The sequence below is a fragment of the Haloferula rosea genome (genome assembly GCF_016595525.1).
GTDB lineage: Bacteria > Verrucomicrobiota > Verrucomicrobiia > Verrucomicrobiales > Akkermansiaceae > Haloferula > Haloferula rosea.
Genome location: NZ_JAENII010000002.1, coordinates 230,687 through 344,156 on the forward strand (window position 1 = coordinate 230,687; position 113,470 = coordinate 344,156).

The window sequence follows — 113,470 nt, forward strand, 5'->3', positions numbered from 1 at the left end:
TGGCCTTCGCGATCGCGGGTCTGTTTGCCGAGGGGGAGAGCCGTATTCTTGACACCGCATGTGTCAATACCTCGTATCCGTGCTTTGCTTCGCAACTCGCGGCAGTCTGCCGCGAATCGACTGATCCAGCGGACTATTGTTTCCCCATTCGACGCCAAGATTCATGAGTGACCATGTAGCCATCGCCATCGACGGCCCTGCCGCATCGGGCAAGAGTACGCTTGCCAGGCAGCTGGCCGCCAAACTGGACCTGATCATGGTCAATTCGGGTGAGATGTATCGTGCGGTGACCTGGAAAGTTCTTCAGGACGGAATTGATCCCAAGGATGCCGAAGCGGTGATCGCGGCACTGGTCGAGATGGATATCGAGTGTTCGGTGGCCGAGGGTCGATCCGTGGTCCGGCTGGACGGCCGACGAACGGGAGATGAGCTGCGCAGCGAGGCTGTGAACGGGTCGGTCTCTGCAGTGGCGGCGATTCCAGAGGTTCGGAATCGCTTGGTGGAGATGCAGCGTGGTTTTCTGGAGTTTGGCAATGTGATCATGGAGGGAAGGGACATTGGTACGGTGGTTTTCCCCGATACGCCCTTCAAGATCTACCTGGATGCGGATGCTGGCGTCAGGGCGGGGCGTCGTGTTGCCGTGGGGGAGGTCGATTCCGTGGAGGATCGTGACCGGGAAGACAGCCGGCGGAAGACCGCGCCGCTTCAGGTTGCCGCCGGAGCTGCCATCCTCGATACCTCGGGCCACACGATCGAAAGTGGCACGGAAGCCGCTCTTGAGCTTCTTCGTGAACAGGGACTGAAACTTTAATTGAACCGCGATGCGTTGGATTTACTGGGTGGGATGGCTGCTGTTCCGGAGTGCTTTCCGTTCTCTGTTCGGGCTTCGGATTCGTGGTGCGGAGCATCTTCTGACCGAAGGGCCGGTCCTCGTGGTGTCGAATCACGAGAGCTTTCTGGACCCTCCATTGATCGGCACTCTGTACGCCGATGAGATGCACTTCCTCGCCAGAAAATCCTTGTTCAAGGGGCCGGCCAAGTGGGTTTACCGGCAGTGGAACTCGGTGCCAGTCGACCAGGAGAAGCCCGACATGAGCAGTCTGAAGACGATCATCCGCCTGCTGAAACAAGGTCAGCGGGTGCTCGTGTTTCCGGAGGGTGCCCGCACCCAGGATGGTTCGCTGGGCGAAGCGCAACCGGGGGTCGGATTGATTGCGGTGAAGGCGGGAGTTCCGATTCAGCCGATTCGGATTCGTGGAGCACGGGAGGCGCTGCCTCGCGGAGAGGCGAGGCTCAAGTTCGCGCGGATCGAAGTCCACATCGGCGAGCCGATCGTACTGACCAAGGAGGATCTCCGGGAGGCCAAGGGAAAGGCGGGTTACAAGCAGGTGGCGGATCGTCTCATGGCGGCCATCGCCGACCTGTAACCGATCCATATCCGAATCCTTCTAGCCCCTGCTTTGATCTGGTGGCGGGGTGTTTTGGCACCTCGGGCTGAGGACTCGACGTCAGCCGGGCTCTGGGTGGCCTTGATGATGGGAGGGCGCGTTAGCTCCACTCCATCGCCACGGGGCAGTGGTCGGATCCCATGACTTCGGGTAGAATCGAGGCGTTCTTCATGCGATCAATCGCATCGTTCGACACGCCGAAGTAGTCGATTCTCCATCCGACGTTCCGACCTCGTGCGCCTCCGCGGTAGCTCCACCACGAATACGCTTCCGTGGTGTCCGGGTGGAAATGTCGGAAACTGTCGGTGAATCCCGAGTCAAGGAGCTGGCTGAAACCTGCTCGCTCTTCATCGGAGAATCCGGCGCTCTTCCGGTTTGCCGCGGGGCGGGCCAGATCGATCTCCTGGTGGGCCACATTGAGATCACCGCAGAAGATCACGGCTTTTCCTGATTCACGAAGTCCAGTGAGGAACTGACGGAAAGCCTGATCCCATTCCATGCGGTACGGAAGACGACGTAGTTCATTCTGCGCATTGGGCGTGTAGACGTTGACCAGATGGAAGTCTTCGAATTCCAGCGTGAGGACCCGCCCTTCGGTGTCGTGCTCATCGATCCCGATTCCCCGGCTGACGGAGAGCGGTTCGGTCCGGCTGAAGGTGGCGACCCCTGAGTAGCCGGCCTTTTGGGCAGAGTTCCAGTAGTCCTTGTAGTTTCCGAATTCGAGGGGGAGTTCGACCTGCTCGGGGCGTGCCTTCGTTTCCTGAAGACACAGGATGTCAGGGGCGTGGGAGGCGAGCCATTCCGGCAAGCCCTTGTCGAGGCAGGCACGGATTCCGTTGACGTTCCAGGAAACGAATTTCATGGGCTGAAGATGTGGAAATGAAAAAGGCCGTGCAACCCTGAGGTGCACGGCCTTTTGGAAATCGGAATGGGGTCCACTGATTAACGCTTCGAGAACTGGAAGTTCTTGCGTGCGCCAGGTTGCCCGGCCTTTTTGCGTTCCTTCATGCGAGGGTCGCGACGAAGGAAGCCGTGAGGCTTGAGCTCTCCCCGAAGTTCGGAGTCGAACTGGGTCAGTGCGCGGGCTGCAGCGTGGCGGATGGCACCAGCCTGTGAGTTGAGTCCACCACCCTTGACGCTGATGCGGAGATCGAACTTCTTCGCAAGGCCTGCCTGCTGGAAGGGGGCAAGAACCGTGTTCTGAAGTTGAAGGGTGGGGAGGTAGTCCTCGAACGAACGACCGTTGATGGTGATGGCTCCGGTGCCTTCGGTCATGTTGATCCGGGCGACGGAGGTCTTACGGCGTCCGGTGGCGGACAAGGTGGCTTTGGCTGCTGCTGCGCTCATTGAATTGAAAGTTTAGAATGAAAAAATCATGCAACCTCGTGGACTTCCGGCTGCTGGGCTTCGTGAGGGTGTTCGGTGCCAGCGTAGACCTTCAGTTTGCCCATCTGAGCGCGACCGAGGCGGTTCTTGGGAACCATGCCACGAACGGCACGCTCGATGAGGAGAATGGGGCGACGCTTGCGGACCATGCGAGGAGTCTCGACCTTCTGGCCGCCGACATAACCGCTGAAGCTGGTGTAGATCTTCTCGCGCTCCTTGTTGCCCGAGAAGCGCACCTTGTCGGCATTGATCACGACCACGAAATCACCGGTATCGATGTGTGGGGTGAAGATCGCCTTGTGCTTGCCACGCAGAAGGCGGGCAGCCTCAACGGCAACTTGACCGAGGATCTTGTCTTCGGCATCGATCACATACCACTTGCGCTCGACGTCGGTCGGTTTGGCGGAAAAAGTCTTCATGGTGTTGGCAGATGGGCTTCCGGGTGTTCTGAAACGGTGGGGAAAGTGCCCCTACGCGGAAGGGCGGGCAAGCTAGGGAGACGCCCTAAGGGTGTCAATCGGAAATCCTGAAAGAAAATCGACGTTTCTCGGGGGCTGGCGAGATGGGTGTTTCAGGTTTGTTAAATAAAACCCATTTTCGTGAACTCGAACGGCTCTCAGGCAGGAATGGTGGGTTGTCGGTCATGGGGGGGCGCACGAATGACGGTCGGTTTTTGGAATTGATTCCGAATCTCCTATCTCTAAGAGTCCGCCCGGGCGCTTCCATTTCTAGGAAGTGTCCGCAGTAATCTAATGAGTAACGGTAATCGAAGAAGACGCGGCGGTCGCCGTGGAGGTGGTGGCAGAAGGCGCCGAAATCACGAACGGAAGGTGAAGCCCTCGGATGGAAACGACGAGGAGAAGTCCGTGGAAGTGGAGGGAACCATCACTTCGGTGCTCGCGGGCACGCAGTTCCGAGTCCAGCTTCAGAGTGGCCACGAGGTCTTGGCCCACATTTCCGGAAAGATGCGCAAGCGCTTCATTCGCTTGGTCATCGGTGACCGCGTGAAGATGGAGATGTCGCCCTATGACGTCACCAAGGCGCGGATCACCTTCCGCTTGGGCTGAAGGGCCCTACACTGTTTCCCTGCGACGCAGGGAAAGGAGGCAAGGCAGCAGGTGACCCCGTCACTTCGCTGCCTTTCTTTTGGCCTGGGACTACGATTGCTCGTCGACGGTGATCTCGATTTCTTCGAGATTTGCGGCATTGTCCCTCCGCTCGAGTTCGATTTCTCCGAAAACGCCCCTTTGGCGGATCATGAACTGGTTCATTTTCATGAGTTCGAGGATGGCGAGGAAGGTGACGATGACTTCCGGCTTGCTGGCGGCTGAAGCGAACAGTTCATCGAAGCGGGCCGCCTGACCCGGTGCAAAGGTGTTGAGAAGCAACTCGATCTTGTCGGCAACCGTGAAGCGGTCATCGACGATGTCCCCCAGGTCGTGGGACTCCTCGAAGCGCTTCAGCACATTCTGGAACGCGCGGATGAGGTCGAAGATGGAGACCTCGGCAAGAGGGGCGGGGTCGGGATCGACTTCCTGCGGTTCGGGCTGCAAAGCGAAGCGGTCCTCCTGCTCGACCTCCTTTTGGCTCAGGAATCCGGCGGCATCCTTGAATTTCTTGTACTCGATCAACTGGCGGATCAGCTCCCAGCGAGGATCATCCTCCTCGGCATCCTCCTCCGGAGGTTGTTCCTGTCTTGGCAAGAGCGTGCGGCTCTTGAGGTACATCAGATTCGCCGCCATGACGATGAACTCGGCGGCGAGGTCGATGTTGAGCATGCGGAAGGTTTCGATGTAGTCGAGATACTGACTCGTGATTCTCGCGATTGAGATATTCTGGATGTCCACTTCATCCTTCTTGATGAGGTAGAGCAGCAGATCGAGTGGTCCTTCGAAGATTTCGAGTCGGACTTTGTAGTCATCACCTTCCACGCCCGTCTGCCTACGGGAAGAGAGGGACCGGGGCTAGGCAAATTTGCCTCGCTTGTCACGGGAGGGCTCGCTCTAATTCGGGCCAGCCCTCGAGAGGGTCCGATGTATGGAAGCTCAGGAATCCCAAGACTTCAATCAGCGCCTCAGCCAGTGGATCGCCAGCCAAGGATTCTGGTTTCAACTGAGGCACTCGCTTTCGAGCGGTGGTGGCTGGTCGGGGGCGTTGTTTCACCTGCTGCGGATGGGGTTCAAGGTCCTGCTGCTGATGGTCGTCATCGGTTTGGGTTTCGGATACTACCTCGTCAAACGGGTGGATTCGCAGGCGTTCCGCGATGGGATTGTCGAGGGTCTGGGTGAGACCATCGGAGCCGAGAAGACCGAGGTGTCGGGATTCAAGCGGATCCAAGGGAAGGCGATGATTCGTCGTGTGGGTGCCGAGGGCGGCGAGCAGAGTTTTTTCGAGTCCTTGGAAGCTCGATACCTGACTTTTGACATGGGGATGCTGGATGGTGTGCTCAAGGAATGGGATGCAGGGGTCATCGAGTGCAACCAATTGGATGTGGAACTCAAGGCGGGGGCCAGTTCGGCGGAGGCGGCCAATTGGGCGGCCGAGTCATTTTTTGCGAGGGATCCGAACTTTCTCCTGCGCGGGATTGAATCGACCACAACGAGGATCAGTTGGGGCTATTTCGAACGGGCCTACGGAGGGATACGGGGCAGTAAAATGACGGCCAACCGGGTGGGCGATGGATGGAGATTCGGCTTCAAGGGGGGCACCTTTTCCCAGAACTGGATGCGGGACTTCAAGATCGAGGACCTTGTGGTTTACTGCAGTCCGGATGGAGGGATGGTGGTCGAGAAGGGGGAATTTGCGGCTGGGGACGGGAAAGTCGAATTCCGGAACGTGAAGGCTGTGGGTGGGGAGCGACCGGTGCTCTCGGGGTCGATCTTGTTCTCACGCGTGCCGCTCAGGGAAATTCTGCCCGGTCACCTGGAGACCGTGGTGTCGGGAACCGTCTCCGGGGAGTTTGAGATCGGAGGGTCAACGAACTCCGCTGAAGGGGTGACCTTCGCCGGCCGGGTGGAGTTGGACGGCAGAGACACGATTTCGGTGCGCAGGGGGTTCCGTCTTTTTGAGGCCCTCGACGTGGTCGATGTCTTCAATACCTACCGTCGCGTGGACTTTGATGAGGGTGGTTTTGACCTGAAGACAGGGCGGGGAGTCCTGGAGCTGTCAGGACTGGATCTGACGGCATCCGGATTGATGAGCATGCAGGGACGGATGACGATCCGTCGTCCTGAAGGAGATGAGATCGAGCGTCTCGTCGGAGGGGCTGACGCGGTTGACGGAGCGATGTCGGGTCTCGGGGTCGACAAGGAGAGTGAGTTGACGATGACGCTGAAGAAGGCGGCAGAAGCGGAGAAGAAGGCTGAGACCGGCGAGAATGTGGACGAAGAGAACGAGAAGTTTTTCTCCGAGATGGGAGAAGCACGTCGACTTCGCCGTGAGCAGATGGAACGCACGCGCAGGGCCTTTCTGTTTGAGGGAGGCGTTCGGATCATGATCCCGGGCGATGCCTTCGAGAGGTCACGGGTGCTGCGTGAACGCTTCCCGGTGGATCAGGCGACCGGCCAGATTGGTATCGACGTGCCTCTGGAGGGAACTCTCAACGAACTCACGACCCAGCTTGCCGAGGAAATTCTTCGGCTGGGAACGGTGGACTGATATCTGCCGGGCCCCGCTTTCAGCCCTTGGCCGGGCTCATGCCCATGCTGGCGTAGATTTCGCGAGTCGCCCCGCTCTTGTTCAGCGTGTAGAAGTGGATGCCGTCGACGTCATGGTCGAGGAGCTCGACGCACTGCTGGGCAGCATAGTGGACGCCGACCTTTTCCACGGCGTCCGGGTCATCGCCGGCCCGCTCGAGCGCACGAATCAACTTTGCCGGAAACCGCGCACCTGCGGCCAGATCCGCCATGCGGCGCATCCCCTTGGTTGTGGTGACCGGCATGATGCCCGCAAGAATGGGAACATCGATCCCAGCCAGGCGGCACCGATCACGAAAGTCGAAGAAGTCGTGGTTGTCGAAGAACAGCTGGGTGCAGATGTAATCCGCGCCGGCGTCGACTTTCGCCTTCAGATGATCGAGCTCGACCAGTCGGTTGGGAGTCGCGGGGTGGCCCTCGGGAAAGCCTGCGACGCCGATGCCGAAGCCCCGGGGATCAGGATGGCGTCCGGATTCGTTGAATCGTTTGATGAAGGCCACCAGGTCCGCGGCATGGCGAAACGGCGTGTCTGACCAATCGTAGTCCGGCCAGTCCTTGGGCGGGTCGCCTCGGAGGGCAAGGATGTTGCTGACGCCTGCTTCCGCGTAGCGGATCAGAATCTGTTCGATTTCTTCCTCCGAGTGGCCAACGCAGGTGAGGTGGGGAACCGGTGAGGTCTTGGTGGTCTGCTTGATGCGCACGACGAGATCATGGGTGGCGTCACGCGTGCTTCCCCCTGCACCGTAGGTCACGGAAACGAAGGAAGGATCGTAGGCCTCAAGGTCGACGATGGTTTGGTAGAGGGCTTCCCAAGCCGAATCGCTTTTTGGCGGGAAAAACTCGAAGGAAAAGGTTGGGCGGCGTGCCGCAAGGATGTCTTGAATGTGCATGGTCGCGCGTCGGCCGTCATCATCAGGCGGTTGGCGGGGATCAGGCTACCAAAAAGTGGGGGTCAACCCGCAACCATTGCCGGCTGTCCGGGTTTACAAGGTCGGGTGGCGTTCACTTTGAATCATCGACCCAAACAAATGCCATGAAATCATCGTTCTTGATCAGTCTCGCTCTTGTTGCTTTTGGAGTCGCCGATGCGGAGGTCCCGGGCAACAAGGATGGGGAACGTCGTCCTCAGGGGCAGCGTCCACCGGGTGAAGGAGGTCGGAGGAGCTTTGCCGATTTCGTGAAGAAGGCGGATACCGATGGTGACGGCAAGGTCTCGCGCGCGGAATTCATGGTCCTTGAGAGGCTCGCCAAGTTGAGTGAGCAGCAAAGAGGGGAAATGTTCGAGCGGCTCGACAAGAACGGTGACGGCTTTGTCGATGCCGTCGAAGTGAGGGTTCCGGGCCGATCTCCCGGCGGAAAAGGGGAAGGACTTCGCTTGCCGGAACTCGATCAGGACAAGAGCGGTTCAGTCAGTTACGAGGAGTTCCTGCAAAGCGAGTTCGTACAGCGGATCCCGGAAGAGCGGCGACGTGGATTTTTCGAACGCTTGGACCGCAACGGAGATGGCGTGCTTTCGCCCAAGGACCGTTTCGGGGGACGGATGGGTGGTGGAAGGGACAAGGGGCCAGGTGGCCCGGGTGGACGCCGTCCGGATGCTCCGCGACCCGACATGGCAGAGCGTTTTGAAACCATGGATTTGAACAAGGATGGTGTGGTGGACTTCGAGGAGTTCAGGCAAGCACCGGGTATGGAAGGGCGTAGCGAGGATGCTCAGGAAGATCGGTTTGAGGAATTGGACCGGAATGGCGACCTGAAACTTCAGCGGGATGAATTCAAGAAGCCGCAAGGCGCCCCGGGGAGCGATCCTCGGAGGGGGCGCCCTCAAGGAGGATTGGAACGCGGCGAGCGACCGGAGGGAGTCAAGGCACCCAAGGACGGGCGTGGGCCGAAGCCTGATCGGGAACGCCCTGCCATGGAGCAGCCGGACGCGTAAGATTGGCTGGATTGGTTTCGGCGAAGGGATTCGCCAAAGCAAAAAGACCGAGTGGCTGAGCCACTCGGTCTTTTCGTTTGATTCGGTCGCTGTCCCTTGAGCCTGCGCTTACTTGTAGGATCGGACGGATGGCTTCACCGTCTCCCATTTCAGCTCCTCTTTGTGCAGTGTCGGGGCTTCGCCGACTCCTTTGAACTCCCAAGCGGACACGTGGCAGAACTGGTCGTCGTGGCGTTTCGCCTCACCTGGAGAGAGGTAGCCGGACTTCACCTCTTCGTCGGCTTCGGTGTATTGGTGCTCTTCGCGGAAGTGACCGCCACACGATTCTTCCCGTTCCCGGGCGTCGAGGCACATCATCTCTCCAAATTCGATGAAGTCCGCCACACGCCCGGCTTTTTCGAGTTCCATGTTGAGTGAATTGCCACTGCCGGTGACCTTGACGTTCTCCCAGAATTCCTCGCGGATTTGAGGGATTTTTTCCAGAGCCTCGGTGAGGCCCTCCCGATTCCGGGCCATCCCGCACTTGTCCCACATGGTGAGTCCGAGTTCACGGTGGAACGAATCCACTGATCGCTTGCCGTTGATGCTGAGGAACTTCTTGGTCCGATTGGTGACTTCTTCGGTAACCTTCTTGAATTCGGGGTGGTCCGTGGTCACGGCCCCCGGAGTCTGGGTCGAGAGATAGACTGCGACGGTGGAAGGGATCACGAAGTAGCCGTCGGCAAGACCCTGCATGAGGGCGGAGGCTCCAAGTCGATTCGCGCCGTGGTCCGAGAAGTTGGCCTCGCCGAGGACGTGCAGGCCCGGAAGGTTGGACATCAGGTTGTAGTCCACCCAGAGGCCTCCCATCGTGTAGTGGACCGCAGGATAGATCTGCATCGGCAGCTGGTAGGGGTTCGTGCCGGCGATCTTCTCATACATCTGGAAGAGGTTGCCGTAGCGTGCCCGGATCGTGTCCTCGCCGAGGCGATTGATCGAATCCCGGAAATCGAGAAACACACCGAGGCCGGTCTTGGCGACACCGCGACCTTCGTCGCAGACTTCCTTGGCAGAGCGCGAAGAAATGTCCCGCGGCGACAGGTTGCCGAATGACGGGTATTTCCGCTCCAGGTAGTAGTCCCGGTCGTCTTCGGCGACGGTATTCGGATCGAGTTCTCCCTTGCGGATCTTTTCCGCGATCTCCACGGATTTCGGGACCCAGATCCGGCCGTCATTGCGGAGCGATTCCGACATCAGGGTGAGCTTCGACTGGTAGTCGCCGCTGACGGGAATGCAGGTGGGGTGAATCTGCGTGTAGCAGGGGTTGGCAAAGAAGGCTCCCTTCTTGGCCGCACGCCAGGCTGCGGTGACGTTGCAGCCCATGGCATTGGTCGAGAGGAAGAAGACGTTGCCGTATCCGCCGGTGGCGAGGAGAACGGTATCGCCCGCATGGGAGGATACCTCGCCGGTGACCATGTCACGAACGACGATGCCCTTGGCGTGGCCGTCCACGACCACGAGGTCGAGCATCTCCGTCCGCGGATACATTTCCACACCGCCATTGGCGATCTCCTTGTTCAGTGCCTGGTAGCAACCGATGAGAAGCTGTTGGCCGGTTTGCCCAGCGGCATAGAACGTCCGTTTCACCTGGGCTCCACCGAACGAGCGGTTGTCGAGCAGGCCTCCGTATTCGCGTGCGAATGGGACTCCTTGGGCGACGCACTGGTCGATGATGTTGTTCGAGACTTCCGCGAGGCGGTAGACGTTGGATTCACGCGAGCGGAAGTCGCCACCTTTGATGGTGTCGTAGAACAGGCGATAAACGGAGTCGCCATCGTTCTGGTAGTTCTTTGCCGCATTGATCCCGCCCTGTGCGGCAATCGAGTGCGCGCGTCGGGCGCTGTCCTGGTAGCAGAAGCACTTCACCTTGTAGCCGAGCTCCGAAAGAGTCGCGGCGGCGGCACCACCAGCAAGACCGGAACCGACGACGATGACGGTGAACTTCCGCTTGTTGGCGGGGTTGATGAGCTTCGAGTCCTGCTTGTGCTTCGACCACTGCTGGTCGAGCGGTCCGGACGGTGTCTTGGCGTCGAGAATGTTGGACATGATTTCTTAGGAGCCGAAGTTGAAGAATAGAATGGAAACCGGGATGGAAACGAAACCGACCCAGATGACTATGGCGTAGCCGATGCTCAGTGCATCAAGCATCGCCGCGCTTTTGTTGGAGCGGAGGCCCAGCGTCTGGAACATCGATTGGACCCCGTGGCTGAGGTGGGAACAGAGCAAGGTCATGGCGACAATGTAGAACAGGACGACGAGCCAGTTCTGGAATCCAACGATGACCATCTGATGCGGGCTTTCAGCCGCGATCCGCGCAAGTTCGGGATCCGTGCGGACAGTAAAGTGAAGGATGTGGAAGATCACGAAGGCCAGAATGGTGAGACCGCTCCACACCATGATGAGTGAGGATTTCTTGGCCTGGATCACGGCCTTGTTTTCGTAGCTCTGGCGAGCGCTCTTGTTTCGCCTCGTCAGAGAAATGGTCGCGGCGACGTGGATGACCAGACAGGCGAGCATGATGACGCGGAAGATCCAGATGCCAGCTCCATGGAGCATGTGATGGAGGAACTCCGCGTAGGCATCGAATGCCTCGGGGCCGGCATAGATGAGCATGTTTCCTCCCAGATGGCCGGCGAGGAAAAGAGTGAGGACGACACCGGTGAGCGCCACCAGCAACTTCTTGCCGATGGTGGAGTGCCAAATCCGCGAAATGATCGGGAGTTTGCAACAAGAGGATGAGTTCATTGGCTGAATCGAGGTAACGAGATTCGTTCGGACTGAGGGTTATGAGTAGAGCTCGTGGCGCGCAAGTGGAGAGTCTCCATGTCGGAGGAAATGCAGCAAATTCGATCAATGATGCCCATTAGAACGGCTTGAACTGTCCCAGGTAGGTGGCAAAGGCAGCGATCACGAGACAAATGGAAACGAGGGCAGCGGGGGAAAGCACCTTTCGTTTGGCCAGCACGGGAGCGACTCCCAGCGCCAGCCAGAGGAGGATCTTCGTGTGCCACCATCCTCCAGACTTCACCAGGTCCATCGAAAACACCATGTGAAGGCCGACCAGGAGCAGGAGAAGCAGGGAGACCCCGTGCAGGATGGAGGCGAACTTTTTCTTCTCCTCACTAGGTCCGAGGCAGATGGCACCAAGGGAGCCGACAACGCCGAAAGCGGCGATCACATGAATGAGGGTGAAGTATCGTGGGTCCATGACAATGAATGTGGACAACAGCTGGTTTCCGGCAAGTGAAACATGGTGTCGGGAGGCTCGGTTTCGGTCGTCTTTTGGAGGGTTGTCTACTGGAGTGAAATTTTCTTCAAAATGATGTTGCACGCGACGGGCGAGCTACCTAGCTTCCGCCGCACGCCGCAAGGCGGACCGCTTCGGAGCGGTAGTTCAGTTGGTTAGAACGCCGGCCTGTCACGCCGGAGGTCGCGGGTTCGAGTCCCGTCCGCTCCGCCACTTTTGCCCCGTGATTCCTTTGGAATCCGGGGCTTTTTCTTGTCGCGAGTCCGGGCTTAAGAAGAGGCGGCGTTTCCACGGTTGGCTGACATCTCCTTCCATCGTCGATGGTAGCAATGTTTCCTGGTTTCTTACCCACGAAGGGCGCCCCCTCGCTTTCCCGTTTCGCGGCCCGAAGATCGGGAAAGGAATCACCAATTTTCGATGGTCAATCGTTTTGTGCCTGTTGAAGATCGCGCCCTGCCGAACATCCACGCTCCCAGCCTCCGGGCAGGAAGCGTCGTCAACAGATCAACGACAGTGTCCCAGATAACGAATATTTCCGCTTACCATTTCACCGCCCTCACCGGGCTGAAGGAGATGCGCCAGCGATTGCTGGACTTCTGCAAGGCGAACGACCTGAAAGGCACGATTCTGCTGGCTCCGGAAGGGATCAATCTTTTCGTCGCCGGAAAGCACCTGGCGATTGAGGAGTTGGTGTTCGAGCTCCGGAAGATGCCGGGTCTGGGCAATCTCCATCCCAAGTACAGCCAAAGTGCCGAGCAACCCTTCAACCGCATGCTGGTACGATTGAAGAAGGAAATCATCGCTTTCGGAGTGGATGGGATCGATCCCGGTGTCCACACCGCACCCCGGCTGAGCGCGGCGGAATTGAAGCAATGGCTGGATGAGGGGAAACCGGTGGTCCTCTACGACACGCGGAACGATTACGAGGTCAAGCTTGGCACGTTCAAAGGAGCGTTGCCTGCCGGGATCAATCACTTCCGGGATTTTCCCGAGGCGGTGGGCCGGCTCCCGGATGAAATGAAGGACGCCCCTGTGGTGACATTCTGCACGGGGGGGATCCGCTGTGAGAAGGCCGCCCCGTTCATGGAGAGGATGGGCTTCCGCAATGTTTACCAACTGGAGGGCGGGATCCTGAAATATTTTGAGGAGGTCGGCAGTGACCACTACGAGGGAGAGTGTTTTGTCTTCGACCAACGGGTCGGGGTCGATCCCGCACTGCGGGAGTCCGGTTCGGTGGTCTGCTTTGCTTGCCAAACCCCTCTAACAGCTGAGGAGGCGGACGATCCACGCTACGTGGTGGGTGAGTCATGCCCCTACTGCTTCCGTAGTGATGAGAGCAAGCGGGCGGAGCGGATCGCGGCACGGCAGGCGAGGATTGAGGCTGCTGCGGATCCTCTGCCAGGCAGCATGCCATACGACAATCGAAAGCCCATCCGCATCCCGGGGGCTCAGGACGGGCTGACATTGATCGATGCTCTGGACGGCATGTTTCCCCATTTCGGCCGGGACAAGTGGCTGAAGCGTTTGGAGAACCATCGGATTGTGGGACCTGAAGACGAAGTGGTCGGAGCGGACCGCATTGTAAGGGGAGGGGAGCAGTATGTCCGACTTCTGCCCGGGATGGTGGAACCCGATGTCAGTGCAGGAATTCGGGTGATCGACGAAGACGAGGCCTTGATCGTCCTTGACAAGCCCGCGCCGTTGCCAATGCATCCATGCGGTCGCTTCAATCGAAACACGTTGGAGTATCTGCTTCGCATGGCTTCTCATCCGGAGGTGCCTCGTCCGGTGCACCGTCTCGATGCGAATACCTCGGGGGTGGTGGTTTGTGCGAAGACGAGGCACTTCGGACGGATCGTTCATCCCCAGTTTGAGAACGGCGAAGTCGAGAAATGCTATCTGGCCCGGGTCCACGGAGCACCTGACGAAGATGAGTTCACACTGGATGCACCCATTTCCACGGAACCGACCGAACTCGGTGCCAGGGAGATCGACGAAGTCAACGGCGTGCCGGCACGCACCGAGGTGGAAGTCGTGAAGCGCTGTGAAGATGGAACGACTCTGCTTTTCGTCCGGCCTCTGACCGGTCGGACCCACCAGATCCGGATCCATCTATGGGCGGCGGGCTGGCCGATTGTCGGCGACCCGGTCTACTTGCAGGATCAGCGCCGCGGCGAGATCCAGACGTTGACGCCCCGTGAGCCCAAGATGTGTCTCCATGCGTGGACGATCGCGCTGCGCCATCCGATCTGCGGTGAAAAGGTGAGCTACAGTGCTCCCGCGCCAGGTTGGTTCGACGTCGAGCTTCCGTCGGCGAAGGGTTGACTTGACGATGGAGCTTTGTCGGGATGCGTCCATGAAGATCTTATCGTTGCTGCTGGTCGCAGGGTTGCTGTGCGGAGCCGTACAAGGACGGGAGTTCAAGGGGAAGAACGGCAAGGTCATCGAGGCGGAGATCGTTTCCAAGTCGCCGGGCAAGGTGATGCTCAAGCTCGAGAACGGAAAGGAGGTGGAGGTGCCCGTGGGGTCGCTTTCCGAGGCAGATCAACTCTATGTGGCGGTCTGGGAGTCTCCGGAAGACCGGACCAAGAGGCTCAAGGCGGTCAAGCTGGACGAAGCACTTGAGGCGCAGGGATTCATCCCCCTGACGGTCACTTTGGAGGAAGGGCAGATGTTTGTGTCGGTCAATGCCGACGGTCAGGCCCTCAAGTTGCTGATCAGTCATCAGAACGACCAGCCGGTCCTGCGGAAGTCATCGGTCGATGAGAAAGGGCTGAAGCTCAAGCCCGTGGAGGGCGGTGGCCAGATCCTGGGCACTTGTTCGCCGGATCTTGTCGGTGCGGGGGACGAGCGCGGGATCAAGAATCTCGAATTTCTTGTCGCGGACCTGACCAACATGCCCGCGGGAATCGACGGGATGATCGGTGGCCAGGTCTTCGTCGACCATTCGGCAAGGCTGGACTTCCTGACGAAAAGGCTCTGGCTGAAGGTCGACTAAGCGGGTGACGCTACTCGATCTCGGTCACCAGCTGTCCGGTCTCCGGGAGGGTCGTTCCCACGGAGGCACCCAGCAGCGATTGGTAAAGCCGGCTGCTGGGAGTCAGTAGAGTGACTTCACGGCCATCGAGGACGACTTCGAGCCCGCCCGACGCGGGTGCGAGGAGGAAGTGCTGCGTTTCATCGTCGTCGAGTATCTCGACCAGGGCGCCGGGCTCGACCGTGTCGGATGCCTCGAAGTCGGGAGGTTCAAAGGATTTCAGCAGGCGCAGGGCCTCGGTCATTTCCTCCACCTGTCTGGCCTGTCCGGATGCCAGGTAAGAGGCTTCAAGACTACGGGTATCGTATTTGCTTTCCGCCTTGGCATCCGGGTCCGTGGCGGCCGCGTGGGCGTCGCGGGCAGCCTGCGCGAGTCGATTCAACTGTTGTTCCAGTTGGTCGCGAATGTGGTCTAGGAGTTCGGCCTTGAAGCTCATCGGGATGGGTGAAGCCTTGCGTGTTTTCCCGGCCGGGGCAAGATCCACCCATGACGAAGGTCTATATCTACAAGAGCTGTGATTCCTGCCGCAAGGCGGTCAAATGGCTTCGGGCGAATGGGGTGCCGTTCGAGGAACTGGCGATCCGTGAGACGCCGCCGACCCGGGGCGAGCTTCAGTCGATGCTGAAGAGCCGGGGTGATGAACTACGGGCTCTTTTCAATACCTCGGGCCGTGATTACCGCGAGCTTGGGTTGAAGGACAAAATCGGCGCGATGACTTTTGAAGAGGCCGCCGAGCTGCTGACCGGCAATGGGAACCTCGTGAAGCGGCCGTTTGTCATCGGGGATGGAGTCGGCTTGGTCGGCTTCAAGGAAGCTGAGTGGGTCACTGCGCTTGGAAGCTGACGACTCGCGGAGGATTTCAGTAGCCCAGCATGTGGCCCAGCTTGTCCCTGAGGGCTGAGCGGGCCCGGAACATCAGGCTCTTCACTGATGCCACCGATACGCCGAGGACCTTGCCGATCTCTTCGTAGCTGAGGGATTCGTAAGCATAGAGGATGACCGCCATGCGTTGGGATTCCGGAAGTGAGGCGATGACCTCGTCGATCTCCTGATGGGCTTCCCACTGGGCGACCTCGGCATCAGGCTCCGTGCGGCTCTCTGCAGCCACTTCCTGACCACTCGCTTCCTGACGCTCGTCGCGTGATACCTCCTTGCGCCGCGACCGCCGTCTGGACTCGTTGTAAACGAGGTTCCTGGCAATGGTGTAGAGATAGGTGGTGAATTTGGCATCCGGCTTCCAACGTTTGGCATGCTTCCAGACGCGGAGGAATGTCTGCTGGGCGAGATCCTCGGCTTCGGTCGGGTCCCGCAGCATCTTTGCGATCGTTCCAACGACCGCATGTTGATGACGCTCGACAAGCTCGCGGAAAGCGCGCTCGTCACCCTTTGCAATCTGACGCATCAGCGCCACATCGACGGCATTGCTGTCGGTGTCTTGCTGAATGTCGGGCTCCGGCATTTCGAGGAAGCGAGGGGTGATCGTGAGCGCTCTCATGCTCTATGGGATCAACCGCAATGCGAGGAGGAAGTTGCGCACGTCGAAGAGATTTCGTGCGCATGAACAAGAACGGCCCACCTGCGGAAGCAGGCAGGCCGTGATGGGAAGCAGGGATGATCCGCCTCAGAGAGAGAAGGAATCCTCCTTCGGCTCCTCGCCGAGGGAAATCTGGACTTCACCGTTCCCCGCGAGGTGGGTGAGACAGTGGTAAACCTCTTCGGGATCACCATCGATTTCGTAGGCGATTTCGGTAGCGGTCTTCGGTTCTGCGACCAGACGGCTGCGAACGGCATGCAGTGTTTCCAGGAACGCAGCCGCGGCCTTCTTGCCGGCCTCCACGCCGGGCTGGTGGTAGGCGTTGATGTTCACCAGCGATGCATAGAACGATACCGCCCGCTCGAACAATCCGATCAGGGTGCCGAGCTGGAATGGGTTCACCTCGGGAATGGAAATGGTGATTGATGGCCTGCCTGATTCGTGGAGTGCCTTGCGCGAACCACGCAGGAAGCCCTGCAGGAAGTCCGCCGAGGTGCTGCCGGGTTCGACTTCGATCGTGTCGCCATCCCGCCCCTTTCGCACTTCGATGAAGGTGGCGAAGAAGTTGGCAACACCATCGCGAAGCTGTTGGACATAGGCGTGCTGGTCGGTCGACCCCTTGTTTCCGTAAACGGCGATGCCCTGGTTGACGGTATTGCCTTCGAGATCGAGTTCCTTGCCCAGCGACTCCATCACCAGCTGTTGCAGGTACTTGGAGAATAGTACCAGTGAGTCCTTGTAGGGCAACACGACCATGTCCTTTTCTCCCTTGCCATTGCCGGCGGCATGCCAACAAAGCGCGAGCCGCATGGCGGCGTTCGTGGAGACATCCGCCTTGCGGGTTTCGCGGTCCATGGCGGCTGCGCCTGCAAGAAATTCGTCGATGTCGATTCCCTGCAAAGCGGCTGGCACGAGACCCACGGTCGACATCACCGAAGTCCGGCCACCGACCCAGTCCTCCATCGGGAAGGTCTCAATGAAGGAGTGCTCCTGGGCGAATTGATCGAGTTTCGATCCGGTTCCCGTGATGGCCACGGCATGTTTTCCGAAATCCAGGCCGGCGGCATCAAAGGCTGCCTTGGCCTCGACCATGCCGTTGCGGGTCTCCGGGGTGCCACCCGACTTCGAGATCACGAGGACGAGCGTGGTGCAGAGATTCTCGCTGCCAATGGAGGCGAGCGTGTGGTCGATGCCCGCTGGATCCGTGTTGTCGAAGAAGTGGATTGGGAGTCTGGCGCCCTGGCCGATTGCTTGGTCCACGAGTTGTGGGCCAAGGGCGGATCCCCCGATGCCGATCAGCAGGATCCGACGGAACTGAGGAGCTCCGGGAGGGGCGACCTGACCGGTGTGGACCTTGTCGGCGAAATCCTTGAGAGCTTGAAGCGGTTCGTTGATCTGGGCGCGAATCTCTTCGTTGGGAGCGAGCTCGGCAGCACGCAGCCAATAGTGGCCCACCATGCGGCCTTCGTCCGGGTTCGCGATGGCTCCGGATTCGAGAGCCGCCATGTCAGCGAAGGCCTTGTCCACCTTGGGCTGCATCGCGCTCAGCCAGTCGGAGCTCAATGGAAGGAGTGACGTATCGAGAGAGAATCCGAGATCAGGATAGCGGATGAGCGATGCGGAATATTGGTCGAATGACATGGATGCGTTCGTTGGAATTGGGGCAGGAGGCTAGGGGAGAGCCCGAGGCAGGGCAAGCGATGCGGCTGTCCTCGGGATGAAGGATTCAATCGTAACGGATGAGTGACTCGATCCGATGATCTCCCAGTTTTTCCCTCCCGTTGAGGAAGCCGAGTTCGATCAGGAAGGAAATGGCAACAAGGTCGGCGCCGAGTCCGTCGAGGAGCTGAACCGCGGCCGCGGCTGTGCCGCCTGTGGCGAGCAGGTCGTCGACCAGCAGGACCTTTTCACCCGGGTGAACGGCGTCCTCATGGATCTCAACCACGGACTCTCCATACTCAAGCGTGTAGGCAAGCTGGCGTGTCTGCCAAGGCAGTTTGCCTTGCTTGCGGACCGGTACGAAACCCGCATTCAGGCGGTCGGCCACTGCGGCCGCGAAAATGAAGCCCCGTGCGTCGATTCCAACCACCTTGTCGATCTTCTGGCCCTGTGCTGTCTGGCACAAGAGTTCGAGAGATTCCTTGAACAGGGAAGGATCGGAAAGGATGGGGGTGATGTCCTTGAAAACGACGCCTGGTTTCGGGAAATCAGGGATGTCGCGGATTGCGTCGCGGAGGTGCTGAGCGGATGCCATGGGCGGGAGGCTGAGGGATCATGGGGCGGTGGCCAAGCGCGGAACGTGGGTCAGGTTTGCTGCTGACAGGATTCGCCGTGCATGCCAGCCTGCGCGCGTTCCCCCACCCAATGCCGGATAACACCCCCAGACAGGATCCGGACGGCGATCTCGTCCAGCGCGCCCAGAACGGCGACACGCGAGCCTTCGACGCCCTGATTCTCAAGTATGGCGAAAAGCTGTACGGAATGATCTACAACATGACCTCCAACAAGGAGGATACTCATGATTTGCTGCAGGATGTCTTCGCCAAGGCCTATTCCTCGATCGGAAAGTTCCGGGGAAAGTCGACATTCTACACCTGGATTTACCAGATCGCGGTCAATATGACCCTGAACTTTCTAAAAAAGAGGAAGAGGCGGACGGGACTGAGTCTCAATGAGATGGATTCCTCCGTGCACCAGGACCCGGCCTTGGTCGACACGACCCACGAATCGAACCCTGAGCAGCAGAGCACCCTGCACGAGCTTCAAAAAAGATTGAACGAAGCCATGCAGCATCTGTCTGAATCCCATAGAACGGTGGTAACACTGTTCGACATTCAGGGCCTGCCTCATGCCGAGATCGCGAAGATTCTCAAGGTCTCGGTGGGGACGGTCCGATCGAGGCTCCACTACGCTCACCAGCAACTTCAAATGCATCTGCAGGAGTTCTGGGAGCAAAGATTATAAAAAAAGTCTTGCGGTGGGGCGGAAATTTAAGATTATTTAACCAATTCCTGCCGTGAAACTGAGCGACCAAGAAATCGGAAACCTCCTATCCCTGAAGCGCCACGAGCGCCCTCCAGAGGGATACATGGATGATTTCCTGCGTGAGTTTCACCAGCGCCGCCGCGAGGAGGCGATGGAGGAGCGGGGATTGGCTCGCCAATGGAAACAGTTCGTCCAGTGGTTGACCGAACCTGGCATGGCCAAGTGGGCCTACGGGGGCGGCGTGGCCTATGCTGCTGTTCTGGCGATTGTCATGACGGCTCCCAAGGCGTCTGAGACGGAATCACTGGTTCCTGCGGCGATCGACCATCGTGTGGTTGCTCCCGCTCCGGTCATTCCCCAGAGCCAACTTGACGAATTGGATCTCCGACCTGGCTCCGAGGGGAGCTTGGGCGAGCAGGAATTCTGAGATCGTTCGGCATGGGCCGTGGATCTCATACTGTGCTCGCGGGCTTCTCCTGCGGGTTGCTGCTTCTCATGGCAGCCGCGAAGGGTCAACGGGGGCTCCCGGTGACCTTTGGCAAGGTTGAAGCGCGTGGCTTCATAGTTGCCGGGAACGGTCAGGCGGTGAGTGTCGGCGTGGCTGGGGTCGACTTGAAGTCTGGCAGACTCGGTCAGGGGGGCATCGAGCCCGCCGCCTACGACAGCGTCTCGCGTGTCGTGATATTTCCAGCTCCCGATGGTGAAGCCCTGTCATTGGCGGACGCCGTCGTCGCAGGCCAGAAACTTCGCAAGGATGGGCAGGAATTCTTTGTCGAAGCGTGGGTCGAGCAGGTCCGAGGACGTTATTTGCCATTCTCCCTCCTTCGGGTCGGCCACCCAGGAGCGGCGCCGGTGTCGGGCTCGCCTTTGTTGAATGCCAAGGGGCAGGTGGCGGCTGTGGTCTACGAACCCGCAGGCCCTGGGAAGCTCTATGCGATTCCGGTGGATGTGGTCCGCCGCGGTCTCGTGGCAGCCCGTGATGGTGTCATGTCGAGGGCGTGGATGGGCGTGGTGCTGGATCCACGACTTCAGATTCCTCAGGTCGTCAGGGTCGTTGAAGGGTCACCGGCGGCGGCAGCCGGCCTCCGGAAAGGGGACATCCTCACCGAACTGGATGGGCGTCGCCTCGCCGACTATGGCGATGCCGTGAATGCGCTCTTCCTTCTCCATGTCGGGAAGGAGGCGACGGTCAAGGTGCGCAGGGGAGGGAAGATCGTCTCGGCCCGGGTGACTCCGCAGCAATCCAAGGGTTCCTGAAACGGGAATCACTAGATGTAATACATCGGTTCGCTCCCACGTTCACTGAGTTTGCGGAGGTCGATGGATTCCAGATGTCCGCGAGTGCGCTCGGAGATCTGCTCCCAAATGGAGCGGACCACGTTTCCGCTGTCCCCGTCACTGGGATTGGAGAAGGTGAGCAGCGACGGCTCGACGGCCTGAACGATCTCCAGAAGATTGATGTCCTTGGGGGGGCGGCTGAGGAGGTATCCGCCCGCTTTTCCACGTCGACTGATGATGAGTCCGCCCCTCCGGAGGTCGTTGAGGATCTGGACGAGAAAATTTGCGGACACTGCTTCCCGTTGCGCGAGTTCCTCAAGGCGTGTAAGCGTCTCCCCGTCATGCCGCTTGGCCAACTGGACCATCGCACGGCAGGCATAATCGAGTTTCTGCGAAATTCTCATGGATTCAGACCAACACAGCAGCGAGCCCGCGGGAAGCGCCAAGCCTGTCCGCATTTGCAATTCCGGGTCAATTGATGTCGATGGACTGTGGCAGTCCATCCAGGCCCGGGCCGAGGAGATCCATGATGAGGAAATGGGTCTCCAATCGCTGGTGCACGACGTGATTCTCAGCAAAAGCTGCCTCGGTCAGGCGCTGGGTGCCCGGCTCGCCCGGAAGCTTGCCCGGGAGGATGCAACCCGGGAGGAACTGCAGCCATTGTTAGGTGGGATTCTCGCTGATGACCCGACCTTGGTCGCGAGTTCGGCCCGTGACCTGAGCGCGATTGTGGAGCGGGATCCGGCCTGCGACTCCGCGCTTCAGCCCTTGTTGTTTTTCAAGGGATTCATGGCAATCGCGACCTACAGGATTTCGCATCATCTCTGGACGCGGGGGAGGCGTGAGCTCGCGCTCTATTTCCAAAGCCTCACGAGCGAGGTTTTCGCGGTGGATATTCACCCTGCAGCGAAGATTGGTTGTGGAATCCTGCTCGACCATGCGACGAGCTTTGTCGTCGGGGAGACCGCAATCATCGAGGATGACGTGTCGATCCTTCATGAAGTGACCCTTGGTGGCACCGGAAAGATGACGGGGGATCGACACCCCATTGTCCGCTCCGGAGTATTGTTAGGGGCCGGGGCCAAAATCCTGGGACGTGTGGAGATCGGCGAGGGCGCCAAAGTCGGGGCCGGGAGTGTGGTATTGAATGACGTGCCTCCCCACAAGACGGTGGCCGGGGTGCCTGCTGAGATCGTCGGAGAAAGCGCAGATGATGCTCCGGCTTTGGCCATGGATCAGCGTTTATTGTGCCGTAAGAATCGTGGTGGGTGAATCCCGCTCGCCAAACGGGGGTTTGAGTGCTAAGGCCCCTAGAGTGAATCGCTTCTGCAGTCTCGGATCATGCATCGCCTTGTTGGCGCTGTCCGGCTGTGACAAGGCGAGTTCCTGGCTTGAAAAAGGAGGGCTCGGAGGTCTGCCGGATCGGGTGGGCGAGCCCGGGGGCGCGGTGAGTGCCGATTTTGAGGCGTTGGTTGACCGCTCGGACGCCGGTGTGCGATTTCGACGGGATATTCCCTATCCCCTGAATCTGAAGGGCAAACTCAATGTGACGACGAAGCATCACAAGGTGCTCGTGGTCAGCGAATCGGAGCTGGGCAAGAAGTCGGAGCGGATCGATTACAGGCTGGAAACCGAAATGGGTTTCGACAAGCAGATGGGGAGCTTCGAGGTCAGTCTGTCGAAGGTGGGTCGCAGGATTCTCGAGGAGGAGGAGGAAGTGGATCAGGCTCCATTGGCCGCAACGGCTGAGAGTGGTCTGGAGAACCGTGCCACCCGATTCTTGCTCACCGAGGGAGGTTGGAAGACCGCCCGGAAGGAAGGGGCGACGGACTTCAAGGCGCTTGTGTGGGCTGATGCACTTGTTGGGACGGTTCCCCAGTTGATGGTCGAGTCAGGTGCTCATCCACGGGTGCAGTGGTTCTCATCATCAAGATATTGGCGTCGGGGAGAACGAGTTGTCCTAACAGGAAGCTCGATCAAGATGCTCCATCCTTATGATGTCTCAGGCAGGGTGGTCCTCATCTTTGAAGGGGAGGAGGCCATCGACGGTCACCCCTGCGGAGTCTTTTCCGTCGAGGGTGATCTTGAGGTGCATGACAAGATCGAGTTGGAGGGGCGGCTTACCGAGTCGGAGATCGCGATCCGATCCGGCAAGATCTGGGCGAGCCTGTTGTATCCGGTGATCCTCCGGGAGGAATATGATGCGGTGCAGACCATTTCCCGCTGGCCAACGAGCGCCCGGAAGGGTCCCATGACCAAACTCCAGGGGCGCTTCGAGGTGACCAAGTCGAGGGCCTGGCTTCCGCAGGGCTGATCTTTTCAGGGAGTCATGGCAGCTCCGAAGACGCCCATGACGACGACGACACCGATCACCGCGATGTAGAGCGCGATGAACACGGCGAGGAGGATTCCCACCAGTTTCCAGAAGCTCCGCTGAGCATCGAGGGCTGCTTCAAGATCCTGGCTCGACTGGCTGGACATCAGTTCGGCGATCCTACTGCCGTATTTCCACAGTTTGATGGACGGGAACAGGTAGAGAAGTCCCATCAGGACGTAAACAATCGAGAACACGGCGGACATCGCCGCGAAGGGCATGGCTCCACCTGATGAACTGCTGCTGCCGAGGGAGGTGGCCATGACCCCCCCTCCCAAGCCCATGAAGAGGGCAGCGAGGAAAATGAACCCCGTGCAGATGAAACCGAGGATGGCGCAGAATCGGATCCAGGGCTTGGTCGCGCGCAGGGCTTCGACCATGGCGGGAGTCACTCCGGCATGCGACTGGAGCGAGGGATCGGAAGGAGAGGCTGCGTAGGGATTGTCCATGGCGGACACTAGCGGGTTTTGGGGGAGCGTGACAAGCCGGCTTGCTGCGGACTGACCGTTGACCGCGGGCGTTTTGCCGCCTATTTGACGGGCATGGATTTGACCACTACGGCATACGGAACGTGGAGCGGCGGACGTTTCATGCACTTTGGAGAGACGCTGAGCGAGGAACGTTACAAGGGATGTATCCAACTCGCGTTTGAGGCTGGTTTCCGGACATTCGTCACGGCGGACGTTTACGGCAATGGGAAGGCGGATGAGTTGTTGGGACAGGCGCTGTCCGGAATCGACCGGAAGGATTACTGCTTGGTGGGCATGCTGGGCCACGATTTCCACAAGGGACAGCGTCAGGGCAATCGAGGGTATCCCCGCTTCACCGATCCGGAACTGCGTGGCCCGGAAGGCTACGCCGACTACATGAAGTCGGCCTGTGAAAAGTCGTTGGAGAAGTGTCAAACCGACCACTTTGACCTCCTGATGCTCCACAATCCTGACGAAATCGGTTACACGAGCGAGTCGGTTTGGTCAGGGATGGCGGATCTCAAGTCTCAAGGGCTTTCAGAACGGCTCGGGATTGCTCCCGGACCGGCGAATGGTTTCACCCTCGACCTGATTCACTGCATGGAGCAGTTCGGCGAGACCATCGACTGGGCAATGCTGATTCTGAACCCTCTCGAGCCATGGCCGGTGGGTCTTGCCCTGCCTGCCTGTGAGAAGCATGGCGTCGATGTGCTCACCCGGGTGGTGGATTTCGGCGGGCTGTTCTTCGGCGACATGAAGGAGGGGCATGAGTTCAAGCCCGGCGACCACCGTGCCTACCGTCCGGAGGGCTGGGTCGAGCACGGGCTCGAGAAGATCGAGAAAATGAAGTCCATCGCTGAACGACATGGCCTTTCGATGGTCCAGTTTGCGGCGATCTGGAACTTGAGCCAGGCTCCGGTAAAGAGTGTGGTGCCGACCTTCATCCAGGAGGCAAGTGATCAGGCGAAACCCATCGAGGAACGGATTCGCGAGTTCGCGGTGATGCCAGAGCTACGCTTGTCAGCCGAGGAGATTGAGGAAGTGAAGGCCATCGGGGACAACACGGGTTGCATGATGCTCAAGGGCGCCAGCAAGCGACACTCCGTGAGCGAGCGGCCTGATGAGTGGCCAATGCGCGAGGAGTTGTTTGAACTTGCTGATCGCTATGGCCTCGGCACCGAATGGTGATTCACCCCAGCTTGTGGGCTGAAGCTTGCGGACGGACCCGTCTGGTGCCCGGTTGCATGCGCACGGACGGCCGGTGGGTTGGCGCACGTCGGGTTCGGTCTAGTTGCCGGCCAGATGTCGGATGCAGAACTGGGACCAGGTTTCGAGGCGTTCGAACAGTGGGCCGTTGAGTTCCGAGAGGTCGGTGAAGCACATATCGGCCAAAGCATCCTCGTTGGAATGGACGGCCTCCTCTTCGATCTCGATCAGGTGGACGACGCCCAAGTGGACCTGGCCCACGGGGTTGCTGTCATCGTTCAACAAGGCAATGATCGTGTTGGTATGAGGCAGGTCGAAGACGAGTTCCTCCTCAAGTTCACGTTCGACCGCGGCCTGGTAGGCATCGGGCCCAGTGCGGCCTCCGCCGGTGTCGACCGGGTTGATGTGACCTCCGACACCAACGGAGCGCTTGGCGTGGAGGCGGGACTCGCCGCCTGACTTGCCTCGTGTGTAGTTGACGATGCGGTCTCCGCATCGAATCACGCAGTAGGGAATCAACTGCTTGTGGCTTGGATCGTCCTCAGCCGCCGCGCGATCCATGAAAAAGTGGTTCGTGGGGTCAAGCAGTCGCTCGATCGCCTGATCCATGCTCTCGGTGCGTATCCCTTCGAAGGAGCCGATTTCCTCAAAGAGTGAGCGAGGAACGACGAGAACTTCTTCACCTGCATATTTCGACATGCGGAGAAGAGACCGAAGCAGAGGACGGGATGCCAGCCAAATTCTTGCGAGTCCCGGATAGCGGGCCCGGGTGGAGTTGATTAGTGGTCCAGCTTGAGCTTCTTGAGCTTGGGTTCGATCACCAGACGGCAGTAGCCGTTCTTCTTCTTGTTCTGAAGGTAGAAGTCCTGATGGTAACCCTCGGCGGGGTAGAAAGTGGAAGCCTTGGTGATCTCGGTCACGATCGGCGAGTCGAAATCGCTTTGCGCTGCCTTCTTCGAAGCTTCGGCCACCTTCTTCTGCGCCTCGTCCTGGTAGTAAATCGCCGAGCGATACTGGGTGCCGACGTCGGCGCCCTGGCGATTCAGAGTCGTTGGATCGTGGGCCTTCCAGAACCATGCGAGGATGGTCTTCAGATCCGTCTTCTTCGGATCGAACACGACTTGCACGACCTCGGCGTGGCCTGTGGTCCCTTGGCAGACGGCTTCGTAGGTGGGGTTGGCGACCGTGCCGCCCATGTAGCCGGAGGTGGACGAATAGACGCCGTCCAGTTGCTCGAAGACGACTTCGACGCACCAGAAGCATCCGGCTCCCAGAGTGATGACTTCTGCCCCTTCGGGCACTTCCGGCATGGCGGCGGGCTTTTTATCTTCTTCGGACATGGCGTTGCAGGAGGAAAGCACGGTGAGAATGATGAGCGACAGCAGAGATTTCATGGTGTTGAGAAGGCCTTGGACCATCGGTTATTCCCGACGCTTGAAAAGCTAGCGCAGATTGGACGGGCGTAAAGCGGGAGGATCTTTCGCTTTTGCTTGTCAGGGCATGCCTCTAGAAGAACGGCTGTGAGTGAGCTAGCCATTGATATCGGGACACTGAGAAAGTGCTACGGGCGCTTTGTCGCCTTGGCAGGAGTGTCCCTTGCGGTTCCCAAGGGCGAGGTTTTTGGACTGCTGGGGCCAAACGGAGCGGGGAAGAGTACTTTGGTGAAGTCGCTGCTGACCATCGTCCGTCCGACCCGGTGCGACGGGAGTCTCCTCGGGCAGCGCATCGGGCATCGCAAGACTCTGGCAAGGGTCGGATACCTTCCCGAGCACGCGCGGTTTCCCGATTACCTCACGGGGCGCCAGATCATTTCGTATTCCGCTGGTTTGGCGAAGGTTCCCAGGCGGGTCGCGAAGGCACGTGCGGAGCATCTGCTGGAGATCGTGGGTATGGCGGAATGGGCCGACCGCAAGAATGGCACTTACTCCAAGGGGATGCGGCAGCGCGTGGGGTTGGCGCAGGCCTTGGTCAATGAACCGGAGATCGTGTTCCTGGACGAACCGACCGACGGTGTGGATCCGGAGGGGAGGGTTGAAATTCGAAAGTTGATCGAGCGCATGCGGGAGGAAGGGCGAACGGTCTTTGTGAACAGTCACCTGCTAGGTGAGGTGGAGCAGGTCGCCGACCGGGTGGCCATCATGGCGAGAGGGGCGATCGTCAAGCAGGGCACGGTTGAAGAACTGACTCACGCGGAGAACCGCTACGAGATCAAGACGCTCGGACCAGTCCCGGTGGAGGCACGGAAGACGCTCGAGGAGGAGGGGATCTCGGTGGCGGGTGATACGATCCATGTGCATGCGGAGGGTGCGGAGCAGGTCCAGCCGGTGATCGACTTGTTGAGAGGGACGGGGAGCCCGATCCGACAGATCAATGAGGTCCGATCGACTCTGGAGGATGTTTTCATGGAAGCGGTGAATCGACAGAAGGGGGAGGCCGTATGAGCCAGTTTTTGGCAGTTTTCATCGATGCGCTTCGCTTGCTGAAGGCGAAGGCCCTGTTCTGGATCACCCTTGCCATCTCGGTGCTTGCCGCGGTTCTATACTTCTCGATTGGTTTCAACGAGGAGGGTATCACCTTGTTCTTCGGGGTGGAGACTTGGGAAAACGAATTCATCCGGGCCGGGTCTCCTCTGGCGGAAATGTTCTATCTCGGGATCTTCAGCATGGTGATGGTGAATATCTGGCTATCCTGGGTGGCAGTCATCCTTGCCTTGGTCACCTGTGCGCCTGTCTTTCCCTCATTCATGCAGGAGGGCAGCGCGGGAACGGTGTTGTGCAAGCCGATCGGACGCTTGAAGCTTTTTGTATTCAAGTATCTGTCCGGCCTGCTTTTTGCGTTTCTTCAAACGTCCATTTTCTGCCTGATCGTTTTCTTTGCCATTCGATTCCGGGTCGGGACATGGAATCCGTCCGTCTTTTGGGCGGTGCCCCTGATCGTGCTGATGTTCTCATATCTCTGGTCCATCCTGGTAACGGTTGGGGTTCGGACGAAGTCCGTGATGGCGTCGCTGCTGGCGGCTCTCCTCGTCTGGGGGGCAGCTTGGATTTCGAAGGTCACCGAAGAATACATCTACATGGCCGCGGAAATGGGGGAGCTCCCGACCGGCGACGGCACGATGCGGTTGAGCGATGAGGAGCAACAGAACTTCAGGGAGGGATACGCGCTCTACTCCCTTCCTTATAAGGTGCTCCCGAAGACGACCGACACCATCAACCTCCTGCAACGTTACATCACGGTGGAGGGGGAGAGGGAGTTTTCGATGACCCAGTTGATCGGTGCCATGTCCGGCTTCGGGTCAGAGGAAGATGAAGTGACCGAAGCGGCCCTGAAGCGGCATTCACCCGTCTACATCATCGGGACTTCGCTCGCTTTCGAGTTCGTCGTGCTTGGCTTCGGGGCTTGGATGTTCGTCCGCCGCGACTTCTAGGATCCGCTGCCCGGTTTGGTTCGAGCGAACACCTGTGCGGTCCGCGCGAGGGTGTAGATGGACAGTTCGCCGTCCTTGTTGACCGGGTATGCGATCGAGGCGTCCAAGCGACCGTGTCCGCCGAACCCGGTGGAATCGGTGTCGAGAACGAGTCGGTATTCCCCGGTGCCCGGAACCTTGAACCGGTAATCGGGGATCGCGCGATCGACCGACCAGTTGAAGACGAAGATCAGGCCATTGCGCTCGATGCACATGACCTTGTTGGTCGGGTCGAGGTTGAGTTGGTTCGGGAACTCATGACCGGGCAGGCCGAAGGCGGAGGAAAGGGAGGTCATCGCCTGATCGAAGTTGGCGAGGTAGTGGTATTTGAGCTCCTTGTTGTCCACGAGCGACCACTGCCGGCGACAGTAGTGGTAGGACCAGTCGTTTCCTTGTCGTGGGAAATCCAGCCACTCCGGGTGACCGAACTCATTCCCCATGAAGGTCAACCAACCTTCACCCGCCAAGGTGAAGGTGAGAAGACGGATCATCTTGTGAAGGGCGATGCCCCGTTCGATCACGGGGTGGTCGTCGCCCCGTCCCATGTGCCAGTACATCTCCTGATCCATGAGCCAGAACGCGAGGGTCTTGTCTCCGACGAGGGCCTGGTCATGGCTCTCCGCGTAGGCGATGTTGGCCTCTCCGCGGCGACGGTTGGTCAGGGTATCCCACATCTGGCCAATGTCCCAGTCCTCGTCGCGGGAGTGCTTGAGCAACTTGATCCAGAAGTCGGGAACTCCCATGGCAAGTCGGTGGGTGAATCCGGCTCCACCGTCCGCGACCGGGCGACACAGGCCCGGCATTCCCGACATGTCCTCCGCGATCAGGATGGCATCCGGTCGTAGCTGGTTGGCCAAGGTCGTGGCCAGTTGGAGATAGAGGATGGCATCCTCGTCGACGTCCTGGACGAAATACTTGTCGTAGTGGTCGAACGAGGTCGATCCGCGATGCCAGTAGAGCATCGACGTGACGCCGTCGAAGCGGAAGCCGTCGAACTGGAACTCCTCGAGCCAGTAGCGGATATTCGAGAGAAGGAACCGACGGACTTCCTCCCGCCCGTAGTCAAAGCATTTGGAATCCCACTGGGGGTGCTCGCCACGGTCATCGCCATGAAAATACAGGTTGCCTGATCCGTCCAAGTCGTTGAGTCCCTCCGAGAGGTTCTTCACCGAGTGGGAATGGACGATGTCGAGAAGCACGGCAAGTCCGAGGCCGTGGGCCGTATCGATCAGATACTTGAGGTCCTCCGGAGTTCCAAATCTTGAAGAACAGGCGAAGAAATTCGAAACATGGTAGCCGAAGGATCCATAGTAGGGATGCTCCTGCACCGCCATCAACTGGACGGTGTTGTAGCCTCCGTCGGCAATCCTTGGCAGGACGGTATTGGCGAACTCACGGTAGGAATGAACCCGTGGCTCTTCGCCCGACATTCCGACATGTGCTTCGTAAATGATGGGGTTCTTCGTCGGACTGGAATGGGCTGTGTTCCTCCACTCGTAGGGCGAGGTCGGTTCCCAAAGTTCGGCGCTGAAATCGTGGGTGTCGGGGTCCTGAACCACGCGCTGAACGGTGGCGGGCAGTCGGTCCCTGACCGAACCGTCCACCCCGGTGATTCTCAGCTTGTAGTGATCGCCGTGCTTCAGGGCATCGGCAGGGAGTGAGCATTCCCACAGGCCGTGCTCGGTGGGAGCGAGTGGGTGACGATCCGCATCCCATTCGTTGAAGTCACCGACGAGCGAGACCGCCTTGGCGTTCGGCAGCCATTCACGGACGCGCCATGACCTGTCATCGACGCGATGGAGTCCGATCAGTTGGTGGCCATTGGCATAGTTCGCCAAGCTGCCATGGGATGCCTCAATTTCCCGGAGGCTTTCCTGGAGCCGGACCTGGCGCTGCTTGATGTGATCTGCGTAGGGCGTGAGCCATGGGTCATCGCGAACGAGTTGGGGCAGTTCTTCCATCACCCCGAGGTTGGCGAGCTTGGCTCGATTTGGCGAGTGAAAGCCGCAGGGCGAATGATCAAGCCCCCGAATGAACCGCCTATTCGCTGGCTTCTGCTACTCGTCCTTCTCCGGAACCGGGACTTCAGAACTGAACAGTTCCTCCAGGTAGTCGGAGGACAGGATTTCAGGGGTAATGATGGGTTCTTTGCCGGGAATGTAGAGAACGTTCACGGGAATGGCGCTCCGTTCGAGTTCCTCCAACTTGGCATCGATCTCCGGGTTCGGCTTCGTCTTGTCGGCCCGCAGGGCCACGATCCCCCGGTCATTCATCAAGGTGGCCACCTGATCGCTGTAAGCGCGCTTTTTGTTGAGTTGGCAGGTGGCACACCACTGCGCAGTGAAGTCCACGAAAACCGGCGTATCGTTCTCAAGAAGCTCTTCCACCCCTTCGTTGCTCCAGGTGCCCCACTCGATGGCAGACTTCTCCGGTGGCTTGCACGCGAGCAGACCCAGCACGGCAAAAGCCACGGTTGTCCCCTTGGCAATACCACGAACCTTGTGGCTCTTGGATGGCACGTCCCAACGCCCGAAGACCCAACCCGCCATGCCGATCAGCGTCAGGCCGATGATGACGTTGAGCATGTTTTCGAGCCCGATCTGCCCGGTATAGACCCATAGAAGGAATCCAGCGGTTGCGAAGAGAAGGAACGACATTGCCTGTTTGAAGGACTCCATCCACGGCCCGGGTCGTGGAAGAAGGTCGATCAGCTTGGGGAAGATCGAAAGAATCAGATAGGGGAGCGACAGCCCGATCGCCATGAAGGTGAAGGCGAGGAAGAACTGGGCGGCGGGTAGGGCAATGGCTGCCCCGATTGCGGCGCCGAGGAATGGAGCCGAACAGGGGGTGGCCACCACGGTGGCGAGAATCCCTGAGAAGAACGAACCCGAGACCCCCTGCTTTGACTGCAGCTTGCCACCCACGCCGGTTGCGGAAGAACCGACCTCGAATACGCCATACATGCTCAGCCCGAGGACGAACATGAGGAGCATCAGCACGAGAATGGTCCACGGGTTCTGCAGTTGGTAACCCCAGCCGATCTCTTCACCGGGTGCTGCTGCGGATCGGAGTGCGAACAACAGGCCGCTGAGTGCCCAGAAAGAAACCAGCACGCCGAGTGTGAAAGCCAGGCCGTGCATCACGATTTTCTTCCGGTCTTCGCCGGCCTGTTGGACAAAGCCCATGATTTTGAGGCCGATCACGGGGAACACGCAGGGCATCAGGTTCAGGATCAGTCCGCCGATGAGCATCCCACCGAGAATGGGAAGAAATTTCCCCAAGGCGAGAGGAGGTACTGGAGCCTTCGTAAATGGGGTTTCGTTGATCTTCAGTCCGCTTTCCGGCAATCCGTCGCCGACGAGCGTTCCACTCAGTGCATCGGGCTTGGGGATCTTGTCCCCGTTGATCTTTTCGGTCTTGGTTCCGAGCGAGAACAGCCAGGAGCCATCGACATTCTCAATGCTGCTGCCCTCGCTGCTCGCGGAAAGGACGTAGGCTTGATCCGGGATGAAGTCCGTCTTGGATAGATCGGGTGAACCTTCCCCCGGTGTGATCCGCAGTTCCACCTTCTTGCCGACCCATGAGGCCGTGACTTCAAAAGCATCCGTCGAAGATGGCTGAGATGCCTTGGCGGCCGCAAAGAGCGCTGCATTCGCCGGATCGATGACGGTTGAATCCCCTACAGGAAGCTTGAGTTCGAATGCTTTCTCCGGTTTGGGCTCATCCTTGCACAGATCTTTGCAGATCTGCCACTTCGGCCAGGCTGTGAGGGTGGCTTCCGAACCAGCCTGAAGATCGGCAGGTGGAGTGATGGTGATGAGGAAAGTGACGGAATCGGAATAGATGAAGCTTTTCCCGAAGTAGGACTCTTTGACTTCCGGCGTCGGCCACTGGATCTCTCCGGCTTCAAATCCTTCCGGCAGTTCCCAGCGGATCGTCAGGGACTCCTCGATGCCTCCCGAGTTCAAGTAGTAGCTGTGCCAACCTTCCGGGTGCTTCAAATCGAGGGCGACGTCGAAGGGCTCACCAGGGGCAATGCTCGAGGCACTGGAAACGAGGCGGGCCTCGGTGGCCTCCTCCTGTTCGGCGAGCCCGAATGAATCATCCGGGAACTGGGCCGCGACAGGGGCTAGAACGGCGAGAGAGGCAACCAGAGAATGGAGGAGGGAGCGAAGCATGGTGTTGGCAGTTGTGGGGTAGGAGGCCGTTTTCCCGGAAATCATCCGGAAATCTCAGGCTGGCAACTCATCGAGCCGATCTGCGATCGAGTGAATGAGCGCGGGACCTTGGAAAATGAAGGCCGAGTATACCTGGACGAGCGATGCCCCAGCGTGGATTTTTTCCACGGCATCGTCGGCCGAGCTGATTCCTCCTGCTCCGATGATGGGGATCCTTCCTCCGAGCTCGCTGCTGAACGCGCGAATGATTTCGGTGCTGCGCTTGGTGAGAGGTTTGCCGGAAAGGCCACCTGCCTGATCAGCGAACGGATGTCCTTCCACTCCGTTGCGTGTGATCGTCGTATTGGTCGCGATCAGTCCATCCAGACCTCCGTCAAGGAAGACTCTGGAGAGTGCTGAGATGTGCTCGTGATCAAGATCGGGGGCGACCTTGAAAAGCAGGGGGACGTGCCGTCCGTGGCGTGTCTGAAGTTTCTCCTGCTCTGCCTTGAGTTTTTCGAGCAGTCGCGCGCAGGCATCCTCACTCTGCAGATCCCGTAGGCCGGGTGTGTTGGGTGAGGACAGGTTGACCGCGACGTAGTCCGCAACCGGGTAGGCTTCGGCGAGATTGGTCAGATAGTCGTACTCGGCGCGCTCGTTGGGCGTGTCTTTGTTCTTGCCGATATTGAATCCGATGACTCCTTCGTAGCGGGTTGAGCGACTGACATTTCGAACTCCCTCGATGATGCCGGGATTGTTGAAGCCCATGCGGTTGATGATGGCTTCCCGGTCAATCAACCGGAATAGCCTGGGCTTCGGGTTTCCTGCCTGCGGGCGCGGGGTGATGGTGCCGATCTCAATGAACCCGAACCCGAGACGGCCGAGGGCATCGATGGTGTTTCCCTCCTTGTCCAAGCCTGCAGCGAGCCCGACCCGGTTCGGAAATCGCAGCCCCATGATTTCAACCGGGGCGACACATTCCGGGTCAGGAAAGACGAGCGGAAGCAGGCCCGTTTTTTCTGCCAGGCGGAGACCCGTCATGCTGGCGTGGTGGGCGGTTTCTGCGTTCAGTCGGAAGAGGATGCTGCGGGCGAGTGCGTAGGCGTCGGACACGGGCCGAGTCTGCATGTCCCGATTGGGAGTTCCAACGCAGAAAGTGCGCGGTGGGGCTAAATCAACTCGGCCACGATCGCGTCGACCAAGGCGGACCCGTCACGACTCAGCACGAGTCTGCCGTCCTGACTGAGGGCGAGCTTTTCGTCGATCAGGGCGTCGACCTTCGCTGGGTCCAAGCCGTCGAGTGGAATCCCGTCCTTCGTGCGAAGCAAAAGCGCGGTGCGCTCTATCCGGAGTGCCTCCGGAGTGAGGGACTCGCTGTCGCAAGTCGCGTGTCCAATGCCCTTGATCATCGCGACGTACTGATCGGTGTCGGGGATGTTGCGAGAGCGGGTGGTTCCGATGGTCGATACCGCCGAAGGACCAAGCCCAAGGTATTCCTCACCTCTCCAGTAACCCTGATTGTGGGAGGACTCGTGCCCGGGACGTGCATAGTTGGACGTCTCGTAGTGTCGGTAGCCCGCCTCGCTCAGGAGCTCATCACCCAGGAAGAATTGACAGGCATCGCGATCGGGATCGGCATCGAGTTGTCCTTGGGCGAGCTGATCGAAGAAGGCGGTATCCTCTTCGTAGGTCAGGTTGTAGGCCGAGATGTGATCGGGTCGCAGACCGATCGCAATTTCCAAGGTTTGTCGCCATGCCTGCAGATCCAGACCGGGAATGGAAAACATCAGGTCGATATTGATGGATGGCATGCCGGCGCTCCGGAGGGTCTCGACGGACTCCATCGCTTGTTCCACACTGTGTTCGCGGCCAAGTCGCTTGAGTGTGGATGGGTGAAAGGACTGGATTCCCAGTGATACCCTCCTGACGCCGAGCTCTTGGAAGAGGGTGGCCTTGCGCTGGTCGAATGTTGCAGGGTTCGCCTCAAGGGTGACCTCATCGAGCGCGGCGATATCGATGGATTGCTTCAAGCCATCAAACAGTCGCCTGAGGTGAGCAGGTGAGAGCATTGAGGGAGTGCCTCCGCCGAGATAGAGGGTCCTCGCTTGGGAGCCAGTGTGAGCCGATAGGCGGGACTTCGTCTCGGCAACCAGTGCGTCGATGAAGCCCGTGATCGATGTGCCGCCCGGAGTGTGCTTGTAGAATGAGCAGTAGGGGCACACCCGGTGACAAAACGGGATATGGACGTAGATCAGCATGATGCTACCAGCGACCGATCAGGAAGGTGGGGACCACCGCCGTCCGTTCCCCGCGGTGCACCTTGGCTTTGCCGATGTTTGCCTTTGGAACGTTGGTCTCGAGGCAGGGAGATGATTCGGAAGGAGGGGCAAGAAGCGGCTTGGTGGGAATGAGGAACCAGCCGGTTTCCTTTTTGCCGCCCCATGGGTCGAAGTAAGTGAAATCGAAGTTGGAAGTGCGTCGGGGGATCCTGTCCGGCACGCGGACGATCGTGACGAAATGGGTCTGAAGGGCCTGCCACTGTCCTTTCCTGAACACATAGCGGCGCAGGCTGATCACCGGGGGGAAACCGTTCTTGAGGGAGTTTCGCATCCGACTGTGGACACGGCCGACCAGCTTCTCGGGAGATTCCCTGCCAGTGAGTAGAAGGCTCTCGAGCTTCGGCGAAGGTTTCGCAGCCAAGGCGGAAAGCTCTCCGGCGATCGAGTTGAGGTCTTCGACGTTCACGCCTTCGCGGGTCCAGCGTTTCCGGTCCTTGAGGCTCGTGGATGGGCGAAGCCCATGGGCACGGATCATGTAAAGAAGCTTGGCTTTATCGCTTGATCCGGGGATGGCGGTGGCCACTTCCGTCCACGACTCGTCACCGCATCGGAATGATGTGAGAAGGGCGGCGGGGCCACAGGCGTTGCCGGCAATGTCCAGTTGGTTGACCGGACCGGCGACTGCGTTTGGAGCCCATCGGTCGTCTGCGGTCGCCCCAGCGACAAGTGAGACGAGGATCAGCAGTCTATGGAGATTCCGCAGCAGGGTGAACATCAACGCGAACGTTGTTTGACACATTCTGGTCGACCGAGCCACCTGAAACCCTTGCCGTGGATTGGACGGTCACATCAGTGCCGGTGTTGGGGAGTGGAATCTCAAAGGTGGTAACTCCTCCGGGAGGGAGGCTCGTCACGTTCATCTGCTGTAATCCGGAAGGCGTGTTCACAGTGACGGGTGCATTGATGATCTGAGTGGTTCCACGGTTCTGGACCGTCACCTGGACGATGGGGTTTCGCTGGGCATCGACGGTGAAGTAGTTCGATGCCACCGCCAGATCAGTGTAGTCCGAAGTACCTTGGCGCTGGACGCGGCCCAGATCGATGTAGCCTGAGCCATAGGCAGGGTCGTAGCCTGGAGCTCCGCCGTCGTTTGCCTGAGCGGTCAGAATCTCCAATGCCGAGGCGGCGGTCACATTCCGGGTCGACATGACCGCTGCGAGGGCGCCGGTAACCACGGGAGCGGCAGCGGAGGTGCCGGTGAAACTGACAGTTTGGTTTTCGATCCACGCGGAGGTGAGGGCAAGGCCGGGTGCGGTGAGGCTGATTTCGCCACTGTTGGAGAAATCGAGATGGCTTCCATTCGCATCGACCGCGCCCACTCCGACGACCTGATCATAGGCGGCGGGGTAGGAGACGGAAGCGTACCCGTCATTCCCTGATGACGCGACGATGACGACGCCTGCTGCTGCGGCATATTCGACCGCTTGTTGGAGCGAGGGGCTATGGCTGCGGGAACCCAATGAAATGTTGATCAGGTCGACCCCGGCGTCGGCGGCTTCGATGATCGCCTGAGCAAGGACGAAGGTATTCGATGACCCTTGGTCGTCGGCAATGCGGTAGGAGAGGATCGTCGCGTCGGGAGCCAATCCGAGTTCACTCGCGATGATGGAGGCGACTGCAGTGCCGTGACCATTTTGCTGCGAAGCATCGGCTGGCAGCTCAACCAGCTGCTCCTGGATGATCCGATTTGTGAACTGGTCGTTGGTCCCCACTCCGGTATCCAGAACGGCGATTTTGATGCCTTCGCCCCAACCCGCTTGGTCACCTTGAATTCCAAGCCACTGGCGGAATCCGGTTCCAAACCCCAGTGCTCCTTCCTGGACCGTGCCGGATCCCGGGATGTTGGCGGGGAAGATGTATTCCTGCTCGACGTCGTCGCCGAGTAGGCCTGCCAATTGGTCGGCATTGAGAAATCCGACCCGAAGAAGATTGAGGGAGTCAATACGACCGAGGTTGATGACGCCCGTGCCCTCAATGCTTCTGAGAAATGCCTCGAGACTTGCCCGGTCCGAGAAGCGCAGCACGCGTTGATTGGTCAAGGCTCCAGCATTCATGGCCGCATGGTCCGGCTTGTAGCCTTCCCGCGCCCGCTCACGGATTTTGGTCCGGAACGCACGATCATTTTCCGGCCGGGGCGTCGCCCGCTCGGTGAGTCGGGGAGCAGCCGAATTTACCGGGGTGGTGGCCGAGTTCCCCAATCGGTATCCAAGCCACGATCCTGCCGCGAGCACGGCAATTACGAGAACCCATCGGTAGACCGACTTCATATGGGGAGACTAACCCCGAAAAGGGATCCAGGTAGCGGAAAATCTATTGTTCGCCCGGAGGTGGGCCCAGGTCGGCTGGTTCCGCATCTTCGTAGTGATTGAGGCGGGGGAGACCACTCCCTGGATCGGGGTAGACGATGACGAGGTCACGCTTTCCTTCCACCGACCGCCAGGCGTTGTTATAGAAGCCGGCGAATCCCTTGTCGGAGGCGTATTCCGCAAGAACCGGATAGCGGTTGAAATCATCCAGCCGATTGATTTCATCCACCAGGCGTGATTTGCCGGGGTTCAAGCCGATGGCCCTGGCGCCATTGTGTTCGCCCATGTGGAAGCGAACCGCCTTGCTGTGGAGGTTCATGAGGCGCACGGCTCCGTAGGGGAAGTTCCTGGTATCGTCGGCCAGCGCGACAATCCTGTACGGGCTCTTCTCCGGCGTCGGCGAAGGCAGAAACAGAAAGAGCACCTTGGACGAATTTGGCAGCTTGATTCCAGGCAGGGCCTTGTAAGGGACCTCCGGATCTTCGTTTGGCAGCGAGAACACGCCCGCCGAGTCGGTGGCCCGCATCTTGAACGGTTCGGTCATGGCGGAAGTGAAGAGAGGCACTTCCACCATTTCGTCCTTCTTCTCGCCAGGCGCGAAGACCGATTTCACATCGCCAACATACTGGAAACACAAGGCTCTGGCCTCAATCAACGCGTTTTCTTGAGCATGAAGTCCAAACGAAAGGACGATGGCGGTGACACAGGAACGAAAGAACATGTCGTGACGGTGGGCCAAGGTGGGCAAGGCTGCAAGCGGGTTCAGGCCCTCAAACTTCCTCGGGAGCAAGCCAGCGGAAGCCGGTGATCACGAAGCGGCGACCGAACAACTGATTGGCCTCAGTGGTAGGTTCCTCATCTGCGGCGTCCGTTTCGTCCACGTAATCCACCGTGCGTTGCACGATTGCCTCGCACCATGCCCGGGCCTTTACATTGCCATTGCTGTCCACCGCATCTCCGTAGGCCCGCACGCGGAAGGTATCGGCCCGCACCGTGAGAATCTGTCCGACGGACGAGAGGATGTCGCCCTGGGTGAGATAGCCGGGGGCTGCGACGGCATTGTTGCCATGCATGGCTTCAGGAAACTCGTAGCCGGAGTCGCGGGTTTCATTGTCACCGTATGACTCCGAATCGTCGGTGAAACCGGAGTTGATCGATGTGCGGTCAATGGCCGCCTGCAGGGCACCCTTGAGAGCCTGATCGGTCTCGCTTCCTGGTCGACGATTGACGAAATCTGCCATCGAGAGGAATGGGCCACGGTCGCGGACCTCCTTGACGATTTCTTCAGCGAGCTCGCGGATCTGGTCGTCAGCGAGGGTCCGGAAGCCCTTCCAGCGGAGTTCCCGGGCACCGAGTCCACCCGCGCTTTCCTCCACCGGGCGGCCCGTTGCGCGGCGCATCCGGCTGAAGGGGTTTTCAGCATCTTCGACCGTACCCCAATCCCCGTTGTTTTGCGCTCCACCGACTCCATCGTAGTATTCGACGGTTTCGTTGTTGAGCGACGACAACAAGGTGATCCATGCATCGACGGAGGTTGAGTTCACGTTGAAGGGACCATCGACCACCATGTGGGCAGCCGACTTCAAATAGCCTTCATCCGAGGTGACCTCCTGAGCTGCATCGGAAGCTTCCAACTTTGAAGCAGGAAGCAGGCGGGGGTTGAGCAGGTTCTCCTCGCCATTGAAGAAGGCTTGGGCGACCTGGCTTGCTTGGCGCGTTGACCCCATGGAGGCACCACCATGCTCGGCGATGGTTGAGAAGTAGTAGGCGTCCCAAAGGGTCGAGTTGGCCATCCATGGATGGTCGATGAGCGTGTAGCCGGCATTGCTCCGGTGGGTCACCGAGGTGGCCGGAATGAGGGGATTGGCGAAGGATTCACCCACGGTGTAGTTGTTGCCTCCCATGAAACCCTGAGGTGCAAGCTGGGCGTGGCGAAGCTGAGCGATCGACTGCAGGGGCAGAGAGGGAATCTCATACATCGGTGCCGCTTGAATGCCGTTCAGGTTTGAGCGGGAAGTATGCGAGTAGGTACGGTTGGTAAGGGGATCGTGCTCGATGGCAATCGATGGGTCCCATGGGATCATCCGCATTTCGTGGGTGTGCTGATCCAACTTCTGGTCTGCAAGGTCGATGACGCACATGTTCGAGGACTGGGAGCCCACGACCCATGGCTTGGAGGGGGTTGCCGAATCCAAGGTGGTCTTGCCTTCGAAGGTGAAGATGGCGAATGGTTTCACGCGGCTGTAGTCCTTCACCTTGTCTGAGGGACGCTGATAGAGCTCCGTGGTCCGGTAGGGACGTTGCAGTCGCGCAGGGAAGACGGTGTCGCCCCCCTTGTTCTGACTCATCGCATCGGTCAGGGTTTCTTCGTTGGAATAGTTCAACTCCAATCGACCGGCCCGCGTGCGCCGACCGCCTGAGACAAGCGAAATATCGACACCGAGTTTGTTGCCCGATGCCTGCGAAGGCATGGGGGCAAATTCGACGTCGACGGTATCGGTCGAGCGCAGGGAAATGATCCCCATGCCATCATCGTCAGAGGTCAGCATTTCATCAGGGGTCAACCAGTCGACCCAGAATCCCATGCCGGGAGCATAGCCGGGGGCGAGTGGCACGCTGACGGTTAGATTATCCTGCCAGTCGAAAATGCCCCCGGACTCGAAGCTGGAATCACCACTGACCGATTCGCCGAAGATCCGGGATTCTCCGGGTGCGAGTCGGATGGGCGCAGCCGTGGAGTCACTGTAGGTGCTCTTGATGTTCAGGCCGAATGCCTTGGCAACCTGGCTGTTCGTGTCGTGGTAGATGTAAAGCTGGTTGAAGTGAGCCAGCTGGGTCGTCTGGGCACGCCCATTGATGTAGAACTGGAACCCAATCGGCACATCTTCAAAATCGAGCCGCATCTCATCGATCTCCAACTCCACATTGTAAGGATTGTAGAGTGTGACGACCGGAGAGTAGATCATGTACAACATGTAGCGACGGCGGGAATCACCGGTCCGGTTCAGAATGGTGCTCGGCCATCCGCCGTGGGCGTCCTTCGTGATCAGTGAGAATTGAAGCTGGACGCGGGAAACCACCGGCATGAGTGGCGCACCACGTGGGGTCTGGGGCCGATTGTAGGCACGCTCACGTGGATTGTAAGCCGGGCCACCTCCGGAGGGGACCTGAGCCTCGATGCCATAACCACCTCCAGCACTAACGGTTTCCTTGTAGAGGGAAGCATACTCCGCGAGCTGTCCCCAATAGGGGTTGTTGGTCAGACGGGTGGCCTCGGGATCTTCATAAATCCGTTGGGTCGACATGCCCGCCGGAAGGTCGTCGGCCAATCGGCTGATATCCTTCTTCAATCCGCCGTTCGCGACGTCGGTCAGCAATCCCTGACTGAACACGGTCAGATCGTGCTGCTTCGGCCCGACCAGATCGGCGAGTTGATCGATGCGATCCGCCGATGAAATCGAGATGACACGTTCCTGCAAATCGCTGCCAAACCAGTCGAATCCGTCGAAGCCAGCAAGGCTCTCGAGACCGAACCGGGGCGCGGCTCCCATCAGGGCGTGATTGGCGTTCGAAATGTTTCTGGGCTTCTCCCGGACGAGGTTGATCTTGCTCTTGGCGCTCTCGTCAAAACCAGCCCATGCAAAGCGACCGCTCAGTTCGTTGCCTGCGTTTGAGGCGATGTTGACGGTGGTGGCTTCGACGAAGTCAGTCTGCGCAGCGGATGAGCCCAGAGAACCCTCGCCGACGAGTGTGACATCACCCGTGCCGGGCAGGGAGGTCCGGTCAGACTCATTTCCCGAACCGAGGTAGCCGAGAAAGAGATCATCGGCGTTGGCGGTTGGGTTTTCGTTGGTGAGTGCCGCGCTTTCCCACACGCCACTCAGGTGCCGGGGGGAGGCTCCGTCGTTGATGGTGGCAGGTGCGGTGATTCGCTGGTCGCTGCCCAGCTGTTTCTGAAGTTCTCCGACGGCAAGCATGAGGCCGAGGCGCGCGTTACTTCGTGCTTCCTGCATGGCGCTACCTTGGCTCGAGGCACGCAGACTGACCGTCGAGAGGCTCAAAAGCCCGATGGCCAAGAGGGACAGGAGCACCATCAGGCTGATGGTGATGACCAAGGCAAAGCCCTGATCTTGTCCCTTCTGGTTTCGCAATGTCTTGATTTGGTAGGTTTTCATTACTTCGCTGGCGTGAATATACGCGCTGTCATCCGACTGTAAATACAAATGCCATTCCTGTCGGAATGGATAAGGAGATCGCAGGATTGGAGTATTTCGTCGTGGAAAACGCATGATGGCCCCCTGCTCGAAAAATTGCCGCTTGCGCCCTCCATCCTTTCAACGGCAAGCAAAGGCGGTCCATGCGTGACTTTCGATCTTCACCGGCTGCTACTGAGAAGGATTTGGGTATTCCGCTGCCGGATTCACCCCACGCGTGCTCGGTGTGTCTACCCTCGTGGTCGTCCATCGTTGGCTACGAAGAGGGTCGGGGAAGAGTCATCAACCGGCTGCGTGCCGGGTATCCACGCTTCTTTCGCAACCCCTTGCTCGCCCGCTTGACGCTCCGAGCGGAGGAGGAACTCAAGGTGGATGGGGAGCACGCAGTGCTTTTCCCGACGAAAGGGGCGGCCCAGAAGGCCCAGCGCTGGATCGAGCGGCGGGCGCGAGTGGCTGCCAGGTCATCCGATTTCGAAGGACTTCAAGTGGTCATCGTGCCGGAATCCGCCGTCGAGACCGCTCGCCTCTATCAACGATACAGCGGTGAGATCGTGAGTAGCCGGATGGCTGAGGATCTTCTCAATGGTGGGCTGCAGACGGGTTCGAAGTCACATTTGCTCCGCCGACGGTTGGCTTCGATTTATGGTGCGAACCCTGCCGGGGTTCAGGTATTCGCCAATGGAATGGCCGCAGTGACGGGGGTGATGCGCTCTCTTCCCGGCATTGCAGAGGGAAAGAAAACGCTGCAGCTGGAATTCCCCTATGTGGACTCGCTCAAGGTTCAGGAGCAGTTTGGGAATGGTGTCGTTTTCCTGAACGAGGCGGAAGGGGAATCATTCGAGGAGGCACTGCGGAGGATCGAGCAGGGAGAATTTGCTGCGGTATTCACGGAGGTTCCAAGCAACCCGCTGTTACGGACGCTGGATTTGCCCGCGGTGTCGGCCGCCTGCCGCGAAGGAGGAGTGCCTCTCATTGTGGACGACTCGTCGGTCGGGCCGTTCAACGTAAAAGCGCTTCCATGGGCGGATGCGGTGACTTGCAGTCTAACCAAGTGGCTTTCAGGGGTCGGGGACGTCATGGGAGGCGCGGTGATCATTCGCGAAGATTCTCCCTTTGCGGACGAATTGGGTGCATCCCTTGCGAGGGAGTCTGAGGAGACCAATCCGCTCTACATCGGGGACAGCCAGGTTCTCTTGTCCAATCTCAAGGGTTACTCGACCCGCATGGAGGCTCCCAATGAGAATGCGCTTCAGCTGGTTGAGTTGCTGACCCACCACCCCAGCGTCGACCGCGTTTGGCACCCGTCGGTGGTCAATCGGAGCAAGTATGAAGTCATTCAGTCGCCGGGCGGGGGATATGGTGGTCTCCTCTCATTTACGCTGAAGAATTCGCGCAGGACCTCCAAAGTCTATGACGCGCTGGGTTTATCGAAAGGGCCGAGCTTTGGGACGACATTTTCATTGGTCAGTCCATATGTCATGCTAGCGCACTATGAAGAGCTGGACTGGGCCGAAGGCTGCGGCGTTCCGGCGCATCTCATCCGTGTCTCTTGTGGCAATGAGGATCCAACGGTCCTACAAACCGCCTTTTCTGACGCGCTCGACTTGGGTTAATCGTCGCTCCTTGGAACGAGGTGAAATCCTCGTTATTTGACGAATAAACGAGCACTTGCTGCCATATTGACAATTTCGCTTGCTTGGGATCGGAAATTCGCTGGAATGCGGTTGTCCAAAAGCTCTTTTGATTAGTTTTTGGGTGCACAAACTAACCATTTCAGGTTTCCTCAATGGGGTGCCTGTCATTGAAACGCATGAAACGCCAGCCCAAGCTTGCCCTTCGAGTCAACCACGATAACCCGAATCATCACCTGTGGAACAACCGCGGTGTGTGGTGGTGTCACCTGACCGTCCACAAGCCGGATGCGACCGCCGAGCGTCTTCGTTTTTCTCTCAAGACCCGCGATGTCGAACAGGCTCGCGAGCGCCGCGACAAGATCTTCCAGGACATCGCGGAGCACTACGAAATCGCTGCCTGATTCGGTTTCCGACAGGCGGGTTGATTGGCCTTGTGATTTGGTCGGCGGCAGGAGTATGACTCCGCCGCCGATTCGCGTTTTACGATGTTGGTATGCATCGGGCCTGTAGCTCAGTTGGTTAGAGCAGGGGACTCATAATCCTTTGGTCGTGGGTTCAAGTCCCGCCGGGCCTACCTTTTTGGAGGTTTCCAAGGAGTGCGTGATCCGCAGCACAATGTGTGCCCTCAGGAGCCCAGCGCCCCACGCAGCCAGTCCTCGAAAGCGGCGTGGTGATTAAGGTCGTACTGATGACTGTGGAATCCATGGGCGATGCCCGTTTGGATGTTGGCCCCGAGATCGTCGATGTAGAGGGTTTGATCCGGGTCCAGCCGGTGAGTGCGGACGACGGATTCGTAAATGGCCGGTTCGGGCTTCATCAAGCCGACTTCGAACGAATAGGTGCCACCTTCGAAGAGATCGAAGATGGCAAAGTTTTCCAGCATCCAAGGGCAGTGGATGGCGTTGGTATTCGAGAACAGGAGAAGCCGATGACCCGCTTGCTTGAGTTCCTCGACGACCCTCCACATCGGGAGATTTGGAGTGAAGACCTGACGCCAGGCATCCAAGAATGAGGCTTCGGTCACGTGAGGACCCAGAGCGTCCAGAGAGTGACTCAAGTAATCCTCCAACGGGAGATCGCCGCGCTCGAAGGCATCCTTGGGTTCCAGCACCCGAGCCAGTCTCGCAGGTCCATCCTCGCTTCCGGGCGGGATCAACGTCTCAAGCGAGCTTTCGAAGTCGAAGTCGAGCAGGACCTTGCCGATATCGAAGAGAAACGTCTTTCTTTGAGTCATGAGTGTCCGATCTGGTCGATGATGAAGCGGGCGGCGGCGAGCCCACCGGCATTGCGTCCGTGACGGTTGAGGGCCGTTTTCATCCGGCGCCAGCCTTGGGCGTTTTCGCTGAGCATGTCACTGATCTGGGTTTGGATGGCCTCGGGGCTCGAGGCCAGGGATCCACCCCCGATCTGCCTGAGGAGTTCAAGATTCCCTTCCTCCTGGCCGGGAACCAGGTGGTGGACAAGCATCGGGCAGCGGGCGGCGATCGCTTCGTGAACGGTGGCCCCTCCGGCCTTACCGACCACGAGGTGATGGCTGGCAAGTAGCTCGGGAACCTTGCGTGTCCAGCCCTTGATCCTCACGCGACCGGGGAACCGATCCTTGATCTCCTTGGCCCGCTCGTAAAGGAACCGGACGTTTCTTCCCAATACGATGGTCACCTTCGTATTCGGCGAGGCTTTAAGAATCGCTTTTGAGATCCGTCGCACGTGGGGAAGCTTGGGTGTGGCGAAGTAGAGGACGTCGAAAGAATCGACGGGGGAGTCCGAGGCGAGGACGGGAACCCTTGAAAACTTTGGATCAACGCAGAAGCCCGTATCGATGACTTGTCCGGGGTCGAGGGATTGCTCGATCATTCGCCGTCGGGTCTCGTCGTCGGTGACCAGCCAGGCGTTGGCCGGGGCGTTCAGCCAGGCGGAATTGATTTCGAAGGAATCCGTCACCACGGTGATCACGGGCACCGGTGGGCGGTCTACGAGGATCCGCTCGAGGAAGTAGGGGTAGAGTGGGTAGGTCGAGACGATGGCGTCGGGCTTGAATGCGTCGATCGAGCGCGCGAGTTCCTGCTCCGGACCACGCATGAGCGGGAGTCTCTGCTTGGAGAAATCGACATCTCCGGTCGAGCGATAGATGCGGTGCCAGAGCCGGGGGTGGTGGGTGGTGACGTAGCGGTATCCCTTGCACAGCAAGCGGGTGCTCCGGGGAGCTCCGATCATGCAGGGATCCTCCACCCGGCATTCGGCGCCCATCTCTTCGGCAGCGAGCGCCAGATTGCGGGCGGCGCTGTTGTGGCCCTCACCGAAGGCAGCTGTGACGATGAGAATCCTGACGGGCATGAGAACGGCGTGCGGGCTTTTAGGAGAAGCGAAGGATTGCGTCGAACTGCAAATGGGGTTTTCGTCCCTCCAGCGTGCCCTCTGGAAAGGACGAAAAGGAAGCCAAGCTGCGGGTAGTCGAGGAGGTGACTCACTCGGAGGAGGTGCTGCGCCTTGGTGAAAACGAAGTGGAGGAAGTCGCACGTGTCGAGGTGGCTCCACCGCCGGAGTTGACGACTCGATTGGCGACGGAGGAGGCGGAATTCGAGCGCCGGACCCACGAACCGGACATTGATGTCATCATTGATGATGCCCGGGAGAGCGAGGACCTGGAAGACGACTGGCAGGAAACCTCGACGCGGGGGCCGGTGCCCTACGGTTGGTTTGTTCTGATTTTCCTGGCAATCGGTGGCGCGGTTGCGTGGTCCGCCGGGTGGTTCTCCGACGAACCGGAGGTGGTTCCTGCCGATCTGGCACGGCAGGAATCCGTCGAGCGGATGGCGGAAGACGAAGCGGAAATTCGTGAAGCGACCGAGTTGGTCGAGATGGTGGAAGCCCGGGTCCGCCAGTATGCGGATGCGGATAGCTGGGAGGGCATGCTTCCCCATGTGAGAGATCGCTCCCGCGTGGAGCCGCTGATGCGTCGATGGTACAGGGAAGAAGACTTTGAACCCATGCCTTTCGGTCGACTCCTCGTCTTTCAACCTCTGGAGCTGGATGCCAGGAACTTCTTCATCGTCCGCTATGAGGTGAAGAAGAGCAACGAGGCCAAGAGTCTGTTGGTGGAAGACTGTGGAGACGAGGGGGTGTTCGTGGATTGGGAGACGGATGTTTGCTATCAGCCAATGCCTTGGGACCGGTATGTTGAGGAGAGGCCGGAGGGTGTGCTGCAGTTCCGGGTTCAGGTCGAACCGGACTATGCGGGGCTCTACAGTCATGAATTTCAGGATGAGAGCCGATGGTTGGCAATCCGTCTGACTGCGTTGGACTCGGATGAGTTCCTGGTCGGCTATGTGGAGCGGAGGGGAAAGGTGGAAGAGGAGATTCGGACCCTGATCGAAGACAACCAATATCGGCCGGTTTCGGTCGTGCTTCGACTGCGTGTCCCGGCGAACGTGAAGTCCTTGAGGGGCGTGGTGATCGAGGAGGTGGTGAGCAATCGATGGCTCATTCAGGAAGAGAAGTGACCCCGCTTGCGCCATCGGTGCTGGGGTGGCAGGGTGCCGCCGCATGGCATCGTCGGATTCACCGCATTTGAAGGGAGCTTGGAGGATCGCAGCGGGGATCTTCCTGTTTCTCGGGTTTCACTATGGGAGTGCGCTGTGGCGACTCGCGACGCGCACGGGAGGCATGGACAGCAAGTTCAGTCAGGTCGCGGTCGATGACTACCGGGGGTTCCTGATCAGCCAGAACCTTCTGGTCCTCGTGGCCTACCTCATTATCGGAGTCGTAGCTTGGCTCGTGCTGGTGCCCATGCTTTCGCGGCTGGCAGCGAAGTGGGCGACGTCATCCCGGTGGAAGTTGATCGGGATGACCGTTGTGGCGTGCGCCATCCTGCACGGCTATTTCATGTTCCGCCTGGTCGACTCCCGACCCTATTTCACCAGTGACGCTGCTTTCGGCACTTGGTACTACGCGGTACTGGAGCTTCCGCCCGAATCGTGGAAGCCCGTCATCCATCTGGTGCTATTCAAGATCCCGGTATGGATCACCGTGGTGGGGGTGACCGTGTGGTGGTGGCGTCAGTCGGGTCGCCTCGGACGCATCCTCATGTCGACCGCGGCCTTGGCCGTGACCGCAACCCTTGGAGTTCGCGTCATCGGAGTGTCATCCGGTGGAGGAGCAGTGGGGTCCGGAACGGGAGAGGCGATGAATGTGATTGTGATCGGCTCTGACTCCTTGCGTGGCGACAAGCTGGGCTATGCTGGCTACCGGCCCGCCCGGACCGACGGGGACGCGGGTGATGGCGTTTCCCCCCATATCGATCAGTGGGCTCAGGGAGCTGCGGTTTTCGAACTCTGTCGGACGCCGATCGGATCGACCCTCGAGTCGGGGATCTCGGCGATGACTTCCACCTACCCCCACACGCATGGAATCCGTCAGATGTTTCCTACCCGGGAGGAGGTGGAGGAAATGCAGCAGCGGACCACCCCCTTGGCCGAAGTCCTTGCCAATGAGGGTTACCAAACCGCGGCGGTAGGCGACTGGTGTGCGGGCTTCTTCGAATTGACTCCGTTGGGGTTTGAGAAGGTCAGTGTCTCCAGCTTCGACAGCTTTCAGATCTACATGAGCCAGGTGGTGTTCATGGCCCACTTCGTGGTCCCGATGTATTTTGACAACGAGCTTGGCTATCGACTGTTTCCCCAAATCCAGTCGTTCGCGCAGTTCGTGACTCCCGAGGTGGTGACCCGTCGGGTGGAGAAGATGATCGAGGAACAGGCATCACGTGAGGAACCGTTCTTCTGGAACGTGTTTTACTCCTGCAACCACCTCCCGTATCGAGCCGCGGAGCCTTACAATCGCCTGTTTTCCGATCCCGACTACAAGGGGCCGAATGCGACCGGGGTGGATTTCGACATTGATGCCTTCATTGGAGGCACCGATCTGGAGGACAAGTGGGCGGCATTGCCCGAGGAAGAGGCCCGGCAGATCCGGGCGCTTTACGATGGTTGCACCCGACAGTTTGATGACTGCTTTCAGCGGATCCTCGATGCGTTGGAGAAGCACGGCCTGCGGGATCGTACGATCATTGTCCTCACGGCGGATCATGGTGACGACCTGTATGAGGAAGGTGTCACGCTGGGGCATGGCCTCAGCTTCCAGGGCGGGGATGCGAGTTACCATGTGCCACTGGCGATCGATGTGCCGGGTCAAGGAGCACCTCGTTTCACGGAGTCCGTCAGGACCCTCGACCTTGCCCCGACGATCGCCGATCTGTTGGAGGTTCCGGTGCACGAATCGTGGGAAGGAGAAAGCCTCAAGCCGTGGTTGGACGACCCGGATCAGGCCACGCCACTTCCCTTTTATGGCGAGACCCAGTTTCCCTTCATCCAGTTCCGTGTCGATGGCGTGAAGCGTCCCCAACTGCCTCCGATGGACGGCCTGACGATGATTGATGCGGACTTCAACCATCAGTTTGTGATTCGTCCCGAGTTCCGCAAACCGCTGGTGGACTCAAAGCAGAGGTGCCTGCGGACCAGGGATTGGAAGCTGGTGTGTACGCCCACCGCCGGAGGAGAGCGCCACTACCAGTTATTCCATACGAAGTCGGATCCTGCTAGTACGAAGGATCTCGTTGATGCCCGTCCGGACGTTCTGGCGCCGATGCGGTCGGCCTTGGAACGCTGGATGGATGAAGGGGAGGAAACCCTGATTGGAGAGATGTTTCCCGAGGGGGAGCCCGCTGGCCGTTAGATCCCGAGGGCCTCTCGCGGGCTGATGGCCGTGAGGTCGTGGGCCTCGGCCACGGGTCGGCAGGTCAGTTGTCCTTCGAAACAGTTCAGGCCTCCGAGGAATTCCGGGTGCCTGCGGCAGGCTTCGTGCACACCTTCCGATGCCAGAAGTCCGGTCCAGCGCTGGGTCACGTTGCTGAGCGCCTGGGTGGCCGTGCGAGCGTAGGCGCCGGGCATATTGGCCACGCAGTAGTGGGTCACCCCTTCTTCGACGTAGGTCGGGGAATGGTGGGTCGTGGGTCGGGTCGTCTCGGCGCACCCCCCTTGATCGACCGCGATGTCGACGAACACGCTCTGCTCGGGCATGATACGCAGCATGTCGCGGGTGATGAGCTTGGGCGCCTTGGCGCCGGGAACCAGCACCGCGCCGATGACCAGATCCACTCGTGGGAGAAGTTCGCTCAGATTGGCTTCGCTGGAATACACGGTGCGCGCTCCATCCATGGTGATGTCGAGGAATCTCATGCGGTCGAAGTCGACTTCGAGGATGGTGACATCGGCACCGATTCCGGTCGCGACGCGGGCAGCGTTCACTCCGGCGGTGCCGCCACCGATGACGACGACCCGTCCCGGAGCCACTCCCGGGACTCCTCCGAGCAGGGTGCCACGGCCACCGGCATGCTTGGCGAGGTGGTAGGAGCCAACGATCGATGACATCCGGCCTGCGATTTCACTCATCGGCTCGAGGAGCGGGAGTCGTCCGTTGACCTCCACGGTCTCGTAGGCGATCGCAGTGCACCCCGTGGCGAGAAGCGACTCCGTCAGTGGCTTGGAAGCAGCGAGGTGAAGATAGGTAAATAGGGTGTGGCGAGGCTCGAGTAGTGCGATCTCAGAAGCCTGGGGCTCCTTGACCTTCACGATCAGGTCGGCGGCCTCGAAGACGGCTTGGGCGCTGGACGCAACGGTGACGCCTTGGGCTCCATACTGTTCGTCGCCATAGCTCGAGCCGTCGCCTGCTCCGGTCTCCACGAAGACCTGATGTCCCCGGCGCACCAGTTCGCCGGCGGCGCTTGGGATCATGGCGACTCGATGTTCCTGGGGTTTGATCTCTTTTGGGATACCGATTTTCATACGCGGAGGTTGGATGAGTGATTCTCGCGCAGCGTAGGCGGCCGAGTGGGCGGCGTCTTGACGAAATCGGGGTCGATGGTGGCAGGATTTACGCAAATCCGGCTCCGGACCGCAGCGGGTGAGATTCCGGCTTCATATTTGCTTGCCTCCGCGGGGCGCGAACGACAATTTCTCCCGGCCGTCAGGTAAAGCCCGTTTAGCTCAGTTGGTAGAGCGCCATCTTTGTAAGTTGGATGTCACTGGTTCAAATCCGGTAACGGGCTCCATTTTTTCCCTTGGCGTGAGTGCTTCCGCCGCCGCGCCAATTTTCGCCGGAGCTTCGCTGAACAAGGCTTCTTCTTGGCTGCGCTGGTCTCCCTGTATCCCGCTCATTCATGAAAATTCTCTTCGTTTCCCCGAAAAAGGCCGACTCCGGGTTGGCTGCGTTTCCCGTCTTCTCGAAAAATCGTCTGGAGGGTGTGGCCCGGGAGTATCGGAAGGATTCGAAAGGTCAGTTCGGTCGTTTGCTCAAGGCGGCGGGTTTCGAAGGCGAGGCCGGAACGAGGGTGATCCAGCATGTGCTGCAAGGGAGTCGCGCCGTCCTGCATTTGGTGGGATCCGGGGCACGTCGCGAATTTGATGCCGAGCGCTTCGGGGCTGAGGTCATCAAGGAGCATGGCATGGGGAATCATTTGTCCATCACGCTTCATCTCGATGGGTTCGGGTTGTCACCGGATGAAACGGCGCGTGCCGCCGTGGGTGCCAGACTGGCGGCCTATCAGTTCCTGAAGTATCGGACCACCGGAAGGGGCATGACGGCGACGAGTGTGAAAACGGTGCGGGTTTCCGTCGATTCTCCGGCCAAGGCCAGAGCGGCCTATCAGGGGTTTCATGGGCCGGTTTGCGATGGGCAGTTGCTTGCCCGGGATCTTGTCAACGAGCCAGCCAACAAACTCTATCCGAAGTCCTATGCCTCTCGTATCAGAAGGCTCGGCAAGCTTGGGTTGGAGGTCGAGGTTCTTGGCGAGAGCAAGATGAAGGCACTCGGAATGCACGCTTTGGTTGGTGTCGGGCAGGGATCGCCCCGCGAGTCCCAGCTGGTGGTGATGAAGTGGAACGGGGGTCGGAAGAAGGATAAGCCGGTCTGTCTGGTCGGGAAAGGAGTCACCTTTGACACCGGCGGAATCTCGCTGAAGCCCGGCGCCGGCATGTGGGACATGAAGGCCGACATGGGAGGATCGGCCGCGGTGGTAGGCGCGATGATGGCCGTCGCCGGTCGCAAGGCGAAGGCAAACGTGGTGGGCATCGTGGGCTTGGTGGAGAACATGCCCGACGGGCTGGCTCAGAACCCCGGCGATGTCGTGACCTCAATGTCAGGGCAGACCATCGAAGTGCAGAATACCGACGCGGAAGGGCGCCTGGTGCTGGCGGATGCACTGTGGTATGGGAAAACCAAGTTCAAGCCGAAGGCGATGGTGGATCTTGCGACGCTGACGGGCGCCATTCTGGTTGCGCTGGGGCATGAGCACGCCGGCCTTTTTTCGAACTCCGACACGTTGGCTAGTGCTTTCGTGAAGGCATCGGCCGCGTCGGGGGAAAAGACGTGGAGGCTGCCTTTGGATCCAGCTTACGACCGCATGATCGATTCCGCTGTTGCCGACATGAAGAACATCGGTGGCCGGGAAGCAGGCTCGATCACGGCAGCTCAGTTCCTGCAACGCTTCGTTGGCGATACGCCATGGGTCCACCTGGATGTGGCGGGCACGGCGATGAAGAATGCAAGAACCGACCCGCGGGAGACGACGCTTGGAACCGGTTTCGGGGTGCGTCTCCTGAATCAGTGGATCAAGGACAGCTACGAATCCTGACAACACCTGTCAGGAGCAGCAGGCGGATTGCTCCTTGAGGGCGATGAGATCGCTTTCGGGGGCCTCGCTCGGCTCTGGATAGGTAAAGGTTTCTCCCTCGTAGTTTCGCAGCGTCACCTTCTCGTGATCCCGCTGCAGGATGTAGTCTGGGTTCAACGGGATCTTGCCACCGCCACCCGGTCCATCGATGACGAACTGCGGGATGGCGTAGCCAGTGGTGTGGCCGCGCAGGCCTTCGATGATCTCGAGGCCTTTGGAGACCGATGTTCGCAGGTGCGATGAGCCTTTGATCAGATCGCACTGATAGAGATAGTAGGGGCGAACGCGGCACATGAGGAGTTTGTGGACCAGTGCCTTCTGCACCTCCACCGAGTCGTTCACGCCCTTGAGCAGGACGCTCTGGTTTCCGAGCGGCACACCAGCATCGGCGAGTCGCCCGAGAGCTTCCTGCACTTCGGTGGTGAGTTCCTTCGGGTGGTTCGTGTGGATCGAGATGAAGAGCGGGTGATACTTCTTCAGCATCTCGCACAGTGCCGGTGTGATCCGCTGGGGAAGGAAAATGGGGATTCGCGATCCGATCCGCACGAACTGGATGTGTGGAATCGCATGAAGCCGGCTGAGGATTTTCTCCAGCTTGGCATCGGAGAAGAGCAAAGGATCGCCCCCTGATAGAAGGACGTCACGAACTTGTGGTGTCTTCTCCAGATATTCGAACGCAGCCTCCCACTGGGTCTCCAGTTGCTGCTCTCCGACGCCTGAAACCACTCGGGAGCGGGTGCAGTAGCGGCAGTAGGAAGCACAGCGGTCGGTAACAAGGAAGAGGACACGGTCGGGGTAGCGGTGCACCAGTCCGGGAACGGGCATGTGTGAATCCTCGCCACACGGGTCGGCCATTTCCTCCGGGGCGGTCCAACCTTCCTCGAGGCGGGGGACGATCTGCCGCCGGATCGGGCAGTCGGGATCATCGGCATCGATGAGGTTGAAAAAATGCGGGGTCACCGACATGGCCAGTTTGTTGCCGGCCAGCAGCACACCGGCGCGTTCGACGTCGGTCAGTTCGATATGCTGCTCGAGGTCGGTCAGGGTGTTGACCCGATTCTTCAACTGCCACTGGTGGCTGTCCCAATCCGCCATGGCGTCTTGAGGCCAGTAGCCGGGAGCGTGTGAACGGAAGGTGGTGAGGTCGTCGTTTGGGGCGGCCATGCGAATAGACGGAGGTTAGGGCGCATCCTGCTCGTGTCAAATGGGGGGATTGCCGTGCCTGTTACCAGATGAGTCCGGGCATTTCGCCCGCCAACGTGCGGGCATGGGCTTCGGCAATGCCTGCTTTCTGAGCGAATTCGGGCCAGCGGCGCAGCGCTGCAAGGACCTGCTCGATCTGGTGGTCGATGCGCCTGAGCGACTGATCCCTGCCGAGTTCCCTCAGTTCGCGGATCCCCAGCTGGGTGAACGCTCCCATGATACCTGCAGCCCGGTAACCGGATCCGAGTGCGTAGGAGCTTCGTGTCAAGTCGTAGGCGGGGGAGAGCTTCCAGTCGCCCGAGGTGGTGAGCATGAAGGCGTGATTCCGCGAGTGGTCGTCATCGTTCGCGATGGCGATGTTGAACACGGCGCGGCGGAACATTTCCTCGATCTCGCCTTCGTCCCTGGTCAGCTCGCGGGTCAGATTCATGAGGTCGCGGTAGTCGATCAACTCCCGGACGGCGGTGTGGGTAAGCCCGGCGAAGCTGTGGACATGAAGCGGGGATTGGCCGTCGTGATCGAAGCGGCGGGCCATGAAGTGGGCTGCGCCTTGAGGCATTTCGTAGAGGCGTGTCTCGGGGACCCGAATACCGGCGGTTGCGGCCATCCTCGTGATTGCTTGTTCTTCCCGGCCGATCGGCTGGTCGGCATCGAGCTGGAACTTGATCATCCAGCGGCTGAAACCCTCCGGCGGGGAGGCTCCTCCTGCGACGAGACGGGAGAAGTCCTCGTTGAAAGCCACAAGCACTTTTGGCTGTGCTCCTCCGGGCGACAGACCTCCTCGAACGAGGGCGGGGAGGAGCTCGCTGGGTTCTCCTTGGGCGAGTTCGCGGGCTGAGCCGACGAGCTCAGTTACCGTCGTGGTCAGCGTTTCCCGGAAGGATGGGGCGGACAGGTCGGGCGCGTAGGAGAGGGCGCCGAGAGCGAACCGGCCCTGGCAGGCGAGCTTCTCGAGTGGCGTGACCTCATTCCACGGAATGTTCATTTCCAGAAAGTGGCGGCGCATGATGCGCAGGCCCCACCAGTCGGGCAGCGAGTCATCAAACAAGCCGAAGAGCGGGCTGAAGGTCGGGCTCGGGGTGCTCAGCGCCTCCCTGCGGTCGAGAGGCAGGAAAAGCGGCGACAGATCGATTCCGCGGCCGGGCCAATCCGGATCGAACTGGAAATAGATGCGGCCCCGGGCATCGTCGGCGAGTTGGCCAATTAGAGGCTCGTCGGGAAGGGCCTTGTAGCGGACTTCGAGTTTCATGACCTGCGACTACCGCGGAGGCGGGGTTTGCTCTCGAGTTGGTCGATGGATTCGACCGCCGGGGGGCTGCTGAAAAGTTCGCTAAGATCCGACTCGAGCCCGAGGATGACGGCGATCTTGGCCAGCCTCTGCAGGGAGCCTTTGCCTTCTCGCTCCAAGAGCTTCAGGGTGGAAATGCTCACCCCCGAACGCTCGGCCAACTCGGCTTGAGTCCACCCGCGAGCCAAGCGGTGGGAGCGAATTCGGCCTCCGATGTCCCGAATCAGTTGGTTCGGGTTTCGGTAGGTAAGGGTTGGTATTTTGTCCACTAAGGCAAAAATAGCCCATTAGAGATAAAATACGAGCTATTTATTGTGATGAACTAGGGGCCCTCGAACTGAGATCGCCAGTGGTCGAGGCGCTCCTTGATGCGCTTCTCAAGTCCATTCTCGGTGGGACTGTAGTAGTGTCGCCCTTCCGGCAGATAGGCCTGGGGCACGTAGCCGCCTTCGTAATCGTGAGAGTAGAGATACGAGAGCTTTTCGTCCTCGGTGCCGCTCGCTGAGGCGATCTTCTTCCGGGTTCTGGTGCGCAGATGCTCCGGAACGCTCAGTGTGCGGCCGTTCTCCACGTCCTTCATCGCCATGCCGAGGGCGGCGTAGGCGCTGTTCGATTTGGGCGCGGTCGCCAGATACACGGTGGCGTGGGCGAGGGGAATCCGTCCCTCGGGCATGCCGACAAACTCGAATGCCTGCTGGGCATCCATGGCGACCCGGAGGGCGTTCGAGTCGGCGAGACCGATGTCCTCGCTGGCGGAAATGACCAGTCGGCGGGCGATGAAGCGTGGGTCTTCGCCCGCAATGAGCATCTTGGCCAACCAATACAAGGCGGCATCGGGGTCGGATCCTCGGATGGATTTGATGAAGGCGGAGGCAGTATCGTAATGCGCGTCGCCATCGTTGTCGTAGACGATCGCCTTCTTCTGGATGGATTCCTCCGCCACCGCGAGAGTCAGGTGGATTTCGTCCTTTCCGTCCTCTTTTTTCGGGGTGGTCAGCACGGCCAACTCGAGAGCGGTGAGGGCTTTCCTAACATCGCCATCCGACATTTCGGCGAGATGGAGAAGGGCGTCCTCCTCCGCTTGGACGTCGAGCTTGCCGAGACCCCTTTCACTGTCTGTTAGGGCTCTTTGAAGGACGGGGAGCAGATCCTTGGATGAGACCGGTTCGAGCTGGAAGATCTGGGAGCGGGATACCAACGGGGAGTTGACGTAGAAGTAGGGATTGTGGGTCGTGGCACCGACGAACCGGACGGTGCCGCGCTCGATGTGCGGAAGGAGGACGTCCTGCTGGGCTTTGTTGAAGCGGTGGATCTCATCAATGAACAACAGCGTGGTTTGATTCCTCAGGTCGCGATAGGTCCGGGCTTGTTCGATCTTCGCCCGGATTTCGGCGACGTTGGATTCCACGCCGTTGAGGGACTCGAAGCGAGATCCTGTGGTGCGCGCGATGACGCTGGCGAGCGAGGTTTTTCCGGTGCCCGGTGGGCCGTAGAAGATGAGCGAGGTGAAGCGATCCGACTCGATGGCCCGGCGGAGCAGCTTGTGTTCGGAGAGGATGTGACCTTGGCCCGCAATCTCGGCAAGGCTGCGTGGGCGCATTCGTGCCGCCAGGGGTTCATCCGGGGCCGGGCCGCTCGGGGAGGGGGAATCCGGAAGGGTCTGGAAAAGGTCGGCCACGTCAGGATAGTAGCGGGGGGAGGTGGCAGTCCGGCAAGGCGGAAGATGAAGGGTTGCACTGACAGGCTGAGATCACCAATGATCGGGCTGTGGACAGTTTGAGTGAACTCATCGACAACAATCGGAAATGGGCAGCACGGAAGGTCTCCCAAGATCCTGAATTTTTCTCACGTCTGGCGAATCAGCAGAACCCTGAGTATCTGTGGATCGGGTGCTCTGACAGCCGGGTTCCCGCCAACCAGATTACCGGTTTGGCGCCGGGTGAGGTGTTCGTTCACAGGAACGTGGCGAATCTCGTGGTTCAGACGGATTTCAACCTGCTCTCGGTCCTTCAGTTTGCGGTCGATGTGTTGAAGGTCCGCCACGTGATCGTCTGTGGCCACTACAACTGCGGGGGGGTGAAGGCCGCCATGGACAACGCGCGGTTTGGTCTGATCGACAACTGGCTCAGGCACATCCAGAACATCCAGCGCCGGGGCAAGGCATCTTTGGACGGGTTGGATCCTGCATTGGCCGCGGATCGCTTGTGCGAAATGAACGTGGTGGCCAACGCCGAGAATGTGGCGCGGACCACCATCGTCCAGGACGCGTGGCTCCGAGGGCAGAAACTCGATATCCACAGCTGGATCTACCGGTTGGATACCGGTCTGATCTCATCGCTGCGGAATGCGATCAAAGATGATGCCAGCGTGCCCGCGGAGGGTGAGCTATGGACGGGTCCGGCCTGATTTCTTCAGCTTGCGGATGGTCTCTTCGAGTTCTTTGGCGAGTTCGGGGTGCTCGGTGATGATGTTCTTCTGTTCGCCGATGTCGTCGTCCAGATTGTAGAGCTGGGGTTTGACTTTGGACTTTGCATTGCCCGCGGTGATGTACTTCCAGGGACCCTTGCGGATGCCGATGGCGCGACCTGCCTCCTCGAGCATGAACGGGAGCCCCTTCTCGCTTTGACCCAGCAGGGCATCGAGGTTGTTGCGGCTGTCCGGTGCATCCGCTGGATCGAGTGGTATCTCGAGTAGTGCCGCGAATGAAGCGACGAAGTCGATCTGGTTGACGAGTGCATGGGACACCCCGGGTTTGATCTTGGCCGGCCAGGAAATGATGAAGGGGACGCGGGTTCCTCCTTCGTAAATCTGATACTTGCCGCCGCGATAGGGGCCTGACCCGTCGTGACCTTGATCCACTTCCTTGGTCGAGGTCCGGACCACGGTGCCGTCCTTGTATCCGTCGTCATAAACGGGGCCGTTGTCGCTGCTGAAGATGACGATGGTGTTCTCAGCGAGTCCTTCTTTCTCCAGTGCTTCCATGATGGCTCCGACCGACCAGTCGAACTGGACCATGGCGTCTCCCCGGTATCCAAGTTTGGTCTTTCCGTGGAAGCGGGGGTGGGGCGCGCGTGGGACATGGATATCCTGCGATGAAAAGAAGAGGAAGAACGGCTTGTCACCGCGCTTTGACAGATACTTCCGCGCTTGGTCGACGAATTCATCGGCCATCGTTTCATCGTTCCAGAGAGCGGATTTGCCTCCCACCATGGTGCCGATGCGCCCGATCCCGTTGATCACCGAATGGTTGTGGCCATGAGAGTTCGAGTAGTAAGTCATCGCCTCCGGATTCTTCCGGCCGTCCGGGTAGACGGTGCTGTTGTGGTTCTTCGGTGGGTTGCCGACATACAGCGGGTCGGCTGGATCCAGATTCACCACGCGATGATTTTCCAGATACACGCATGGAACGCGGTCGTTGGTGGAGGGGAGAAGGAATGAGTAGTCGAAGCCGATCTCAAGGGGGCCCGGTTTGACTTCGCCATTCCAATCGGTGGGGGTACCTTTTTTCCCGAGGCCGAGGTGCCATTTGCCAATGACGGCGGTGTCGTAGCCGGCCTTCTTGAAGACGTGTGGCAGCGTGAGGATGTCTGTGGGGATGCAAAGCGGGGCATCCGGGGGGAGGATGCTCACTCCCTTTCGGAAACCGTAGTGTCCGGTGAGCATTGAGAAGCGCGATGGCGAACAGGTCGCGGCAGAGCAGTGGCCATCGGTGAAACGCAGCCCACCTGCCGCCAGCTTGTCGATGTTCGGCGTCGGGATGAGCTTGCAGCCGTAGGCGCCCACATCGTTGTAGCCCACATCATCGCCGTAGATGATCACGACATTCGGCTTGGCCGCATTCGCGGCGTGGAGGACGGGTAGCAGGAGAGCAGTGAGAATCAGAGCGGATTTCATGATAGGAGGATGAGTGATTTCTAGCGGAAGAGTTTTGGAACGAAGTCGATCAGGTAGCCGCGCCAAACGGGCCAACTGTGGTCGGCACCCGGGGTGATCTGATAGTTGGATTCGATATTCAGTTGCTTGATTTTGGCATGGAAGGCCTGATTGCGCGCGAAGAGGAAATCCTTGTCGCCGCAGGCGATCCAGAGGAGGCGGAGATGGGTGTTGATGGCGGAGACTTCATCGGACGAGAGATCCGGGATGGATGGGGGCGCGGCGCTGAAGGCCCCGATGTGGGAGAAACTCTCTGAATGGGACAAGGCAAGGGAGAGGGCATGATGTCCGCCCATCGAAAGGCCAGCAAAGGCTCGATGGGTCGAAGACGAATTGACCGGGTAGTGGGACTCCACGAAGGGGATGACATCCTCAAGAAGCTCCCGGGAGAAGGCTTCGGTGTTCTTTGGAGCATAGGCGTTGAATTTCTTGCCGCCCGGATCGATGGCGTGGGCATCGGACATGACGATGATCATGGGAACCGCCCTCTTTTCGTGAATGAGTGCGTCGAGGATCGAGTGGGCCTTGCCGTGCTCTGTCCAGGTTCGTTGATTGTCGCTGTAACCGTGAGCGAGGTAGAGAACCGGGAGTTTTTCATCCGTCATGCCGGAAGGGGTGTAGACAATGAGTTCCCGATGCTGGTCGAGCACCTTGGAGTGATAGACGTGGCGGTGAATCGTGCCGTGAGGGATGTCCCGGATGTCCCAGAGCGCCGGAGGGGTGGAGGCGATATGCAGGATGCTGGTATTCGGCCAGCGCTGCGGCTTGATCTGCGGGTTGCGGGAATCGATGGTGTCCCGGCCGTCGATCTTGAAGCGATACTCATAGACACCGGGCTCGACGGGCGTCGTGGTCGATCCGCTCCAGGTGCCACTGCCGTCCTTCTCGAGCTCAACCGCTGCACCGAACTGGCCATGGACGGCGACACGGTCGGCATGATCCGCGCGGCATCGGAATGTCACCCGGCCATCTTCCATGACTTGCGGCGATACTTGAGCGCCTAACTCGATGGATAGGCAAAGGCCGACGAGGGCAAGGAGAGCGAGGGGCTTGTTTGGGAATGTCATGGCCGTGCTGTGGTTCATGGGGATGTTGCCAGGTAGGTGAGTCGGTCGGCGATCAACGAGCCTGCCGGCTGATTCCTGAAACGCTTGCCGACCGCAGCCTTGGCTTTCGGGAACTGACAAGCATGCGGCCCGTCGTGAAGAGCGGACATGGTATTCAAGATGAGCAGGGCTTCCGGTCCGGTTGATGAATCCTTGAGGATTCCGGTGAGTAGCGGGACGGCCTGTTCCTCCCCGCCCACGGCGAGGAATTCAGCGGCCCTCATCCGGACGAGATTGTTGTCATCCGAGCCAGCCGCGGTCCGCGCGGTTTCGGTGAACTCGGCAGCTTGCTTCCCGAAGCTGCTGCAGGCGGTCCACGCCCAGTAGCGTTTCCACGGGTTCTCGGACTGGAGGGCGATGCGGAGCTTCGGGGCAGCCTCCTCGTAAGGCAGCAGCGAGAGGTCGGCGGTGTCGACGAGTTCGGCGATGTCGCTCTGATGTTCCAGGCCGTAGCTGACGGGGTTCTTCCATGCAGATTCGATCAGGGCCGGCTCTGGATAGAAGCTGAGGTCGGGCAGCCCCTTCACCCATTTCCGGAGGTCGGCACGCATGGTGAGCAGGGTGCTCCTGAATGATGGGTCTGCGGCAAGGTTGACGAGTTCGTGCGGGTCCGAGTCGAGGTCGTAGAGCGCTTCCGCAGCCCGCGGCTGGAAGAACTGGGATTGCCTGGCGTTGAGGTCCCCGGAGCGGAACTGATCCTTCCATTCGCGGTAGAGCATCTGCCGATATCGATAGGCATTGAAGGCGAGGTCCGGATTGAAGGGTTGATAGCTGCGGATGTATTTGAAGTTGCCGCGCCGGATCGAGCGAACGGGGTCGTATTTCTCGTCGAAGCGGTCGGCATAGCCGTAGGTGACATTGCGTGCGTCGAGTTCGCTGCGGGTGACACTGGTCCCGAGGAACGGGCGTCCGTCCATGGGCTCGGGGATCCCGATGCCTGCCAGTGCGAGGACCGTGGGTGCGAAGTCGACGAAACTCACAAAGCCTCTGATCCTTTCGCCCGGTTTGCCGGGAAACAGGTGCTTCCACTTTTCCGGAATAGTGACGACGAGTGGCACGTGGAGCCCGCTTTCGTAGATGTAGCCCTTCGAACGGGGAAGTACGCCACCGTGGTCGCCGTAGTAGAAGATGATGGTGTCTTCGAGAAGTTGGTCCTCCTCCAATCCGGCGAGGAATTTGCCGATCTGCTTGTCGAGTTCACGGTGGCGTCCCAGGTACCATTCGTGGGTGAAGCGGGCGAGGGGGGAGTCGGGCAGGTAGGGCGCGACGCTGGTGCCTTCCTTGGTGAGTTGTTCGCGCTGACTCTGGAAGGTCTTGGCATTGAAGTGGAGTGACCCCTCGTGGGTGACTGTGAAGTTCTCGACATGGAAGAAGGGCTGGTCGGCCTTTCGGTTGCGATAGCTCGCCCGGCGGGAGGATTCATCCCAGACACCTTGGTTCTTGGTGTAGTTGTAGTCTTCCTTGGAGTGATTCGTGCAGTAGTAGCCAGCGCCGCGGAGATAGGTGGGAAAGAGGTCCAATCCCACGGGTGGCGGCACCTTCACGAGGCGACGGTGGAACTGGGTGCCGGTGCGGGGTGCATAGCAGCCCGAGATCAGGGTGCTGCGTGCCACCGAGCAGACCGGTGCATTCGAGAAGGCGTGGTCAAAGGTCAGACCGCGTTTCGCCAGGGATTCGATGTGGGGGAGTTCGGCTCCTTTCGGATCATACAGGCGCAGGAATCGGGCGGCGTTGTCCTCGGACACGAGCCAAACGATATTGGGGCGCTCGGCCGAACGGACGTTGGCCGTCGTGAGGGCGAGCAAAAGCAGTAGGAATTTCATCAAGGGATCGATTGATATCTCAGCGGGCGGAGAGTGTGGGCACGGTGGGCTGCACGCCCCGGGTGGGGTCCGGTTCTTACGTCGGCCGTAGTGCCGGTATTTCGCCTCTATGGACCGGGTGCTGGAGGAGATGGCGGGGGAGTGACGCCATGTGCTTTCATCACCTCCGACAGGGCGTCGATGGTGTAGCCGATGGGCCGGAAGTTTCCGGGGCGAAAGCCCTGCGCGATGAGGAGAGGAGTCCAGCCGCTCTTGTTCTTCCGGTTCCAGTGGGAGATGTCGGCCCCATTTTTGTCCAGAAACCGGATCAGGCCGGGTGAGCTTTTGTAAGCGGCGCAGTGCATGACGGTTTCGCCCCGCTTATCGATCTCGTTGATGTCCGCGCCGAGCTCAAGGAGTAAACTTGCGGCTGCGATGGCGTCGTCCTCACTGGACGGTTCCTCGCCGGGGGCTGGGACGCCCAGGCCGCATGCCGCGAGTAGCGGGCTGCTGCCGTCGGCATTTCCCAAGGTCGGATCCGCCCCCGCTTTCAGAAGCGCTTTCATGAGTGGCAAGTCGCCAGTCCAGCAGGCCATGAAGAAAGGGGTGGCACCCTTGGTCTTGAGATTGCCTCCACCTCCGTTGCCACGGCTTGCCCGGGCGTTTGGGTCGGCTCCGAGTTCAGCCAGCTTCTCCACCAGTTCGAGGCTCATGACATGGCCGGATCCCCGGGGGATCGGGATGCCCTCGGCGCTGTCTCCCCGCACGGTTTTCCTGACCCACGAGATGGCATGGAGCGGGGTGAAGCCGGAGCGGATGTCATTTGGATCCGCTCCACGTTTGACCAGATCCAGCGCAAGCTCGAAGTGCCCGTTCTCGATGGCGAGAAGCAGTGCTGATGTGCCGGGGCGGATGGCCTTGCGATGAGCGTTCTTGGGTTTGCGGGCGTCGTTGATGTCGAGGTCTTCCTCAAGTAGGCGCGCGACCACTTCGTTACGCCCGGCGCGCACGGCGAAGAACAGGGCGTCGAAGCCCGAAGCCAATTGGCGCTTCGGGTCGGCCCCTGCCTTAAGTAGTTGATCGACGACCTCGACGTGCCCTTGGGAAGACGCCCACATGAGCGGTGTCTGGCGCCCGGCGCCCGATTCATTCGGATCGCAGTCGTGTTCGAGCAGTAGCTGGATGCACTCGGTCGATCCAGTCTTCGAGGCGATGATCAACAACGGGTCGCCGGCCGATGGGGATGGTTCGGCACCTTGCTTGAGAAGGAGTCCGGTCATCTCCGAGTCGCCATTGGCACAGGCAACGCCCAATGGAGTCACGCCGTAGCGATTTGGCTTGGAGGGGCTTTCTCCGCTGGCGATGAGGGTTTCAAGCGACTTGCGATCGCCTTTTCGAATCGCCTCCAAGAGGGGGGTTCCCGGAGATGGGAGGACGAGGGCGAGAGACAAGCATGCCAGCTTCATGGAGCGGATGGGAGACACGCAATCGGCGGGGGAAGATGTCAAAGGAAGAGCGCTTCGATAGGGCCCGTGCTGTCACCGAATTTCTCAAGGTCCACGCCGACCTTGTCGAGCAGACTCAAGTGCAGGTTGGCGAGTGGCGTGGGCTCATCATACCGGAGGTGGCGATTGCCTTTCATGCCGCCTGCGGCGCCTCCTGCCACGAGGACCGGGAGGTTGGTGTGATCATGAAGGTTCGGGTTGCCCATGCCGCTGCCATAGAGGATCAGCGAGTGGTCGAGCAGATTGCCTTCTCCCTCCGGGGTGTCGCGGAGCTTCTCAAGGAACTCGGCGAAGAGGGAGACATGGTAGCGGTTGATCCGCGACATCCGCTCGATCTTCTCCGGGTCATTGCCGTGGTGGGAGAGTGGGTGATGGGGATCGGTGACGCCGGTCTCGGGGTAGGTGCGGTTGCTCGTTTCCCGGGCGAGCTGGAAGGTGCTCACGCGGGTGATGTCACCGCGGAACGCCAGCAGCTGGAGGTCGAACATCAGTCGCGCGTGCTCGGCATACTCTGCCGGCACGCCGACGGGGCGCTCCATGTCTCGCGGCGCGTCCTTGGCCGTCGACTCGGCAAGCTGGATCCGCCGCTCGACGTCGCGCACGGCTTCAAGGTATTCGTCCATCTTGGCGCGGTCGCCGGCACCGAGGGTGCGCTTCAGCGAGGCGAGGTCGTCGCGCACGGCGTCGAGGAGTGATGCTCGGCGCTTGAGCGAGTTGATGCGTTCGCGATGGGTTCCGCCTTCTCCGAAGAGACTCTCGAACACGAGGCGGGGATGGGCTTCAGCCGGAAGCGGTGTGGTGGGCGAGGACCAGGAGAGGTTGTTCTGATAGACGCAGGCGTAGCCGTTGTCGCACTGGCCGACGGTTTCCATCAGGTCCATGGCCAACTCGAGGGAGGGGAGTTGGGTGCCCTGACCGATTTGTTTGGCCGCGATCTGATCCGCCGTGACGCCGAGGAAATAGTCGGAGCTCTCGGTGCGCTTCGCCCGCGCTGCGGAGAGGAAGGCGGCATTCGATGTGGCGTGGGTTCCGGGATAGGCCGGTTGAAGCTCGAGATTCGACAGCACGGTCAGCTGTTCCTTCACGCCGGCGAGTGGTTCGAGGATGGGTGAGAGTTGGTTGAGGTCGTCCTTGCTGCGGGGAGTCCATCGTGTGATGTCGGATCCCATCGGGATGAAGACGTAGCCGAGGCGGCGAACCGGATTTGCCGCGGTCAATGTGGACGCCGTGGCGGCCGGAACCATGGCATCGAGGAGCGGGAGGGAGATGGTGGCTCCCATGCCGCGCAGGAAGGTCCGGCGGTCGAGTGATTTGCGGGAAAGGATCATGGGTTTGTCTTTCGCTTGGTGAAGGGATCGCTGGTGACGATTCCGAGTATCAGGGATTGAAGGCGGTATCCGTCGGGTTCGCTGGCGCGGAGGATCGAGCGGATGGTGGGTTGGTCGCTGGCGGTGGTTTTTCGCCCAAGCGAGTAGGTAAGCAGCTTTTCGGTCAGAGCGCGAGCAAAGAGGTAGGGGCGCTGCAGGATGGCTTGTTCGAGTTCGTCGGGGCCGATGAGTTCGGTACCGTCGGGGAGGCCGCCAGTGGCATCGACCGGGATTTCGAGGTCGAAGTCACGCCAGCGCCCGGTCGCATCGTAGTTCTCAAGGGCGAAACCGATCGGGTCCATGAGCTTGTGGCAGGTGGCGCAGGACTTGTCTTCCCGGTGGGCGGCGAGACGCTCCCGCATTGGCAGGGATGCCGAGACCACGGCGTCTTCGAGTGCGGGGATGTCCGGCGGAGGAGGCGGGGTCGGTGTGCCCAGAACGGTTTCGAGCACCCAGTTCCCGCGGATCACCGGTGAGGTGCGGTTGGCGTAGGAGGTGACTGCGAGCACGCTGCCATGTCGGAGCAGGCCCCCTCGTTTCCAGGATGGATCGAGCGAGACGCGTCGGAAGTGGGATCCCACGATGCCGGGGATCCCGTAGTGGGTTGCCAGCCGCTCATTGAGATAGGTGAAATCGGCGGTGATGAAGTCGGAGAGCGGACGATCGGATTGCAGGATCTCGGCGAACAGCAGTTCGCTTTCACGGCGCATGGCTTGACGGAGGTTGTCGTCGAAATCCGGGTAGAGACGGAGGTCGGGACTGAAGGCATTCAGGTTGCGCAGGTGGAGCCACTGCCCGGCGAAGTTGGTGACCAGGGCGTCGGCTCGTGGGTCGGAAAGAAGCCTCCGGGCCTGCACCTGCAAGGTGTCGTGCTGGAGAAGCTCACCGCTTTCAGCCAGAGCGAGCAATTCTTCGTCAGGGATGCTGCTCCAGAGGAAGAAGGAAAGCCGGCTCGCCAGTTCGAAGGCATCGATGGCATGCACCGTGCCGGCCGGTAGATCGGCACGGGCATCTTCGATGCGCAGAAGGAACTTCGGGCTGACGAGGATTGCGCTCAGGCCTGCCTCAATCCCTTCCTCGAACGAGCCTTCGTCACTACGGCACCTATCGTAGAAAGCCATGGCTCCGGCGATATCGTCGTCCGTGATGGGCCGCCGGAAGGCTGCCCTTGCCAAGCGGGCGAGGATCTCCCGGGCGTCACTCCTGTTTTCCCCGGGTACCCCCGAGTCGAGATTGAAGATCCTGCGACGGCTCGGGGTGTCCTTGGCGGCATCTTCAGCAGGTGAGAAGGGACCTGTGATTGAAACCTGATAGACCGCGGGGGAACGCCGGGGATGCCGGTGCATGTTGAAGTTGGCATCGTAGGGTTCTCGCTTGTTTTCCTCGAGCGTGTCGGGTTTGGCGATGAAGGTGACTCCCAGCTTCGAGGGTCCGGCGGGAAACGGACGGCGGAGGGTCAGGTGGGCATCGACCTTGGAGCTGTCCCGGTTCTTCGGTCTGCGGATGGTGAATTGCTGCAGGGACTCATCGTCGAGCAAGAGTTCGAGGACGTGCTCGCCTGACAGTCCTTCGACTTCTTCGTTGCGATCGCGCATGAGGCGCACCTGGATTTCGTATTCTCCGGCGACGGGGAAGGTGTGCGGGATCAGGGCACCGCCACGGGTTCCCAATGGCAGTCCTTCGACGTGGTCTTCCTGACTTAGATCGGGGGCAAGCCGGATCACGCGGCCCGCGGGGGTTTCCGGAGGGATGCCCACGGCAAGGCGGCTGATCTTCTGCGCGGCGCGGATGTAGCGGTCGATCAGTGTGGGGGAGAGCGAGCCGAGGGTGATGTTGTCGAAGCCGCCGCTCGACTCGTCCTTGGGCAGGAGTTCGGCGACCTCAACATCGAGAGCGAGGAGGTCGCGAATCGCATTCTGGTATTCGAATCGGGTCAGGCGGCGGATGGTGTCGGTCCGCCCTGGATCAGGTGACAGCGCGGCGAGGTGATCCAGATGGGTTTCCAGAATGGAGACGGCCGTCTGGTAGCCTGCTTCACCGGGGCGGTAGTCTTCGTCCGCCGGTGGCATTTGCCGCGACTGGAGTCTCAGCAGAACCTTTTCCCAGATCTCGGGGTGCTGAGTTGGATCGGCGTCGAGGATCCCATCGAGGTCGAGATCTCCACGCGAGATGCCTCCATCGTGGCAGTCGATGCAGTAGTCTTCGACGAGGTCGCGGATGTCGACCGGGAGTTCCGCCGCGTCGGGCGTGCTGGCGAAAGCCAGGGTCAGGCTGGAGAGAAGAAGTTTCAATGGTCGGACCCGGTGGGAGCCTCAGGAGTCTGGACCCACTCGGCCAGGTGCTCAGGGAATTCAGTGATGGGGCGAATCCGAATTCCGCGGAAGAAGATCTCGGCGGCTTCGGATTGGAGTTGGATGTGTCCTTCCGTCAGTGGTTCGAACTTCCCCTTTTCCTTGGTCGGCTGGCGGGCGTTGAAGAGCACCATGTTCGGGGTGCCGTTGACGGTGAAGACGACCTTGTCTCCGACGGCGAACACTTCCATGGTGTTCCATTCGCCGTGGCGAGCCTCTTTGCTTGGGCCGTGGTTGGTGTAGCCTGCTTCCTTCTTCAGTGGTGCCTTGGGGTCATAGTCCCAGCGGTCACCCTTCTCCGGCTTTCGTGAGGGAATGTCGGCGCGTGCACCAGCGAGTGGGATGAAGTCTCCGCAATCGGTTTCCTGAATCTGGCACTCAAGCGAACGCATCCAGACATCCCAGAAGCGTCCGTGAGGGGGCTGAGCGTGAATGAGCATTCCGGAGTCGCGCAGGTCTTCGAGACGGGGTTCCCACTTTTTCTCGCCCCATTTGAATTGCCACTCCAGGTGGTAGTTGCCGAAGCGCTCCTTGGTGGAAAGCCCGGCATACATCTGGCCGCTGATGTGGAGAACGGGCTCTCCGTCTTGCTCGATCATCTTGAAGACGCCCAGCGGGTCCTTGTTGAGACCCACGGGGGTTCCTTTCCGGCAGTCCTTGCTGTTCGATTTCGGAACCCCGGGAATGTCCAGCGTGCGGTGGGGCACTCCCATGAAGATCTCCCAGCGTGAGAGGTCTTTGTCCAGAAGGGGCGTCCACGTATCGGCGGCGGCGGGAAGGCACAGGCAAAGGCTGAGGAGAGCGCGAATCATTTCATCTGGAACGGGGATGAGATTCTGAATCTTCCACAGCGGCACAGGTAACCCGGTTGAATTGTGTCAGCATGTCGCTGAACTCGCCCCGCATTGCCGACACGTGTCGGCGGCTGTCGAAGGGGAGAGGGTGCCAGAGGTGGCGGAGTTTGAGGGAAGAGTGGTGGCTCGAGACGGGATCGAATTGTGGGCTCCGCCCACCATGCCGGTTGGTTGGCTGTCGCCAAGGGTGAGGATGCGCTCGTTTCAGCTGCGCTGAACTCGCCCCGCATTGCCGACACGTGTCGGCGGCTGTCGAAGGGGAGGGGGTGCCAGAGGTGGCGGAGTTTGAGGGAGGAGTGGTGGCTCGAGACGGGATCGAATTGTGGGCTCCGCCCACCATGCCGGTTGGTTGGCTGTCGCCAAGGGGGAGGATGCGCTCGTTCAGCTGCGCTGAACTCGCCCCGCATTGCCGACACGTGTCGGCGGCTGTCGAAGGGGAGGGGGTGCCAGAGGTGGCGGAGTTTGAGGGGGGGGTGGTGGCTCGAGACGGGATCGAACCGCCGACACGCGGATTTTCAATCCGCTGCTCTACCAACTGAGCTATCGAGCCTGATTGCCCTCAGGAAGGTGCGCGGGTTGTAGGGGGGAGGGGCTGGGTTTGACAACCGAAAAATGGAGCTTTTTCAAGGAATGTTAAGGAGCTGCCACGGACGGTTGGAGATTTGGCTCGGCGAGGAGCTGGAGGGTGAGTTTGCCGACCTTGCCGAGCATCTCGGGAGTGATCTTGTCGAGGGTGTCTCCTGCTTGATGCCAGTAGCCCATGGATTGGAAATCGCCGATCAGGTGGAAGCAGGGCAACCCGGTTGCCATGAGCGGTACATGGTCGTCGATGATGCTGCCGGGTGCCATGGTTAGAGAGGATTTGAATCCGAGATCCGGAGCCATCTTTTCGACGGCGGATACGATCTCGGCGGGGGCTTCCGGATTGTAGTAGAGGGGGAAGTCCGGGTCGCCCACAATATCGAGGACGATTCCCAACGACGGCCAGCTCGGGCGGCGGGAGAGTTCGTGGGCAAAGTACTTGCTGCCGTAGAGTCCGTCGGTGGCGGTGATGTTCGGGCGGAATGCTTCCTCTCCGTCGAAGAAGAGCAGTTCGATCTGAGCGGCGGATGCGGGATCGGAGTCGAGGACCCGCGCGAACTCCAGAAGGATGCCGGTGGATGAACCGGCGTCGTTGGCTCCGACGAATTCGAACGGCAGCTTCTTGGTGTCAATGTGCCCACCGATGATGACGGGGAGCGACTCGGGGAAGGCTGGAGCGGATTGGTGCCGCGCGATCAGGTTGGTGAAATCGACCGGGCCGTCAGGTGTGGCGGCTCGAAAGCTCTGTCGGCGGGTGGTCCATCCGGCGTCGGCAAGTTGCTTTTCGAGGTAATCGAGTTGTTTGGCGAAGCCTTCGCTGGCGGGGGGGCGTGGTCCGAACCCGACGAGGGTTTCGACGTGGGCAAAAGCGCGCTGACCGTCGAACTCTGCGGCAAGCCCGGGATCGATGGGCTTCAGGGGAAGGCGTGGGATCTCGCCGGAGGATTCGTCCTTGCTACAGGCCGTGAAGAGGACCGCCGCTGCCGCGAGTATTGGGAACCATCGCATGAGTCTGAAGCGAAGGATGCTCAGTCGACGCTCACGCCCAGCAAGTCGAGGATCCGCTGGAGATCATCGTTGCCGTAGTATTCCATTTCGATCCGGCCTTTCTTGGTTCCGTGGTGGATCTGGACGTGGGTGGCGAAGTGGTCGCGAAGAAGGCTCTGGAGAGAGCGGATGTGGGCATCGGCCTCGGATTTGGTTTCGGCACCTGCCTTGTTCGATTTGGCGGGGTTGGCGATTTCATGGGCAAGCCGCTCGGCGGCCCGCACGGTCATCGACTTCTTGAGGATCTGATCGCTGGCGAGCAATTGGCTGTCCTTGTCCTTGATCGAGAGGATGGCCTTGGCATGGCCGACGCTGAGGCGTCCCTGGGCGACGAGCACCTGAACATCGTTGTGCAACTCAAGGAGCCGCATGGCATTGGCCACACTGGCGCGGGACTTGCCGACGCGACCGGCGATCTCCTCCTGTTTCATGGAGAATTCCTTGGAAAGGCGGACGTAGCCGGCGGCTTCTTCGATCGGGTTGAGGTCTTCGCGCTGAAGGTTCTCGATCAGGGCCATCTCGAGCACATCGCGATCGGAGGCTTCCCGCTCGATGACCGGCACGGTGGTGAGGCCGAGCTTCTTCGATGCGCGCCAGCGGCGCTCACCGGCGATCAGCTCGAACTTGCCATCGACCTTGCGGACGATGAGCGGTTGGATGATTCCGTGCTGACGGATGGATTCGACGAGCTCGTCCAGCGGGCTCTCGATGAAATGGGTTCGTGGCTGCAACGGGCTGGGGACGACCTGATCGATCGGTGTCTCACGAGCGTGTCCGCTGCCACCCTCGGGACCTGCTGCTTCGGAGTCTCCGCCGCCTTGTTTGCGGATCAATGCACCGAGTCCTTTACCGAGAGCCTGTTTTGCCATGGGGGAGAGAAGCTGGCAAACATGGGGATGAAATGCCAAGCGCATTTGCTTGGAAAAGGATGATTCTCGTCCGGTGCAGCACTTGACGTTGAAATCAAGCGGGGTCATCCATGGGCCATGACATTTCTCAAATGGTGTTTCTTCGGGTTCTCGTTGTTGGTGCCCTTGGGTGCCAGTGGTTCCACAGTGGCGCCTCCGGCCGTGGTGAATTCCGCGGTGCAGGCGGTGGAGGACTTGGGAAAGAAGGTGGTGCTCGGCGAGCACAAGGTGGCGATCGAGAAGATGTATCCCCAGTGGAAGCAGCGGATGGCCAAGCGGGAGGGAGGGCTCGAGAAGCTGGAGAAGGATTTGGAAGGGATTGGAGCCATGATGGCCCGAAATGGTCTCAGCATCATTTCGTTCAAGACCTTGGGTGCACCGAAGGCCCACGAAGTCTGGCCGGGTGAGGGCTCAACCGAATTGAAGCCGATCTACACGAAGTGGCTGCTGATGATTCCGACCGTGATCCAGCTCCGCGTGATGGATACGACCGGCAACCAGCCGAAGGCCCGGGTGATCAACAGCTACGGCTTCCAGGTCGCGATCGCGGACAAGGACAAACTGGACTGGACCTTCATCAATGGGTCCGACGTCAAGGTCTCGGACCTTCGTGGCATGTTCACGAGCCTTCCGGCCAACCTCGAGCTGCCGCCGGTGCGGCGGGAAGAGGTGAAGTGAGTCATCAATATCCAGCACGACCGATCGATCATGGGTAAGAAATCGAAGAAACTGATCAAGGAAGCCAAGCTGCGCCGGAAGCTCACTGAGCTGTGGGAGCGCGGTCAGAGTGAGCTGTGTGAGATCCGCGGTTCCGTGATTCACGGGCAGGGGGTCTATGCCACGCAGGACATCAAGGCTGAGACGCAGATCATCGAGTACATCGGCGAGCTCATCGACAAGGACGAGAGCGAGAACCGGGCGTGGGCCCAGCATGAGCATGCTGAAAAGACCGGTGATGCCGCGGTCTATATCTTCACCCTCGACAAGAAGTGGGACATCGATGGGAATGTGCCGTGGAATACGGCCCGGCTCATCAACCACTCCTGCGATCCGAACTGCGAGGCTTGGATCGTCGGCAAGCGGATCTTCATTTACGCCCTGAGGGACATCAAGGCCGGCGAGGAGCTGAGCTTCGACTACGGCTTCGACATCGAGTGCTATGAAGATCACCCGTGCCGCTGTGGCAGTGGCGAGTGCATCGGCTACATCGTGAGCCGCGAGCAGTGGGCTGAACTGAAGGACCGCCTCGCCGCGACGGCGGAGTAGCGGGCGGCTACCAGCGGTTGAGCGTGAGACCGAGTGAGAAGAAGGGCGCGCTGTCCGCTTCGCCGTAGGCGAACGGAAACAGGTCGCGGCCCCCCGGTGAGTTCACCTTGAGTTCATTGCCAACGGTGTAGCCCACGCCGACTTCTCCCCAGAAATTCCCGTAGATGCGCTGTTTGTAGAACAGGCCGAAGCGGAATGAGCTGAGGTTGACCCGCAGGGAATCCTGGGAGGCGATCGGGCTGTCGACATTCCAGTTGCCGCCATTCCAGCCAGCTTCGAAACCGAAGCGGATGTCGGAGCCGAACTCCTTGCGGACGATGAAGCGCGGGCCGTAGTAGGAGATCAGCCAATCTTCTGTCGGCATCCAGACGAATACCGGAGCAGGCACGATGAAGGGGTCATTGGTGATGTCGCTCGCATAGACACCGAATCCGAGAGCGAACTTCTCATTGAACTGGTATCCGGAGCCGATGGCGGCGGAGAGGAAGAAGTCGCGGGAGTCAACGTTGCCGAGGTCCGAGCGGAGACCAAAACTGTTGTAGAAGCCGTGGAACCACTTCGAGCCGCTTCGGTTGTAGAGCAGGAAGTTCGGCAGGGTGATTTCGTGCAGGGACTCGTCGAAGCCGGGCACTGGAGTCAGTGGGCTGACGTCGAGTGAACTGTAGGTGTAGTTCAGCATTGGCACCCACGTGAGGCTGCTGCCCTTGCCACCGGCGACTCCGAGGATCGCGTAGGTATTCAGGGTGGTGAAATCCATTTCACCCCGAGTCAGTTCGTTGAAGCTCATGCCCGGGGTGTGGGTGCCGCGCAGGGTCAGCACATCAATGAACGGGGTGATGTCCATGGATCCACCGATCTCAACATCCTCGAGCTCGATATCAGCAGATGGAGTGATCTCGGAAAAGACCGGCTGGATGGCTGCGGCAAGCAGCCAGGCTGCGAAGAGAGATTTCATAGGTGTGTGGTGCCTTGTGGGCTTGGGGGCATGCTCTCGCGCAGTGCCGAGAATGCAAGAACGAGAATGGGGTATCCGTGAATCAGGTCCGAGACCGCTGCCGGGCCCAAGATGTGCTACTGCCCGGCGAGCTTCACGATCCACGAGATCATCGCGGCGGTGGCGAGCAGGAGCAGCAGGAGTAGAAACAGGCTGCGTCCCTGCGTCCTTCGCTCGTTCCTCACCTGACCCCGGGTCGCTTGATCCTCGAAGCGTTTCTGGCGCTCTCGTTCGGCCAGGTCGTCCGGAGCGGGAATGGTGGCTTCCTTTTCTCGCATCTCGAGCTCCAATTGCTCGGGAACGGCGGCTGCCGCGGCAATCTTCTCGTCGAGTTCCTGCTGGGCCTTGAGAATCTCATCGAGCCCGGGCTCGTCTGCGCTGCTGGACCGGGGCATGGTGAGACTACTTCAGGATGTAAACGAGCAGGGCGATCGAGCCGAGCGAGATGATTGGCAGGTTGAATGCCAGTCCTCGTGTGAGCTGCTGGGTAAACTCGCTCTTCGGTCCCTTCGCGCGACGGACACCTGAGAAGATCGAGGCGCTACGGGTCCGGGAGAAGTGTTCGGCTGCCTGGCTGTACTCGTCCTCGGCGTGCTCGACGATGGCCAGGGCGCGATCGAGTTGGTCGGGGAGTTGCTCACGCGACCATCCCTCGGGATTGAGTTTTTCGATCTTGGAAAGGTGGCCGGCGAAACACGTGCGGCACTGCTCGAGATCTTCGATCTCCTGGCGCATTTCGAAGATCTCCCGCTCGATCAGGGTGGTCGAGGACGAGAGGCGCTCCGTCATTTCCACCTGGGATGAGATCAGGCCCCGCTTGCGGTGATTGAGCTGCTCGGTCTCCTGCTTCAGGCGCTCAAGCTCTTCGCGCTGCGCTTGCAGTTGCTCGAGCTGGGTTTGCGCGACGAGCAGTTGCCCGTCGACGTCGTCGCGCGGGGTGCCCGTTCTGTCGGGATCCATCTCAAGCTGAGTATTGCGGATACGAATGTGGTGGGTGTGCTCGGTGGCGGGTGGCATGCCTGTGGGAAGGGTAGGCGGGACAGTGTGGAGCTTTTAGTGAATCGTCCCGCTTCAGGCCAGCGAAATGTTTCAGTTTTCCTGACGAATTTGGCCCGTCACGGGCGCGCTTTGCTCACCACTGAAGGGTCTGAAAAACCAGCGCTTGGCTCGTTTTGCGAGGCCGATGATGTCCTCGGTCACCAGATAGCCGGAGGGGATCAGATAGAGGGTGATGAAGGTGGCAAACAGGATGCCGAAACCGAGCGACACCGCCATGGGAATGAGGAACTGGGCTTGCAGCGAGCGATCCAGCATCAGGGGCAGGAGCCCGACGAAGGTGGTGAGAGAAGTGAGCAGGATCGGGCGGAATCGTCGGGTTCCGGAGTGGATCACGGCGTCCATGCTGGTTTCTCCTCTGCGCCGCGCTTGGTTGGCGAAATCCACCATCACGAGGGAGTCATTCACGACCACGCCGGCGAGGGCGAGCATGCCGAAGATGGAGAGGAAGGACGGGGTGAGGTCGAGAATCAGGTGGCCGGCTAACGCGCCGATGATCCCGAATGGGACGGCCATCAGGACGACGAAGGGCTGGGTGAGGGATCGGAACGGGATGGCAAGGAGGGCGTAGAGGGCGAGGAACAGGGCGCCGCCCGTGAACCAGATGCGGTTTCCGGTTTCCTCGTGCTCGCGTACGTATCCGTCGAATCGCCATGAGTAGTCCGGGTATTCATTCAAGATCGCGTCGATACGGGGTCGGATCGATTTGGCGATGTTGATGACGTTGACGGTTTCGTCCACGGGACGGGCGGCGACGGTGGTCACCTGGGCGCCGTCGATGCGGTCGATGTCCGCACGGGCGGGTTCCATGGTGACATTGGCGACACTGCGCAGTGGTGCCTGGCCGCCATCGGGAGTGCGGATGCGCAGGAGTTCCAGGGTGTGAAGGGATTGTCGCTGCTCGAGGGGCAGCCGGATCATGACGCGGATGTCGTCGCGCCCGCGCTGCACCCGCTGGGCCTGTTCGCCGAAGAAGGCACTGCGGACCTGCCGTCCGAGTTCCCGCTGGGTCAGGCCGAGGAGTTCGCCTTCCGGTTTTAGGCTCAGGTGGACCTCCTTCTGGGTGCGTCCGGTGTTGCTCCAGGCACTGGAGATGCCTTCGTAGGATTCGAGTTCTTCGACGATCTTGTCGCTGAGCTGCTCCTTGAGTTCGTTCGTCGGGCCACGGACTTCGATTTCGATGGATTCGATGTCGTTGTCGCCGCCGAAGCCACGACCCTGATCGCCCGAAATCCAGAAGGACTGGGCATCGGGGATTTCGCCGACGAGTTGCTTCCAGCGCTTCGCGATGTCGCTGTTCTTCGGGCCGGGCTCGGTGCGCAGGCCGGGGTCGACAATGGAGACGACGACGAATCCTTCGCGTGGATTGGCATGGGGTCGACCGGACCAACCTCCGGTGCTGGTCAGGATGTCCTCGATGTAGGACTTGCCGGTGCCGGGATCGACGAACTCCTGCTTGAGTTGATCGAGGTGGGATTCGATCTGGAGCACCTTCTGGTGGGTGACCTCCAGAGGGGTGTCGCGAGGCATGCGGACCGAGGCGACGATCCGATTGCGGTCGATGGATGGCATGTTGACGAAGCCGAGTCGACCGCTGGCAACCAGACCGAAGCACCCCATGGCAAGGGCAGCGAACACGGCGAGTGTGGTGTAGCGATGGGCGGTGGCAACCGCCAGTGAGGGACGGTAGAAGCGGTGGACGAAGGTTTCGAGGCTGTCGGCGATGGTTTTCTGAAACCGGGCGAATCGATTGAGTCCCTTCCGCTTGACCTTGATGTGCCTGAGGTGGCTGGGCAGCACGAGCTTGGTCTCGATGAGCGAGAAGATCAGCACGGCAGCCACTACGGGTGGGATCTGTTTCGTGTAGTTCCCGTAGAATCCCTCGAAGGTCATCAACGGGATGAATGCGACGATGGTGGTGAGAGCGCCGAAGGTGACGGGCACGGCCACTTCTTTGGCTCCGTCCACGGCGGCATCGAGGGGAGGGACTCCGTCGCGCAGTTTGGTGTAGACGTGTTCGGAGGTCACGATGGCATCGTCGACGACGAGCCCGATGACGATGATGAACCCGAAGATGCTCATCGTGTTCAGCGTCAGCCCCATGTTTGGCAATAGAGCGAGTCCACCTGCAAAGGCGACGGGGATGCCAAGAACGACCCAGAAGGCGAGCGATGGGCGGAGGAACAGACCGAGGACGATGATGACGAGCACGCCGCCCTGGAGCATGCTCTCGAGCAGGGTGCCGAGGCGGCCGCGGAGTTCCACCGAGCTATCGTCCCAGGTGTAGAGTTCGATGCCTTCCGGGAATCGTTCGCGCTGGGTGGCGACGTAGGCCTTCACCTTGTCGGCGATGTCGAGGGCGTTCTCCTCGTTCAGCCGCAGGGCTTCGATGAGGAGGGATGGCTTGCCGTTGAAGCGGATCAGTTTGCGGTTTTCCTCGTAGCCGTCGCTGATCTTCGCGACGTCGATGAGCCGGACATCCGCACCCTCGCGGTTCTTGATGACGATGTTGGCGAAGTCGTCTTGCGAGTAGGCCTGCCCCTTCGAGCGGATCACCATGCTGCCTTCGTCGGTCTGGATACGCCCGGCCGGCATGTCGATGGACGAGCGGCGAACGGCATCGGCCAGGTCCGTGAAGCTCATGCCGTAGTCGCGGAGACGCGGGAGGTCGGGCTCGATGCTGATTTCCTGACGGGTTTCGCCCTGGATCATGGACTGGGAAATGCCAGACATTTCCTGAAGGTCATCGCGGATTCGTCGGGCGGCCCGGACGAGATCGGGTTCCTCCATGTCGCCGGTGACGGCGATCTTGATGACGTCGAACCATTTCGAGCTGTCTGGAACGTAGACCCGTGGCGGCTCGGTCTCGGCCGGGAAGGTGGAGATGCGGTCAACGCGTTGGCGGACCTCTTCGAGCAGTTCGCGGGGATCGACGGAATCCTTGGCGTTGATCTCGATCTCGCCCGAGCCGGCGCGCGCTTCGGATTCGATGGATTTCACACCGGGAAGTCCCTCGAGTGCCAGCTCGACGGGGATTACCACGGCGCGTTCGACATCCTCCGGGCTTCCGCCACGGTATTCCACGTTGACCCTGACCTGGTTGAATTGGATCGAGGGCTGAACCTCGAGGGGGACGCGGGTCATGTACGACCAAATGCCAACCAGCACGATGCCGAGCATGAGGAAGTTGGCAGCAATCGAGTTGCGCGCAAACCAGCGAATCATGGCGGTGGATACGCATGCTTGGGCCGCGAGTCTAGCGGGAGAATGGTGTCATTTACGGATTTCTTCGGGAAAGGTGCTTGTGATGGGGTGATCGCGCAGCGTGGAATGGACTGAGTTTCATGCTGCTCGAAGAAATCCCGCTCAAAGTCCAGGAGGATGAACTGCCTGACGAGGTCCACGATTTACTGGATGAATCGGAGAAGCGGGCGGACGCGTTTTATGAGGCTGGACTGGGACCGCGCTTCTACCGCTACGTCCCAAGTGATCCGGTGGTGGTCTATCGGTCGATGGTCTTCCTGATCGAGTCGAAGCAACTTCGTGGGAAGAAATTCTGCGAGCTGGGATGCGGGTTCGGGATCGCGTCGGGTCTGGCGTGCCTGCTCGGCATGGATGCGACCGGGATCGAGTGGGAGGAAGAGCTGGCGAATCGGGCGACGCAACTGATGCACGATCTCGGGCTGGATGTGGAGATCCTCAACGACAGCTACCTTCCCGAGGGTTTCGAATCGTGTGAGGGCATGGGCGGGAAGGATCTGGTCGTGCCCGGCACGGGCCGAGGGCAAGGGGCGATGGCGCCGATGTATGATGGACTCGACCCGGCGGAGGTGGACCTGTTCTTCGTGTATCCGTGGCCGGATGAGGAAGAGTTCATGCGCAGTTTGTTTCGCGAGATCGGTTCGGAGGGATCGGTTTTGCTGATGTATCAGGGTGAGGGTGAGATTTCCGCCTACCTCTGGGATGAGGAAGACTGAACCGGGTGGGAGTTGACACCGGAGCGCGCTGAGCGGCAGGTTTCGATCATGTCGCTGCCGATTGAGCCCGCCGTCGTTCTCGAGATCCTGGATGAAGCCTCGCGAGAGATCCTCGAAGTTTATGAACGCGACGACTTCGGTGTAGAGCACAAGGCGGATGATTCGCCGCTGACGGAAGCGGATCGGCGCGCCAATGAAGTGATCGTGGCGCGGTTGACCGAGCGTTATCCGGACATCCCGGTGCTGTCCGAGGAGTCCAAGGAGGTGCCATACGCGGATCGTTCGTGCTGGGAGAGGTTCTGGTTGGTCGACCCCGTCGATGGGACGAAGGAGTTCATCAAGCGCAATGGTGAGTTCACGGTGAATATCGCGCTCGTCGAGAATGGGGTGCCGGTCTTCGGTGGTGTGGCTCGTCCGACCGAAGGGGTGATCTTCTTCGGTGGGCCGGAACTGGGAGCATTCCTGCGTGAGAAGGACGGCAAGGTGGTGACGCTGGATCAATCCGCTCGTCCGCATTTCCGGGAGCTGGACAGGATTACAGTGGTGGCGAGCCGTTCGCATTTGACCCAGGAAGTCACCGATTTCGTCGAAGACCTGCGCGGGAAGGGCAAGGAGGTCGAATTCCTCTCGGCGGGCAGCTCGCTGAAGCTGTGTCTGGTGGCGGAAGGGAAGGCGGATGTGTATCCACGCTTCGGTCCGACGATGGAATGGGACACGGGAGCGGCCCACGCCGTGGTGCTCGGTGCCGGCCGTCAGGTGAATATCGCCGAAACGGGTGAACCGCTCGTCTACAACAAGGAAAACCTGCTGAATCCTTGGTTTATCGTCGAGTAAGCCTCGTGGGCACAATGCCCAGACTTGCGCGAAGTCTCTAAGGAGGGCATGGGAGGGGGCGTGGACCGTTGGTTTCTCATTCTGGCTGCTCTATTTACGGCGTTCGGCGGCGTGATGGGGATGCTCACGCTCAAGCATGGGCGGCGGAGTCGCTGGACCCTCGCTTGGATGGCTCTGGGATTTGTGTGCCTGAGCGGCTTTTTGTGGGTGCGCGGAGAGGCACGAGGAGCCTGTCCTTTGGTAGGTAGTGGTGAGATTCTGGCGTTTCTCGCCTGGTCCTTGACCCTTTTCTATCTCGTGATCGGGCCCACTTATCGGCTTTCCTTATTGGGTGTGTTCTCCGCCCCATTGGTTACGGCCTTCCTGGTAGGTGCGCTTGCTCCGGGGATGTGGGTGAATGACCCGCAGCGCGTCGAGGGGACGAACGGTTGGCAGGAAACCCACTCCGCGATGTCGGTTCTCGGATATGGTGGGTTGGCCCTTGCGGCGGTGGCGGCGGTGATGTTTCTGGTGCTCGACAAGCAGCTGAAGGACCACCATCTGACCAGTGGACTGTTCAGGAACCTGCCGCCGATTCGGGAACTGCTGATTTCCATTCGTAGATTGCTGTGGGCGGGATGGCTGGTGATGTCCGTCGGGATCGTCGCCGGCTTCCGGATGCCTCATGGGCAGGACGTGCATCTCCACCTGCTGGCGGCGCTGGGTGTGTGGCTCGGCTACGCCCTGCTGATAGGTGTGGCGCAGTTTCGGGGGCTTGCAGGCCGGCACCTCTCGATCGGTGCCGTGGGACTCTTCATTGTTTCACTCTCCGTCTTTGTGTTCATCTAATGGAACTCGTTTGTCTGGGACTGAATCATCGAAGCGCTCCGGTGGAAGTGCGCGAGCAGTTCGCGGTCCTGTCGAGCCAGCTTGGTGAGCGTGCTTCGAAACTACGGGAATTGCCGGGGATCGAGGAGACGGTGGTGGTTTCAACCTGCAACCGGACCGAGTTCTATCTGGCGGGGGAATGTGGTGACGAAGCGGTCCGGAGCATCCGCTCGGTGATCGGAGAAGTGGCCAGCGAGCATTGGTATGAGAAGCGGCGGCTCGAGGCGGCGAGGCACCTGTGTGAGGTTGCCAGCGGGCTGGATTCGATGGTGCTCGGAGAGACGGAAATTTTCGGACAGATCAAGGAGGCCTACCGTCTGGCACACGCGGCGGGCGCGACTTCGGGTGTCCTGAATCGCTTGTTTCAGCGTGCGTTCGGTGTCGGTAAGAAGATCCGCACCGAGACCTCGATCCAGGAGGGAGCGACTTCCGTGGCCGGGTCGGCGGTCGAACTTGCGGAGAAGATCTTCGGCAAGCTCAAGGGCTGCCGGGTGATCGTCATCGGTGCGGGTGAGATGAGCCGGCAGACGGCACAGGCGCTGGTGTCGCGAGGAGCATCGAGCGTGTTCGTCACGAACCGCTCGTTTGATCGCGCGGAGGAACTCGCCGAGGAAATGGGTGGACGGGCCGTTCATTTCGATGAGTGGCAGGGTGTGTTGGCTGGGGTCGATGTGGTGATTTCATCGACCAGTGCTCCCCATCCGGTGGTGATGCCGTTCCATGTGGAAGCAGTGCGACGTGTCAGGAAATACCGTCCCTTGTTCCTCATCGACATTGCGGTGCCGCGTGACATTGATCCAGCGGTCGGCGAGATCGAGGAGGTCTATCTCTACGATATCGACACCTTGGAGCAACTGGCGGCGGAGGCCCGCAGCCGTCGCGAACGACAGATTGAAGAGTGCAAGCGGCTCATCGAGGAGGAACTTGCGAAGCTGAACCTACCAGGGACATGAACGCTCCAACCATCAAGATCGGAACACGGGGAAGTGCGCTCGCACTCTATCAGGCGGGCGCGACGGAGGATGCGCTGAGGGTGGCACATCCCGGGATCGAGCTTGTGAGGGAGGTCATCAGGACGACGGGTGACCGCCGGACCGACGTGGCCCTGAGTCAGGTGGCAAAAGTTGAGGGAGTGCTCGACAAGGGGGTGTTCACCAAGGAGTTGGAGACGGCCTTGTCCGACGGTGTGATCGATATCGCCGTCCATTCCCTCAAGGATGTGCCCACCGTGCTGGCGCCGGAGTTCGAGATTGCCGGGACGCTGGAGCGGGCGCCTGTCCGTGATGTCCTGATCACACGGGCCGAGGGCGGGTTGGATGCCCTTCCTGAAGGGGCGACCGTGGGAACCAGCAGCGTGAGGAGGGCGAAGCAGCTTCAATGGCTCCGTCCGGACCTGAAGGTGGTTGATCTCCGGGGGAATGTTCCCACCCGGCTCAAGAAGGTCGCTCGGGGTGACTGCGATGCGATCATGCTGGCCGAAGCCGGTCTCGTGAGACTGGGGCATTCGATGGATGAACCTGCCGAAGTTCGCGGTGGGAAGGTCTATTTTTCGCCTCTGGAGGTGACCGAGTTCTTCCCGGCGGCGGGTCAGGGAGCAATTGGTTTCGAGATCCGCAAGGACGATGAAGAAGCCCGCGCGATGGTTGAATCCATCCTGCATGCCGGGACATTCCTCCAGGCCCGTGCGGAGAGGGAGTTCCTGCGTTTGCTCGATGGTGGTTGCCACACGCCGGTGGGTGTCTTCAGCATTTTGGATGGCGATCGTCTGACGATGGAGGCGCGGGTTTTCCCCGATGAAGGTGGGGAACCGAGGACCGCGAAGGCGGTGGGGGAGGAGCCTCTGGAGGTGGCAAGGAATCTATTTGAATCACTGGTATGAAAGCTGAAGGAATCTGTTATTTGGTGGGGGCGGGTCCGGGTGACCTAGGGTTGATGACGCTGCGCGCCAAGCAGTGTGTGGAAGAGGCTGACGTCCTGATTTACGATGCTCTTAGTAGTGCTCGGATCCTGGAGTGGGCCAAGCCGGAGGCAGAGAAGGTTTTCGTCGGCAAGCGGGCGAAGAATCATGCAATGCCTCAGGACGAAATCAATGCGCTGATTGTCGAGCGCACCCAGGATGGCAAGAAGGTGGTGAGGTTGAAGGGTGGGGATCCGCTGATCTTTGGTCGAGGAGGAGAAGAAGCGCGTGAGCTCGCTGAGGCCGGCGTGAGATTCGAGATCGTACCGGGCATCAGCTCGTCGATTGCCGGGCCGGCCTATGCCGGGATCCCGGTGACGCACCGCGACCACTGCTCGCAACTGACCATTTTCACCGGGCACGAGGACCCTACGAAGGGGGAGAGCTCGATTGACTACGGGAAGATCGCGGCGGCTCCCGGGACGAAGGTGTTCCTGATGGGTGTGGCGCGCCTGCGCTCGATCGCCGAATCGCTGATCGCCGAAGGGGCATCCGATGAGACTCCGATCGCCTTGGTTCGGTGGGCGACGACGGGTCGGCAGAAGACGATTGAAGGCACTTTGGGAACGATTGCCGACATTGCGGAAAAGGCTGATTTCAAGAGCCCTGCGGTTGCGGTCATCGGGGATGTGGTCCGCGAGCGGGCCCACATCAACTGGTTTGAGGAGCGTCCCTTGTTCGGCAAGCGGGTGGTGGTGACGCGCACGCGGGCTCAGGCGGGGGCTCTCAGTCGGGCCTTGGGCGATCAGGGGGCGGATGTGATCGAGTTGCCGACCATCCGCGTCGAGGCTCCTGACGATCGGGATGCCTTTGCCGAGGGGGTGGCACACGCCCACGAGTATGATTGGCTGGTCTTCTCCAGTCCGAATGGCGTGGAGCGGTTCTTCGATGCCTTCTTCTCGATCTACGAGGATGCTCGTAGCTTGGGAAATCCGAAGATCGCCGTGATTGGCCAGGGAACGGCCGCGAAGTTGAAGGAATACCGTTTTGCGGTGGACCTGTTGCCCAAGGAGTTCGTGGCCGAGGGGCTGGTGGAGGCGTTCAAGGAACACTCGATCGAGAACCTGACGGTGCTCTGGGTGCGTGCTCAGGATGCGCGCGATGTCATTTTCAAGGGGCTCATCGAGCAGGGGGCGATTGTGGACGAATGCCCGGCCTACAAGACGGTCGCCGAGACCAGTGATCCGACCGGCGCGGCGGCGCAGTTGGAATCCGACGGTGCGGACCTGATCACGTTCACCTCAGCTTCGACGGTGGAGAATTTCTTCAAGCTGGGGCTCGAGTGGCCCGACGGCTGTGCTGCTGGGAGCATCGGTCCGGTGACCAGCAAGGCGCTGCGTGCCCATGGGGTGGAACCGGCATTCGAAGCGGATCCGCACGACATTCCGGGATTGGTGGATGCCACGGTCGGGTGGGCCAAGGCGACCTCCTGATTTCTTGGCACTGGGCTCCGTCTTGGTCAGGCTTCCGGTGTGCAGATAGAACCCATCGGTCGCCTGCGGACCTGCTTCGGCGAAAAGTTCGCAGTGCCACGGCAGCCCGGCTTGTGCCCGTCGGCCTGGGGCCGGCTAGAATTTCTCGACGGCTATCAGGATCCGGATCTGGTGCGAGGACTGGAGGGGTTCTCGCACGTTTGGTTGATCTTTCAGTTCCATCTGACGGTCGACCGCGGATGGTCACCGACCGTGAGACCGCCCCGGCTTGGTGGGAATCAGAAGGTCGGGGTGCTGGGGAGTCGCTCGACTTTCCGGCCGAACGGGCTCGGGTTGTCCCTGGTCAAGTTGGAGCGGGTGGAGTGGGTGGCTGGCGAGACCGTGCTGCACCTCGGCGGTGTGGATCTGGTCGACGGCACTCCGGTTTTCGATGTGAAGCCGTATCTGCCCTATGCGGAGGCCCCGGACGGCGCGTTCGGCGGGTATGCGGACAAGGCGCCCAACCGGTTGCAAGTGGAGGGCTTGGAGCATTTGAAAGGTATGGGAGAGCGGGAGCGGCAGGTGGTTGAGGAGGTGCTCAGTCTCGATCCTCGTCCGGCAGGAGGGCGTGCTGAGCCTGGGAGGATTCATGGGGCGCTGCTCTGTGGACGGAATGTGCGCTTCCAGATCGACAACGGGGTCTGTCGGATCGTTGCTGTGGAGCCCGTGGACCTTCAGGATTGAATGTTTAACCTTTGTGTAGTATCGGGACGGCGTGAATGCACTGTTTTTGGCCGGACTGGGAGTATGCTTGGTGCTGGTGTCTTGTAAAAAGGACCCTGGTACAGGAAGCCGCGAAGCCGTCGAGGAGGCAGGGTATGAGATGACGCCTGAGGCATTGTTCCGGGCGGCGGAAAGTGACGACACCAAAGCTCTTGAGGCGATGCTTGCGGGAGGAATGACCTTGGAGACGAAGAGTGCTACCGGGCAGACGGCGCTGCATGCCGCAGCGGGCGCGGGTGCGATCAAGTCGATCGCGTTTCTATTGGACAAGGGGATGCCGGTGGATGTGGCGGATCTCGGAGGACGGACGCCGCTGATGGAAGCGGTGCTTCGATCCGATGGGGCGACGGTGCGGCATCTGCTGGCCCAGGGGGCGGACCCGCGGGCCAAGGATGTGGAAATGTATAAACCACTGATGCTCGCGGTCCGCGAGGGGCGGGCGAACATGGTGTCGGAACTTGCTCCCTACGTTCGCGAGGATCTTGATGATGCCTTGTTGGTTGCCTCCATCCTCGGGGAAGCGGAGGTCATCGATGAGCTGACGAATTATGGTGCGAGTGTTTATGCCCGTCTTGATGATGGCCGAACGCCGCTGATGCTGGCCGCCCAGAATGGCAAGGATGATGCCGCCGATATGCTGCTTGCGATCGGAGCCAATCGCTTCGGGATGGATTCCCAAGGCCGGACTGCTTCGGATCTGGCGCGGGAAGCGGGGCATGTGGAGCTTGCAGATCGCCTCGCAGATGAACCGATCGCGGGGGATTTCGAGTTGAGCGAACCTGCCGAGTTGGGTGCGGAGATGGTTCAGGAAATGGTTGAGCATCAATCGGAAGCGGTCGCTGCTCTGGGCGACGACGCAACGACCGGGCCAGCAACGGATTCCGGACTGGCGGCAACGGATGTGGGTGCTGGCGTGACGGGAACGCAAGGCGATGCGCCTGGAGGTGCACCCTCGTCGGGTGAAGCTGGGGGAGCTTTGGGCACCTTGCCCTCGGATCCTTCCCGGGGACCGCTCGAAGCGCTGGAAGGGGCGGTGGTCGGCGTGAAGGAGCCATCCGAGACTTCAGGCGGGGCGGTTACCCAGCCCTCACCTCTTGGGAGCCAGAGTGGCGGGAATCCCGACGGAACGACGAAGGCGGAGGTGCCGATCGTGATGCGTTCCTATCGCGAGAAGGAGCTTCCGCTACGGGTTGACTCGACGGCGGCTGATGCGGCAGAAGTTCGCGTGGCGGGAGGTGATCCTGTGACGGTCGAGCAGGGGTCGACGATTCCCGGGTCGAGCCTTCAGATCGTCCACATCACGCGGCGCATGCAGAGCGGAAAAAATGATGGTGGTGAACCGGTGGAAGTATCGGTGGTTGCCGTAAAGGACTCCAAGACCGGGGTGGAGCGGGACCTGGTCGTTGGATTACCTGCCTTGGCTCACGACCCGGTGGCCTTGGTCGAGGATGCCTCGAGCGGCAAGTACTACGTTGCTCGGACCGGGCAGCAATTCCGTTCGGCTTCGGGAGAGGACTATCTGGTGGGCGATGTCCGGCCGAATCAGATTGTTGTTGAGAATCTACAGACCGGCGAAACCACCACGCTTCCCCTTCGTGGTCCACGCGGATGAACCGAAATCATGATTGAACCTGAAACCCTCGAACCCGGAGAGCCGGTCACGCAGTTCTCAGTGCTCCTGCAGAACCGGGCAGGTGCTTTGGCCGCCCTGGCGAAGCTATTGCGCAACAACGCAATCGAAGTGGTCGGGATCAGTGTGCAGGATTCACGTGACGCGACAATTGCCCGACTCGTGGTGACAGACCCGGATCTCGCTCAACAGATTTTTGTGGAGAAGGGGATTCCCTTCACGACCTCTTCACTGGTTGTGGTGGCGATGAAAGAGGCGGGTCCAGGGCTTCTTCAGGTGTTGGACACCCTCATGGTCGCGGAGACCAACATCGATTTCGCCTACTCGCTGATGCCTTCGCCGAAGGGTCAGGCCCAGTTGGCAATGCATGTCGAGGACTACGATTTCGCGATCTCGGTGATGAACCAAGCGGGCTTCAAGCTGGTGTTCCAAGGCGATCTCAGTCGCTGAACGGAGCGGACAGGATCCCGGTCAATGGTCGGCCCGGTGGAGGCGGCTGATGCCGCGCTGCATGAGCTCACCATCGACAGCGGTGGACGTCACCTCATCGAGATAGATCAGGATTTCCTCATCCCTGAAGCGGATCGAGTGCAGGCCGTCTGCAGGTGGGTTGTCGAAAGCCGCAACCAATGAACTCATGCTGCGGATGGGAGTGCCATTGACCTCGGACACGATCATGTTCCGCAGCGATTCGTAACCCACCGTTGCCGGGGTCGCGATCACACCGGAAAGGAACACGATGCGGTCGTAGTCTTCCTCGTAGGCCGTTGGGTTCTCCCAGGCATCAAGAAGGTTCAACGGTGCCCGGCTACGCCATTCCTCTCCGAATGCCTCGAGCAGGGGCTGGGAGAGTTCCTGAAAAAGCAGCCCTCCCTTGATGAGGTAATTCGGTGGGGTCCCAAACGCGTAAGAGGGGACCAACTGGTCGCTGATCTCCAAGCGTTCAAGGGGCACTTCGACGGTCAGAGGTTCACCCTCGCGAAGAACTTCCAAGGTGGCGGATTCTCCGATGGCTTTCGAACCTCGGACAAGGTGGCTCCAGAAGAGTCGACCGTAAATCTCGTGATCGAAGTATCCCAGTCGATCGATTGGCAAAGCATCGATCGCGGTGATGACATCGCCGGTCTTGATGCCCGCCTTGTCGGCCGAACCATCCTTGCGGACCTTCGAGATGTAGATACCGCCGACTTCATCAGGGAGCTTGAGGTAGGCGCGGAAGTTGGAGTCCTCGGTGGAGGCCGTGCTGATCCCCAAGGAAGGGAATCCCTCATACTCTCCATCCGACGCGTCCTTGAGAAACTGCTGCAGAATCTCCGTTGAGCTCACGTCGCTGAGTTGGTCCTTGGAGTTGTAACTGGTCAGCAAACCGGCAAGGGCGCCATCGAAGAGCACGGGAAGGGTGAAACTGCTCGCGGCACTCTGCATCGACGCCTTGACCTCATAGGTCAGGAAGAAGTGGGCCGGCAGGAAGTTCGAGACGACATCGACGCTCTGGATCGGGCCGCGGGTCGTGATCGAGTTGCCATTGTCTTCGACCTGAAGGATTTCGAGGGTATCGCCGGGGCCGGGCACCTCTGCGATCTTCAGGGGCTCCAGCTCCTGGAAAAAGTCATCGGCCTCCTGTTCATTGACTTTGAGCAAGGCGAGGTTGGCTTCGTAATCGACGGCTATGACCGTCGCGTTCGCCCGTTTCAGTCCGTCGGTGGTCTCGAGTTCGATGAATGTGGCATCGGCCACCATCTCAGCGGTGGTGATGACGCGAGGACCGTCGACAATGGCGCCAAGCGAACGCCGTTTGCGCGGCGCCTGCTTCTCCCAAGGTTGGCCGGGGTTCCAGCGCTGACGGGTTGCTGTGATCCGGACCACCGACTGGGTGGGATCGCTGGACACGACTTCCGAAAGGGTGTCAGAGGTTCCCTCTGTCTGGGGGGCGATTGGGGCCGCGGGAGCTTCTGTCCGGGGTTTGCACTGGAGCAAAAGGAGGCAGGGCAGGAAAAATAGAAGGCGAAACATGGACGAGGTGGCTGGGGGTTATTCCTCGAGGTTGGAAAGTTGCTCGATGGCGTAGGTGCGTTGTACCCGCTCGTTCGCTGCAGCCACATCGGCTCCGGGAATGATGATGGGTCGACGGGCGCCTAGTAGTTCGATGACGTGAAACTCAGGAGGGGTCTCGGGGTTGAGCAACTCCGCTGCTTGTTTGATGTCGTGGATCTTCACCCCGTTGATCTTGTCGACCGCCTTCCCGGTGAAACCACTCAGCTGGCTGTTGATCGGATCACTCTCGATGCGCGTGAGCACCAGGATGTCCTTCCGCTCCTTGAAGATTCCTTTCGGAAGGTAATCCTGATAGAGCCGCCGGACGTGCAGGTCCGAGAAGTTGGCGGTCGCGAACAGGTTGGTATCGAGGGGCTGGAAAACAAGGCCCGCAAACACGATGTAGCGGGGCTTCTTCTCGTACTGAATCGCATACATGCGGTTCTGGGGGAGCGGCTTCAGCTCCACCTCCCGGTCGTGCCAGGTCCCGCCGGAACGGTAGCGGAGCTCCACGGTGTCTCCGGCAAATTTGCGTTCGACGATCTCGTTCAGATCGACCTTTGATCCATCGATCAGGATCTGCCCCGCGCTGTCGATCGGGTTTCCGTCGATGCTGACGAGAATATCCCGGGGTTTCAGGATGCCGTCGCAGGAACCATTCGAGATGACGTTGCTGACAAGCACTCCATTGCCATCGTCAGGCATCTTCAGGGCCTCACGCATGGCTGCGTTGTAGAGTGGAAAGGTGGCCACAGCGAGGTCGACGTAGTGGTCGTAACGCCCGTCTTCAACGTCCTTGAGGAAGCGTCGGATGACGGGTGTGGGGATGATGTATCCGGTGTTGTCGGCATCGCGTCGGCCTTGGAATGCCACGCCGATCGCCTTGCCATCCTGAAGCACCGGCCCGCCGGAATTGCCGGGGTTGATCGCGGCATCGATCTGGATGACCAGATGCTGATCGGCCCGTGAGTGCGAGTAGCTGGAAAAATCGATCCGGGAGACCACGCCACGGGTGACCGACAGGCGTTGGCCTCCGATGGGGTAACCGATGACCCGGACCTGACTCTCGAGTTCAGGGACTCCTCCGATCTCGAATACGGGGAAGCCCTTGAAGTCGCTGAAGTCTTCGACCGAGAGTAGGGCAAGGTCGCAGTCGTGGGCGATGAAGTCGACCTTCGCTGGGTACTTGATCGGGCTGCCGTGCACCGTGATGAGCAGACGCCTTGCGTTCGAGACGACGTGCGCGTTGGTCAGGATCTTGTTTTCGCCGATGAGGAAACCGGTTCCGATCCCACCGCTGAAGCGACCGCTGTTCCATGGGGTCGCGTAGTCGGGGATCTGCACGGCAGCCTCGATCCGGACCACGGAGCGATAGACGTCGGACGGAAGCCGGTCGGCAGCAAGGGAGACCGATGTGCAGATGAGAATCAGACCCAGAAAGGCCAGGTGAAAAAGGCGCATGGCGATTGGGTGGGGTCAGACGTTGAACCTGAATTCGATGACATCGCCATCCTTGACGACATACTCCTTGCCTTCGATGCGGAGCTTGCCGACATCGCGAGCAGCGGCCTTGGAGCCTGCGGCGACAAGGTCGTCGTAGTGAACGACTTCGGCGGCGATGAAGCCCCGTTCGAAGTCGGTGTGAATGACACCAGCGGCTGCGGGAGCCTTGTCGCCCTCGGTGATCGTCCATGCCCGCGTTTCCTGCACGCCGGTGGTGAGATAAGTGCGGAGGCCGAGCAGGTGATAGACACCGCGGATGAGAGTGGACACACCCGAGTCCGTGACTCCCATGTCAGCGAGGAACTCGCTGGCTTCCTCGGGATCGAGGTCGATGAGTTCTTCCTCGATGTTCGCGGAGATGACCACGGTTTCCGCTCCGTGGGCCTCGGCGGCGTAGGCCTGGACCTTCGCGACGAGTGGGTGACTGCCGGGGTCCTTCTGGGTTTCGCCCAGTTCACTTTCGTTGACGTTGCAGGCGAAAATCGTGCGCTTGGAGGACAACAGGAAGAATTCGCGCAGAAGGATCCGCTCGTCGTCGGTCAGGTCCATCGTCAGGGCCGGCTTGCCGGCATCGAGGTGAGGCATCAACTTGTCGATGAGTTCGACTTCCGCCTTGGACTCCTTGTCCCCGCTCTTGGCCTTCTTGGAACGCGAGCTGCGCCGTTTGTCGAGTGCGGCGATGTCGGCGAGGATCAGCTCGGAGTTGATGATTTCGATGTCGCGAATCGGATCCACCGATCCCAGTTCGTGGATGATGTCATCGTTTTCGAAGCATCGGACGACCTGGACGATGGCGTCGGTCTCGCGGATGTTGGCGAGGAACTTGTTTCCAAGGCCGGCACCTTCCGACGCCCCTTCGACGAGTCCGGCGATATCGACGAACTCGATGGCGGTCGGGATCAGCTTCTTCGAGCCGGACATCTTCGACAGTACGGCGAGCCGATCGTCCGGCACCGTGACCACTCCGACGTTCGGGTCGATGGTGCAGAATGGGTAGTTTGCCGCTTCCGCATTCCGTGTCCGGGTGACGGCGTTAAAGAGCGTCGATTTCCCGACATTTGGTAGTCCAACAATTCCAGCCTTGAGCATGCGCGGCAGGCTTAGGGGAGGGGCGGCTTCCGTGCAAATGAAAAGCCCGCCGGGAAGGCGGGCTTGAAGAGATTCTCGGACCGGGGCTCATCCACCTGTCGATCAAGGGCGCCGACGCCGGAGTATTCCCAGAATTCCGAATGCCCCCAAGAGAGCAACGGAAGGTTCAGGAACGACAGAGAAGGTGGCGTTGTAGTTTGAGCCGCCGTTGGTGTTGAAGATGGTGGTGTCAGAATTCACTCCATCGGTGGTGACGGTGCTCCAAACGGAAAGCGTGTAGCTGCCAGCTCCGAGGCCATCCAGGATGTTGCTGGTGAGGTTACCTGCGTTGGCGGCACCCCAAACCTGATTGCCGTCACCGAGGTCGCTTTGGAAGCCGTATCCCAGCGTGGAAAAAGTGGAGCCTCCATCCAAACTCCAGAACAGGGTGTGGCCAATGACGTCAGTTGAGTTGTCCTTGTCGGATTTCTGCTCGCCGGTCAGATAGAGCTCGTCTCCGACTGTGAAACTTCCCAAGTCAGCACCCTGAAATTCACTCGCTCCGAAGAGTCCGCTACTATCGCTGTCGATCTCGTAGAATACAGTGGTCGGATCAGTGAACGAGAAGGATGAGTTCTCAGTGACCCAGATGAGTTCGTCATACACGAAGGCAGCTCCGTGAAGCATGGGAGCCGAAGAGGCGAACAGGGCTATCGCAAGGTGGCGCTTTTTCATGGGATTTCGATGGGAAATGGCCTGTTTCCGGGGTGGGTTTAGGGTTTTATCGAAAAATTATTCGAGGGGCGGCAAAAGGCCCGCTTCGGCATTCATCGGGTCGTCCGGGAGGGCGGGTTCTTCAAAATCGACTGCACCTCCGAAGATCCACCACCCACGGCGTCGGCGTTGTTCCGCTTGGTAGGCGATGGCTTGGTCGTGGCCGCTGGGCAGTTCCTTGAGGTCCTGTTCCCGTGCCTCCACGACCGGGAGGCCGGGTTTGAAGGGTGAGGTGGTGACTTCCGCAACCTTGCCAAAGCCTTCACCGACGGAGTTTCCAACCTTGCTGAAACCTTGGCCGACTTTCGAGACACTGGTAAGGGTGCCGGTTTTGATGGTGTCCATCGTGCCGCACGAGCAGAGCGCGAGGGCGCTCACCGTCATCAAGATGGTGGAGAAATTCTGAGTCATGGCTGGGAGGGAACCGGGTTGAGATTTAGGTGATTTGGTTGGCTCAGTCAATCCGCCATTCGCGCGAATCATTTGCTGATTCCTGATGGTCCGAGGGGATGAATGACTGTCAGAGCCGTTTGATGGCGAGGAAGTTGCGCACGGGCTTGTTCCAAATGGGGCGGGTATGAGTGCCGCCGCCTGAAACCTGATCAGAGACCCAGAGTTCCGATGATCTCCCGCCGTCGAGATTCAGGGCGGTTCGGACCCGAATTGCGCCAATGGATGCGCCTTCCAGGGCAGAGGCGAGTTGGCTGAGGGAGCACGGCCCGGTGCGAACCACCATCCAGCCGCTCCCGCCATCGGTGGCGATGAAGGTGCGGGCTGAAGACGATTGGTCGCTCAAACCACCGACGGCACGGCCCCGCTCAACGAGGAAGGGGCCGCTCTGGACCGCTTCCTTGGCCCCCTTGAAGGCGGAGCGCCTGAGAAGTTCGGGGTTTCCGCTGGATGATAAGGCGTAGAATCCGCTACCGAGCGAGCTGGCCCGGTTGATGCGGCCTCGTCGGTCTCCTTCGGCAATCACGAGACCGAGCGGGTCTCCTTCCGGTGTGAAGAAGCCGGCATTCACGGCGGCGATGGCACCCGTCGATGCGGCGGCAGCCCGTGCATTCGGCCAAGTGGTGCCGGGGCCTTGTTTCTGGTCGAGCACCACGGCCTGGCAGCGGCGCGAGTCGTAGATCAACGCTTCGATGGCGATCCCTTGAAGCTTGGTGCGCACAAGGCGAGTTGGGTGGACCTTCCCGCTGGGGGGATTCTGGCGGAGGGGTTCGCTTTCCTCCGGGTTCACCGTATCGGCTTGCGCTGGAATCGCTCGGACGGACTGACTGTCGACTTCGACGGATGCTGCGGGAGGAGAAGAAGAGGCGCACGCGCCGAGGAAGAGGGCCAGAAGGGGGCAGGCAATGAGAGTCAGCGAACGCACGGCGGCGACGTTCCGGCGGGTGGGCCCGGTTGGCAAGCGGTCAGTCGTGGTGTCTCAAGATTTCGAGCTGGGACTTCACGCCGGCCTCTGCGCCACGGCGAGGAGCGTTTGAAAGTGGGGAGGTTCGTCTTCCCGGTCGACCACGGCGGTCTCGATGCCTTGGAAGCCCGCGGTCTCCAGCATGGAAGCCAGTTCACCTTCGCCAAACCCGAGCCAGGTGTCGGCGTAGAGTTCGCGAGCTTCTTCGAACTGGTGCTGAAGCAGGTCGAGAACGATGATCCTGCCTCCGGGCTTGAGTCCGTCGAATGCAGCTCGCAGCGCCTTCTGGGGGCTGGCGGCATGATGCAGGGCCTGGCTCAGCACCGCAAGGTCCAGCGATTCGGCTTCAAGGGGGGGGGTCTCAAGATCGCCCAAACGATACTCGAGATTGTCCAAGCCATGTTGCTTGGCCAGTTGGGCGCCGAATTCGACCATCTTCGGGGACAGATCGACTGCGATCACGTGGTCTGCCCTTTGCGCAAGGAGCTGGGATAGCGTTCCTTCGCCGGCACCGAGATCCGCGACCGTGCCACCCGCCATCACCTTGAGCAGTGCTTCTGCGAGGCCTTTCCACGACCTCCCGGGCACGTAGTCCTTGCCGAATCGGCCTGCGAGATCGTCGAAATACCCGCGTGTCAGGTCCCGTCGCTTGCGCATCAGATGGCGGAGGGCGGTGGCGTCCTTGTGGATTTCCGGGATTTCCTCGCTGGCCCGTTCGACGAGGGTCGAGATCTCGCCGCTCATGGAAGAGCGGTAGATGTTGTTCTTTCCGCTCCGCTCGTCGGTCACGAGTCCGCCGGACTTGAGTTGTGAGAGCTGGGTGGAGATCCGGCTCTGCCCCATTCCCAGCAATTCCTGGAGATCGGCGACGCTGAGGGCTTCCTCCGCCAGCAAACGGAGAATGCGCAGTCGGGTGGGATCCGCGAGGAGCTTCAGGGATTTAAGCATTGACGCCATGCAAGGAGGGGATACATCAACGCATCGCGATTTGACGATACGAAAAACGAAACATCTATGAGTTCCTACATTTTTTCTTCGGAATCGGTTGGCGAAGGCCACCCGGACAAGGTTTGTGACACCATCTCGGATGCGATCCTGGATGCCTGCCTCAAGGTTGATCCCAAGTCGCGTGTCGCTTGCGAGACTTTCGTGAAGTCCAATCAGGTGATCGTCGGTGGTGAAATCACCATTCCCAAGCTTCAGGACAAGAAGACCGGAGTCAGCAAGCCGCTGGATGAGGCGATCAACATTGGCGCGGTGGTTCGCGAGGCGATCCGTGGCATTGGCTACATCAACGACGACGACGTTTTCCACGCAGACAAGGTGTTCATCACCAATCTTCTTACCGCCCAGTCCGCCGACATCGCCCAAGGCGTGGATGCGAAGAAGGCAGCAGGCAAGAAGACCGAGGAGCAAGGAGCAGGTGACCAGGGCATCATGTTCGGTTTCGCCTGTGACGAAACTCCCGAGCTCATGCCGGCTCCGATCATGTATGCTCACCGCCTCGGCCGTGAGTTGACGCGGATCCGCAAGGCTGGCCGCACGAAGTGGCTCCGTCCGGATGCCAAGACCCAGGTTTCGGTGGAATACATCGACGGTCAACCGACCCGCATCGTCAACGTGGTGATCTCGACGCAACACGCCGAAGGGACCAAGCACGCCGAGATCGAGAAGTTCTGTATCGAGAAGGTGATCAAGAAGGTGCTTCCCAAGTCGATGCTCACCAAGGACACCGAGTTCCTGATCAATCCGACCGGCAACTTCGTCATCGGTGGTCCTCAAGGTGACTCGGGCCTCACCGGCCGCAAGATCATCGTCGATACCTACGGGGGTGTGGGCCGTCACGGTGGTGGCGCGTTCTCGGGCAAGGACCCGTCCAAGGTCGACCGCTCCGCCGCCTACATGGGCCGTTGGGTCGCCAAGAACATCGTCGCTGCCGGCCTCGCCCGTCAGGTCGAGATCCAGTTCGCCTATGCGATCGGTCACCCGCTGCCCGTCAGTGTCCACGTTTACACGGCAGGCACGGGCGTGATCAGCGACGAGAAGATCCTCGGCGCCGTGCTGAAGGTCTTCAGCTTCAAGCCTGCGGACATCGTGAAGCAGCTCAAGCTGCTCCGTCCGATCTACTCTGATTCCACGAACTACGGCCACTTTGGCAAGGAGGATTGCGATCTTCCGTGGGAGCAAACCAACAAGGTGGCGGCTCTCAAGCGCGCGGCCAAGTAATCAAACAAACAACACCAAAACAGAATTTACGATGAGTACCGTAGCTACAGAAGACTACAAGGTCCGCGACATCGGCCTGGCCGATTTCGGACGCAAGGAGATTGAGATTGCCGAGCACGAGATGCCCGGACTGATGGCGACCCGGGCCAAGTATGGACCGGACAAGCCGCTCGACGGTGTCCGAATCATGGGCTCCCTCCACATGACCATTCAGACCGCCGTCCTGATCGAGACCCTCGTGGATCTCGGCGCGGAAGTGCGCTGGGTGTCCTGCAACATTTTCTCCACTCAGGATCATGCGGCCGCGGCCATCGCCAAGGCGGGTGTTCCTGTCTTCGCCTGGAAGGGTGAGACTCTCGAGGAATACTGGTGGTGCACGTGGAAGGCGCTGGTGAATCCCGATGGTCTCGGTCCCGAGCTGATCGTGGACGACGGCGGTGACGCCACGCTGCTGATCCACAAGGGCTACGAAATGGAGAACGGTTCCACCTGGGTCGATGAGCCTGCCGGAAGTCAGGAAGAGCAGGTCATCAAAGATCTTCTCAAGAAGATCGGCGCCGAGCAGCCCGGCATCTTCGCCAAGATCGTGAAGGACTGGAAGGGTGTGTCCGAGGAGACCACCACTGGTGTGCACCGCCTCTATCAGATGGCCAAGGCCGGCACGCTGCTGGTTCCTGCCATCAATGTGAATGACTCGGTCACCAAGTCGAAGTTCGACAACCTCTACGGTTGTCGCGAATCATTGGTCGACGGCATCAAGCGCGCCACCGACGTGATGATCTCGGGCAAGGTGGCCGTGGTTTGTGGCTACGGTGACGTGGGCAAGGGCTGCGCCCAGGCGCTGCGTGGACAAGGTGCCCAAGTCGTGGTCACTGAAGTCGATCCGATCTGTGCGCTTCAGGCCGCGATGGAAGGTTTCCGCGTGTTGACTGTGGAGGACACACTGGGTTGGGGTGACATCTATGTGACCACCACCGGCAACTTCGACATCATCCGTCTCGAGCACATGGAGAAGATGAAGGATCAGGCGATCGTCTGTAACATCGGTCACTTCGACAACGAGATCCAGATCGAGAAACTTGATCAGGCTGCCGGTGTCACCAAGACGAACATCAAGCCGCAGGTCGACAAGTACACGTTCGCGAGCGGCAGCAGCATCTACATGCTTGCAGAAGGTCGTCTGGTGAACCTGGGCTGTGCCACCGGCCACCCGAGCTTCGTGATGTCCAACAGCTTCACCAACCAGACGCTTGCGCAGATCGACTTGTGGAAGAACAAGGACAGCTACAAGCCGGGTGAAGTGAAAGTGCTTGCCAAGCACCTCGACGAGGAAGTTGCCCGTCTCCACCTTGAGAAGATCGGCGCCAAGCTGACGACGTTGACGAAGGAGCAGGCGGACTACATCGACGTCAGCGTCGAAGGTCCGTTCAAGCCCGAGCACTACCGCTACTGATCCGGACTCCGGGAGACGATACGTTCTCTTCGATGATCTGCTGATTTACGGAAGCCCCGCCGGGATTCCGGCGGGGCTTTTTCGTCGGGTTCGAGAATTTTGCGGAGCAATGTGGCGAGAGCCTCGGGTCAACGGCCGAGGATCACGTGGCGGCCAGCAGGGCGGCCACCTTGTTGAAGTCCTTCACACCTGGAGATGACTCGGATCCGGAGGCGGTGTCGAGGGCGGCGGGTCGCACGGTCCTCGAGGCCTCCGCGGCATTCTCAGGGGTGATGCCGCCGGCGAGGATGACGGGCTTCTCCGGGTGGATGGCGACAAAGCTGGCGGCCGCATTCCAGTCAATTGTCTCGCCGGTGCCACCATAGACGCCGGGGGCATGGGCATCGAGGAGGATGGCGTCTGCCGGGCACTCAGCGGCTTCCTCGAGGTCGGAGGCGTGGGCGATGCCGAGCGCGCGAATCACGGGGATCCCATGGGCCTGGAGTTCGAGGATGTCGTCGTCGGGTTCGTCCCCGTGGAGTTGGGCGACATCGATGAGCCCTGCGTCAAAGAGTTGCTTCGGCTGGTCCGTCCCGGCATTCACGAACACGCCGACGCGAAGGATGCGTCCCTGAAGTGACTTGAGGAAGTCGGCGCGGGCCGGGTCGAGGTAGCGCTTGGATTTTGGCCAGAAATTTGCGCCCAAGGCAGGAACTCCGAGGCGGGCGAGTTCCTCCGCATCCGCGGCGGTGGTGATGCCGCAGACCTTGATTGAGCGTGTGGAGGGGTCGAGGAATGAATCGAGCACGCCGAATGTTCGAACTTTATCCTTCAAACATCAACTGCGGGATGGGGATGCTGCATGGGTGATTCGGATTCGTGGAGCGCGGCAGCATAACTTGAGAAATCTCGACGTGGACATTCCACGGGGGAAACTCGTGGTGGTCACGGGGCCGAGTGGGAGCGGGAAGTCGTCGTTGGCGTTCCACACCTTGTTCGCCGAGGGCCAGCGGAGGTTCGTCGAGTCACTGTCGGTGTATGCCCGCCAGTTCCTCGATCAGCTCGAGAAGCCGGAGGTGGACGCGATTGAGAATCTCAGTCCGGCCATCGCCATCGAGCAGCGGAACGGCGGGCTCAACCCGCGATCGACCGTCGCGACCGTCACCGAGCTCTACGACTACCTGCGGGTGCTCTGGGCGGCGGCGGGCGTGCCGCACGATCCTGAGACGGGTGAGCGGCTGGAGAAGATGAGTGCGGAGGACATGGTCGATGCCCTCTCATCTGAAGCGACGGGGACGAAAGTGGTGTTGCTCGCGCCGGTGCCGGATGAGGATTCGGTGGATGGAGAGCGGTTGCTGGCGGATCTCCGGCGTCAGGGTTTCGTGCGGATTCGGCTGAATGGCGAAGCGCTCGATCTGGAGGAAGCGGCCGAGGCGTGGCCGGAGGGGAAGCGGAAGGTGGAGGTGGTGATCGACCGGATGGTCGTGCGCGACGGGGTGGCATCGCGGCTGGCGGATTCAGTGGAAACGGCGTTGCGGATCTGCGGAAGTGAAGCACGGGTGCTGTTGCAGGCACCGGATGCGGACGGTTGGGAGGAGCGTTCGTTTCAGACGAGCTACCGGAACCCCCGGACGGGGTATGTGGTCGGTGAACTCAGTCCGCGGCATTTCTCGTTCAACTCGCATCTCGGCGCGTGTCCGGCTTGCGAAGGACTGGGCACCGAGCGTTTTTGTGATCCCCAATTGCTCTTGGGAGATCCTGAGTTGCCCCTCGTCAAGGGTGCCGTGCGCGGGTGGTGGAAGCCCGGAGCGATGCGTGGCAAGAAGCTGGTGAACGAGGTGGAGGCCATCCTGCGGATGCATGGCTTGGCGGACGATTGTCGCTTTTCCGAACTGAGCGATGAAGCCCGCGAGTTGCTCCTGTTCGGGGGTGACCTGGATACCGGCTGGCGGATCGGGGCGGAGAAGAAGAAGCAGGTGAAGAAGTTTCCCGGTCTCTGTGTCGAGGCCGAGAAGCAATGGCGGGAAGCCCGGTCGGAGGCAGTGAAGCGTCGGGCGAGTCGTGTAATGGGGGAGCGCCCCTGCCATGTTTGTGCGGGGCAGCGACTGAAGAAAGAGATGCTGGCGGTGAGGCTGGCCGCGCGTGGTGGCTGGCTCGGGATTCAAGACTTTTGTGCCTTGGCGGTGGATGAAGCGCTCGATTGGCTGCAGGGGGTGGAATTACCTCCTGAAAGGCGGGACGTGTGTCAGCCTCTTGTGGATGAATTGGGCAAGAGGATCCGTTTCCTGCGGGATGTGGGGCTGGGCTACCTCGGATTGGGGAGGGCGAGTGGCACGCTTTCGGGGGGAGAGGCCCAGCGCATACGGCTTGCGACTCAGTTGGGCAGTGGTTTGACCGGAGTGCTCTATGTGCTGGATGAACCCAGCATCGGTCTCCACCCCGCCGATACCGATCGCTTGGTCGCCGTGCTGGAGCGGCTTCGCGATGCGGGAAACACAGTAGTGGTGGTGGAGCACGATGAGGCGATCATTCGGGCGGCCGACTGGTTGGTGGAGCTTGGTCCCGGAGCGGGCAAGCAGGGGGGATTGTTGCTCGCCAACGGCCCGCCGACAGAGGTGGGGGATGATTCGCCGACGGCGCTCTGGTTGAAGGAAAGCCGTGACCTGCCGGCCGAGCGCGGGGGGGCGTCGGACTGGTTCGCACGAGCACTCACGATCCGCGGGGCGAGGTCCCACAATCTGAGAGGTGTGGATGTCAGCATTCCGCTCGGCACCTTCACCTGCCTTACCGGACCGAGCGGCAGCGGCAAGTCGACCCTGGCCAACGGCATTCTGATGCGGGCTCTGCGACGAAGCCTGCTCGGCAGCATCGATCAACCCGGTGAGCATGATGCCATCGAAGGGATGGACCAGATCGACAAGGCGATCGTGGTCGATCAGTCGCCGATTGGCCGCAGTCCAAGGTCGAACCCGGCGACCTTCACGGGGGCCTTCGATTTGATCCGTGCCTTGTTCGCGAAGTTGCCGCTCTCCCGTCAGCGGGGCTACGGGGCGGGGCGCTTCAGTTTCAATACCCGCGGTGGACGCTGCGAGCGCTGCGAAGGGGCGGGCCGAATCCGGGTGGAAATGCACTTCCTGCCCGATGCGTGGGTCGAGTGCCAGGCGTGCCAAGGCAAGCGGTTCAACCGTGAGACTCTTGAAGTGGCCTTCAAGGGGATGAGCATCGCTGAGGTTCTGGAGATGTCGGTTTCCGAGGCCAGATCGCTCTTTGCGGCGGTGCCGAAGTTGTCGCGCCTGCTCGAGATCCTGGACGAGCTGGGCTTGGGGTATCTGGCGCTCGGCCAGCAGGCGAACACGCTGTCCGGGGGCGAGGCGCAGCGCCTCAAGCTTGCGGTGGAGTTGGCCAAGCCGGCGGCGACCCACACCTTTTACTTCTTCGATGAGCCGACGACGGGACTGCATTTTGGTGACGTCGAGCGACTTCTGCAGGCACTCTTCAAGCTACGTGATGCGGGTCATACCGTGCTGGTGGTGGAGCACCATCTGGATGTGATCGGAGCGGCGGACCACGTGGTGGACCTCGGTCCCGGCGGCGGGCGTGAGGGAGGGCAGGTCGTGGCCTGCGGCAGTCCTCGTGAAATCAGCCGGATTCCGGGCTCCGCGACGGGGCGGGCGTTAAAGGCGCATTTTGTTGTATAATGTGAAGACAAAGCGTCGAAATTGGAACGCTAGGCCGATGAAGGAAGAGGAAGATCAAAAAGTGATGGAAACCACCGCACCCAGTCTTTCGCCAGCAGGTCATGCCTGGCGGGAGTGGCTCGATGAAAACGGGCCACGCCTTCTGCTATTCGCCCGGCAGCAGACGCGATCCCAGGAAGACGCTCAGGACATCCTGCAGGATGCCCTCGTCAAGCTTGTGAAGAAGCTGGAGGACGGGAGCTTCTCAGGTGGGCAGGAGGCGTGGATGCCTTATCTTTACACCGCGCTGCGACGTCTGGCGATCGACGTGGGCCGACGGGATGACCGCCGCCGCCGCCGCGAGGATCTCGTCAGCGGCGACAGCGTGTTCCAGCGGGGCGAGGTCGAGCATCCATGGTTCGAGAGTGACTCGTCCGATGATGAAGTCCGATCCCAGATCGAAGCCGGCCTGAAAGAGCTGCCACCAAAATTTGCCGAAGTGATCGTCATGAAGATCTGGGGCGAGCAGACCTTTGCCCAAATCGGCGAATCCCTTGAAATTTCCCCAAATACCGCTGCTTCGCGTTACCGCTACGGACTAGAGGCACTGAAGAAGAAACTGGGTTCCGCCCGACGCAAGGGCGACCTTTCCATCTGACAATCGAATGAACGAAGAACTGAAAATGCTTGAGGCAGAGCTGAAGGGCCTGGCGCCAGCTGTGCTTGATCCCTCCTTGCTCGATCGTTTCGAGATGGCGATCCAAGGGGAACTCGAGCATCTGGAGCCCGACTTGCGGGTGACCGAGCAGATGCTGGGGAAACAGGCTCCCGCGAAACTCCCCGATGGCCTCGCCGGCGAACTTGTGGAGACAGTTCGGCGGACTCCATTCCCGGTGGATGGCAAACTCCTGATGTTCCCGGGGGAATCGAGTGCCAAGCCTGCGACCAAATCGAGCCGGTCATGGATGGCTGCCGCCGCCTGCGTGGCACTTGCCGGTGCCTTGAGTGCGTTCTTCATCAGCCCGAAGGATGACGGGCCCACGATGGTCTCTCAGCCGAACAAGCCTTCGTCGACGGTGGTCAATCAAGCGGCGGATCGGGGTGCTTTTGTTCCTGCTTCGTTCAATTCCGGGGTGCGTGACACGAGTGATCTCGGCGTGGTCTGGCCGGAACGTTCCCGCCCGATGCGTGTTGTGAAGGTGGTCTATCGGGATCAGGTGAAGTTGCTCAACCAACAGGGCGAGGAAGTGGTTGTGGAGGTTCCAAGAGTGGAATTCCTCGTGGTGCCCGAGAAAATCGACTGATTCTTTTTTTAGACGGACGCATGTTGCTACTACGCTCATCGTAGTGAAAACCGGAGGTGGGTTTCCGCCTCCCCCAACCAATCAAAATATGAAAATGATTCCGATTAGAATGGCAGTGATGGCGGCGACGGTCCTGCCCGTGCTGGCGATCGAGCCGCCGGTGGACTCGGCGCCGATTCCTCCGCAGGAGCCGGCGAAGCCGGTTCCCGCTCCGGCGGACCGGGTCGCTCCGGCGCCTGCACCGGTCGAGATGCCGGAGGCTGTAGCCGATCGTCCCTACATTGGGGTGATCCTCGATCCGATTCCTGATCTGCTGACCGGGCATCTTCGCCTCGAACCGGGTGAGGGTGTGATGATTTCCGAACTGGTCGCGGGTGGGCCGGCCGAAGCCGCAGGTCTTGAGGTCAACGATCTCCTGATCGACGTGAACGGTGAGAAGGTCGGTTCGCGGGACGAGGTGCGTGGCATGGTGGAGAAGCACGAGATCGGCGAAGAGGTCGAGCTCGGCATCATCCATGATGGTGAGCGGAAAAAGGTCACGGTGAAGCTGGGGGCCGCCCCACAGGCCATGCCCGGCTTCCAGGCTCCGGCACCCGGTGTCGCCGGGGGGGAGCAGCTCGATGGGTTCCTCGAAGGAATTCCCGAAAAGCATGCGGATGCGATCCGCAAGGCGCTCGAGCAGAACATGAAGCAGTTTGATGGTCTCGAGATGGATCCAGCTCAGCCGGATGGCGGCATGCGCCAGATGATGCAGCGGATGCAGCGCCAGATGGGTGGCATGCAGTTGAAACTCGATGGCTTCGATGCGGAAAGCACCATTCGTCTGCTCGACGATGAGGGCAGCATCGAGATGAAGCAGTCGAATGGAAACAAGGAAGCCCGGGTCTTCGGCAAGGATGGCAAACTCCTGTGGGAGGGGCCCTACGACACTGAAGCCGACAAGGCGGCGGTGCCTGATGACATCCGGGAGCGGATCGAGCGCTTGAATTTCGACATCGGGGGAGAAGGAATGAAACTGCGGATCGATCCGGGCCGTTTCCGTCCGCTCGACGAGATCGAGCCCGAGGATGAGCCCGCGGAGAAGGACTGATTTCCCTGCGGACCGAATTTCCAGCCTGCTGTCGCCGACCCGGTGGCAGCGGGCTTTTTCGTGTCTCGAATGGATGTCCAGATCGCGGGTTGCCCGCCACCGGAAATCCTCCTAGCCTGCGCGCCCCGGCACGAAATGAAATCAGTTTCACTCTACGACACGACGCTCCGAGACGGCACTCAAGGCGAGGGCTTCCAGCTCTCGATGCTCGACAAGTTGCGAATCGCCCAGCGGCTGGATGCCTTTGGCGTGGACTACATCGAAGGCGGTTGGCCGGGATCCAACCCGAAGGACATCGAGTTCTTCCAAGAGGCTGCCAAGCTGGATTTGAAACATGCCCGGCTGGCGGCATTCGGGTCGACCCGGCGAGCGAATGTGGCGGTGGAGGACGATGGTCAGGTGAAGCTTCTGCTGGAGGCGAACACGCCGGTGGTTACGATTTTCGGCAAGAGTTGGGAGTTGCAGGTGACGGAGGTCCTTCGCACCACTGTGGAGGAAAATCAGGCGATGATTCGTGATACCTGTCGGCATCTGAAGGAGCATGGTCGTGAGGTCGTTTACGATGCGGAGCACTTTTTCGATGGTTTCAAAGATTCTCCGGAGCATGCGCTGGCGACCCTGCAGGCGGCGGCCGATGGCGGTGCGGACTGCGTGGTCCTGTGCGATACCAACGGTGGAACTCTGCCGAGCGAGGTCATGCAGATCTGCATGCAGGTGAAGGAGCGCATTCCGGACACCCCCTTCGGGATCCACACGCACAACGACTGTGAGCTGGGCGTCGCGAATGCGATCGCGGCGGTCAAGGCCGGTGGTGCCCAGATCCAGGGAACGATCAATGGCTACGGGGAGCGGACAGGCAATTGCAACCTGACCTCCGTCATCCCGATCCTCCAGCTCAAGATGGGGATCGAGGTCGTGCCCAATCTCGAGGGCCTCCAATCGCTGTCCCACTTTGTCGACGATATTTCCAACAACCCGCACTTCGCCCGTGCACCCTTTGTGGGAAGGACGGCTTTCGCCCACAAGGGGGGCATGCATGTGAATGCGGTGCAGAAGCTGGCCAGGAGCTACGAGCACATCGAGCCCGGCAAGGTGGGCAACAGCCAGCAGATTCTGGTTTCCGAACTGAGTGGTCAGTCGAACATTCTGATCAAGGCGGAACAGCTCGGAGTGCCGCTCGAGAAGGGTTCGGACGAGGCGAAGGCCATCCTGGCGCGGGTGAAGGAACTCGAGAACGAAGGGTATTCCTTTGAGGCGGCAGGGGGTTCCCTGGAGCTTCTGATTCTCCGCCAGCTGGAGCGCTACGAGAAACCCTTCGAGTTGAAGGAATTCCACACGTCTTATCGATTGTATCGCGACGGCCATCAGCCGGTGTGCGAGGCGACCGTGAAGATCTTCGTCGGCGACGAAGCGGAATACATCGTCGATGAAGGGCATGGGGTGGTGAACGCGCTCGACCGTGCCCTGCGCAAGGCACTGATTCGCTTTTACCCGGAGATCGAGGAGGTTTCGCTTCTCGACTACAAGGTGAGGATTGTGGACGGCCACGATGCGACCGCGGCCAAAACGCGGGTGCTGGTGGTGTCCGGCGATGGGGAAAGCTCGTGGGGGACGGTCGGAGTGTCCGAGAACGTGATCGAGGCCTCCTGGATCGCGATTGTGGATGGGATCGACCTTTTCCTGCAGCGGAAACGCCGTGCTGGACAAGCGTGATACATCCGCGCGGATACGCCCGTAACGGGGAAGTATGAGAGCGTTGGTTTGCGGTCTGGCCTTGGTTGCCGGTTCCTGTTTTGCCTCCCCCGAGCCTCTGTTCGACGGGGAGTCGCTGGACGGCTGGCGGGTGCGTGGTGCCCCCTACTGGAGAGTGGTCGGCGATACGCTTATCGGGCAGAGTGATGCCGGCAAGAAGAACTCCGTGCTCTGGACGAAAGAGAGCTTCGGAGACTTCGAGCTCAGCTTTGAATTCCGCTATGCGGGCGACATCGATTCCGGTGTCTTTCTGCGCCAGGAGAATGATCAGATCCAGATCGGGATCAGCCGCTCGCTGAAGCGGGACATGACGGCGTCACCCTACATCGGCTCCAAGCGGGGCTACCCCAAGGAGGCCAAGCAGGCCAAGGACGTGCTGAAGCCGGGTGACTGGAATCGGATGACGATCCGGGCCGTCGGAAATGTGTATGTGGTCCACTTGAATGGAATCAAGGTCATGGACTACAGCTCCGAAACGGCAAAGGAAGAGGGGCCCATCGGTCTGCAGGTCCACCCGGGGGTGGTGATGAAGATCGAGTTCCGTGACGTTCAGATCGACCGTTTGGACGACTGACGCCCCCCCAAGGAAGACGCCCGCTCCCCACAGTGCGCAAGGCACTCCGAGGGCGGGCGGATGGTGAACGGGTGAAGGATTACTTCTTCGAGTCGAGGATCTTGTTCCACTTGTCGAGGTTGTCCTTCTGAGCCGCGAAGAGCGCATCCGTGGAGTCGAGGATCTCGATCTTGGTGATCTTGTCGCCCTTGCCATCGTGCTTGCAGCCGGGCTCACCGGTGTTGTTCTTGCCGATGATCTTGTTGACGACGTCCTGGCCCTTGGTGACTTCACCGAACACGGCATGACGACCGTCGAGGAATGGCGTGGGCACCATGGTGATGAAGAACTGGGAGCCGTTGGTTCCAGGTCCTGCATTCGCCATGGAGAACAGGCCGGGTTTGGTGTGCTTCAACTCGGGGTGGATCTCATCGGCGAACTTGTAGCCCGGGCCTCCGCGTCCGCTTTCGGTCGGATCGCCCCCTTGGATCATGAATTTGTCGATCACCCGGTGGAAGGCAATCCCATCGTAGTATCCGCGCTTGGCGAGGTTGAGGAAGCTGGCGGTTGTCATGGGGGCCTTTGAGGCGAACATGGTTGCCTCGATGGTGCCTTTGGTGGTCACCATCTTGATTTTGATGTCCTTGACTTCAGCGGGCTTCTTCTCGTCTTCCTTCTTGGCCTCTTCGGCAAAAAGGAGAGGAGCGAACAGGGCGAGTGCAATGGCAATGCGTCTTTTCATGGATTGTTTCTGTTGGTGTTCGGGTTAGAGAAATTCAAGCGCTTTTCGATTCGTCACTGCTCGTGGAAGAGGGGGGAGTCGGTGGCTCAGGCTGTGCTTCGGGGATGAGCATCTTTACCTGATCCGCCGCAATCCAGCCACGGGTCTCATTGGTGAAGGCAATGTAGACCCAGTCACCGGTTTCCTTCAATACGCGACAAAGTGAGCCTGCCGGTGCCTCAAGAACGAGTGGGGCATTGCGGGCCGCGTCGGTGCGGATGCTCGCTCGATCCGCCGTCACGACGGCCTGCTCTTCAAGAGCGGCGAAGCGTGCATCGTCCGGATAGAAGTGATGGCCGACGACACCTGCCCCGATGAGAATGGGAGCGGCAACCAAACCGCTGATGGCGGCGATGCGCATCCGCGCCATCGGACGGGTGGCGGGGAAGACGAGGAGCGAGAGGACGATGATCCATCCGCCCGCCCAGATCGCGCTCTTCCAGCCGGCAAGGGGGATCTTGGCGAGGGTGTACTGGTAATCCGGACGTTTGATGGTGATGGAGCCGAATTTCCGCTCGAGGAAGCGCAGGTTCTGACGGGCCTCCGGGTGGGATGAATCCCGCGTGAGCGCCCTGCGCCAATACAGTGCGGCTTCGCCGGGCGAGCCCAACCGGTAGGCGGCGTTGCCGATGTTGTAGAGGGTATCGGGAGAAAGGCGTTCATAGGGGCCACTTTCCAGCCACAGGCGGGCAGCCAGCTTGAAGCTGTTCGAGTCGTAAGCCTCTTGGGCGGTCATTTCCGGAGCGGTAACCTCCGGAGCGGGTTCCGCTGCTACCTCGTCATCGGCACGGAGGTCGGCGGTCGTGCCTGCAATGACCACGATGAGAGGGAGCATGAGGCGGCGCAGACCGCGCACGATGCGCTGCCGCTCGGAGCGGGGGACGGGGGCGGAGTCCGCATCACCGGTAAAGCAGGTCTGATCTCGCTTCGTCAGGACATCCTTGACCAACTCGTCGTTGCTGTTGCCCAGCCATTCCTCGACGAAGTGGCCGGCCGTCCGGTAGAAGCCGAGTTCCTCGGCGGGAGCCTTTTCCAGTTCCTTGATGGCTTTGCGGCGTGCGACTCGTTCGGGATCCGGCTTCAGCTTGGGGAACAGGTGGAGCTGGGCGATGCGGAACAGGAGGATCAGTGCGAGAATGGCGGGAATGATCTGCCAGTAGCGACTGACATTCTCCATTCGTGTTTCAGGAAGAAGTGGCATTCCGGCCCGGGTGAGACCGAGGATGTCCGTCATTTCCTCGATCGGCATGGGCAGGGCCATCGGGACGCTGGGCGCCATGGAGGGGGCCGCGGTGGAAGGTAGCACCTTCAGCGGGATTGCAGGGCTCAGTATGGTCCGGTAGGTCTCGGTTTCAGGATTGAAGAAGACGAGCCGGAATGGGGGGATCTGGTTCTGGGGAATCAGGGGCCGCATGAACTGCCTGAAGGCAGCGAAACCGGTGATGTCCCGGCGGTCATCGCGTTGGACGCTGCTGGCAGGATAGAGTTTCCAACCTTCCGTATCGATGGGTTTGGGGGCGTTGAGCGTATCGAGGTTCCCTGCGCCGCTGACCACCAGATTGACGTTCACCGGATCGCCTTCGCGGACTTCGCTGTCGCTTGTGGTGACCGACAACTCGAAGTCGCCGACGGCATCCTCGAAGCCTTCCGGGGCTCCAGCAGGCAGCGGCTGCGAAGCGAGATTGAGTTCGGGGATGACGACGTTGAGTGGTTCGTAGAAGGCTGCGTTGAAATTCTGCACGGATGTCTGAACGGTGATCAGACGGAGTTTTGCCGGGCCCAGGGTGACCATCCCCGAGCGTGTGGGGGACAAGGTGCTCGGGTAGCTCACCGCGTAGTAGCTGCGCCCTAGTAGATTTGCCCGTCCGAGGGAGGGGCGGGGCTCGAAGCGCCACGCGGCGACTCCGTCACGCTGGAATTCCGGGATTCCCCAATCCTCGACCCGTTGGTCGGTGGGGATGTAGAGTTTGAGTTCGGTGGGGATGACTTCCTTGACGAAGGGGGTGTCGTCGATGGTGTGGAACCCGGCGGCATAGCGCACGGAACGTCCCCCGGCCTGGGCGGTGGACCATTGGAGTTCGGTTTCCTTGAAGACCCGGACCTTGACTTCGGGGCCGAGGATCTCGCCCGCATCGTCGATCAATCGAGCCGCGGGAATGGTGTAATTCCCCGGGGTGTAACTCGTGACCATGAAGCGGAAGACATACTCGCGCCGTCGACCGAACGCGATGCGTGGCTCGGCACCAAGACCAACCGACCGGATCTCGAGTCCATCGACCGGAGTGAGCTTCAACTGGGCGCGCGGATTCAGGCCATCGCTGATCACGTACTCAAGCGTCGCCTGTTCGCCCTCGACGAGGAACTGGGATGACATCCGGGCGGACAATGGTGAGGCCTCAAGCGCGGCGCTGAGGCAGGCCAGTAGCGGGATCAGAAGGCGCATCCAGCGGCGCCATGAAAGTGGGTGATGGGTATTCATGTCTACCAGTCTTTATCAGGTCGGCGGAAGCGGATGCGTCCGGGTGACAGTGCACCCTTCTGCAGGTCGGCGTTCTCATTCAAAATGCGGCGTGCGGCTTCTTCCGGGGTTTCGCCGGGGCGGGGGCCTTTGTCTTCAGCCTCATCTTCGGATTCCTGCGGTTCTCCATCCCTGGGCTCTTCGCCGCTTTCACGCTGGTCGCCCCCATCGCCGCCTTCTTCCGATTGATCTCCATCCGGGCCCTCGTCCCCTTCCTCCTCACCCTCGCCGTTGTCCTGAGGTTCACCTTCCTGTTCGCCCTCTCCGGGCTGGGGTTCGCCTTCACCCTCTTGGGGAACCGCTTGGATCTGTTGGGCGTTGTCGTTCGTCTGGTCGAGGATCTCGCGGATCTTGTCGAGGTAGGTGAAGGTAAGATCGCTGTTGTGCTTTGCCGCTTCCACCCCGGTCGCGGCGCGATGGTGTTTGATCGAGTCCGCCCAATCGGTGAGCAGGTTGTTGAAGCGTTCGCCGCCTCGCGTTTTCTCACCCTCTTCGGTTTCTTCGGCCATCCACTCGGCGAGGCGTTCCTTCACCAGAAGCTCGAAGGCGGCCATGGTGTCGTCATCGTCCGCCCCGTCCTCCGGGTCGGGCATCTCAAGGAGGGCATCCGACAGGCGGTCGATGGCTTCGGGTTCCTGATCCGGCTCGTCATCCTCCGGCTCCGGGAATTCCGGATAGGCTGGGCCGTCGGTGAGGCGCTGCCACCCGATCTGGAAGAGGGTGTTGCCGAGGCCGTGGTGAGCGGCGGACCGCACCGAGGAATCTTCAGAGCGCAGCGCTTCGCTGAAAGCCCGGCGCGCCTCCGGCCATTGACCGTTTTCGTAGGCGGCGCTGGCTTGGGCGAGTGAGAAGCGAAAGCCCTCCTCAGTGTCCTGATATTTCTCGGCGAGGAGTCCGTAGGCGCTCACCGCGTCGTTGTAGCGGGCATCCGACATCGCCTGACGGGCGTCGTCGAGGATTGAGGCCCTGGCTTCCGATGGGAATCCCATGAGCAGGATGGCGAGCATGGCAAGGGTCGTGGCAGTCGGTCCGGGGACCGGCGGGCTGACGCCCCGCCATCGGGTCGCGCAGACAATCGATGCGAGAATGAGGAGGATGGCCGGGAGGAGGAACCATTGGTAGTATTCGACAACCACGGTGGTCTCGCGTCCCATCAATTGGACGCGATCGAGATCTGCGACAGCCGCTTCGACCATGGCTGGAATATCGGCTCCGGATGTCGCGATGGCAAATCTTCCTCCCGTCACGGTGGCGACCCGATCCAGCGCGGCGGGCTCCAGCCGGCTGATGACTTCCCGTCCGTTGCGGTCCCTGAAGCGACCATCGGCGAAGCTGGGGTCCGGAATGAAGTCGCCCTCGGTGGTGCCGAAGCCGATCGTAATCACCTCAATGCCAGCGGCGCGCGCGCTTTCAGCGACCTCGGTGATTCGGCCGATGTGTTCTTCGCCATCGCTCATCAGGATCAGGGCGTTCTGCCGTGTTCCGGTGGCTTTGAGCGTCTCGATTCCCAGCTCAAGTCCATCGGCGATGTTCGACCCACCCGTCGGGATCCAGTCGATGTCGATCTCGGTCAGGGTTTCCCGAATGGCGGAGTGGTCCACCGTGAGGGGCGCGAAAAGATAGGGGGTGCCGGCGAACCCGACGAGCCCGATGCGGTCGTTCGGCAAGGCGTCGAGCAATTCGAAGCAGGCCGCTTTCGCCTGGGTCAGCCGGTCGGGCAGCACATCGTTGGTCTTCATGCTACGCGACAGGTCGAGTGCGAAGAGGATGTTCCTGCCCAAGATGGCTTCCTTGCGCGTGCCTTCGACGCTTTGGGGACGTGCAAGGGCGATGATCAGTAGGGCGGAAGCAAGCATCAGGCAGGCGAAGGCGATCCATCGAGGGATGGGGCTGGAGCGCTTCAGCAGGCGTTGGCGGAGTCGGGGAGCGACGAAGGCGGACCATTGCTTCGACCGGGTGCGCGCCATCAGTGCCGCGCCCGTGACGACGAGCGGGATCAGGAGCAGCAGTGCGAGCCAACCGGGTTGATCGAAGTTCATGGGGAAGGTGGCGGGTTGAGGGCAATCAGGACCGAGCCGACGAGGACGAAGAGGCCGGCGGCGCCGAGGAACCAGACGAACAACTCGGTGTCCTCAATCACGCTGTGGGATTCGCTCTCGCTCTTCTCGAGCCGGTCGATGGTCTGGAAGGTGTCCTTGAGCGCGGCGACGTTCTGGGCCCAGTAGTGCTCACCGCCGGTCAGCTCGGCGATCTTGCGCAAGGTTGGAAGGTCGAATTCCTGGCGTGGAAAGCGCTGGATGTTGCCGGCGACGCGGCCGTCCTTGGTGCCGATGGCCACGGTGTAGATCTTGATCCCGAGGGTTTTGGAAAGCTCTGCGGCTTCGATGGGCGAGAGCTTTCCGGAATTCGAGGCGCCATCGGTGATGAGGACGATGATCCGGCTTTTGGCATCGCGGGCATTCAGCTTGTCGGCGGAGGCTGCGATGGCTGAACCGATCGCGGTGCCCTGTTCCTCGAGGATCTCCAGTCGGACATCGCTGAGGCGCTTGAGCAGCCAGTCGTGGTCCAGGGTGATCGGGCCGGACACGTAGGGCTGTCCCGAATAGATGACCAACCCGATCCGGTCGTCCGGGCGGCCCTTGATGAAATCATGGACGACATCCTTGGCGGCCTCCATCCGCCGGAGCGGCATGCCGTTCTCGACGAAATCGTCGATACTCATGGAAAGCGACACGTCGAGAGCCACCACGATGTCGATGCCGCTGGCGGTCTTCGCCTGGTATTCGTTTCTCCAGACCGGGCGTGCCATGCCGAGGATGGCCGGGATGAGCGCGGTGAGGAGAAGAGGGAATCCGATCGAGTACGCCGTGTGACGGACTTTCGCGCCAAGGCTGACCAGCACGGAGAGCGAGGAAAACCGAATGGCGGCTTCTGCACCCCGACCGCGACGCAGGAGGACCAGAAGGAGGCAGGGGAGCAGCAGCAGGAGCCACTGTGGCTGGGCAAACCGGAAATGTTCGATGAATTCGCTCATGCCGGAATGCGCTGGTGGAGTTGTTCGATGACCTCCCGTGACTGCTGTCCGATGTTTGGCAGTGTTTCGCTACGGGGTTGGTCGTACTTCATGGCAGCCAGTTGACAGAGGACCGTGGATACCTGCTCGCGGATATTTTCCGGAAAATGCTGAAGCGCCTCGTGGCGACCGAGGAATTCCTGATGGGTCTCGAACAGGGACGGGTCGCCGCACACGGTGGCGAGGTAAAGGCGGATGGCTCCGGAGATGCGGGTGGCGGCTTCGTGGGCCGGTAATGATGAAGAGGCCTCGATTTCCTCAAGAGCGCGTTGATAGGCCGCCGAGTGGTCGACGGGTCTTCGCGCTGCAGCCAGCCCCGACTTGTCCCGGATGATCGCGACGATGGTTGTCACGATGAGTGCGCTGGTCACCGCGATGATCGCCCACACCCACCACTGCCAGCCGGGCTCGACGACCAGGGAGTCGACCGGGACGAGTTCCCGCAGTTGTAGGGCATCGGTGTCCATGTCTAACGGGTTCTTTTACGGGCGCGTCGCTTGAGCATCCGGTGGAGATCGTGAAGCCGGTCGCGGGCGGTCGAGAGGTGGGCCAGATCGATGCCATGCCTGCGGCAGACTTTGGCGAGGCCTTCATGCTTCCGGCGCATGAGCTTCTCGTAGCCCATCCGCAGGTTGGCGTTGTGGGTATTGACCATGACCTCCCAGCCGGTCTCGGGATCCGTCAGCACCACCTTGCCAGCCTTCGGAAGTTCCTCCTCAAGCGGATCGGTAACCTGCAGGGCAAGGGTTTCGTGCTTGCGGGCCAGTTTGCCGAGCGGCTTGTCCAGCGGGTCATCGAGGAAGTCCGAGATCATGAAGACCACGGCGCGCCGACGAAGCGTGCGAATGAGGAAGTCACAGGCATTGCTGATCGAGGTGCCCGGTTGGTCGGGGCGTGCGAGCAGGATTTCCCGGACCATGCGCAGGAGGTGCCGGCTTCCCTTGGCGGGGGGGACGAAGAGGATGGGCTCGTTGGCAAAGACGAGCAGTCCGACCTTGTCGCCATTGCCCAAGGCGCTGAACCCGAGGATGGCGGCGGCCTCCGCAGCGGCTTCGCGCTTGCTGAAATGAACACTGCCGAAGTCCGCGGAGCCCGAGACGTCGATGGCGAGGATCACGGAGAGTTCGCGTTCTTCGCGGAACTTGCGGATGAACGGGCTGTTCATCCGCGCGGTCACGTTCCAGTCGATGAAGCGGATTTCGTCACCGTGCTGGTATTCCCGGAAGTCGTCGAAATCGAGGCCCTGCCCGCGGAAGGAAGACTGGTACTCGCCGGAGAACGACTCGCGGACGAGTCGCTTGGCCTTGAGCTCGAGCTTGCGGACTCGAGCGAGGACTTCTTCGATTTCCTGATCGGTGGGTTCGGACATGCTCGAGCGCCGAGGGTTACGGGACCGGGACCTTGGAAAGGATGCGGTCGAGAATCAGATCCGTGGTGATTTCCTCTGCCTCCGCCTCATAGCTGAGCAGAATACGGTGGCGCAGGACGTCGTGGGCCATGTCCTTCACATCCTGAGGCGTGACGAAGGCTCGACCTGCGATGAAGGCAGCCGCGCGGGCGGTGAGCGCGAGGTTGATCGTGCCACGAGGGGACGCGCCGGCACGAATGAGATGCTTCAGGCCGCCGTCGACCTTTGCGGGTTGGCGGGTGGCCCGGATCAGGTCGACGATGTATTCGCGGACCGCAGGGTCAATGTAGATCTGGTTCACCAACTTCCGGGACTCGGCGACCTGTTCCGGGGTGGCGACCGTCTTCGTCTGATAGGTGGGTGCCGAGGTGGCCATCAGGTCGAGCACGGCGAGTTCCTCATCCTTGGTCGGATAGCCGACGCTGACCTTGAGCAGGAAGCGGTCGAGCTGTGCCTCGGGCAACTGGTAGGTGCCCTCCTGATCGATGGGGTTCTGGGTGGCGAGCACGAGGAAGGGCTCGGGAAGTTTGTGGGTGTGGTCACTCAGGGTGACCTGACGTTCCTGCATCGCCTCGAGCAGCGCCGATTGCACTTTGGCGGGGGCGCGGTTGATTTCGTCGGCCAGAATCAGGTTGTTGAAGATGGGGCCGAGTTTGGGGGCGAAGGAGGCCTCCTGCGGGTTGTAAACCATGGTGCCGATGAGGTCGGCGGGAAGGAGATCGGGAGTGAACTGGAAGCGGGCAAAGGATGCATCCAGTGAGCCGGACAGGGCCTTGACGGCGAGGGTTTTTGCCAAGCCGGGCACGCCCTCGAGAAGGATGTGGCCGTTGCAGAGCATGCCGACGATGAGCCTGTCGACGAGGGTCTCCTGGCCGATGAGGACCTGGGCCATTTCGGATTTGACCGCTTGAATCCATCCGCTGGATGCGGCGATGCGGTCCTGAAGTTCTTCGGTGGTCATGATAAGGTTGAAAGGAGCTTGGCAGGGTGATGCTCGAGGGCCAGCGGGAAAGCGGGCGGTATTGGGGGATAAAGCGATCCGGGAGCCCGGGAATGTCTCACTTTCTAGGTCAGTTCAGAGCGACTTGATCCAGTCGACCAACTTGCTCTCGTCATCCCCGGAGGCCCATACGCGACGGAGGAAATCGGCCATCGGGATGTTGCCATGATCGCGAAGGAATTTCCGGTCACCGCCGCAGCCGAACATGAGGTCGGGATCAAGTTCTCCGCGAAGTTTGGCCCGCGCCTTGGCGAGGATTCTGGGCAGGTAGTGGATGCCGTCGAGATCCTCGCCGAAGTTCGGGATGTTGTCCCGGGTCATGGTGGGCTCCCTGAGCTCGCCGTCCATCACCACTTGGAAGTAGTCACGGCGGACCGCGGCCACCAGCAGGGCGGTCGAGAGCGAGGGTTCGCCTTCGTCGCACAGGTCCTCGACGAAGTCGAAAAGTTCACGGGGACGGTATCCGATGCTGTCGAGCAGGCCCAGGTCTTCGTCCGTGTAGTACTGGGTGAAGTCCTTGTCGCCCGATTGGTAGCGGGCGGTGCAGCGTTTGAAGAGTTCGATGAAGCGGTCGTTCCAAGTCATGGTTGTGGCTGGGTGCGGGCATTCGCCGCCCGGTGGGCGGAACGTATAGCACCCGATTGCCCTGCGGCAATCGGTGTGTCCGGAAGAATCCCGGCGGATCGGGGGCAGGGCGAGGGAAATTTCGGATTTCCTAAATGATCTCGATACGATTGACTCGCCGGAGTGATTTATCCTCCCTTGGATCATCCCGTCTGGCTGCTGGTGGCATTTGCCATCGGTTCGTGCATTGGCTCGTTCCTGAATGTGGTCATCTACCGCTTGCCGCTGGGGCTCTCGGTGAATGATCCCAAACGTTCGTTTTGCCCGAAATGCAGAGGAGAGATTCCCATGCGTCGGAACATTCCCTTGGTCAGTTGGTTGGCGCTGAGGGGGAAGTGCTTCGATTGCAAGGCGCCGATTTCATCCCGCTATTTCTTTGTCGAACTCCTGACCGGCATCCTGTTTGCGGTGACCTTCTGGGTGGTTGTCGGGCGTGTGGGAGCAGGGGATTTCTCGGTCGAGTTGCTGGCGCTCATCCCGCTGTGGTTCATGGTGGCCACTTTTGTCGCCATTTCCTTCATCGACGCGGAGCATCTGATCATCCCGCTGGAGCTGACCATCAGTGGTTCGATCGCCGGGGTGCTGGCGGCCGCCGCCATGCCGAGCCTGCCCGACATGATCGCATGGTCCTCGGTGAACCCTGGTTGGCTCGAGGGCATCTGGCAGTCGATCATCGGCTGGGCGATCGGTTTTTTCGGCCTGTGGATTGTCGTGCTACTGGGGAAACTGGCCTTCGGCCGGATGGAATGGATCCATGAGGAGCCGGTGGAATGGCGGCTGGAGGAGCCCGACGATGACGAGCAGCCGATCATGTTCCACATGGCGGATCAGAGTCTGGCCTGGTGGGATATTTTCTATCGCCCCTCGGACCGCTTGATCATCGAGACCGAGTCGTTGGAAGTGGATGGCAACTCGTGTGATCCCGGGACACTGGTCGTGGCGGATGAGGGGCTGACCCTGCCGGATGGGCGGAAGGTTCCGCTGGAAGATCTGAAGTCGCTCAGTGGCACTGCGACCAAGGCGGTGGTGCCACGGGAGGCGATGGGA

103 protein-coding genes, 4 tRNA genes and 1 pseudogene (2 of these 108 cut by a window edge) are annotated in these 113,470 nt (G+C 60.3%); 47 read left to right on the forward strand and 61 right to left on the reverse strand.

Features of this window, described 5'->3' with window-relative positions; all coding sequences use genetic code 11:
- The 3 genes in view from aroA to JIN81_RS02990 are tightly spaced (at most 10 nt apart) and all read left to right on the forward strand, a layout consistent with a single transcriptional unit that may run on beyond the window.
- Positions 1–167 carry the end of a 3-phosphoshikimate 1-carboxyvinyltransferase gene (gene aroA / locus JIN81_RS02980; RefSeq protein WP_200276177.1) on the forward strand. It extends 1,192 nt beyond the left edge of the window, so the window shows 167 of its 1,359 coding nt (coding positions 1,193–1,359); its start codon lies beyond the left edge, outside the window; it ends in the stop codon at positions 165–167.
- Positions 164–811, forward strand: coding sequence for a (d)CMP kinase (cmk, locus tag JIN81_RS02985; protein WP_200276179.1), 648 nt, complete (start codon positions 164–166; stop codon positions 809–811). The genes aroA and cmk overlap by 4 nt, the downstream gene beginning before the upstream one ends.
- Before the next feature lie 10 nt (positions 812–821).
- Positions 822–1,427 carry a lysophospholipid acyltransferase family protein gene (locus tag JIN81_RS02990; RefSeq protein ID WP_200276181.1) on the forward strand — a complete coding sequence of 202 codons (606 nt, stop codon included), beginning with the start codon at positions 822–824 and terminating at the stop codon, positions 1,425–1,427.
- Positions 1,428–1,548: 121 nt separating this feature from the next.
- Here the strand turns inward: JIN81_RS02990 and JIN81_RS02995 are convergent, their stop codons facing one another.
- The 3 genes from JIN81_RS02995 to rplM all read right to left on the reverse strand — a co-directional run bounded on the left by JIN81_RS02995 (position 1,549) and on the right by rplM (position 3,253).
- Positions 1,549–2,310 (reverse strand): exodeoxyribonuclease III, encoded by a 762-nt coding sequence (locus JIN81_RS02995; protein WP_200276182.1) that lies wholly within the window; start codon positions 2,308–2,310, stop codon positions 1,549–1,551.
- A gap of 80 nt (positions 2,311–2,390) precedes the next feature.
- A complete protein-coding gene (gene rpsI, locus JIN81_RS03000; protein ID WP_200276184.1) occupies positions 2,391–2,795 on the reverse strand; it encodes a 30S ribosomal protein S9 in 405 nt (134 codons plus the stop codon).
- 26 nt (positions 2,796–2,821) lie between these two features.
- Entirely contained in the window at positions 2,822–3,253 is a 432-nt protein-coding gene (gene rplM, locus JIN81_RS03005; RefSeq protein ID WP_200276186.1) for a 50S ribosomal protein L13, read from the reverse strand.
- A 411-nt stretch (positions 3,254–3,664) separates the two neighbouring features.
- On the opposite strand from rplM, the gene infA reads away from it, so the two are divergent.
- Positions 3,665–3,901 carry a translation initiation factor IF-1 gene (gene infA / locus JIN81_RS03010; protein ID WP_343217928.1) on the forward strand — a complete coding sequence of 79 codons (237 nt, stop codon included), beginning with the start codon at positions 3,665–3,667 and terminating at the stop codon, positions 3,899–3,901.
- A gap of 90 nt (positions 3,902–3,991) precedes the next feature.
- Here the strand turns inward: infA and JIN81_RS03015 are convergent, their stop codons facing one another.
- Positions 3,992–4,765, reverse strand: a complete 774-nt coding sequence (locus JIN81_RS03015; protein WP_200276197.1) for a segregation/condensation protein A — start codon at positions 4,763–4,765, stop codon at positions 3,992–3,994.
- A gap of 106 nt (positions 4,766–4,871) precedes the next feature.
- Here JIN81_RS03015 and JIN81_RS03020 point away from each other — a divergent pair, with 106 nt between their 5' ends.
- Complete coding sequence (locus JIN81_RS03020) at positions 4,872–6,491, forward strand: hypothetical protein (RefSeq protein WP_200276199.1); 1,620 nt, start codon at positions 4,872–4,874, stop codon at positions 6,489–6,491.
- Between the two features lie 19 nt (positions 6,492–6,510).
- Here the strand turns inward: JIN81_RS03020 and metF are convergent, their stop codons facing one another.
- A complete protein-coding gene (metF, locus tag JIN81_RS03025) occupies positions 6,511–7,419 on the reverse strand; it encodes a methylenetetrahydrofolate reductase [NAD(P)H] (protein ID WP_200276201.1) in 909 nt (302 codons plus the stop codon).
- Positions 7,420–7,562: 143 nt separating this feature from the next.
- Here metF and JIN81_RS03030 point away from each other — a divergent pair, with 143 nt between their 5' ends.
- A complete protein-coding gene (locus JIN81_RS03030) occupies positions 7,563–8,462 on the forward strand; it encodes an EF-hand domain-containing protein (RefSeq protein ID WP_200276203.1) in 900 nt (299 codons plus the stop codon).
- Between the two features lie 108 nt (positions 8,463–8,570).
- Here the strand turns inward: JIN81_RS03030 and JIN81_RS03035 are convergent, their stop codons facing one another.
- From JIN81_RS03035 to JIN81_RS03045, 3 genes are all read right to left on the reverse strand, one after another.
- Complete coding sequence (locus tag JIN81_RS03035) at positions 8,571–10,547, reverse strand: fumarate reductase/succinate dehydrogenase flavoprotein subunit (protein ID WP_200276205.1); 1,977 nt, start codon at positions 10,545–10,547, stop codon at positions 8,571–8,573.
- A 6-nt stretch (positions 10,548–10,553) separates the two neighbouring features.
- On the reverse strand, positions 10,554–11,246 hold the full coding sequence (locus tag JIN81_RS03040; protein ID WP_200276207.1) for a succinate dehydrogenase cytochrome b subunit: 693 nt from the start codon (positions 11,244–11,246) through the stop codon (positions 10,554–10,556).
- 118 nt (positions 11,247–11,364) lie between these two features.
- Positions 11,365–11,709: a hypothetical protein gene (locus JIN81_RS03045; protein ID WP_200276209.1), complete on the reverse strand. Its 345-nt coding sequence runs from the start codon at positions 11,707–11,709 to the stop codon at positions 11,365–11,367.
- Between the two features lie 175 nt (positions 11,710–11,884).
- On the opposite strand from JIN81_RS03045, the gene JIN81_RS03050 reads away from it, so the two are divergent.
- The 4 genes and pseudogenes from JIN81_RS03050 (at position 11,885) to JIN81_RS03060 (ending at position 14,746) form a co-directional block, all read left to right on the forward strand.
- Positions 11,885–11,961, forward strand: a tRNA-Asp gene (locus tag JIN81_RS03050).
- 300 nt (positions 11,962–12,261) lie between these two features.
- Positions 12,262–13,095, forward strand: a pseudogene (locus JIN81_RS19690) (sulfurtransferase); the annotation flags it as partial.
- Positions 13,096–13,368: 273 nt separating this feature from the next.
- Positions 13,369–14,073: an RluA family pseudouridine synthase gene (locus JIN81_RS19695; protein ID WP_484494631.1), complete on the forward strand. Its 705-nt coding sequence runs from the start codon at positions 13,369–13,371 to the stop codon at positions 14,071–14,073.
- Positions 14,074–14,104: 31 nt separating this feature from the next.
- The gene (locus JIN81_RS03060; RefSeq protein ID WP_200276213.1) at positions 14,105–14,746 is read left to right on the forward strand and encodes a hypothetical protein; all 642 of its coding nucleotides are present in this window, start codon (positions 14,105–14,107) and stop codon (positions 14,744–14,746) included.
- A gap of 10 nt (positions 14,747–14,756) precedes the next feature.
- Here JIN81_RS03060 and JIN81_RS03065 read toward each other — a convergent pair whose 3' ends face one another.
- Entirely contained in the window at positions 14,757–15,269 is a 513-nt protein-coding gene (locus tag JIN81_RS03065) for a hypothetical protein (protein WP_234044428.1), read from the reverse strand.
- Between the two features lie 2 nt (positions 15,270–15,271).
- Between JIN81_RS03065 and JIN81_RS03070 the strand changes: the two genes are divergently transcribed.
- A complete protein-coding gene (locus JIN81_RS03070; protein WP_200276217.1) occupies positions 15,272–15,628 on the forward strand; it encodes an arsenate reductase family protein in 357 nt (118 codons plus the stop codon).
- Between the two features lie 16 nt (positions 15,629–15,644).
- Here the strand turns inward: JIN81_RS03070 and JIN81_RS03075 are convergent, their stop codons facing one another.
- The 3 genes from JIN81_RS03075 to JIN81_RS03085 form a co-directional block, all read right to left on the reverse strand.
- On the reverse strand, positions 15,645–16,280 hold the full coding sequence (locus JIN81_RS03075) for an RNA polymerase sigma factor (protein ID WP_200276219.1): 636 nt from the start codon (positions 16,278–16,280) through the stop codon (positions 15,645–15,647).
- 126 nt (positions 16,281–16,406) lie between these two features.
- Positions 16,407–17,960 (reverse strand): glucose-6-phosphate isomerase, encoded by a 1,554-nt coding sequence (locus JIN81_RS03080; RefSeq protein WP_200276221.1) that lies wholly within the window; start codon positions 17,958–17,960, stop codon positions 16,407–16,409.
- An 85-nt stretch (positions 17,961–18,045) separates the two neighbouring features.
- A complete protein-coding gene (locus tag JIN81_RS03085; RefSeq protein ID WP_200276223.1) occupies positions 18,046–18,573 on the reverse strand; it encodes an adenine phosphoribosyltransferase in 528 nt (175 codons plus the stop codon).
- 77 nt (positions 18,574–18,650) lie between these two features.
- On the opposite strand from JIN81_RS03085, the gene JIN81_RS03090 reads away from it, so the two are divergent.
- The 3 genes from JIN81_RS03090 to JIN81_RS03100 all read left to right on the forward strand — a co-directional run bounded on the left by JIN81_RS03090 (position 18,651) and on the right by JIN81_RS03100 (position 20,561).
- The gene (locus JIN81_RS03090) at positions 18,651–19,283 is read left to right on the forward strand and encodes a sigma-70 family RNA polymerase sigma factor (RefSeq protein WP_325100834.1); all 633 of its coding nucleotides are present in this window, start codon (positions 18,651–18,653) and stop codon (positions 19,281–19,283) included.
- A gap of 52 nt (positions 19,284–19,335) precedes the next feature.
- The gene (locus tag JIN81_RS03095; protein ID WP_200276225.1) at positions 19,336–19,731 is read left to right on the forward strand and encodes a hypothetical protein; all 396 of its coding nucleotides are present in this window, start codon (positions 19,336–19,338) and stop codon (positions 19,729–19,731) included.
- 68 nt (positions 19,732–19,799) lie between these two features.
- Entirely contained in the window at positions 19,800–20,561 is a 762-nt protein-coding gene (locus JIN81_RS03100) for a S1C family serine protease (RefSeq protein WP_200276227.1), read from the forward strand.
- A gap of 11 nt (positions 20,562–20,572) precedes the next feature.
- On the opposite strand, the gene JIN81_RS03105 is transcribed toward JIN81_RS03100, so the two are convergent.
- The gene (locus JIN81_RS03105; protein ID WP_200276229.1) at positions 20,573–20,986 is read right to left on the reverse strand and encodes an RrF2 family transcriptional regulator; all 414 of its coding nucleotides are present in this window, start codon (positions 20,984–20,986) and stop codon (positions 20,573–20,575) included.
- Here JIN81_RS03105 and cysE point away from each other — a divergent pair.
- Both cysE and JIN81_RS03115 read left to right on the forward strand, forming a co-directional pair.
- Positions 20,985–21,854, forward strand: a complete 870-nt coding sequence (gene cysE / locus JIN81_RS19250) for a serine O-acetyltransferase (RefSeq protein WP_200276231.1) — start codon at positions 20,985–20,987, stop codon at positions 21,852–21,854. The genes JIN81_RS03105 and cysE overlap by 2 nt on opposite strands.
- A gap of 43 nt (positions 21,855–21,897) precedes the next feature.
- On the forward strand, positions 21,898–22,896 hold the full coding sequence (locus tag JIN81_RS03115) for a hypothetical protein (RefSeq protein ID WP_200276233.1): 999 nt from the start codon (positions 21,898–21,900) through the stop codon (positions 22,894–22,896).
- A gap of 5 nt (positions 22,897–22,901) precedes the next feature.
- On the opposite strand, the gene JIN81_RS03120 is transcribed toward JIN81_RS03115, so the two are convergent.
- Complete coding sequence (locus tag JIN81_RS03120) at positions 22,902–23,405, reverse strand: DUF5362 family protein (RefSeq protein WP_200276235.1); 504 nt, start codon at positions 23,403–23,405, stop codon at positions 22,902–22,904.
- Between the two features lie 93 nt (positions 23,406–23,498).
- Here JIN81_RS03120 and JIN81_RS03125 point away from each other — a divergent pair, with 93 nt between their 5' ends.
- The gene (locus tag JIN81_RS03125; RefSeq protein ID WP_200276237.1) at positions 23,499–24,614 is read left to right on the forward strand and encodes an aldo/keto reductase; all 1,116 of its coding nucleotides are present in this window, start codon (positions 23,499–23,501) and stop codon (positions 24,612–24,614) included.
- Positions 24,615–24,713: 99 nt separating this feature from the next.
- Here JIN81_RS03125 and JIN81_RS03130 read toward each other — a convergent pair whose 3' ends face one another.
- Positions 24,714–25,331 (reverse strand): hypothetical protein, encoded by a 618-nt coding sequence (locus JIN81_RS03130; RefSeq protein ID WP_200276239.1) that lies wholly within the window; start codon positions 25,329–25,331, stop codon positions 24,714–24,716.
- 80 nt (positions 25,332–25,411) lie between these two features.
- The gene (gene msrA / locus JIN81_RS03135) at positions 25,412–26,026 is read right to left on the reverse strand and encodes a peptide-methionine (S)-S-oxide reductase MsrA (RefSeq protein WP_200276241.1); all 615 of its coding nucleotides are present in this window, start codon (positions 26,024–26,026) and stop codon (positions 25,412–25,414) included.
- Positions 26,027–26,152: 126 nt separating this feature from the next.
- Between msrA and JIN81_RS03140 the strand changes: the two genes are divergently transcribed.
- Both JIN81_RS03140 and JIN81_RS03145 read left to right on the forward strand, forming a co-directional pair.
- Entirely contained in the window at positions 26,153–27,073 is a 921-nt protein-coding gene (locus JIN81_RS03140) for an ABC transporter ATP-binding protein (protein ID WP_200276243.1), read from the forward strand.
- Entirely contained in the window at positions 27,070–28,059 is a 990-nt protein-coding gene (locus tag JIN81_RS03145) for a hypothetical protein (protein WP_200276245.1), read from the forward strand. The genes JIN81_RS03140 and JIN81_RS03145 overlap by 4 nt, the downstream gene beginning before the upstream one ends.
- Here the strand turns inward: JIN81_RS03145 and JIN81_RS03150 are convergent.
- The 8 genes from JIN81_RS03150 to JIN81_RS03185 form a co-directional block, all read right to left on the reverse strand.
- The gene (locus JIN81_RS03150; RefSeq protein WP_200276247.1) at positions 28,056–30,059 is read right to left on the reverse strand and encodes an alpha-amylase family glycosyl hydrolase; all 2,004 of its coding nucleotides are present in this window, start codon (positions 30,057–30,059) and stop codon (positions 28,056–28,058) included. The two genes, JIN81_RS03145 and JIN81_RS03150, sit on opposite strands and share 4 nt — an antisense overlap.
- Positions 30,060–30,155: 96 nt before the next feature.
- Complete coding sequence (locus tag JIN81_RS03155) at positions 30,156–32,276, reverse strand: protein-disulfide reductase DsbD family protein (protein WP_200276249.1); 2,121 nt, start codon at positions 32,274–32,276, stop codon at positions 30,156–30,158.
- 54 nt (positions 32,277–32,330) lie between these two features.
- Complete coding sequence (locus JIN81_RS03160; protein WP_200276920.1) at positions 32,331–33,368, reverse strand: quinone-dependent dihydroorotate dehydrogenase; 1,038 nt, start codon at positions 33,366–33,368, stop codon at positions 32,331–32,333.
- A 56-nt stretch (positions 33,369–33,424) separates the two neighbouring features.
- Positions 33,425–34,513, reverse strand: a complete 1,089-nt coding sequence (gene hemW, locus JIN81_RS03165; protein WP_200276257.1) for a radical SAM family heme chaperone HemW — start codon at positions 34,511–34,513, stop codon at positions 33,425–33,427.
- 4 nt (positions 34,514–34,517) lie between these two features.
- A complete protein-coding gene (locus JIN81_RS03170) occupies positions 34,518–35,309 on the reverse strand; it encodes a hypothetical protein (RefSeq protein WP_200276259.1) in 792 nt (263 codons plus the stop codon).
- A complete protein-coding gene (locus JIN81_RS03175) occupies positions 35,281–36,861 on the reverse strand; it encodes a S8 family peptidase (RefSeq protein ID WP_200276261.1) in 1,581 nt (526 codons plus the stop codon). Before JIN81_RS03175 ends, JIN81_RS03170 begins: the two co-directional genes overlap by 29 nt.
- 43 nt (positions 36,862–36,904) lie before the next feature.
- Positions 36,905–37,621, reverse strand: a complete 717-nt coding sequence (locus tag JIN81_RS03180) for a hypothetical protein (RefSeq protein ID WP_200276263.1) — start codon at positions 37,619–37,621, stop codon at positions 36,905–36,907.
- Positions 37,622–37,670: 49 nt separating this feature from the next.
- Positions 37,671–41,075, reverse strand: a complete 3,405-nt coding sequence (locus JIN81_RS03185) for a helix-hairpin-helix domain-containing protein (RefSeq protein ID WP_200276265.1) — start codon at positions 41,073–41,075, stop codon at positions 37,671–37,673.
- A 182-nt stretch (positions 41,076–41,257) separates the two neighbouring features.
- On the opposite strand from JIN81_RS03185, the gene JIN81_RS03190 reads away from it, so the two are divergent.
- From JIN81_RS03190 to JIN81_RS03200, 3 genes are all read left to right on the forward strand, one after another.
- Positions 41,258–42,727 (forward strand): PLP-dependent transferase, encoded by a 1,470-nt coding sequence (locus JIN81_RS03190; RefSeq protein ID WP_200276267.1) that lies wholly within the window; start codon positions 41,258–41,260, stop codon positions 42,725–42,727.
- A 197-nt stretch (positions 42,728–42,924) separates the two neighbouring features.
- Positions 42,925–43,149, forward strand: coding sequence for a hypothetical protein (locus tag JIN81_RS03195; protein WP_200276269.1), 225 nt, complete (start codon positions 42,925–42,927; stop codon positions 43,147–43,149).
- Positions 43,150–43,248: 99 nt separating this feature from the next.
- Positions 43,249–43,322, forward strand: a tRNA-Ile gene (locus JIN81_RS03200).
- A 51-nt stretch (positions 43,323–43,373) separates the two neighbouring features.
- On the opposite strand, the gene JIN81_RS03205 is transcribed toward JIN81_RS03200, so the two are convergent.
- Both JIN81_RS03205 and JIN81_RS03210 read right to left on the reverse strand, forming a co-directional pair.
- The gene (locus JIN81_RS03205) at positions 43,374–43,982 is read right to left on the reverse strand and encodes an HAD family hydrolase (RefSeq protein WP_200276271.1); all 609 of its coding nucleotides are present in this window, start codon (positions 43,980–43,982) and stop codon (positions 43,374–43,376) included.
- On the reverse strand, positions 43,979–45,082 hold the full coding sequence (locus JIN81_RS03210) for an MGDG synthase family glycosyltransferase (protein ID WP_200276273.1): 1,104 nt from the start codon (positions 45,080–45,082) through the stop codon (positions 43,979–43,981). Before JIN81_RS03210 ends, JIN81_RS03205 begins: the two co-directional genes overlap by 4 nt.
- A gap of 74 nt (positions 45,083–45,156) precedes the next feature.
- On the opposite strand from JIN81_RS03210, the gene JIN81_RS03215 reads away from it, so the two are divergent.
- Together JIN81_RS03215 and JIN81_RS03220 are read left to right on the forward strand one after the other, a co-directional pair.
- Complete coding sequence (locus JIN81_RS03215) at positions 45,157–46,248, forward strand: hypothetical protein (RefSeq protein ID WP_200276275.1); 1,092 nt, start codon at positions 45,157–45,159, stop codon at positions 46,246–46,248.
- A 43-nt stretch (positions 46,249–46,291) separates the two neighbouring features.
- Complete coding sequence (locus JIN81_RS03220) at positions 46,292–48,475, forward strand: sulfatase family protein (protein WP_200276277.1); 2,184 nt, start codon at positions 46,292–46,294, stop codon at positions 48,473–48,475.
- On the opposite strand, the gene ald is transcribed toward JIN81_RS03220, so the two are convergent.
- A complete protein-coding gene (gene ald, locus JIN81_RS03225; RefSeq protein WP_200276279.1) occupies positions 48,472–49,584 on the reverse strand; it encodes an alanine dehydrogenase in 1,113 nt (370 codons plus the stop codon). The two genes, JIN81_RS03220 and ald, sit on opposite strands and share 4 nt — an antisense overlap.
- A 190-nt stretch (positions 49,585–49,774) precedes the next feature.
- On the opposite strand from ald, the gene JIN81_RS03230 reads away from it, so the two are divergent.
- Both JIN81_RS03230 and JIN81_RS03235 read left to right on the forward strand, forming a co-directional pair.
- Positions 49,775–49,850 (forward strand) — tRNA-Thr (locus JIN81_RS03230).
- Between the two features lie 108 nt (positions 49,851–49,958).
- The gene (locus tag JIN81_RS03235; RefSeq protein ID WP_200276281.1) at positions 49,959–51,431 is read left to right on the forward strand and encodes a leucyl aminopeptidase; all 1,473 of its coding nucleotides are present in this window, start codon (positions 49,959–49,961) and stop codon (positions 51,429–51,431) included.
- A 9-nt stretch (positions 51,432–51,440) separates the two neighbouring features.
- Here the strand turns inward: JIN81_RS03235 and JIN81_RS03240 are convergent, their stop codons facing one another.
- From JIN81_RS03240 to JIN81_RS03255, 4 genes are all read right to left on the reverse strand, one after another.
- Complete coding sequence (locus JIN81_RS03240) at positions 51,441–52,634, reverse strand: KamA family radical SAM protein (RefSeq protein WP_200276283.1); 1,194 nt, start codon at positions 52,632–52,634, stop codon at positions 51,441–51,443.
- A gap of 61 nt (positions 52,635–52,695) precedes the next feature.
- Positions 52,696–53,922 (reverse strand): type II toxin-antitoxin system HipA family toxin, encoded by a 1,227-nt coding sequence (locus JIN81_RS03245; protein ID WP_200276285.1) that lies wholly within the window; start codon positions 53,920–53,922, stop codon positions 52,696–52,698.
- On the reverse strand, positions 53,919–54,230 hold the full coding sequence (locus tag JIN81_RS03250; protein ID WP_325100835.1) for a helix-turn-helix domain-containing protein: 312 nt from the start codon (positions 54,228–54,230) through the stop codon (positions 53,919–53,921). The genes JIN81_RS03245 and JIN81_RS03250 overlap by 4 nt, the downstream gene beginning before the upstream one ends.
- A 53-nt stretch (positions 54,231–54,283) precedes the next feature.
- Positions 54,284–55,561, reverse strand: a complete 1,278-nt coding sequence (locus JIN81_RS03255) for a replication-associated recombination protein A (RefSeq protein WP_200276289.1) — start codon at positions 55,559–55,561, stop codon at positions 54,284–54,286.
- A gap of 167 nt (positions 55,562–55,728) precedes the next feature.
- Here JIN81_RS03255 and can point away from each other — a divergent pair, with 167 nt between their 5' ends.
- A complete protein-coding gene (gene can / locus JIN81_RS03260) occupies positions 55,729–56,367 on the forward strand; it encodes a carbonate dehydratase (protein WP_343217929.1) in 639 nt (212 codons plus the stop codon).
- Here can and JIN81_RS03265 read toward each other — a convergent pair.
- The 10 genes from JIN81_RS03265 to JIN81_RS03310 form a co-directional block, all read right to left on the reverse strand.
- Positions 56,347–57,855, reverse strand: a complete 1,509-nt coding sequence (locus JIN81_RS03265) for a sulfatase family protein (protein ID WP_200276294.1) — start codon at positions 57,853–57,855, stop codon at positions 56,347–56,349. The genes can and JIN81_RS03265 overlap by 21 nt on opposite strands.
- A 20-nt stretch (positions 57,856–57,875) precedes the next feature.
- Positions 57,876–58,979: an alpha/beta hydrolase-fold protein gene (locus JIN81_RS03270; RefSeq protein ID WP_234044430.1), complete on the reverse strand. Its 1,104-nt coding sequence runs from the start codon at positions 58,977–58,979 to the stop codon at positions 57,876–57,878.
- Positions 58,976–60,823, reverse strand: a complete 1,848-nt coding sequence (locus JIN81_RS03275; RefSeq protein ID WP_200276298.1) for a sulfatase-like hydrolase/transferase — start codon at positions 60,821–60,823, stop codon at positions 58,976–58,978. Before JIN81_RS03275 ends, JIN81_RS03270 begins: the two co-directional genes overlap by 4 nt.
- Before the next feature lie 107 nt (positions 60,824–60,930).
- Positions 60,931–62,268: an ankyrin repeat domain-containing protein gene (locus JIN81_RS03280; protein WP_200276302.1), complete on the reverse strand. Its 1,338-nt coding sequence runs from the start codon at positions 62,266–62,268 to the stop codon at positions 60,931–60,933.
- Between the two features lie 38 nt (positions 62,269–62,306).
- Entirely contained in the window at positions 62,307–63,635 is a 1,329-nt protein-coding gene (locus tag JIN81_RS03285; protein WP_200276304.1) for a DUF1552 domain-containing protein, read from the reverse strand.
- Positions 63,632–65,965 carry a DUF1592 domain-containing protein gene (locus tag JIN81_RS03290; protein WP_200276306.1) on the reverse strand — a complete coding sequence of 778 codons (2,334 nt, stop codon included), beginning with the start codon at positions 65,963–65,965 and terminating at the stop codon, positions 63,632–63,634. The genes JIN81_RS03285 and JIN81_RS03290 overlap by 4 nt, the downstream gene beginning before the upstream one ends.
- A complete protein-coding gene (locus tag JIN81_RS03295) occupies positions 65,962–66,837 on the reverse strand; it encodes a 3-keto-disaccharide hydrolase (RefSeq protein ID WP_200276308.1) in 876 nt (291 codons plus the stop codon). The genes JIN81_RS03290 and JIN81_RS03295 overlap by 4 nt, the downstream gene beginning before the upstream one ends.
- A 516-nt stretch (positions 66,838–67,353) precedes the next feature.
- A tRNA-Phe gene (locus tag JIN81_RS03300) sits at positions 67,354–67,429 on the reverse strand.
- 83 nt (positions 67,430–67,512) lie between these two features.
- Positions 67,513–68,469, reverse strand: a complete 957-nt coding sequence (locus JIN81_RS03305) for a M28 family peptidase (RefSeq protein ID WP_200276310.1) — start codon at positions 68,467–68,469, stop codon at positions 67,513–67,515.
- Between the two features lie 20 nt (positions 68,470–68,489).
- Complete coding sequence (locus JIN81_RS03310) at positions 68,490–69,377, reverse strand: ParB/RepB/Spo0J family partition protein (protein ID WP_200276312.1); 888 nt, start codon at positions 69,375–69,377, stop codon at positions 68,490–68,492.
- Positions 69,378–69,494: 117 nt separating this feature from the next.
- Here JIN81_RS03310 and JIN81_RS03315 point away from each other — a divergent pair, with 117 nt between their 5' ends.
- Both JIN81_RS03315 and JIN81_RS03320 read left to right on the forward strand, forming a co-directional pair.
- Entirely contained in the window at positions 69,495–70,094 is a 600-nt protein-coding gene (locus JIN81_RS03315) for a hypothetical protein (protein WP_200276315.1), read from the forward strand.
- Between the two features lie 30 nt (positions 70,095–70,124).
- Complete coding sequence (locus JIN81_RS03320) at positions 70,125–70,682, forward strand: SET domain-containing protein (RefSeq protein ID WP_200276323.1); 558 nt, start codon at positions 70,125–70,127, stop codon at positions 70,680–70,682.
- Positions 70,683–70,689: 7 nt separating this feature from the next.
- Here the strand turns inward: JIN81_RS03320 and JIN81_RS03325 are convergent, their stop codons facing one another.
- The 4 genes from JIN81_RS03325 to JIN81_RS03340 form a co-directional block, all read right to left on the reverse strand.
- Positions 70,690–71,637: a DUF6268 family outer membrane beta-barrel protein gene (locus JIN81_RS03325; protein WP_200276325.1), complete on the reverse strand. Its 948-nt coding sequence runs from the start codon at positions 71,635–71,637 to the stop codon at positions 70,690–70,692.
- A 116-nt stretch (positions 71,638–71,753) separates the two neighbouring features.
- Positions 71,754–72,071 (reverse strand): hypothetical protein, encoded by a 318-nt coding sequence (locus tag JIN81_RS03330; RefSeq protein ID WP_200276327.1) that lies wholly within the window; start codon positions 72,069–72,071, stop codon positions 71,754–71,756.
- 7 nt (positions 72,072–72,078) lie between these two features.
- Positions 72,079–72,693 carry a hypothetical protein gene (locus JIN81_RS03335; protein WP_200276329.1) on the reverse strand — a complete coding sequence of 205 codons (615 nt, stop codon included), beginning with the start codon at positions 72,691–72,693 and terminating at the stop codon, positions 72,079–72,081.
- Positions 72,694–72,765: 72 nt separating this feature from the next.
- On the reverse strand, positions 72,766–75,957 hold the full coding sequence (locus tag JIN81_RS03340) for an efflux RND transporter permease subunit (RefSeq protein ID WP_200276331.1): 3,192 nt from the start codon (positions 75,955–75,957) through the stop codon (positions 72,766–72,768).
- Between the two features lie 119 nt (positions 75,958–76,076).
- Here JIN81_RS03340 and JIN81_RS03345 point away from each other — a divergent pair, with 119 nt between their 5' ends.
- From JIN81_RS03345 to JIN81_RS03385, 9 genes are all read left to right on the forward strand, one after another.
- Complete coding sequence (locus JIN81_RS03345) at positions 76,077–76,709, forward strand: class I SAM-dependent methyltransferase (RefSeq protein ID WP_200276333.1); 633 nt, start codon at positions 76,077–76,079, stop codon at positions 76,707–76,709.
- Positions 76,710–76,769: 60 nt separating this feature from the next.
- Positions 76,770–77,543 carry a 3'(2'),5'-bisphosphate nucleotidase CysQ gene (gene cysQ / locus JIN81_RS03350; protein WP_425498577.1) on the forward strand — a complete coding sequence of 258 codons (774 nt, stop codon included), beginning with the start codon at positions 76,770–76,772 and terminating at the stop codon, positions 77,541–77,543.
- Positions 77,544–77,567: 24 nt separating this feature from the next.
- Positions 77,568–78,371, forward strand: a complete 804-nt coding sequence (gene ccsA / locus JIN81_RS03355) for a cytochrome c biogenesis protein CcsA (protein WP_200276345.1) — start codon at positions 77,568–77,570, stop codon at positions 78,369–78,371.
- Entirely contained in the window at positions 78,371–79,363 is a 993-nt protein-coding gene (gene hemA, locus JIN81_RS03360; RefSeq protein WP_200276347.1) for a glutamyl-tRNA reductase, read from the forward strand. Before ccsA ends, hemA begins: the two co-directional genes overlap by 1 nt.
- A complete protein-coding gene (hemC, locus tag JIN81_RS03365) occupies positions 79,360–80,289 on the forward strand; it encodes a hydroxymethylbilane synthase (protein ID WP_200276349.1) in 930 nt (309 codons plus the stop codon). Before hemA ends, hemC begins: the two co-directional genes overlap by 4 nt.
- The gene (gene cobA, locus JIN81_RS03370; protein WP_200276351.1) at positions 80,286–81,800 is read left to right on the forward strand and encodes a uroporphyrinogen-III C-methyltransferase; all 1,515 of its coding nucleotides are present in this window, start codon (positions 80,286–80,288) and stop codon (positions 81,798–81,800) included. Before hemC ends, cobA begins: the two co-directional genes overlap by 4 nt.
- A 39-nt stretch (positions 81,801–81,839) precedes the next feature.
- Positions 81,840–82,523: a tRNA (N6-threonylcarbamoyladenosine(37)-N6)-methyltransferase TrmO gene (gene tsaA / locus JIN81_RS19400; protein ID WP_325100836.1), complete on the forward strand. Its 684-nt coding sequence runs from the start codon at positions 81,840–81,842 to the stop codon at positions 82,521–82,523.
- Positions 82,524–82,599: 76 nt separating this feature from the next.
- Positions 82,600–84,174, forward strand: a complete 1,575-nt coding sequence (locus JIN81_RS03380) for an ankyrin repeat domain-containing protein (RefSeq protein ID WP_200276353.1) — start codon at positions 82,600–82,602, stop codon at positions 84,172–84,174.
- A gap of 9 nt (positions 84,175–84,183) precedes the next feature.
- A complete protein-coding gene (locus JIN81_RS03385; protein ID WP_200276355.1) occupies positions 84,184–84,642 on the forward strand; it encodes an acetolactate synthase in 459 nt (152 codons plus the stop codon).
- A gap of 21 nt (positions 84,643–84,663) precedes the next feature.
- Here JIN81_RS03385 and JIN81_RS03390 read toward each other — a convergent pair whose 3' ends face one another.
- From JIN81_RS03390 to JIN81_RS03420, 7 genes are all read right to left on the reverse strand, one after another.
- A complete protein-coding gene (locus JIN81_RS03390) occupies positions 84,664–86,082 on the reverse strand; it encodes a PDZ domain-containing protein (protein WP_200276357.1) in 1,419 nt (472 codons plus the stop codon).
- A gap of 141 nt (positions 86,083–86,223) precedes the next feature.
- Complete coding sequence (locus tag JIN81_RS03395) at positions 86,224–87,687, reverse strand: S1C family serine protease (RefSeq protein ID WP_200276359.1); 1,464 nt, start codon at positions 87,685–87,687, stop codon at positions 86,224–86,226.
- Positions 87,688–87,702: 15 nt separating this feature from the next.
- A complete protein-coding gene (gene ychF, locus JIN81_RS03400; protein ID WP_200276361.1) occupies positions 87,703–88,818 on the reverse strand; it encodes a redox-regulated ATPase YchF in 1,116 nt (371 codons plus the stop codon).
- A gap of 102 nt (positions 88,819–88,920) precedes the next feature.
- Positions 88,921–89,532 (reverse strand): PEP-CTERM sorting domain-containing protein, encoded by a 612-nt coding sequence (locus tag JIN81_RS03405; protein ID WP_200276363.1) that lies wholly within the window; start codon positions 89,530–89,532, stop codon positions 88,921–88,923.
- Positions 89,533–89,589: 57 nt separating this feature from the next.
- A complete protein-coding gene (locus JIN81_RS03410; protein ID WP_200276365.1) occupies positions 89,590–89,982 on the reverse strand; it encodes a hypothetical protein in 393 nt (130 codons plus the stop codon).
- A gap of 109 nt (positions 89,983–90,091) precedes the next feature.
- A complete protein-coding gene (locus JIN81_RS03415) occupies positions 90,092–90,742 on the reverse strand; it encodes a phosphodiester glycosidase family protein (protein WP_325100837.1) in 651 nt (216 codons plus the stop codon).
- A 279-nt stretch (positions 90,743–91,021) separates the two neighbouring features.
- A complete protein-coding gene (locus tag JIN81_RS03420) occupies positions 91,022–91,933 on the reverse strand; it encodes an ArsR/SmtB family transcription factor (protein ID WP_234044431.1) in 912 nt (303 codons plus the stop codon).
- A gap of 66 nt (positions 91,934–91,999) precedes the next feature.
- On the opposite strand from JIN81_RS03420, the gene metK reads away from it, so the two are divergent.
- Both metK and ahcY read left to right on the forward strand, forming a co-directional pair.
- Complete coding sequence (gene metK / locus JIN81_RS03425) at positions 92,000–93,211, forward strand: methionine adenosyltransferase (protein WP_200276371.1); 1,212 nt, start codon at positions 92,000–92,002, stop codon at positions 93,209–93,211.
- Between the two features lie 31 nt (positions 93,212–93,242).
- Positions 93,243–94,664, forward strand: a complete 1,422-nt coding sequence (gene ahcY / locus JIN81_RS03430) for an adenosylhomocysteinase (RefSeq protein ID WP_200276373.1) — start codon at positions 93,243–93,245, stop codon at positions 94,662–94,664.
- Positions 94,665–94,806: 142 nt separating this feature from the next.
- Here the strand turns inward: ahcY and JIN81_RS03435 are convergent, their stop codons facing one another.
- Positions 94,807–95,451 carry a phosphoribosylanthranilate isomerase gene (locus tag JIN81_RS03435; RefSeq protein WP_200276375.1) on the reverse strand — a complete coding sequence of 215 codons (645 nt, stop codon included), beginning with the start codon at positions 95,449–95,451 and terminating at the stop codon, positions 94,807–94,809.
- A gap of 58 nt (positions 95,452–95,509) precedes the next feature.
- Here JIN81_RS03435 and uvrA point away from each other — a divergent pair, with 58 nt between their 5' ends.
- The 6 genes from uvrA (at position 95,510) to JIN81_RS03465 (ending at position 103,040) form a co-directional block, all read left to right on the forward strand.
- Positions 95,510–98,341: an excinuclease ABC subunit UvrA gene (uvrA, locus tag JIN81_RS03440; RefSeq protein ID WP_325100838.1), complete on the forward strand. Its 2,832-nt coding sequence runs from the start codon at positions 95,510–95,512 to the stop codon at positions 98,339–98,341.
- 64 nt (positions 98,342–98,405) lie between these two features.
- Positions 98,406–98,978 carry an RNA polymerase sigma factor gene (locus JIN81_RS03445; RefSeq protein ID WP_200276926.1) on the forward strand — a complete coding sequence of 191 codons (573 nt, stop codon included), beginning with the start codon at positions 98,406–98,408 and terminating at the stop codon, positions 98,976–98,978.
- 7 nt (positions 98,979–98,985) lie between these two features.
- Positions 98,986–99,624, forward strand: coding sequence for a hypothetical protein (locus JIN81_RS03450; RefSeq protein ID WP_200276379.1), 639 nt, complete (start codon positions 98,986–98,988; stop codon positions 99,622–99,624).
- Between the two features lie 94 nt (positions 99,625–99,718).
- Positions 99,719–100,714 carry a S1C family serine protease gene (locus JIN81_RS03455; RefSeq protein ID WP_200276381.1) on the forward strand — a complete coding sequence of 332 codons (996 nt, stop codon included), beginning with the start codon at positions 99,719–99,721 and terminating at the stop codon, positions 100,712–100,714.
- A 135-nt stretch (positions 100,715–100,849) separates the two neighbouring features.
- Positions 100,850–102,427: a citramalate synthase gene (cimA, locus tag JIN81_RS03460; protein WP_200276383.1), complete on the forward strand. Its 1,578-nt coding sequence runs from the start codon at positions 100,850–100,852 to the stop codon at positions 102,425–102,427.
- A 34-nt stretch (positions 102,428–102,461) separates the two neighbouring features.
- Positions 102,462–103,040, forward strand: coding sequence for a 3-keto-disaccharide hydrolase (locus tag JIN81_RS03465; protein WP_200276384.1), 579 nt, complete (start codon positions 102,462–102,464; stop codon positions 103,038–103,040).
- A gap of 79 nt (positions 103,041–103,119) precedes the next feature.
- On the opposite strand, the gene JIN81_RS03470 is transcribed toward JIN81_RS03465, so the two are convergent.
- The 8 genes from JIN81_RS03470 to JIN81_RS03505 all read right to left on the reverse strand — a co-directional run bounded on the left by JIN81_RS03470 (position 103,120) and on the right by JIN81_RS03505 (position 112,384).
- A complete protein-coding gene (locus JIN81_RS03470; RefSeq protein WP_200276386.1) occupies positions 103,120–103,761 on the reverse strand; it encodes a peptidylprolyl isomerase in 642 nt (213 codons plus the stop codon).
- A gap of 34 nt (positions 103,762–103,795) precedes the next feature.
- On the reverse strand, positions 103,796–106,279 hold the full coding sequence (locus JIN81_RS03475; RefSeq protein ID WP_200276388.1) for a BatD family protein: 2,484 nt from the start codon (positions 106,277–106,279) through the stop codon (positions 103,796–103,798).
- Positions 106,280–106,281: 2 nt separating this feature from the next.
- Positions 106,282–108,357: a vWA domain-containing protein gene (locus tag JIN81_RS03480; RefSeq protein WP_200276390.1), complete on the reverse strand. Its 2,076-nt coding sequence runs from the start codon at positions 108,355–108,357 to the stop codon at positions 106,282–106,284.
- Positions 108,354–109,352 (reverse strand): VWA domain-containing protein, encoded by a 999-nt coding sequence (locus JIN81_RS03485; protein WP_200276392.1) that lies wholly within the window; start codon positions 109,350–109,352, stop codon positions 108,354–108,356. The genes JIN81_RS03480 and JIN81_RS03485 overlap by 4 nt, the downstream gene beginning before the upstream one ends.
- Positions 109,349–109,858 (reverse strand): hypothetical protein, encoded by a 510-nt coding sequence (locus JIN81_RS03490; RefSeq protein ID WP_200276395.1) that lies wholly within the window; start codon positions 109,856–109,858, stop codon positions 109,349–109,351. Before JIN81_RS03490 ends, JIN81_RS03485 begins: the two co-directional genes overlap by 4 nt.
- Positions 109,859–109,860: 2 nt before the next feature.
- Positions 109,861–110,760: a DUF58 domain-containing protein gene (locus tag JIN81_RS03495; RefSeq protein WP_200276396.1), complete on the reverse strand. Its 900-nt coding sequence runs from the start codon at positions 110,758–110,760 to the stop codon at positions 109,861–109,863.
- Positions 110,761–110,776: 16 nt separating this feature from the next.
- Positions 110,777–111,760: an AAA family ATPase gene (locus tag JIN81_RS03500; protein ID WP_200276398.1), complete on the reverse strand. Its 984-nt coding sequence runs from the start codon at positions 111,758–111,760 to the stop codon at positions 110,777–110,779.
- A 114-nt stretch (positions 111,761–111,874) separates the two neighbouring features.
- Entirely contained in the window at positions 111,875–112,384 is a 510-nt protein-coding gene (locus tag JIN81_RS03505) for a DUF5069 domain-containing protein (RefSeq protein ID WP_200276400.1), read from the reverse strand.
- 177 nt (positions 112,385–112,561) lie between these two features.
- Here JIN81_RS03505 and JIN81_RS03510 point away from each other — a divergent pair, with 177 nt between their 5' ends.
- On the forward strand, positions 112,562–113,470 hold the 5' portion of the coding sequence (locus tag JIN81_RS03510; protein WP_234044434.1) for a prepilin peptidase. It continues 225 nt past the right edge of the window; the window shows 909 of its 1,134 coding nt (coding positions 1–909); the start codon lies at positions 112,562–112,564; the stop codon falls past the right edge of the window.

Excerpts from the sequence above, each read along its gene's own strand:
- cmk (WP_200276179.1), top strand. The coding sequence starts at position 164 with ATGAGTGACCATGTAGCCATCGCCATCGACGGCCCTGCCGCATCGGGC.
- JIN81_RS02990 (WP_200276181.1), top strand. The coding sequence starts at position 822 with ATGCGTTGGATTTACTGGGTGGGATGGCTGCTGTTCCGGAGTGCTTTC.
- JIN81_RS02995 (WP_200276182.1), bottom strand. The coding sequence starts at position 2,310 with ATGAAATTCGTTTCCTGGAACGTCAACGGAATCCGTGCCTGCCTCGAC.
- rpsI (WP_200276184.1), bottom strand. The coding sequence starts at position 2,795 with ATGAGCGCAGCAGCAGCCAAAGCCACCTTGTCCGCCACCGGACGCCGT.
- rplM (WP_200276186.1), bottom strand. The coding sequence starts at position 3,253 with ATGAAGACTTTTTCCGCCAAACCGACCGACGTCGAGCGCAAGTGGTAT.
- JIN81_RS03020 (WP_200276199.1), top strand. The coding sequence starts at position 4,872 with ATGGAAGCTCAGGAATCCCAAGACTTCAATCAGCGCCTCAGCCAGTGG.
- metF (WP_200276201.1), bottom strand. The coding sequence starts at position 7,419 with ATGCACATTCAAGACATCCTTGCGGCACGCCGCCCAACCTTTTCCTTC.
- JIN81_RS03030 (WP_200276203.1), top strand. The coding sequence starts at position 7,563 with ATGAAATCATCGTTCTTGATCAGTCTCGCTCTTGTTGCTTTTGGAGTC.
- JIN81_RS03035 (WP_200276205.1), bottom strand. The coding sequence starts at position 10,547 with ATGTCCAACATTCTCGACGCCAAGACACCGTCCGGACCGCTCGACCAG.
- JIN81_RS03040 (WP_200276207.1), bottom strand. The coding sequence starts at position 11,246 with ATGAACTCATCCTCTTGTTGCAAACTCCCGATCATTTCGCGGATTTGG.
- JIN81_RS03045 (WP_200276209.1), bottom strand. The coding sequence starts at position 11,709 with ATGGACCCACGATACTTCACCCTCATTCATGTGATCGCCGCTTTCGGC.
- JIN81_RS19695 (WP_484494631.1), top strand. The coding sequence starts at position 13,369 with ATGGTGGAACCCGATGTCAGTGCAGGAATTCGGGTGATCGACGAAGAC.
- JIN81_RS03060 (WP_200276213.1), top strand. The coding sequence starts at position 14,105 with ATGAAGATCTTATCGTTGCTGCTGGTCGCAGGGTTGCTGTGCGGAGCC.
- JIN81_RS03070 (WP_200276217.1), top strand. The coding sequence starts at position 15,272 with ATGACGAAGGTCTATATCTACAAGAGCTGTGATTCCTGCCGCAAGGCG.
- JIN81_RS03075 (WP_200276219.1), bottom strand. The coding sequence starts at position 16,280 with ATGAGAGCGCTCACGATCACCCCTCGCTTCCTCGAAATGCCGGAGCCC.
- JIN81_RS03080 (WP_200276221.1), bottom strand. The coding sequence starts at position 17,960 with ATGTCATTCGACCAATATTCCGCATCGCTCATCCGCTATCCTGATCTC.
- JIN81_RS03085 (WP_200276223.1), bottom strand. The coding sequence starts at position 18,573 with ATGGCATCCGCTCAGCACCTCCGCGACGCAATCCGCGACATCCCTGAT.
- JIN81_RS03100 (WP_200276227.1), top strand. The coding sequence starts at position 19,800 with ATGGCAGCCGCGAAGGGTCAACGGGGGCTCCCGGTGACCTTTGGCAAG.
- cysE (WP_200276231.1), top strand. The coding sequence starts at position 20,985 with ATGGATTCAGACCAACACAGCAGCGAGCCCGCGGGAAGCGCCAAGCCT.
- JIN81_RS03105 (WP_200276229.1), bottom strand. The coding sequence starts at position 20,986 with ATGAGAATTTCGCAGAAACTCGATTATGCCTGCCGTGCGATGGTCCAG.
- JIN81_RS03120 (WP_200276235.1), bottom strand. The coding sequence starts at position 23,405 with ATGGACAATCCCTACGCAGCCTCTCCTTCCGATCCCTCGCTCCAGTCG.
- JIN81_RS03125 (WP_200276237.1), top strand. The coding sequence starts at position 23,499 with ATGGATTTGACCACTACGGCATACGGAACGTGGAGCGGCGGACGTTTC.
- JIN81_RS03130 (WP_200276239.1), bottom strand. The coding sequence starts at position 25,331 with ATGTCGAAATATGCAGGTGAAGAAGTTCTCGTCGTTCCTCGCTCACTC.
- msrA (WP_200276241.1), bottom strand. The coding sequence starts at position 26,026 with ATGAAATCTCTGCTGTCGCTCATCATTCTCACCGTGCTTTCCTCCTGC.
- JIN81_RS03145 (WP_200276245.1), top strand. The coding sequence starts at position 27,070 with ATGAGCCAGTTTTTGGCAGTTTTCATCGATGCGCTTCGCTTGCTGAAG.
- JIN81_RS03150 (WP_200276247.1), bottom strand. The coding sequence starts at position 30,059 with ATGGAAGAACTGCCCCAACTCGTTCGCGATGACCCATGGCTCACGCCC.
- JIN81_RS03155 (WP_200276249.1), bottom strand. The coding sequence starts at position 32,276 with ATGCTTCGCTCCCTCCTCCATTCTCTGGTTGCCTCTCTCGCCGTTCTA.
- hemW (WP_200276257.1), bottom strand. The coding sequence starts at position 34,513 with ATGCTGATCTACGTCCATATCCCGTTTTGTCACCGGGTGTGCCCCTAC.
- JIN81_RS03170 (WP_200276259.1), bottom strand. The coding sequence starts at position 35,309 with ATGTTCACCCTGCTGCGGAATCTCCATAGACTGCTGATCCTCGTCTCA.
- JIN81_RS03175 (WP_200276261.1), bottom strand. The coding sequence starts at position 36,861 with ATGAAGTCGGTCTACCGATGGGTTCTCGTAATTGCCGTGCTCGCGGCA.
- JIN81_RS03180 (WP_200276263.1), bottom strand. The coding sequence starts at position 37,621 with ATGTTCTTTCGTTCCTGTGTCACCGCCATCGTCCTTTCGTTTGGACTT.
- JIN81_RS03185 (WP_200276265.1), bottom strand. The coding sequence starts at position 41,075 with ATGAAAACCTACCAAATCAAGACATTGCGAAACCAGAAGGGACAAGAT.
- JIN81_RS03190 (WP_200276267.1), top strand. The coding sequence starts at position 41,258 with ATGCGTGACTTTCGATCTTCACCGGCTGCTACTGAGAAGGATTTGGGT.
- JIN81_RS03195 (WP_200276269.1), top strand. The coding sequence starts at position 42,925 with ATGAAACGCCAGCCCAAGCTTGCCCTTCGAGTCAACCACGATAACCCG.
- JIN81_RS03205 (WP_200276271.1), bottom strand. The coding sequence starts at position 43,982 with ATGACTCAAAGAAAGACGTTTCTCTTCGATATCGGCAAGGTCCTGCTC.
- JIN81_RS03210 (WP_200276273.1), bottom strand. The coding sequence starts at position 45,082 with ATGCCCGTCAGGATTCTCATCGTCACAGCTGCCTTCGGTGAGGGCCAC.
- JIN81_RS03220 (WP_200276277.1), top strand. The coding sequence starts at position 46,292 with ATGGCATCGTCGGATTCACCGCATTTGAAGGGAGCTTGGAGGATCGCA.
- ald (WP_200276279.1), bottom strand. The coding sequence starts at position 49,584 with ATGAAAATCGGTATCCCAAAAGAGATCAAACCCCAGGAACATCGAGTC.
- JIN81_RS03235 (WP_200276281.1), top strand. The coding sequence starts at position 49,959 with ATGAAAATTCTCTTCGTTTCCCCGAAAAAGGCCGACTCCGGGTTGGCT.
- JIN81_RS03240 (WP_200276283.1), bottom strand. The coding sequence starts at position 52,634 with ATGGCCGCCCCAAACGACGACCTCACCACCTTCCGTTCACACGCTCCC.
- JIN81_RS03245 (WP_200276285.1), bottom strand. The coding sequence starts at position 53,922 with ATGAAACTCGAAGTCCGCTACAAGGCCCTTCCCGACGAGCCTCTAATT.
- JIN81_RS03255 (WP_200276289.1), bottom strand. The coding sequence starts at position 55,561 with ATGCGCCCACGCAGCCTTGCCGAGATTGCGGGCCAAGGTCACATCCTC.
- JIN81_RS03265 (WP_200276294.1), bottom strand. The coding sequence starts at position 57,855 with ATGAAATCCGCTCTGATTCTCACTGCTCTCCTGCTACCCGTCCTCCAC.
- JIN81_RS03270 (WP_234044430.1), bottom strand. The coding sequence starts at position 58,979 with ATGAACCACAGCACGGCCATGACATTCCCAAACAAGCCCCTCGCTCTC.
- JIN81_RS03275 (WP_200276298.1), bottom strand. The coding sequence starts at position 60,823 with ATGAAATTCCTACTGCTTTTGCTCGCCCTCACGACGGCCAACGTCCGT.
- JIN81_RS03280 (WP_200276302.1), bottom strand. The coding sequence starts at position 62,268 with ATGAAGCTGGCATGCTTGTCTCTCGCCCTCGTCCTCCCATCTCCGGGA.
- JIN81_RS03285 (WP_200276304.1), bottom strand. The coding sequence starts at position 63,635 with ATGATCCTTTCCCGCAAATCACTCGACCGCCGGACCTTCCTGCGCGGC.
- JIN81_RS03295 (WP_200276308.1), bottom strand. The coding sequence starts at position 66,837 with ATGATTCGCGCTCTCCTCAGCCTTTGCCTGTGCCTTCCCGCCGCCGCC.
- JIN81_RS03305 (WP_200276310.1), bottom strand. The coding sequence starts at position 68,469 with ATGCGATGGTTCCCAATACTCGCGGCAGCGGCGGTCCTCTTCACGGCC.
- JIN81_RS03310 (WP_200276312.1), bottom strand. The coding sequence starts at position 69,377 with ATGGCAAAACAGGCTCTCGGTAAAGGACTCGGTGCATTGATCCGCAAA.
- JIN81_RS03315 (WP_200276315.1), top strand. The coding sequence starts at position 69,495 with ATGACATTTCTCAAATGGTGTTTCTTCGGGTTCTCGTTGTTGGTGCCC.
- JIN81_RS03320 (WP_200276323.1), top strand. The coding sequence starts at position 70,125 with ATGGGTAAGAAATCGAAGAAACTGATCAAGGAAGCCAAGCTGCGCCGG.
- JIN81_RS03325 (WP_200276325.1), bottom strand. The coding sequence starts at position 71,637 with ATGAAATCTCTCTTCGCAGCCTGGCTGCTTGCCGCAGCCATCCAGCCG.
- JIN81_RS03330 (WP_200276327.1), bottom strand. The coding sequence starts at position 72,071 with ATGCCCCGGTCCAGCAGCGCAGACGAGCCCGGGCTCGATGAGATTCTC.
- JIN81_RS03335 (WP_200276329.1), bottom strand. The coding sequence starts at position 72,693 with ATGCCACCCGCCACCGAGCACACCCACCACATTCGTATCCGCAATACT.
- JIN81_RS03340 (WP_200276331.1), bottom strand. The coding sequence starts at position 75,957 with ATGATTCGCTGGTTTGCGCGCAACTCGATTGCTGCCAACTTCCTCATG.
- JIN81_RS03345 (WP_200276333.1), top strand. The coding sequence starts at position 76,077 with ATGCTGCTCGAAGAAATCCCGCTCAAAGTCCAGGAGGATGAACTGCCT.
- hemA (WP_200276347.1), top strand. The coding sequence starts at position 78,371 with ATGGAACTCGTTTGTCTGGGACTGAATCATCGAAGCGCTCCGGTGGAA.
- hemC (WP_200276349.1), top strand. The coding sequence starts at position 79,360 with ATGAACGCTCCAACCATCAAGATCGGAACACGGGGAAGTGCGCTCGCA.
- cobA (WP_200276351.1), top strand. The coding sequence starts at position 80,286 with ATGAAAGCTGAAGGAATCTGTTATTTGGTGGGGGCGGGTCCGGGTGAC.
- JIN81_RS03385 (WP_200276355.1), top strand. The coding sequence starts at position 84,184 with ATGATTGAACCTGAAACCCTCGAACCCGGAGAGCCGGTCACGCAGTTC.
- JIN81_RS03395 (WP_200276359.1), bottom strand. The coding sequence starts at position 87,687 with ATGCGCCTTTTTCACCTGGCCTTTCTGGGTCTGATTCTCATCTGCACA.
- ychF (WP_200276361.1), bottom strand. The coding sequence starts at position 88,818 with ATGCTCAAGGCTGGAATTGTTGGACTACCAAATGTCGGGAAATCGACG.
- JIN81_RS03405 (WP_200276363.1), bottom strand. The coding sequence starts at position 89,532 with ATGAAAAAGCGCCACCTTGCGATAGCCCTGTTCGCCTCTTCGGCTCCC.
- JIN81_RS03410 (WP_200276365.1), bottom strand. The coding sequence starts at position 89,982 with ATGACTCAGAATTTCTCCACCATCTTGATGACGGTGAGCGCCCTCGCG.
- JIN81_RS03420 (WP_234044431.1), bottom strand. The coding sequence starts at position 91,933 with ATGCTTAAATCCCTGAAGCTCCTCGCGGATCCCACCCGACTGCGCATT.
- metK (WP_200276371.1), top strand. The coding sequence starts at position 92,000 with ATGAGTTCCTACATTTTTTCTTCGGAATCGGTTGGCGAAGGCCACCCG.
- ahcY (WP_200276373.1), top strand. The coding sequence starts at position 93,243 with ATGAGTACCGTAGCTACAGAAGACTACAAGGTCCGCGACATCGGCCTG.
- JIN81_RS03445 (WP_200276926.1), top strand. The coding sequence starts at position 98,406 with ATGGAAACCACCGCACCCAGTCTTTCGCCAGCAGGTCATGCCTGGCGG.
- JIN81_RS03450 (WP_200276379.1), top strand. The coding sequence starts at position 98,986 with ATGAACGAAGAACTGAAAATGCTTGAGGCAGAGCTGAAGGGCCTGGCG.
- JIN81_RS03455 (WP_200276381.1), top strand. The coding sequence starts at position 99,719 with ATGATTCCGATTAGAATGGCAGTGATGGCGGCGACGGTCCTGCCCGTG.
- cimA (WP_200276383.1), top strand. The coding sequence starts at position 100,850 with ATGAAATCAGTTTCACTCTACGACACGACGCTCCGAGACGGCACTCAA.
- JIN81_RS03465 (WP_200276384.1), top strand. The coding sequence starts at position 102,462 with ATGAGAGCGTTGGTTTGCGGTCTGGCCTTGGTTGCCGGTTCCTGTTTT.
- JIN81_RS03470 (WP_200276386.1), bottom strand. The coding sequence starts at position 103,761 with ATGAAAAGACGCATTGCCATTGCACTCGCCCTGTTCGCTCCTCTCCTT.
- JIN81_RS03475 (WP_200276388.1), bottom strand. The coding sequence starts at position 106,279 with ATGAATACCCATCACCCACTTTCATGGCGCCGCTGGATGCGCCTTCTG.
- JIN81_RS03480 (WP_200276390.1), bottom strand. The coding sequence starts at position 108,357 with ATGAACTTCGATCAACCCGGTTGGCTCGCACTGCTGCTCCTGATCCCG.
- JIN81_RS03485 (WP_200276392.1), bottom strand. The coding sequence starts at position 109,352 with ATGAGCGAATTCATCGAACATTTCCGGTTTGCCCAGCCACAGTGGCTC.
- JIN81_RS03490 (WP_200276395.1), bottom strand. The coding sequence starts at position 109,858 with ATGGACACCGATGCCCTACAACTGCGGGAACTCGTCCCGGTCGACTCC.
- JIN81_RS03495 (WP_200276396.1), bottom strand. The coding sequence starts at position 110,760 with ATGTCCGAACCCACCGATCAGGAAATCGAAGAAGTCCTCGCTCGAGTC.
- JIN81_RS03500 (WP_200276398.1), bottom strand. The coding sequence starts at position 111,760 with ATGACCACCGAAGAACTTCAGGACCGCATCGCCGCATCCAGCGGATGG.
- JIN81_RS03505 (WP_200276400.1), bottom strand. The coding sequence starts at position 112,384 with ATGACTTGGAACGACCGCTTCATCGAACTCTTCAAACGCTGCACCGCC.